General features: G+C 69.2%; 88 protein-coding genes, 4 tRNA genes and 1 riboswitch (2 of these 93 cut by a window edge). Of the genes, 40 read left to right on the top strand and 52 right to left on the bottom strand.

The annotated features are described in order from the left end of the window. Positions 1–157, bottom strand: the 5' end (the start) of a protein-coding gene (locus ACFVBH_RS02390; protein ID WP_378999031.1) for a M1 family metallopeptidase. Its footprint begins 1,181 nt before the window's first position; the window shows 157 of its 1,338 coding nt (coding positions 1–157); its start codon is at positions 155–157; the stop codon falls past the left edge of the window. Further along, a complete protein-coding gene (locus ACFVBH_RS02385) occupies positions 154–4,044 on the bottom strand; it encodes a Pls/PosA family non-ribosomal peptide synthetase (protein ID WP_378999028.1) in 3,891 nt (1,296 codons plus the stop codon). Before ACFVBH_RS02385 ends, ACFVBH_RS02390 begins: the two co-directional genes overlap by 4 nt. 156 nt (positions 4,045–4,200) lie before the next feature. Between ACFVBH_RS02385 and ACFVBH_RS02380 the strand changes: the two genes are divergently transcribed. Beyond that, the gene (locus ACFVBH_RS02380) at positions 4,201–5,127 is read left to right on the top strand and encodes a cyclase family protein (protein WP_354990859.1); all 927 of its coding nucleotides are present in this window, start codon (positions 4,201–4,203) and stop codon (positions 5,125–5,127) included. 368 nt (positions 5,128–5,495) lie between these two features. Here the strand turns inward: ACFVBH_RS02380 and ACFVBH_RS02375 are convergent, their stop codons facing one another. The 6 genes from ACFVBH_RS02375 to ACFVBH_RS02350 form a co-directional block, all read right to left on the bottom strand. Beyond that, positions 5,496–7,025, bottom strand: a complete 1,530-nt coding sequence (locus tag ACFVBH_RS02375; RefSeq protein ID WP_378999026.1) for an FAD-dependent monooxygenase — start codon at positions 7,023–7,025, stop codon at positions 5,496–5,498. Between the two features lie 86 nt (positions 7,026–7,111). Then, entirely contained in the window at positions 7,112–7,807 is a 696-nt protein-coding gene (locus ACFVBH_RS02370) for a (2Fe-2S) ferredoxin domain-containing protein (RefSeq protein ID WP_378999024.1), read from the bottom strand. Continuing rightward, complete coding sequence (locus tag ACFVBH_RS02365) at positions 7,804–8,592, bottom strand: ABC transporter ATP-binding protein (RefSeq protein ID WP_378999022.1); 789 nt, start codon at positions 8,590–8,592, stop codon at positions 7,804–7,806. The genes ACFVBH_RS02370 and ACFVBH_RS02365 overlap by 4 nt, the downstream gene beginning before the upstream one ends. Further along, complete coding sequence (locus tag ACFVBH_RS02360; RefSeq protein ID WP_378999020.1) at positions 8,589–9,656, bottom strand: FecCD family ABC transporter permease; 1,068 nt, start codon at positions 9,654–9,656, stop codon at positions 8,589–8,591. The genes ACFVBH_RS02365 and ACFVBH_RS02360 overlap by 4 nt, the downstream gene beginning before the upstream one ends. Beyond that, entirely contained in the window at positions 9,653–10,651 is a 999-nt protein-coding gene (locus ACFVBH_RS02355) for a FecCD family ABC transporter permease (protein WP_378999018.1), read from the bottom strand. Before ACFVBH_RS02355 ends, ACFVBH_RS02360 begins: the two co-directional genes overlap by 4 nt. Then, complete coding sequence (locus ACFVBH_RS02350; RefSeq protein WP_378999016.1) at positions 10,648–11,685, bottom strand: ABC transporter substrate-binding protein; 1,038 nt, start codon at positions 11,683–11,685, stop codon at positions 10,648–10,650. The genes ACFVBH_RS02355 and ACFVBH_RS02350 overlap by 4 nt, the downstream gene beginning before the upstream one ends. A 28-nt stretch (positions 11,686–11,713) precedes the next feature. Continuing rightward, positions 11,714–11,908, bottom strand: a riboswitch (cobalamin riboswitch). Positions 11,909–12,081: 173 nt separating this feature from the next. Here ACFVBH_RS02350 and ACFVBH_RS02345 point away from each other — a divergent pair. Continuing rightward, positions 12,082–12,453, top strand: coding sequence for a DUF4267 domain-containing protein (locus tag ACFVBH_RS02345; protein WP_378999013.1), 372 nt, complete (start codon positions 12,082–12,084; stop codon positions 12,451–12,453). 55 nt (positions 12,454–12,508) lie between these two features. Here ACFVBH_RS02345 and ACFVBH_RS02340 read toward each other — a convergent pair whose 3' ends face one another. Beyond that, a complete protein-coding gene (locus ACFVBH_RS02340) occupies positions 12,509–13,132 on the bottom strand; it encodes a MerR family transcriptional regulator (protein ID WP_354985308.1) in 624 nt (207 codons plus the stop codon). A gap of 100 nt (positions 13,133–13,232) precedes the next feature. Between ACFVBH_RS02340 and ACFVBH_RS02335 the strand changes: the two genes are divergently transcribed. Next, positions 13,233–13,664 (top strand): hypothetical protein, encoded by a 432-nt coding sequence (locus ACFVBH_RS02335; protein ID WP_378999011.1) that lies wholly within the window; start codon positions 13,233–13,235, stop codon positions 13,662–13,664. Between the two features lie 195 nt (positions 13,665–13,859). On the opposite strand, the gene ACFVBH_RS02330 is transcribed toward ACFVBH_RS02335, so the two are convergent. From ACFVBH_RS02330 to ACFVBH_RS02300, 7 genes are all read right to left on the bottom strand, one after another. Further along, a tRNA-Glu gene (locus ACFVBH_RS02330) sits at positions 13,860–13,932 on the bottom strand. Positions 13,933–13,943: 11 nt separating this feature from the next. Beyond that, positions 13,944–14,019, bottom strand: a tRNA-Glu gene (locus ACFVBH_RS02325). Positions 14,020–14,037: 18 nt separating this feature from the next. After that, positions 14,038–14,110 (bottom strand) — tRNA-Pro (locus ACFVBH_RS02320). Positions 14,111–14,389: 279 nt separating this feature from the next. After that, a complete protein-coding gene (locus ACFVBH_RS02315; protein ID WP_354985309.1) occupies positions 14,390–15,190 on the bottom strand; it encodes an SDR family oxidoreductase in 801 nt (266 codons plus the stop codon). A gap of 31 nt (positions 15,191–15,221) precedes the next feature. After that, positions 15,222–16,253: an alpha/beta hydrolase gene (locus ACFVBH_RS02310; RefSeq protein ID WP_379001564.1), complete on the bottom strand. Its 1,032-nt coding sequence runs from the start codon at positions 16,251–16,253 to the stop codon at positions 15,222–15,224. Positions 16,254–16,466: 213 nt separating this feature from the next. After that, positions 16,467–17,651 (bottom strand): PucR family transcriptional regulator, encoded by a 1,185-nt coding sequence (locus tag ACFVBH_RS02305; protein ID WP_378999009.1) that lies wholly within the window; start codon positions 17,649–17,651, stop codon positions 16,467–16,469. 90 nt (positions 17,652–17,741) lie between these two features. Beyond that, a complete protein-coding gene (locus ACFVBH_RS02300) occupies positions 17,742–19,037 on the bottom strand; it encodes a lipase family protein (RefSeq protein ID WP_378999007.1) in 1,296 nt (431 codons plus the stop codon). A gap of 227 nt (positions 19,038–19,264) precedes the next feature. On the opposite strand from ACFVBH_RS02300, the gene ACFVBH_RS02295 reads away from it, so the two are divergent. Further along, positions 19,265–20,272, top strand: a complete 1,008-nt coding sequence (locus ACFVBH_RS02295; RefSeq protein WP_378999005.1) for an MsnO8 family LLM class oxidoreductase — start codon at positions 19,265–19,267, stop codon at positions 20,270–20,272. 246 nt (positions 20,273–20,518) lie between these two features. Here the strand turns inward: ACFVBH_RS02295 and ACFVBH_RS02290 are convergent, their stop codons facing one another. The 3 genes from ACFVBH_RS02290 to ACFVBH_RS02280 form a co-directional block, all read right to left on the bottom strand. Beyond that, the gene (locus ACFVBH_RS02290) at positions 20,519–20,698 is read right to left on the bottom strand and encodes a hypothetical protein (RefSeq protein WP_378999003.1); all 180 of its coding nucleotides are present in this window, start codon (positions 20,696–20,698) and stop codon (positions 20,519–20,521) included. 26 nt (positions 20,699–20,724) lie between these two features. Beyond that, positions 20,725–22,407 carry an ATP-binding cassette domain-containing protein gene (locus ACFVBH_RS02285; protein ID WP_354985314.1) on the bottom strand — a complete coding sequence of 561 codons (1,683 nt, stop codon included), beginning with the start codon at positions 22,405–22,407 and terminating at the stop codon, positions 20,725–20,727. Between the two features lie 85 nt (positions 22,408–22,492). Next, a complete protein-coding gene (locus ACFVBH_RS02280) occupies positions 22,493–24,634 on the bottom strand; it encodes an acyltransferase family protein (protein WP_378999001.1) in 2,142 nt (713 codons plus the stop codon). Positions 24,635–25,208: 574 nt separating this feature from the next. On the opposite strand from ACFVBH_RS02280, the gene ACFVBH_RS02275 reads away from it, so the two are divergent. Together ACFVBH_RS02275 and ACFVBH_RS02270 are read left to right on the top strand one after the other, a co-directional pair. Next, positions 25,209–25,691: a TrkA C-terminal domain-containing protein gene (locus tag ACFVBH_RS02275; protein WP_354985316.1), complete on the top strand. Its 483-nt coding sequence runs from the start codon at positions 25,209–25,211 to the stop codon at positions 25,689–25,691. A 7-nt stretch (positions 25,692–25,698) separates the two neighbouring features. After that, positions 25,699–26,880 (top strand): cation:proton antiporter, encoded by a 1,182-nt coding sequence (locus ACFVBH_RS02270; RefSeq protein ID WP_378998999.1) that lies wholly within the window; start codon positions 25,699–25,701, stop codon positions 26,878–26,880. Between the two features lie 32 nt (positions 26,881–26,912). Here the strand turns inward: ACFVBH_RS02270 and ACFVBH_RS02265 are convergent, their stop codons facing one another. Then, a complete protein-coding gene (locus tag ACFVBH_RS02265; protein ID WP_354985318.1) occupies positions 26,913–27,797 on the bottom strand; it encodes an RNA polymerase sigma factor SigF in 885 nt (294 codons plus the stop codon). Positions 27,798–28,564: 767 nt separating this feature from the next. On the opposite strand from ACFVBH_RS02265, the gene ACFVBH_RS02260 reads away from it, so the two are divergent. From ACFVBH_RS02260 to ACFVBH_RS02250, 3 genes are read left to right on the top strand one after another with little or no spacing between them, the layout of a single operon-like run. After that, positions 28,565–29,842, top strand: a complete 1,278-nt coding sequence (locus tag ACFVBH_RS02260) for a PP2C family protein-serine/threonine phosphatase (RefSeq protein ID WP_378998996.1) — start codon at positions 28,565–28,567, stop codon at positions 29,840–29,842. Further along, positions 29,839–31,464, top strand: coding sequence for a CHASE3 domain-containing protein (locus ACFVBH_RS02255; RefSeq protein ID WP_378998993.1), 1,626 nt, complete (start codon positions 29,839–29,841; stop codon positions 31,462–31,464). The genes ACFVBH_RS02260 and ACFVBH_RS02255 overlap by 4 nt, the downstream gene beginning before the upstream one ends. After that, positions 31,461–31,904 carry a response regulator gene (locus tag ACFVBH_RS02250; protein WP_354985320.1) on the top strand — a complete coding sequence of 148 codons (444 nt, stop codon included), beginning with the start codon at positions 31,461–31,463 and terminating at the stop codon, positions 31,902–31,904. The genes ACFVBH_RS02255 and ACFVBH_RS02250 overlap by 4 nt, the downstream gene beginning before the upstream one ends. A 50-nt stretch (positions 31,905–31,954) precedes the next feature. Here the strand turns inward: ACFVBH_RS02250 and ACFVBH_RS02245 are convergent, their stop codons facing one another. Next, positions 31,955–32,794 carry an RNA polymerase sigma factor SigF gene (locus tag ACFVBH_RS02245; RefSeq protein ID WP_354985321.1) on the bottom strand — a complete coding sequence of 280 codons (840 nt, stop codon included), beginning with the start codon at positions 32,792–32,794 and terminating at the stop codon, positions 31,955–31,957. A 189-nt stretch (positions 32,795–32,983) separates the two neighbouring features. Here ACFVBH_RS02245 and ACFVBH_RS02240 point away from each other — a divergent pair, with 189 nt between their 5' ends. Beyond that, the gene (locus ACFVBH_RS02240) at positions 32,984–33,391 is read left to right on the top strand and encodes an anti-sigma factor (protein ID WP_354985322.1); all 408 of its coding nucleotides are present in this window, start codon (positions 32,984–32,986) and stop codon (positions 33,389–33,391) included. 50 nt (positions 33,392–33,441) lie between these two features. Here the strand turns inward: ACFVBH_RS02240 and ACFVBH_RS02235 are convergent, their stop codons facing one another. The 3 genes from ACFVBH_RS02235 to ACFVBH_RS02225 all read right to left on the bottom strand — a co-directional run bounded on the left by ACFVBH_RS02235 (position 33,442) and on the right by ACFVBH_RS02225 (position 35,675). Next, positions 33,442–33,777 (bottom strand): STAS domain-containing protein, encoded by a 336-nt coding sequence (locus ACFVBH_RS02235; protein ID WP_354985323.1) that lies wholly within the window; start codon positions 33,775–33,777, stop codon positions 33,442–33,444. Between the two features lie 304 nt (positions 33,778–34,081). Further along, positions 34,082–35,020 carry an anti-sigma factor RsbA family regulatory protein gene (locus tag ACFVBH_RS02230; protein ID WP_378998989.1) on the bottom strand — a complete coding sequence of 313 codons (939 nt, stop codon included), beginning with the start codon at positions 35,018–35,020 and terminating at the stop codon, positions 34,082–34,084. A gap of 121 nt (positions 35,021–35,141) precedes the next feature. Beyond that, complete coding sequence (locus ACFVBH_RS02225) at positions 35,142–35,675, bottom strand: ATP-binding protein (RefSeq protein ID WP_378998986.1); 534 nt, start codon at positions 35,673–35,675, stop codon at positions 35,142–35,144. A 344-nt stretch (positions 35,676–36,019) separates the two neighbouring features. On the opposite strand from ACFVBH_RS02225, the gene ACFVBH_RS02220 reads away from it, so the two are divergent. The 5 genes from ACFVBH_RS02220 to ACFVBH_RS02200 are packed head-to-tail and all read left to right on the top strand — an operon-like array spanning position 36,020 to position 41,766. After that, positions 36,020–36,997 (top strand): ornithine cyclodeaminase, encoded by a 978-nt coding sequence (locus ACFVBH_RS02220; RefSeq protein WP_378998984.1) that lies wholly within the window; start codon positions 36,020–36,022, stop codon positions 36,995–36,997. Continuing rightward, positions 36,994–38,340, top strand: coding sequence for an alanine racemase (locus ACFVBH_RS02215; RefSeq protein WP_378998982.1), 1,347 nt, complete (start codon positions 36,994–36,996; stop codon positions 38,338–38,340). The genes ACFVBH_RS02220 and ACFVBH_RS02215 overlap by 4 nt, the downstream gene beginning before the upstream one ends. After that, positions 38,337–39,407 (top strand): PLP-dependent cysteine synthase family protein, encoded by a 1,071-nt coding sequence (locus ACFVBH_RS02210; RefSeq protein ID WP_378998980.1) that lies wholly within the window; start codon positions 38,337–38,339, stop codon positions 39,405–39,407. Before ACFVBH_RS02215 ends, ACFVBH_RS02210 begins: the two co-directional genes overlap by 4 nt. Then, complete coding sequence (locus ACFVBH_RS02205) at positions 39,404–40,798, top strand: MATE family efflux transporter (protein ID WP_378998978.1); 1,395 nt, start codon at positions 39,404–39,406, stop codon at positions 40,796–40,798. Before ACFVBH_RS02210 ends, ACFVBH_RS02205 begins: the two co-directional genes overlap by 4 nt. Before the next feature lie 47 nt (positions 40,799–40,845). Beyond that, positions 40,846–41,766, top strand: coding sequence for a carbon-nitrogen hydrolase family protein (locus ACFVBH_RS02200; RefSeq protein ID WP_379001562.1), 921 nt, complete (start codon positions 40,846–40,848; stop codon positions 41,764–41,766). A 109-nt stretch (positions 41,767–41,875) separates the two neighbouring features. Here the strand turns inward: ACFVBH_RS02200 and ACFVBH_RS02195 are convergent, their stop codons facing one another. The 3 genes from ACFVBH_RS02195 to ACFVBH_RS02185 all read right to left on the bottom strand — a co-directional run bounded on the left by ACFVBH_RS02195 (position 41,876) and on the right by ACFVBH_RS02185 (position 45,705). After that, a complete protein-coding gene (locus tag ACFVBH_RS02195; protein ID WP_378998976.1) occupies positions 41,876–43,168 on the bottom strand; it encodes a family 1 glycosylhydrolase in 1,293 nt (430 codons plus the stop codon). 62 nt (positions 43,169–43,230) lie between these two features. Next, on the bottom strand, positions 43,231–44,565 hold the full coding sequence (locus ACFVBH_RS02190; protein WP_354985332.1) for an MFS transporter: 1,335 nt from the start codon (positions 44,563–44,565) through the stop codon (positions 43,231–43,233). Between the two features lie 420 nt (positions 44,566–44,985). After that, on the bottom strand, positions 44,986–45,705 hold the full coding sequence (locus tag ACFVBH_RS02185; protein ID WP_378998973.1) for a TetR/AcrR family transcriptional regulator: 720 nt from the start codon (positions 45,703–45,705) through the stop codon (positions 44,986–44,988). A 122-nt stretch (positions 45,706–45,827) separates the two neighbouring features. Between ACFVBH_RS02185 and ACFVBH_RS02180 the strand changes: the two genes are divergently transcribed. Further along, positions 45,828–46,388, top strand: a complete 561-nt coding sequence (locus ACFVBH_RS02180) for an ester cyclase (protein ID WP_378998971.1) — start codon at positions 45,828–45,830, stop codon at positions 46,386–46,388. A 5-nt stretch (positions 46,389–46,393) separates the two neighbouring features. Further along, positions 46,394–47,206: an MBL fold metallo-hydrolase gene (locus ACFVBH_RS02175; protein WP_379001560.1), complete on the top strand. Its 813-nt coding sequence runs from the start codon at positions 46,394–46,396 to the stop codon at positions 47,204–47,206. A 50-nt stretch (positions 47,207–47,256) separates the two neighbouring features. Here ACFVBH_RS02175 and ACFVBH_RS02170 read toward each other — a convergent pair whose 3' ends face one another. Next, positions 47,257–47,769 (bottom strand): hypothetical protein, encoded by a 513-nt coding sequence (locus tag ACFVBH_RS02170; RefSeq protein WP_378998969.1) that lies wholly within the window; start codon positions 47,767–47,769, stop codon positions 47,257–47,259. Between the two features lie 545 nt (positions 47,770–48,314). Between ACFVBH_RS02170 and ACFVBH_RS02165 the strand changes: the two genes are divergently transcribed. Continuing rightward, positions 48,315–49,310, top strand: a complete 996-nt coding sequence (locus tag ACFVBH_RS02165; protein ID WP_378998967.1) for a helix-turn-helix domain-containing protein — start codon at positions 48,315–48,317, stop codon at positions 49,308–49,310. 90 nt (positions 49,311–49,400) lie between these two features. On the opposite strand, the gene ACFVBH_RS02160 is transcribed toward ACFVBH_RS02165, so the two are convergent. Then, positions 49,401–49,805 (bottom strand): hypothetical protein, encoded by a 405-nt coding sequence (locus ACFVBH_RS02160; protein ID WP_378998965.1) that lies wholly within the window; start codon positions 49,803–49,805, stop codon positions 49,401–49,403. 510 nt (positions 49,806–50,315) lie between these two features. Here ACFVBH_RS02160 and ACFVBH_RS02155 point away from each other — a divergent pair. After that, positions 50,316–51,947: an ABC-F family ATP-binding cassette domain-containing protein gene (locus ACFVBH_RS02155; protein ID WP_354985338.1), complete on the top strand. Its 1,632-nt coding sequence runs from the start codon at positions 50,316–50,318 to the stop codon at positions 51,945–51,947. A 313-nt stretch (positions 51,948–52,260) separates the two neighbouring features. Next, positions 52,261–52,524: a helix-turn-helix domain-containing protein gene (locus tag ACFVBH_RS02150; RefSeq protein WP_354985339.1), complete on the top strand. Its 264-nt coding sequence runs from the start codon at positions 52,261–52,263 to the stop codon at positions 52,522–52,524. A 60-nt stretch (positions 52,525–52,584) separates the two neighbouring features. On the opposite strand, the gene ACFVBH_RS02145 is transcribed toward ACFVBH_RS02150, so the two are convergent. From ACFVBH_RS02145 to ACFVBH_RS02130, 4 genes are all read right to left on the bottom strand, one after another. After that, the gene (locus tag ACFVBH_RS02145; protein ID WP_354985340.1) at positions 52,585–53,547 is read right to left on the bottom strand and encodes a hypothetical protein; all 963 of its coding nucleotides are present in this window, start codon (positions 53,545–53,547) and stop codon (positions 52,585–52,587) included. A 15-nt stretch (positions 53,548–53,562) separates the two neighbouring features. Further along, positions 53,563–54,024, bottom strand: coding sequence for a hypothetical protein (locus ACFVBH_RS02140; protein WP_354985341.1), 462 nt, complete (start codon positions 54,022–54,024; stop codon positions 53,563–53,565). A gap of 169 nt (positions 54,025–54,193) precedes the next feature. Next, positions 54,194–54,646, bottom strand: coding sequence for an acyl-CoA thioesterase (locus ACFVBH_RS02135; protein ID WP_378998961.1), 453 nt, complete (start codon positions 54,644–54,646; stop codon positions 54,194–54,196). Between the two features lie 110 nt (positions 54,647–54,756). Continuing rightward, positions 54,757–55,254: a cupin domain-containing protein gene (locus ACFVBH_RS02130; RefSeq protein ID WP_378998959.1), complete on the bottom strand. Its 498-nt coding sequence runs from the start codon at positions 55,252–55,254 to the stop codon at positions 54,757–54,759. A gap of 70 nt (positions 55,255–55,324) precedes the next feature. Here ACFVBH_RS02130 and ACFVBH_RS02125 point away from each other — a divergent pair, with 70 nt between their 5' ends. Further along, entirely contained in the window at positions 55,325–55,834 is a 510-nt protein-coding gene (locus tag ACFVBH_RS02125; RefSeq protein WP_378998957.1) for a MarR family winged helix-turn-helix transcriptional regulator, read from the top strand. 42 nt (positions 55,835–55,876) lie between these two features. Here the strand turns inward: ACFVBH_RS02125 and ACFVBH_RS02120 are convergent. The 3 genes from ACFVBH_RS02120 to ACFVBH_RS02110 form a co-directional block, all read right to left on the bottom strand. Beyond that, positions 55,877–55,948: transfer RNA gene (locus ACFVBH_RS02120), tRNA-Val, on the bottom strand. A gap of 41 nt (positions 55,949–55,989) precedes the next feature. After that, positions 55,990–56,556, bottom strand: a complete 567-nt coding sequence (locus tag ACFVBH_RS02115; protein WP_354985344.1) for a helix-turn-helix domain-containing protein — start codon at positions 56,554–56,556, stop codon at positions 55,990–55,992. 243 nt (positions 56,557–56,799) lie between these two features. Next, positions 56,800–59,592, bottom strand: a complete 2,793-nt coding sequence (locus tag ACFVBH_RS02110) for an aconitate hydratase (RefSeq protein WP_354985345.1) — start codon at positions 59,590–59,592, stop codon at positions 56,800–56,802. A 288-nt stretch (positions 59,593–59,880) separates the two neighbouring features. Here ACFVBH_RS02110 and ACFVBH_RS02105 point away from each other — a divergent pair, with 288 nt between their 5' ends. From ACFVBH_RS02105 to ACFVBH_RS02095, 3 genes are all read left to right on the top strand, one after another. Beyond that, on the top strand, positions 59,881–60,441 hold the full coding sequence (locus tag ACFVBH_RS02105) for a DUF6676 family protein (RefSeq protein WP_354985346.1): 561 nt from the start codon (positions 59,881–59,883) through the stop codon (positions 60,439–60,441). Between the two features lie 345 nt (positions 60,442–60,786). Beyond that, entirely contained in the window at positions 60,787–62,202 is a 1,416-nt protein-coding gene (locus tag ACFVBH_RS02100; protein ID WP_378998954.1) for an NlpC/P60 family protein, read from the top strand. A 350-nt stretch (positions 62,203–62,552) separates the two neighbouring features. Continuing rightward, positions 62,553–63,092 (top strand): hypothetical protein, encoded by a 540-nt coding sequence (locus tag ACFVBH_RS02095; protein WP_378998952.1) that lies wholly within the window; start codon positions 62,553–62,555, stop codon positions 63,090–63,092. A gap of 584 nt (positions 63,093–63,676) precedes the next feature. Here ACFVBH_RS02095 and ACFVBH_RS02090 read toward each other — a convergent pair. Together ACFVBH_RS02090 and ACFVBH_RS02085 are read right to left on the bottom strand one after the other, a co-directional pair. Next, positions 63,677–64,456 (bottom strand): FkbM family methyltransferase, encoded by a 780-nt coding sequence (locus ACFVBH_RS02090; RefSeq protein ID WP_378998950.1) that lies wholly within the window; start codon positions 64,454–64,456, stop codon positions 63,677–63,679. After that, positions 64,453–88,920 (bottom strand): non-ribosomal peptide synthase/polyketide synthase, encoded by a 24,468-nt coding sequence (locus ACFVBH_RS02085; RefSeq protein ID WP_378998948.1) that lies wholly within the window; start codon positions 88,918–88,920, stop codon positions 64,453–64,455. Before ACFVBH_RS02085 ends, ACFVBH_RS02090 begins: the two co-directional genes overlap by 4 nt. Before the next feature lie 998 nt (positions 88,921–89,918). On the opposite strand from ACFVBH_RS02085, the gene ACFVBH_RS02080 reads away from it, so the two are divergent. The 3 genes from ACFVBH_RS02080 to ACFVBH_RS02070 all read left to right on the top strand — a co-directional run bounded on the left by ACFVBH_RS02080 (position 89,919) and on the right by ACFVBH_RS02070 (position 93,315). Then, the gene (locus ACFVBH_RS02080) at positions 89,919–91,595 is read left to right on the top strand and encodes a GMC oxidoreductase (RefSeq protein WP_378998946.1); all 1,677 of its coding nucleotides are present in this window, start codon (positions 89,919–89,921) and stop codon (positions 91,593–91,595) included. 189 nt (positions 91,596–91,784) lie between these two features. Beyond that, positions 91,785–92,600, top strand: coding sequence for a hypothetical protein (locus ACFVBH_RS02075; RefSeq protein WP_378998944.1), 816 nt, complete (start codon positions 91,785–91,787; stop codon positions 92,598–92,600). Between the two features lie 52 nt (positions 92,601–92,652). Continuing rightward, positions 92,653–93,315, top strand: coding sequence for a hypothetical protein (locus tag ACFVBH_RS02070; RefSeq protein ID WP_378998942.1), 663 nt, complete (start codon positions 92,653–92,655; stop codon positions 93,313–93,315). Here the strand turns inward: ACFVBH_RS02070 and ACFVBH_RS02065 are convergent. Further along, a complete protein-coding gene (locus tag ACFVBH_RS02065) occupies positions 93,255–93,920 on the bottom strand; it encodes a helix-turn-helix domain-containing protein (protein ID WP_378998940.1) in 666 nt (221 codons plus the stop codon). The genes ACFVBH_RS02070 and ACFVBH_RS02065 overlap by 61 nt on opposite strands. A 94-nt stretch (positions 93,921–94,014) precedes the next feature. Here ACFVBH_RS02065 and ACFVBH_RS02060 point away from each other — a divergent pair, with 94 nt between their 5' ends. Together ACFVBH_RS02060 and ACFVBH_RS02055 are read left to right on the top strand one after the other, a co-directional pair. Continuing rightward, positions 94,015–94,839 (top strand): SDR family oxidoreductase, encoded by an 825-nt coding sequence (locus ACFVBH_RS02060; protein WP_354985354.1) that lies wholly within the window; start codon positions 94,015–94,017, stop codon positions 94,837–94,839. 13 nt (positions 94,840–94,852) lie between these two features. Beyond that, the gene (locus ACFVBH_RS02055; RefSeq protein ID WP_378998938.1) at positions 94,853–95,923 is read left to right on the top strand and encodes a dihydrodipicolinate reductase; all 1,071 of its coding nucleotides are present in this window, start codon (positions 94,853–94,855) and stop codon (positions 95,921–95,923) included. Between the two features lie 79 nt (positions 95,924–96,002). Here ACFVBH_RS02055 and ACFVBH_RS02050 read toward each other — a convergent pair whose 3' ends face one another. Next, positions 96,003–96,902: a patatin-like phospholipase family protein gene (locus tag ACFVBH_RS02050; protein WP_354985356.1), complete on the bottom strand. Its 900-nt coding sequence runs from the start codon at positions 96,900–96,902 to the stop codon at positions 96,003–96,005. 495 nt (positions 96,903–97,397) lie between these two features. Here ACFVBH_RS02050 and ACFVBH_RS02045 point away from each other — a divergent pair, with 495 nt between their 5' ends. Both ACFVBH_RS02045 and ACFVBH_RS02040 read left to right on the top strand, forming a co-directional pair. Continuing rightward, positions 97,398–97,805 carry a YciI family protein gene (locus tag ACFVBH_RS02045; protein WP_354985357.1) on the top strand — a complete coding sequence of 136 codons (408 nt, stop codon included), beginning with the start codon at positions 97,398–97,400 and terminating at the stop codon, positions 97,803–97,805. Between the two features lie 5 nt (positions 97,806–97,810). After that, on the top strand, positions 97,811–99,013 hold the full coding sequence (locus ACFVBH_RS02040) for an RNA polymerase sigma factor (RefSeq protein WP_379001558.1): 1,203 nt from the start codon (positions 97,811–97,813) through the stop codon (positions 99,011–99,013). A gap of 51 nt (positions 99,014–99,064) precedes the next feature. Here the strand turns inward: ACFVBH_RS02040 and ACFVBH_RS02035 are convergent, their stop codons facing one another. Beyond that, the gene (locus tag ACFVBH_RS02035; protein ID WP_378998936.1) at positions 99,065–99,928 is read right to left on the bottom strand and encodes an aldo/keto reductase; all 864 of its coding nucleotides are present in this window, start codon (positions 99,926–99,928) and stop codon (positions 99,065–99,067) included. Positions 99,929–100,045: 117 nt separating this feature from the next. After that, the gene (locus ACFVBH_RS02030; protein ID WP_378998934.1) at positions 100,046–100,642 is read right to left on the bottom strand and encodes a TetR/AcrR family transcriptional regulator; all 597 of its coding nucleotides are present in this window, start codon (positions 100,640–100,642) and stop codon (positions 100,046–100,048) included. Positions 100,643–100,739: 97 nt separating this feature from the next. Here ACFVBH_RS02030 and ACFVBH_RS02025 point away from each other — a divergent pair, with 97 nt between their 5' ends. Together ACFVBH_RS02025 and ACFVBH_RS02020 are read left to right on the top strand one after the other, a co-directional pair. After that, positions 100,740–101,849, top strand: a complete 1,110-nt coding sequence (locus tag ACFVBH_RS02025) for a lipase family protein (RefSeq protein WP_378998932.1) — start codon at positions 100,740–100,742, stop codon at positions 101,847–101,849. Positions 101,850–102,040: 191 nt separating this feature from the next. After that, positions 102,041–103,414 (top strand): ABC1 kinase family protein, encoded by a 1,374-nt coding sequence (locus ACFVBH_RS02020; protein ID WP_379001556.1) that lies wholly within the window; start codon positions 102,041–102,043, stop codon positions 103,412–103,414. A 4-nt stretch (positions 103,415–103,418) separates the two neighbouring features. Here ACFVBH_RS02020 and ACFVBH_RS02015 read toward each other — a convergent pair whose 3' ends face one another. After that, the gene (locus ACFVBH_RS02015) at positions 103,419–104,060 is read right to left on the bottom strand and encodes a helix-turn-helix domain-containing protein (protein WP_354985361.1); all 642 of its coding nucleotides are present in this window, start codon (positions 104,058–104,060) and stop codon (positions 103,419–103,421) included. Between the two features lie 182 nt (positions 104,061–104,242). Here ACFVBH_RS02015 and ACFVBH_RS02010 point away from each other — a divergent pair, with 182 nt between their 5' ends. Both ACFVBH_RS02010 and ACFVBH_RS02005 read left to right on the top strand, forming a co-directional pair. After that, a complete protein-coding gene (locus ACFVBH_RS02010; RefSeq protein ID WP_378998929.1) occupies positions 104,243–104,821 on the top strand; it encodes a hypothetical protein in 579 nt (192 codons plus the stop codon). A gap of 117 nt (positions 104,822–104,938) precedes the next feature. Further along, positions 104,939–105,601 carry a hypothetical protein gene (locus ACFVBH_RS02005; protein WP_378998927.1) on the top strand — a complete coding sequence of 221 codons (663 nt, stop codon included), beginning with the start codon at positions 104,939–104,941 and terminating at the stop codon, positions 105,599–105,601. 27 nt (positions 105,602–105,628) lie between these two features. On the opposite strand, the gene ACFVBH_RS02000 is transcribed toward ACFVBH_RS02005, so the two are convergent. Beyond that, positions 105,629–106,027 carry a hypothetical protein gene (locus ACFVBH_RS02000; RefSeq protein ID WP_378998924.1) on the bottom strand — a complete coding sequence of 133 codons (399 nt, stop codon included), beginning with the start codon at positions 106,025–106,027 and terminating at the stop codon, positions 105,629–105,631. Positions 106,028–106,362: 335 nt separating this feature from the next. On the opposite strand from ACFVBH_RS02000, the gene ACFVBH_RS01995 reads away from it, so the two are divergent. Next, positions 106,363–106,758, top strand: coding sequence for an HNH endonuclease (locus ACFVBH_RS01995; protein WP_378998921.1), 396 nt, complete (start codon positions 106,363–106,365; stop codon positions 106,756–106,758). Between the two features lie 102 nt (positions 106,759–106,860). Further along, positions 106,861–108,072, top strand: coding sequence for a glycoside hydrolase family 76 protein (locus ACFVBH_RS01990; protein WP_378998918.1), 1,212 nt, complete (start codon positions 106,861–106,863; stop codon positions 108,070–108,072). Positions 108,073–108,263: 191 nt separating this feature from the next. Here ACFVBH_RS01990 and ACFVBH_RS01985 read toward each other — a convergent pair whose 3' ends face one another. The 3 genes from ACFVBH_RS01985 to ACFVBH_RS01975 all read right to left on the bottom strand — a co-directional run bounded on the left by ACFVBH_RS01985 (position 108,264) and on the right by ACFVBH_RS01975 (position 110,967). Further along, positions 108,264–108,770, bottom strand: coding sequence for a hypothetical protein (locus ACFVBH_RS01985; protein WP_378998915.1), 507 nt, complete (start codon positions 108,768–108,770; stop codon positions 108,264–108,266). Between the two features lie 83 nt (positions 108,771–108,853). Next, on the bottom strand, positions 108,854–109,990 hold the full coding sequence (locus ACFVBH_RS01980) for an LLM class flavin-dependent oxidoreductase (RefSeq protein ID WP_354985368.1): 1,137 nt from the start codon (positions 109,988–109,990) through the stop codon (positions 108,854–108,856). Between the two features lie 146 nt (positions 109,991–110,136). Next, positions 110,137–110,967, bottom strand: a complete 831-nt coding sequence (locus ACFVBH_RS01975) for a class I SAM-dependent methyltransferase (RefSeq protein WP_378998912.1) — start codon at positions 110,965–110,967, stop codon at positions 110,137–110,139. A gap of 131 nt (positions 110,968–111,098) precedes the next feature. On the opposite strand from ACFVBH_RS01975, the gene ACFVBH_RS01970 reads away from it, so the two are divergent. Further along, on the top strand, positions 111,099–111,401 hold the full coding sequence (locus tag ACFVBH_RS01970; protein WP_378998910.1) for a hypothetical protein: 303 nt from the start codon (positions 111,099–111,101) through the stop codon (positions 111,399–111,401). A 34-nt stretch (positions 111,402–111,435) separates the two neighbouring features. Here ACFVBH_RS01970 and ACFVBH_RS01965 read toward each other — a convergent pair whose 3' ends face one another. Further along, positions 111,436–111,948 carry a DinB family protein gene (locus tag ACFVBH_RS01965; protein ID WP_378998908.1) on the bottom strand — a complete coding sequence of 171 codons (513 nt, stop codon included), beginning with the start codon at positions 111,946–111,948 and terminating at the stop codon, positions 111,436–111,438. 112 nt (positions 111,949–112,060) lie between these two features. Between ACFVBH_RS01965 and ACFVBH_RS01960 the strand changes: the two genes are divergently transcribed. Next, the gene (locus ACFVBH_RS01960; RefSeq protein ID WP_354985372.1) at positions 112,061–112,306 is read left to right on the top strand and encodes a CsbD family protein; all 246 of its coding nucleotides are present in this window, start codon (positions 112,061–112,063) and stop codon (positions 112,304–112,306) included. A 61-nt stretch (positions 112,307–112,367) separates the two neighbouring features. Here the strand turns inward: ACFVBH_RS01960 and ACFVBH_RS01955 are convergent, their stop codons facing one another. The 3 genes from ACFVBH_RS01955 to ACFVBH_RS01945 form a co-directional block, all read right to left on the bottom strand. After that, positions 112,368–112,703, bottom strand: coding sequence for an STAS domain-containing protein (locus ACFVBH_RS01955; protein WP_354985373.1), 336 nt, complete (start codon positions 112,701–112,703; stop codon positions 112,368–112,370). A gap of 289 nt (positions 112,704–112,992) precedes the next feature. Next, the gene (locus tag ACFVBH_RS01950) at positions 112,993–113,634 is read right to left on the bottom strand and encodes an SMI1/KNR4 family protein (protein ID WP_378998907.1); all 642 of its coding nucleotides are present in this window, start codon (positions 113,632–113,634) and stop codon (positions 112,993–112,995) included. Between the two features lie 89 nt (positions 113,635–113,723). Next, on the bottom strand, positions 113,724–114,536 hold the full coding sequence (locus ACFVBH_RS01945; RefSeq protein WP_378998906.1) for a TIGR02452 family protein: 813 nt from the start codon (positions 114,534–114,536) through the stop codon (positions 113,724–113,726). A gap of 163 nt (positions 114,537–114,699) precedes the next feature. Here ACFVBH_RS01945 and ACFVBH_RS01940 point away from each other — a divergent pair, with 163 nt between their 5' ends. Further along, positions 114,700–115,089, top strand: coding sequence for a hypothetical protein (locus ACFVBH_RS01940; protein WP_378998904.1), 390 nt, complete (start codon positions 114,700–114,702; stop codon positions 115,087–115,089). Between the two features lie 42 nt (positions 115,090–115,131). Here ACFVBH_RS01940 and ACFVBH_RS01935 read toward each other — a convergent pair whose 3' ends face one another. Further along, a protein-coding gene (locus tag ACFVBH_RS01935) for an AAA family ATPase (protein WP_378998902.1) crosses the window boundary here: on the bottom strand, positions 115,132–115,343 show its end. The gene runs 316 nt beyond the window's last position; only the last 212 of its 528 coding nucleotides appear in the window; the start codon falls outside the window, past its right edge; it ends in the stop codon at positions 115,132–115,134.

Below are 115,343 nucleotides of genomic sequence, written 5' to 3'. Positions count from 1 at the left end.
GGGTGGTCACCGCGGTGATCTCCGCGCGCGCCGCGAGTCGGTTGCTGGCGACCTTGTAGGTCAGATCCAGGTCGTACCGGGACACCCGATACCCGCGATTGCCGTTCTGCGGCAGGTAGTCGTCGATCGGCTCCTCGGCGAACTTGCTCACCCTCACCGGGCGGCCCCGATCTTGCCGGGCCACGGCGCGATCGGGTTGCCCCACCAGCGGGTCGAGGGCGGCACCGCATCCCCGCGCATCACCAGCGACGCGGGTCCGACGGTGGCGCCGGCTCCGATACTGGCGGCGGGCAGGGCGACGCAATGCGGGCCCAGGGTTGCCCCGGCGCCCAGAGTCACGGTGTCCATGGCCATGATTCGATCATGGAACAGGTGCGTCTGCACCACGCAACCGCGCTCGACGGTCGCGCCGTCGCCGAGGGTCACCAGGTCGGCCTCGGGCAGCCAGTACGACTCGCACCACACCCCGCGCCCGATCTTCGCGCCCAATCCGCGCAACCACAGATTCAGGACCGGCGTACCGGTCGCGGCGCGCGCGAACCACGGCGCGGCCACGTGTTCGACGAACGTGTCGGCGACCTCGTTGCGCCACACGAACGAGCTCCACAGCGGATGCTCCTCGGTGCCGATCCGCCCGACCAGCAACCACTTCGCGACCACCGACACCGCGCCGGCGACCGCGCCCGCGGCCAGCAGCACCAGCCCGCTCAGCAGCGCGGTGGCCAGATGCCCGACCGTTTGCGCGAGCCAGGCCAGGGCGAACAGCACCCCGAGCCCGATGGCGAAGGTCACCAGCACCGGGATCAGCCGGCACGTCTCGACGATGCCGCGCGCCACCCGCAGGCGCGGGGACGGATCGAAAGTGCGTGCGGTGTCGCCGCTTCCGGCGGTCCGGCGCAGTCGCACCGGGGGGCTGCCCAGCCACGACGAGCCCGCCTTGGCCTTGGACGGCGCGGCCGACAGGACCGCGACCAGACCGTTCTTGGGCACCCGGCGACCCGGCGCTGTCATGCCCGAATTCCCCAGGAAGGCACGCTTTCCGACCTTGGCCTCACCGATGTGCAGCCAGCCGCCGCCGAGTTCGTAGCTGGCGATCATGGTGTCGTCGGCCAGGAACGCGCCGTCGGCGACCGTGGTGAACTTCGGCAGCAGCAACACCGTGGACGCCTCGACGTGCTTGCCGATCTTCGCGCCGAGCAGGCGCAGCCAGATCGGGGTCAGCAGGCTCGCGTACAGCGGGAACAGGAATGTGCGGGCGGCGTCCAGCAGGCGTTCGGTGGCCCAGGTCTGCCAGCCGACCCGGCTGCGCACCGGGTGATAGCCCGGGGTCAGCCCGATGCTGAACAGTCGCACGGCCACGATCGTCACCGCCGCGTACACGCCCAGACTGAGCAGGGTCGCCACCGGCAGGATCGCGAACGCGCGGCCGAGGCCCGCGGACAGCGTCGTGGTGTCGCGAATCCACCAGGCGATGAACGCGCCGCCGGTGCCCAGGCCCAGAATCGGGACCGCCGCCAGGAGCATGGAGGTGATGCCGAAGATGGCGACCCAGTGCCGCGCCCGCGCGGGCGTGTGGTCGGGCCAGTTGTGCTGCGCCTTACCGACCTTCACCGCCGGGGAGCCCGCCCACGCCTGCTCGCCCTTGACCTTGCCCGCGACCGCCGAGCCCGGCGCGATCTCCGCGTTCTTGCCGATCCTGGTGCCGGGCAGCAGGATCGAGCGCGCGCCCACCACCGTGCCGGGGCCGATGCTGATCGGCCCGATGTGCACCAGATCCCCGTCGATCCAGTAGCCGGACAGGTCGACCTCGGGTTCGATGCTGCAGCCGTCGCCCAGTTCGAGCATGCCCGTGACCGGAGGCAGGGTGTGCAGGTCGACGCCCTGGCCGATACGCGCGCCCAGCGCCCGCGCGAACGGCACCATCCACGGTGCGCCGGACAGGCTTTCGGCGCCGCTGGCCGCGGACAGCCGGACCGTGGCCCACAACCGCAGATGCGTCCAGCCGCCGCGCGGATAGCTGCCGGGCTCCACATTGCGCAGCAGCAGCCGGGATCCGGCCACGCACAACGCCATCCGGCCGGGCGGGGAGATGAACAGCACGAACGCCAGCAGCGCCCACCACCACGACAGGCGCGGCAGCCAGGGTAGCGACTCGGTCCAGGCCGCGATGTTGCCGACGATGGCCAGCCAGGTGAGCCACTGCAGGCCGGTCAGCGTGGTCAGGGGAATCGTGGACAGCACCTGGAACAGCTGGGCGCGCAGTGGAACCGGGCGCACCACGCGTTCGGTGGCGGCGGCGACCGGTGCGGTGGCGTCGAGCGCGGCGGCCAGCGCGCCCAGGCGGGGGGAGTCGTAGAGATCGGCGACGGTGATTCGCGGATGGCGTTCGCGCAGGGCGCCGACCAGTTGCGCGGCCGCGAGCGAGCCGCCGCCCAGATCGAAGAAGTCGGCGCTCGGATCGGTGACCTCCGCGCCCAGGATCGAATCCCACAGGCCGGCGACCCAGCGTTCGGTCTCGCTCAGCCCCGGATCGGCGTCGGTGGCCTTGGGCAGGGGCCAGGGCAGGGCGTCGCGATCGACCTTGCCCGAGGTGCGGGTGGGCATGTCGGCGACCACGGCCAGGCGGGGCACCAGCGGAGCCGGAAGCTGTTCGGCCAGTATCGCCCTGGCCGCTTTGACGTCGTAGTCGGGGCCGGGCCCGGTCAGGTAGCCGACCAGTATCTTGTTGCCCGCCTTGGTGGTTCGGATGGCGGCGGCCGCGCCGGTGACCCCGGGCAGGTGCTGGAGCGCGTTGTCGATCTCGCCCAGTTCGATGCGCCGGCCGCCGAGTTTGATCTGATCGTCCGCGCGGCCCAGGAACACCAGGCCCGCGCTGTCGTTGCGCACCAGATCGCCGCTGCGATAGGCGCGGTCCCAGCCCACCGAGGGCAGTGGCGCGTACTTCTCGGCGTCCTTGGCCGGATCCAGGTACCGGGCCAGGCCCACGCCGCCGATGACGAGTTCGCCGGATTCGCCCTCGCCCACCGGGTTTCCGGCCGCGTCCACGACGGTGAGATCCCAGCCGTCCAGGGGCAGGCCGATGCGCACCGGGAACGAACCGTCCAGCAGCGCCGCGCACGCCACCACCGTCGCCTCGGTGGGACCGTAGGTGTTCCACACCTCGCGGTCGGCGGTCCCGGCCAGCCGCTCGGCCAGTTCCGGCGGCACCGCCTCGCCGCCGAAGATGAGCAGGCGCACCGAGTCCAGTGCCTCGGCGGGCCAGGTCGCGGCCAGGGTCGGCACGGTTGAGACCACGCTGATCTCGCGGCGCACCAGCCAGGGGCCCAGATCCGCGCCGGTGCGGACCAGCGCGCGCGGGGCCGGAACCAGGCACGCGCCGTTGCGCCAGGCCAGCCACATCTCCTCGCAGGAGGCGTCGAAGGCGACCGAGAGACCGGCCAATACGCGATCCTCGGTGCCGATCGGCTCGGCGGGCAGGAACAGGCGGGCCTCGGCGTCGACGAAGGCCGCGGCGTTGCGGTGGGTGACCGCGACGCCCTTGGGCGTACCGGTGGACCCGGAGGTGAAGATGATCCAGGCGTCGTCGGCGGGGGTGGGGGCCGCGGTGGGGCCGCCCGCCGATTGCGCTGCGGCGGCCGTGGTTTCGATGCCGTCGGCGGTCAGGATCGCGGTCACCCGCGCCTCCCCGAAGACCAGGCGGGCCCGCTCGTCCGGATCGTCGGCGTCGACCGGGACGTACGCGGCCCCGGCGTGCAGTACGGCCAGAATGCTCACGTACAGCGCCCGCGTGCCCGAGGGCATGCGCACCCCGACCCGATCGCCCGCCCGCACCCCGGCCGCGCCGAGTTCGCGCACCCGGGCTTCGACGGCCCCGGTCAGCTCGGTGTAGCTCAGGATCGTGTCGCCGTCGTCGATGGCGGCGGCGTCCGGATGCGCGGCCGTGGTGGCGGCCAGGATGTCGACCAGCGTGCGGGCCGGTGGGGCGAGCGCCGCCCGCAGCATGGGACTCGCGCCCAGCGCGGTATCGACCTGGGGCTCCAGCATCGCGTCGTGCCAACCTCTCATAGAACTGTCGAACGCTTCGGCGTCTGTTGTTTCACACGAGGGTTACCAGCGGGCGAACTCCACGGTGACCGAATGTCTACGCTACCCGTGGTGCGGATTGTCGGGTGTGCACCGTTAGCCGTAAGTTCATGCGGCATGGCATTACCATCGGCGTTTCTCGACCTGGCCAAGCGTGTGAACAACTGGGGCCGTTGGGGTTCCGACGACGAAATCGGAACCCTGAACCTCGTCACCGACAACGTGGTGCGGGCGGCGGCCGCGACCGTGCGGACCGGGCACCGGGTGGCGCTGGCCGTGCCGCTGAGCCAGCAGGGCATTCAGACCGGGATGATCCCCGGCCGGGTCAACCCGCTGCACAGTATGGTCGCGGTGAACTGGGAGATGTTCGGGCCCGGCACCGTCGCCACCAGCGACGACGTGGTCACCATGGGGTTGCAGGCCGGGACGCACTGGGACGCGCTCACCCATGTCTCGCATTCGGGGCTGATCTACAACAACCGGCCCGCGGACACCATCACCGCGCATCGCGGGGCCAAGTTCAGCGGGATCGACAGGGCCGCGCACATCGTCTCGCGCGGCGTCCTGCTCGATGTGGCGGGCGCCCACGGGGTGGAGCGGCTGCCGAGCAACCACGCGGTCACCCCGGAGGACCTCGAGATCGCCGAGGAATTCGGCCGGGTGCGGGTGCGACCGGGCGATATCGTGCTGATTCGCACCGGTCAGATGGGCCTCTACCTGGCCGGTGACCGCGAGGGATACGGCGTGCCCTCGCCCGGGCTGTCCATCCGCTGCCCCGAGTGGTTCCATGCCCGGGACGTGGCGGCCGTGGCCAACGACACCCTGGTCTTCGAGATCTTCCCGCCCGAGATCGAGGGCCTGTGGCTCGGCGTGCACGCCCTGCACCTGGTGGAAATGGGCATGCTGCAGGGCCAGAACTGGAACCTGCAGGAACTCGCCGTCGCCTGCGCCGAGCACGGGCGCTACGAGTTCCTGCTCACGGCCAATCCCGAGCCGTTCGTCGGCGCGACAGGCACCCCGGTGGCCCCGGTCGCGATCTTCTGACCCGAATCCGGGGACCGGAGCGGATCCGGGACGCCGGGCACGCGCGTCCCGGCGGCCCACACCGCCGGGCGCGGGGATCCCGACCCTTCTGACGTCGACGGCCGGCACCCGGGATTTCGGGCGCACCGCGGTGCGGCCGAGCGCGGTGGGGGGGGGGGGGGGGGGGGGGGGGGGGCCGGCGGGGGGGGGGGGGGCGGGGCCCGGGGCGGGGGGGGGGGCGGGGGGAGGCGCGCGCGGCCCCCCCCCGCGGGGCGGGGGCACCCCCCCACTCCGGCCGGCCCGGCCGGCCACGGGGTTTTTGGGGCCCCCCGGGGGGGGGGGGGGGGGGGTGGGGCGGGGGGGGGGGCCCGCCCCACCACCGCATCGGGTCAGGGCGTGCCGAACCAGGCGGTCAGGGCGGCGCGCAGGGATTCGCCCGCGGTATCGGCGGATTCGTCGATGCGCGCGGCCCAGGCGACATGGGCGTCGGGGCGGATGAGCAGGGCGTCGGCGGGGCGATCCGCGGTCTTGCCGGTGCGGATCTCGACCCTTTCCCGCCAGTCGCTCGCGGCGGTGTGCAGGTCGGGGCGGTCGGTGAGGATGAGCAGGACCGGGCGGGCGGCGTGCATCAGGGTCGCGACGTCGGTGACGCCGTCCTCGGTGTGCAGGGTGAGGTCGGGGGCGAAGGCGCCGGCCAGGGGGTGGGGGTTCGCGCCGGGCATGGGGTAGCGAATGTCGTTGTGCCCGACCAGGTTGCCCAGGCGTTCGAGCGGCTGCTCGTCGGTCAGCAGTTCCTGAACCACGGTCCGCAGGGCGTCGGCGGCCGGATCGTGCCCGCGGCGCAGGGCCACCTGGGCGCGAGTTTGCAGGCGGGCCCGGGCGCCCGCGAGATGACGTTCGTCGTGGTAGGTGTCCACCAGACCGGCGGGAGCCCGGCCCTGTACGTCGGCGGCCAGTTTCCACGCGAGATTGACCGTGTCGAGCATGCCCACGTTCAGCGCGGTGCCGGTGGCCGGGAACAGGTGCGCGGCGTCGCCGGCCACCAGAATCCGCCCGGCGCTGTACCTTTCGGCCTGCCGGTCCTTGAAGGTGAAGCGCGAGAGCCGGGTCGAACCGGTCAGCGGCAGCTCCGCTCCCAGCACCCGCGTGATGCTCGCACCGAGTTCGGCCAGGGTCAGCGGTTCGTCATCGTCGTATTCGGCGGTCTCGTCCTCGGTGGTCATGAGCGAGAGCCCGCCGGGCGTGGCGGCGAACGCGAACGCGCCGCGCTCGGTGCGGGTGAATCCCGCGTGCACCACGCCCAGCCCGGGGACCTCGATGTCGCCGTTCTCGAGCACGGTGACCGCGTCGGAGACCGTGACCGCGGCGAATCGGTTGACCTGCGGGTAGGTCGTGCCCGGGAAGTCGATTCCGGCCAGCTCGCGAATCCGGCTGCGGCCGCCGTCGCAGCCCACCAGGTAGCGGGCGCTGACCCGGTATTCGCCGTCGGGCCCGCGCACCTCGGCGGTCACCGTGCCGGGGTCCTGGCTCACCCCGATCACCTGATTGGCCCGCCGGATCTCCGCACCGAGGTCGCTCGCGTGCGCGTCCAGGATGCGCTCGATCTCCCGCTGCGGCAGCGGCAGCGCCCGCATGGGCGGCTCCGCCATGTTCGTGAGGTCCAGGTACACGTCGCCGAAGGGGAAGCGCGCCGCGACGTGCGGGTCACCGCTCGCCGCCTCGAAACGCTCGAGCAGTCCGCGGTAGCGCAGCAGATCCAGGATCCGCCCGCCGATGCCGCTGGCCTTGGGCACGTCCCGGATCGCGGGCTGACGTTCGAGCACCAGCGTCCGCACACCCGCGAGCCGCAGTTCACCGGCCAGCATCAGGCCGCTCGGTCCCGCGCCCACAATGATCACGTCGGTGTCCAGCACAGGCATTCTCAGTACTCCATTTCCGCCGGGTTTCGGCTACGGCGGATGATTCTGCGGTATCACCGGGGTCTTGCCGCAAGCCCCCGGGTGCGCTATATGTTGAGAGTGGGAAGGGGCTGCGGCCCTTCATTTCCGGCTATCGTCCACTTCGGACGGAAAATCTCCTCGCTTGTCCCGGCAGCGTCCGCCGGCTCGGATCGCGGCGCGCGCGAATGCCATTCGCCGCCGGGATAGGTGATGTAGAGCGGCCCCAGATTGCAGGGGTTCAGGCAGCCGGTCGGGGTGACCAGCGCATCGGGGTTGTCGCGCCGCAACTCCCGGTAGAGCTCGCCCGCGCCGTAGACGGTGCAGCGCGGGCCGCGGCAGACCAGGATGTGCGCATCGTGCTCGGGCAGCTGCGACCAGGCCGGGCTGCGAAAGGCGCGCGGGCTCGCCGAGATCGGCGCGCCGTCCTCTTTCATGCGGATCCGGACCGCGTCGAGGAATTCCGCGGTGGTGTCGATGCCCGCGGTGAGCCGCACCTCCAGTTCGGCCCCGCGACTCTCCCGCCAATTCGCCACCGCGCGTGCGATCCAGGTCTCCAGATAGCGGTCCCGGGGGACCGCCAGCGGAACGAGCGTGACCGGCACGCCGTCGCGCAGCGCGTCGTCGAGCACGTCGTGGATCGTCGGCTCGTCCTGATCGAGGACCGCGTACCCGATTCCGCAGGCGTCGGCCAGGCGTTGCACGGCAACGAGATCCACCCCGGACGGCGTGGGGCGGGCGACGAGCACGTGCCTGCGGCTCATGCGGCGCGCCCCGGCCGCGGGGCCGGAATCACCAGCGGGGTTCCGGTCAGCGGATCCTCGATCACCGCGCACTCCAGATCGAAGACCTCGGACATGACCTCGGGCCGCACGATCCGCGCCGGAGCGCCCTGGGCGATCACCCGGCCGTCCTTCATGGCCACGATGTGGTCGGCGTAGCGGGCCGCCAGATTCACATCGTGCAGGACCGCGACGATGGTGCGGGGCAACAGGGTTCGCAACACGTCGAGGATGTCGAGCTGATGGGCCAGGTCCAGGAAGGTGGTCGGTTCGTCCAGCAGCATCACCTCCGGATCCTGGGCGATGGCCAGCGCCAGCCAGACCCGCTGCCGTTGCCCGCCCGACAGTTCGTCCAGCGTCCGGTCGAGCAGCTCCAGGGTTCCGGTGGCGGACAACGCTTTCCGGACCGCCGCGTCGTCGGCCGCCGACCACTGCCGGAACCAGCGCTGATGCGGATGCCGGCCCCGGCCGACGAGATCTCCCACCGTGATTCCGTCGGGTGCGACGGGCTGTTGCGGCAGCATGCCCAGGCGGCGCGCCAGTGTTCGAGCCGGCAAGCGGGCGATGTCGGCACCGTCGAGCAGCACCGAGCCGGTGGCCGGTGGCAGCAGGCGGGCCAGCCCGCGCAGCAGCGTCGACTTGCCGCAGCCGTTGCGGCCGACGACGACGGTGAATTGCCCGGCGGGGAAATCCAGTTCGGCGTCGGTGACGACGGCGGCGCCGCGGTAGGCGAGGCCGAGTCCGGCGGTGGTCAGATGTGCGGTCATCCAGCGTGTCCGATCCGGGTTGCGCGGGCGAGGAGATAGACGAGAACGGGGGCGCCGAGAATCGCGGTGACCACCCCGACCGGGAGCTCGGCGGGGAACAGGCGGCGGGCGGCCAGGTCGGCGGCGACCACCAGCAGCGCGCCCGCGGCCGCGGCCGGAGCGAGCCCGGCGCCGCGTTCGGCGAGCAGCCTGCGCGCGATCTGCGGGGCCACCAGGGCGACGAAGGCGATCGGTCCGGCCGCCGCGGTGGCCAGGGCGGCGGCCAGCGCGGCGAGCACGATCAGAATCGTGCGCCGCGGTCCGCGCCGGCCGGTGAGGGAATGGGCGAGTTCGTCGCCCAGTTCGAGCAGCGGCAGCGAGCGCGCGAACACGATCAGCGGCGGCACCACCGCGAGCAGCGCCGCGGCCGCGAATCCCACGTGCGGCCAAGCGCGTCCGGCCAGGCTGCCGGTGAGCCACATGGCCGCGGTGTGCGCCTGATAGATGTTCGCGCGGGTCAGGATGAACGCGATGGCCGCGGACAGCATGGCGGTCACGCCGATGCCGACCAGGACCAGGCGGTACCCGTCGAGGCCGTCCTTGGTCGCGACCGCCAGGATCAGCGCCATGGCCAGGAACGCGCCGGCGAGCGCGCCGCCGACCACGCCGAGCCCCGAACCGCCGAGTACGACGGTCACCGCCAGCGCGCCCAGCGACGCACCGGTATTGATGCCGATGATCTCCGGACTGACCAGGGGATTGGTCGCGATGCGCTGCAGAATCGCGCCGGAGATCGCGAACGCCGCGCCGGTGCCCAGGCCGGTCAGCACGCGCGGCAGTCGATCGGCCACGACCACGTCGTATTCGATGAGCGTGCCGCCCCCGCCCAGTACCCGCAGCACGTCGGCGACGGTCAGCGGGTAGTGTCCGACGGTGAGCGACCACGCCGCCACCAGCAGGGCCGCCGCGGTGAGCGCCAGGGTGATCAGGGCCGAGCGGCGTTGGACGCGCACGACCAGTTTCCCGCTCGGTGAGCGCAACAGCACCGTGCCCCCGGGCAATACGCTCGACTCGCGGGCGGTCACAGGGTCGCCACCTTCCGGTTGCGGACGAGGTAGAGGACGAACGGCGATCCGGCGAAGGCGGTGATGATGCCGACCTGGATCTCCTGCGGCTGAGCCAGCACCCGGCCCGCGATGTCGGCGACCAGCAGCAGCGTGGGTCCGAGCAGCGCGCACCAGAGCAGCACCCGGCGATAGTCGTGCCCGGCGAACGCGCGGGCGATGTGCGGAATCACCAGGCCGATGAACGCGATCGGCCCGGCGATGGCCACCGCCGAACCAGCCAGCAGTACCACACTCAGCGCGCCCAGGCCGCGGACCACGAGCAGGCGGGTGCCCAGGGTGCGCGCCAGGTCGTCCCCGATGGCCAGCGCGTTGAGCGAACTCGCTACCGCGAGTGCGAGTGTCACCCCGATGACCAGGAAAGGCACGACGGCCCACAGGGATTCGAGGCTCGCGCGGGTGAGAGAACCGACCACCCAGAAGCGGAAGTTGTCGAAGGTGGTGCGATCGAGCAGGGTTATCGCGGTCGTGATCGAGCCGCACAGGGCGGTGAACGCGGCCCCGGCGAGCACCAGTTTCACCGGGGTCGCGCCGCCGAATCCCAAGGAGCCCAGCGTATAGACGACAACGGCCGCCACCGCCGCGCCCAGGAACGCGAACCACACGAGACCCGCGGCCGAGCCGAGTCCGAATACCGCCATGGCCAGCACGATCGCCAGTGACGCGCCGGCGTTGATGCCCAGCAGGCTCGGACCGGCGAGCGGATTGCGGGTCAGGCCCTGCATGACGGCCCCGGCCAGGGCGAGCGCGAGCCCCGCCAGCAGTCCGGCCACGGTGCGCGGCAGGCGGATGTAGCGCACGATCCGATCGGTATCACCGCCCTGGAAATCGGTGAATGCCGAGATCACGTCGGCGAAAGCGACGGGGTGCGTGCCGATCCGCAGGGACGCCACGCAGATCACGGCGAGCGCGGCCGCGGCCAGCACCGGGCCCGCGCCGCGCACGGTGCCGGTCACTTCGGGAACAGCCCCGGATGCAGCAGTCCGGCAACGAGTTCGGTGGCGTGCGCGATACGGACCCCGGCGGCGCGATCGGCGAACAGGAACGGGTGCACCGTTTTCGCGCGCACGGCGGTCAGATTGGCGAAGGCCGGATTGCCGGTGATCCTGTCCACCTGCGGTTGCGCGTCGGCGCGGACGTAGGTCGCCTTACAGCACAGGCTGGTCAGGATGATGTCGGGATCGCGGGCGATGAGCTGTTCCGCGCCGATCTGCACGTTGCGGCGCTCGGTGAGATCGCCGAAGGCGTTGACCCCGCCGGCGGCCTCGATGATCCGGGAGATGAAATCGATGCCGCCCGCGACGGTGTAGGAGCCGTCGTCCTTGGGCGTGAGGACGGCGACCCTGGGCTTGGGCGCGCCTGCAACCTTGGCGCGGACCGCCTCGATGCGCGAACTCAGGTCGGCGACCACCGTGTCGGCGCGATCGGCCACACCCCACAGCGCGCCCAGATCCCGCAGATCGGCGTAGACGTTGTCGAAGCGCACCGTCGCCGGATCGATCGCCTCGTCGGCCAGACCGTCCGCGCTGGGGCACAGCGGGCTCAGTACCCAGGTGTCCACGCCCAGTTCGTGCAGACTCGCCCGCGTGCCCACGCTGCTCTGCGACGAGGTGGCGAACACGCCGTTGAAGCCGGACAGCACGAAATCCGGTCGCTGCGCGAGCAATTCGTCCCGGCTCGGTAGTTTCTCGACGTAGGGGGATCTCGCCTGCGCCGCCTGATACTCCGGCAGCACCGCCGAATCCAGGAACGCGGTCCCCGCCAGGCGATCGGTGACGCCGAGTGCGTGCGCGATCTCGATGGAGGGCTGGTACGCGGCGTAGATGCGCTGCGGGGGACCGGGCACCGCGACATCGATGCCGCAATTGGCGCGGGCGACGGCGTTCGCGCCGTCGGCGGCGGGCCCGGCCTGCACCCCGCAACCGGTGAGCAATAGTGCGCAGGCCAGCAGCGCGCCGGTACGCAGGCGCGCGAAAACAGATGGGGTCACCGAGACCGCCTTCCAGGTCCTCGTGGAATCGGGTGTTGCCTGCCGTGGCCGGTCTCCTGGCTGACGGGATACCACGCGAAAGATCAGCCTTCCCAGGGCGCGAGCACCCCAGTGGCCCCGAACGGATCACTCCGTCCGGATCGATCTTCACTCCCGATCACAGTGGCGAGGGCCGCACCGGCATCACACCGGTTTCCCGAACACCACGGCGGGGGGACTGTACCAAGATCACCCGTGCGCCCGGGAACCCCGCCCGCGCGGCCGGGCTCGCGCGGGGGCCGACATGGTTGAGTCCTGCTTCACGAGCCTTGGGGGATCGCGCCTTGTTCCCGTTGTCCGGCCGCTCTTACGGTGGGGCCGTTCGATTCCGTACATTTCCGAGGAGTTCCACCGCTCATGCTCACCCCGATCGCCTACGGCCTCGCCGTGTTCCTGGTCGTGTTCATCATCGTCATCGGCGCTCGGTTCCTGGTGTCACCGCGGGTCGCCGCGGCCGGGTTCGGCGTACCCGCGAAACCCGACGGCGACGCCGCCTACCTGGATGTGAAAGGCCTGCGGGACATCACCTCCGGTGTCATCGGCCTGGCGCTCATCCTGTTCGCGGACGCCGACGCGGTCGGCTGGTACATGCTGGCCGTCTCGCTGACCCCCTTCGGGGACACGCTGATCGTGCTGCGCCACGGCGGCACCCGGGCGGCGGCGTTCGGCATCCATTTCGCGACCGCCGTCATCGTCTGGATCAGCGCCGCACTGCTTTTCGCGGCGTGACGCGTCCGGTCCGGTCGGCCGCCCGGGCTCGATGTTGCTCGGGTCCGTACGGACCTCAGCGGGTGGGCTCGTCGGCGCCGAGGCGGCGGGCGGAGAGCTCGGCGTGGGCGACCCGGCGCAGGGCGGCGATCACCGGTTCGTAGAGGGCCGTGCCCAGAACCGCGTATTCGATTGCGCGGGAAGGGGGTTCCAGGGGCATCTCGTCGATGTCGTAGGCGGCGATGGCCAGGACAGCGGGACCGTAGGCGCGGAGCCGATCCTCCGTCATCGGCATCCCGGCGGCCTCGGCGGCGGCGAGGGCGTGCTCGAGCTGGGCCACGGCCGGGTAGTCGTCGGGGACGCCGATGTGCAGCGCGGTGAGCGCGGCGCGGGCGCGGGGGTAGTCGGCGGGGGCCGCGGCGTCGACGGCGGGTGGCAGCAGCGCGGTGGCCGTGGCCAGGGTGTCGAGCAGGGTGCGGCCGGGCTCGTCGATCAGCGTGACGATCGCCCGGATCTGCGCCATGGACAGGCCGAGCTGGGACAGCGCCCTGATCAGTGCGACCCGCCGGATGTGCGTCTCGTCGTAGGTCGCGCGCGTGGCGCTGGTGGCCCGGCCCGGCATCAGCACGCCTTCGCGCAGGTAGAACTTCACGGTCGGGATCGGCACGCCGGTCCGTGCCGCCAACTCCGACATCAGCACGCGGGTCTCCTTCGCTGCACGCCTTGACATTGGGTACCTCAACTATCCAATATTAGGTACTGGAAGTATCCAATCAAGTGTACGAACCGCGGGAGCCATCGTGTACACCACCCTGATCGACCCTCTGATCAGCATTGTTCTGGGCGCCACCATCATCTCGGTGGCCACCATCGCCTTCGGCGGAACGTTCCTGCTACGTGTCGTCACCGGCGGTCAGCCAGCGAACGAACTCCAGAAATCCTTCTTCCGCGCCGGGCACGCGCACGCCGGCGTACTGGTCATGCTCGGCCTGCTGCTGGCGGTACTGGGCAATGCCGCGGGCGCCAGCCCCGGCTGGGCGAACGGCGGCGCGATCGCGGTGCTCGCGGCGGCCATCCTGATGCCCGCCGGGTTCTTCCTGTCGGTGCTGGGCGTCGATCCTGCCCGGCCCAACCGGATGATCACCGCGGTCTGGGTCGGCGCGGCCGTACTGGTCACGGGCGTCGTCCTGGTGGGAGTGACCGTCCTGCTCGCGGGCATCGACAGGATGTGATCCGGCTGCGGCAGGCGCTCAGAGCGCGACGCCCGCATCGTGAGCGGGCCTGTGCCGCAGTCGAATCGACAGAGCGCGGCGCTTCGGCGGAAAGGCGAGGGCACGATCCCCAAGGCGCTGCGGCCTCGACCCGCGTAGCAAGCGGTCCCGGGCCCCGCCCGGTTGCCAATCCCTGCCCCGGCGAACCGGGGGTCGTGACCTCGGCGGGAGTCGAACCCGCGTAGTCCTGAATGAGAATCAGGGTGCCCGACCGGCGGAGCACGAGGCCGTGTGAAGTTGTGGTGACGCAGGTCGGGATCGAACCGACGTGGTCCTGAGTGAAAATCAGGGTGCCGAACCAGCACAGCACTGCGCCATGGAAATATCGCGATCGTCGGGACGGCGAGAGTCGAACTCGCACCCTCCTGCACCCAAGGCAGGCGCTCTATCCGTTGAGCTACGTCCCGCGGCGGGAGGGCATGAAAAAGGGCCGCTCCCCGGGCATATGCGCCCGGTGCGGCCCTCGGCGGGGAAGTTACCCGGCTACGGGTGACTCACCGCGAGGGTGGCGGCGGGCGCGGCGCTCGGTTCCGGCGGCACGGTGGCACCGGCGCCGAAAGTCGCTGCGGGACTGGGGATACTGCACTCGGTCATCGTCGCGTTCCTTTCTCGTCGGTGTGTGCGGTCAACGCTAACAGCGAATCGTCCAGTGCGGTACTTATTTTCGGGGAAGCTGTTCGCGCAGCTCAGAGCGTATCGGACTTGCTGAGCCAGCCGACGAACGCGCGCGTGAAAGCGGTGGGGGACAGGCGAACCGCGGCGGCGGTGGCCTTGGTCTGGATGCCCACGAGCACGTGCGGGCCGCGCAGGCGCGCGGATTTGGTGGCCGTGTTCCAGACCGAATCGGCGATATCGGCGGCGGTCAGATGGACGCCCAGGGTCGCCGAGGTCCTGGAGCCGCGCTCGACCTCGTCCATCATCGCGGTGGCCACGAACAGCGGCAGTAGATCGTGCACCTTGATCCCGTACCGCTGCCACTCCAGATCGAGCGCCTCGGTCAGGCTGCGCACCGCGGCCTTGGTCGCCGCGTAGGTCGCGAGCCCCGGCTGGCCGTACAGCGCCGAGGCCGACGCCAGGTTGATCACCTGGCTGCCCGGCGTGCGGCGCAGGTGCGCGAGCGCGGCGTAACAGCCGGTCAGCACGCCTTTCACGTTCACGTCGACCACGCGCAGCTGACGCTCGAGCGGGATGTCGCCGAACGCGCCGGAGCAGAGGATCCCGGCGTTGTTGACCAGCAGATCGAGCCGCCCGGTGGCCTCGGTGAACTCCTTCAGCGCCTGTTCCCAGCCCGCGGCGTCGGTGACGTCGAACGCCCCCGTGATCGTCTCGCCGCCGATCTCGGCCGCGGTCTGCCGCACGGCGTCGGCGTCGATGTCGTACAGCCCGACCGTCCAGCCCGCCCCGGCGAACCGCGCCGCGATAGCGCGGCCGATCCCGGCGGCAGCGCCGGTGATCAGAACGGCGGGCCGGGAGGAGGTGGCGGTCACGTTCGTGCCTTTCGGTTGGGGCGCGCCGATATCAGGCGGCGGTGCGACCGGTATCGGTCGCCGCGAGAATCGTACGGTGGAATTCGGCCGCGTCGGCGGCGGCGTCGCGGCCGTCGGCGAGCAGGCCCGCACCCAGGTGAATCAGCGTGTGCGGCGCGCTCTCCCGAATCTGCAGACGCAGCGGAACCTGCGCCTCGTCACAGCGTTTCGCGACCTCGAGCGCGTCGGAGAGCAGCATCTCCCGCGAACCCACCTGGACCAGCATCGGCGGCAGCCCGGTGAAATCGTGATTGACCACCGACCAGCTCGGATCCAGTACGCCGTCGATGGCGATGCCCCGGCGCACGACCATGTCGGGACCGGCCGCGGGCAGCACCGCGTCCAGCTTGGCGTTGGGGTGCGCCATGCGCGCGGTCGAATCGAAGTCGGCCCACGGCGAGGTGACCGAAATGCCCGCGGGCAGCGGCAATCCGCGATCGCGCACGGTCAGCGCCAGCCGCAGCGCCAGGCCGCCGCCGGCCGAATCGCCGGAGAACACGATCTTCTCCGGGGCGAAACCGTGATCCAGCAGGTACTGGTACGCCTCGAGCGCGTCGTCCAGGCTCTCGTTGGGGTGCGCGTCCGGCAGCTGCCGGTAGTCCACGCTGAACACCGGCAGCTCGCTCAGGGCGCCCAGCCGCGCGGTGTGCCTGCGGTAGCTGTGCAGCCCGCCCGCGATGAACGCGCCGCCGTGGAAGTACAGGATCGCCGAATCGCGGGCGATGCGCGGATCGGAAACCGGCTCGGACCACAGCCATTCGGCGTCGAAGCTGTCGAAGAACACCGGATGCCTGCGCACGCCGCGCGGCGCGCCCAGGACCCGGGCGGGCGCTTCGGACAGGCGGGTCACCCGGAAGATCAGGTCCGCCGGACCGGGTCCGCGATCGGCCACCCAGGCGCCCGCCCGCAGGAACTGCTGCAGCGTGGTGCGCAGCACCGGATGTGCGATGCGGGTGCCGATGCGGGCCGATCCGGACTGCTCGACGATCACGGACGAAACGGAATGCGGGGACTGCGGCGACATTGCCACGGCTTCTCCTGTCCGCGCCGCGATGGCCGAAGCGCTGAACTGTGTACAACGGTGTCTATTCTGCGGCCTGGGCCTCGATCATCTTGACGTCTGAAACCCGGATTGTCATGCCCCAGAGCGAAATTCCCGTCGAATCGACATCTGTCTCACGTCCTGCGAGGCCGCGCGGTGAACGGGGTTCACACAGCGAGGATTCGGAACGAAACCTCACCCGCGCGCGGCCGCCGGTTTCAGCCTGCGGGCGGTGCGCGCGGCCATGAGCGTGGAGATGCCGGTGGCCAGCAGCGGGTCGTAGCCGGTGAGATCGGCGATGCGGGCCAGCCGGTAGGTCACCGTGTTGCGGTGGATGAACAGCGCCCGCGCCACCGCGTTGTGATTGAACTCGTTGTCGATGAACGCTTCCAAGGTCTGGATCAGCATCGGCTGATCGTCCAGTGGAGCGAGCACCGCGGCCAGCGTCGTACGGGTGGAACCCGTTGTGGCGATGGCATATTCGAACATCATGTCCTGCTGGCGGCACAGCACCTCCGGCAGTTCCAGACTGCGCGCCACCTCCGCGACCACCTGGGCCTCGGCGTAGGCGGCGGGAACGGCGGCGTGCGAGGTCGCGGCCGCGACGCCGATCCAGTACTGCGGATGCGGGGCGTTCTCGGGCAGGGCGAGCGCGGCGCTCAGCACCCGCACCGGATCGCCGCCGTCCGCCGCCATCGGCACCAGGGCGGTCCAGCCGCCGCTGTCCCGATGCAGCAGCGTGCCGGGCAGATGCGCCAGGCGACTGCGCAATTGAGTCAGGGTGCCGGGCGTCGGATCGCCCAGGCGCACCGCCGCGATGAGGAAGGCCGGCGGCACGGTGGTTTCCGGATCCAGGGCCCAGCTGCCTGGATCACGGCCCGCGAGCAGGGCGTCGGCGAGTTCGTGCTGGCGCTCGAGCAGATCCCAGCGCGGCTGGCGGGCGTCCTCGACCAGGGCGCCGGCGATCCGGCCCATGATGAGCCCGATGTAGTCGGTCAGGCGCAGGCTCACCTGCGGAATCAGCCGGTAGTCCGCGTCCTCGACCAGCGGCACCAGCGCCGACCAGAAGAACGCCGTGCCCGCGCGGTAGTTGTGCCACACCTCCGCCACCGGCATGCCGTCGTGTACCAGGGTCATCGCACGGTCGATGAGCGGCTGGGTGTCGGCGACAGTGGGTTCCACGCCGTCGATCAGGTAGCGGAAGAAGAGTTCGAGGTTCACCCGCGCGCTGGGCACGAAGTCCGCGTCCCGCATCGAATGCGGTAGCGCCCCGTTGGCGGGCAGTTCCACGCTGAACGAGGCCGCCAGGGCGGTCGCGCGTTCTCGCAGGAGATCGAACACGGCCGCGGTGTCCGTTGTCGTACCGGTGTGCTCGGTCATAGCCACCTCCTGGTTCGGGCAACCCTGCACCGAACACACTATGCGATACGCGCTGTAACAGACAGGATCCGCGGCCGTGCCGCGCCGAACTCAGCGACCCGGGAAGCCCTCGGGCAGCAACTGGTAGTCGGCCTTGAACTTGGGCCCGGGTCCCAGACCGCGCAGCAACGCGCTGGTCCAGGCCACCGCGGGGGGCCAGCCGGTGACGGCGTTCGTGATGTGCTCGGGCACCGGCACGGTGTAGAACCGCAGGTCGGCGCCGCGATCCCAGTACGACTGCACGGTCGGCAGCACGGTGGAGGGCGGGATCAGCTCATCCCAGAAGCCGTGCCACCACAGCACCGGGGTGTCCGGGATGTGCTTGCCGAGGCTGTTGTCGCTGAGCACTTTCAAGACCTCGGGGGAGGTCTCCAGGGATTTGCCGGGCTGGAAGTACTCGCTGATCGGGCGGTACACGCCCTCGAGCGCGATGGTCGCGTAGCAGCGGTTCTGGAAGTCGGCCAGCAGGCCCTGGCCCTCGGGGGTGAGGAACTCCTCGGGCTTGAACACGTCCGGGTATTCGCGTGCGAGCGAGGCGAATCCGAGCCACATCGTGAAATTGCTGGTGCCCGCCAGGCCCGGCTGCGGCTCGGAGGCGTACTTGGCGATGCCCACCAGATCGCCGGGGGTGCCGCCGATCGCGGTGCCCAGCAGCCGGACGTCGGGCGCGTAGCTCTGGCGCAATTCCGCGGCGCGAATCGATCCGGAGCCGCCGCCGGAATAGCCGTAGAGCGCGATGCCGGAATCGGTGAGCCCGAGGCTGTTGTCGTTCTTCATCGCGCGCAGGCTGTCGAGGACCATTTTGCCCTCGTCGTAGGTGTTGAACGTATTGAACTTGCCGTCGAAGTCCGGGACGTTGATGGCGAAACCCTGCATCAGCCAGTAGATGACGAGGGCGGATTCCTTCATCGTGCCGGTCTGCAGCGTGTAGGAGGGATTGCAGCTCGAACTGGTCGAGTCGATGGCCTCCTGGAACGACACCACCGGGCGTGCGCTGCCCTGCCAGGGGATGCCCGGGGTGATGACCGAGGTCGCGGTGACGATCGGCTCGCCGTGCACGTTCTCCGAGCGGAACAGCAGCTGCCGTGTCGAGACCGGGAAGGGAATTCCGAGCACCCGGGTCTGCACTTCGCGCGAGCGCACGATATCGCCGGGCGCGTAATCGGCCAGATTCGGCGGATCGCTGTACCAGGGATCCTCACTCGGGGTGAGGATCGGCAATTGGTCGTAAAGCCAGGGCTCCGACGGCAATTGCGGGACCTGATTCTGATCCGGCGGGAAAGTGTGCGGATATTCCGGCTGCGCCGCAGCCGTAGCGGTTGCCCCCGCCGCCAAACATGCCGACATGGTCAAGACCATGAGACGGCGTCGACGAGACCTGTTCACCGAGCCTCCAAACTCCATTGTTCGGCCGATTTTCGCGGATCGGCCCATGCGACTCAGCTCACACCATGGCAATGGCGTGCGCAATCGACGGTGCGCCGAGGGCTGGATCACGTTTTTGTGCAATTGCACGAACGGCGGCGTCGCGACCTGCCCGGAATCAACGAGCGGCGCGAACGTTGCCATGCAACATGACCTCCGCGCTATCGGACACCCGTTTCTCGATCCTGGACCGTTCGCGGGTGCGCGCCGGGCAGCAGCCCGCCGCGGCACTGCGCGAGACGGTGGAGTTCGCGCGGCTCGCCGAGCAGTGGGGCTACCACCGGTTCTGGGTCGCCGAGCATCACAGCGTGCCCGGGGTGGCCGGTTCAGCGCCGACGGTGCTGGCGGCCGCGGTCGCCGCGGCCACCGATCGGATCCGGGTCGGCACCGGCGGGGTGATGCTGCCCAACCATCAGCCGCTGGTGGTCGCCGAGCAGTTCGGCACGCTCGCGGCGCTGTTCCCGGACCGCGTGGACATGGGCGTCGGCCGTTCGGTCGGCTTCACCGACGGTGTGCGCCGCGCGCTCGGGCACGGCCGGGACGACGCCGCGGATTTCGACGGGCAGCTGACCGAGCTCCTGGAGTACTTCGTGCGCGGTCGCGCCGGCGTGCACGCCTGGCCCGCCGAAGGGCTGCGCGTCCCCGCGTATCTGCTGGCTACCGGATCGGGCGCCGAACGCGCGGCCCGCTTCGGTCTGCCGCTGGTCATCGCCCCGATAGCGGGGGAGGACCGGATGATCGAGGCGATCACCAACTACCGCACCACTTTCCGGCCCACCGAATGGGGATCCGCGCCCTACGTGATCGTCTCGGCCTCGGTGGTCGTCGCCGACACGGTGGAGCAGGCCCACCGCCTGCTGCTCCCCGAGGCGTGGTCCGCCGCCTACTCCCGCACCCGAGGCGAGTTCCCGCCCCTGCTCTCCCCGGCGGCGGTCGCCCGCGAGCCCATGACCGACCGCCAGCGCCGCCTCTTCGAGGAGTCCCTGACCGGCCACATCCACGGCCCCGAGTCGACGGTCCTCCCCGAACTGACCCGCCTGATAAAGGCCACGACCGCCGACGAAATCCTGGTCCACACAAGCACATACGACCGCACGGCCCGCCTGGACTCCCACCGCCGCCTGGCCGCCGCTGTCGCGGCCCCCGCCCTGACCTGAACTAGGGGCCGCGCCTGGCTTGAACTGGGGGCGGCACCGCCCTGAACTATGGGCCGCACCCGCTCGCGCCGGGATGTGAACCCCGACTCCGGGAGTTGGCAGCGCAAACCTGTTCCCGCGCTGCCTTTTTCGCTGATCGACGGCAGACCACGACGGCCAACGCCCGGGCGATCACGCCGGACGATGGTGATCTACATTCCTATACCCGGATATGCGCATCTAAACATGAGTTCCGGGCATGGTTCGCTACGGCACACGCGGCGCCGGGCCGAGAACATTGAGCGCCGCGACGATGGAGCGCTCCTCGTACTCGAAGTGGGCTTCGAGTTGAGTTGCGAGACTGTCGAGTTCGGCGAGGAGCGCGGCCGGGTCGGTCACGCCGGGGACGTAGGACTCGACGAGGTGCTCGGGGCCGAGTTCGCCCACCCGACCGGAATCGGGTGGGCGGGGGGTCAGCGGGTGCGTTGGACCCGGGACTCGTCCCAGACCGGGGTGTCGGACTCGTAGACGACGCCGTCGGAGCCGAAGACCAGGAACCGGTCGAACTCCCGGGCGAACCAGCGGTCGTGGGTCACGGTGACCACCGTGCCCTGGAACTCGGCTATCGCCTCCTCCAGGGCGTCGGCGGAGTGGAGGTCGAGGTTGTCGGTGGGCTCGTCCAGTAGGAGCATCGTCGCGCCGGACAGCTCCAGCAGCAGGATCTGCAGGCGCGCCTGCTGGCCGCCGGACAGGTGGGCGAAGCGTTGCTCGGCGGCCTTCACCAGGCCGTAGCGGTCCAGGACGCGGCTGGCGGCCTCGCGGCCCATGCCGTCGCGGTGCTCGTCGCCGGTGTGCAGGATCTCCAGCAGGGTGCGATCGGCCAGATCGGGGCGGGAGTGGGTCTGGGCGAAGTAGCCCGGGCGCACGCGCGCGCCCAGGGCCGCGATCCCGGTGTGCGGCACCGGGGTCAGGTCCAGATCGCTGACGGGCCGGTGCTCGTGGTCGGGGTCGGTGCCGCCGGTCGCGAGCAGGCGCAGGAAGTGCGATTTGCCGGAACCGTTGGCGCCCAGCACCGCGACGCGGTCCCCGTACCAGATCTCGGCGTCGAAGGGCCGCATCAGACCGGTCAACTCCAGTTGCGTGCACACCAGCGCCCGTTTGCCGGTCCGCCCGCCGCGCAGCCGCACCGAGACGTTCTGGCGCAGCGGCACCGCCTCGGGCGGCCCGGCTTCCACGAACTTGGCCAGGCGGGTCTGCGCGGCGTGATAGCGGGCGGCGACACCGTCGTTGAACTTCGCCTTCTCACGCAGTCGCAGCACCAGGGCCTTGAGTTTGGCGTGGTCCTCGTCCCAGCGCCGCAGCAGTTCGGCCAGCCGGGCGCTGCGGTCCTCGCGGGCCTGCTGATAGGTCGCGAAGCCGCTGCCGTGAATCCAGTTCGTCGCGCCGCTGACCCCGGGCTCGAGGGTGATGATGCGGGTGGCGGCGTTGGCGATCAGTTCGCGATCGTGGCTGATGAACAGCACCGATTTGCTCGACTGCGCGATGGTGCGTTCGAGCCACTGCTTGCCGGGCACGTCCAGATAGTTGTCCGGCTCGTCCAGCAGCAGGACCTCGTCGGGTCCGGCGAACAGCGCCTCGAGCACGACGCGCTTCTGCTCGCCGCCGCTCAGTGTCGCGGTGGCACGCCATTTGGCCCGGTCGTAGTCGATGCCGAGCGCGGTGACGGTGACGTTGTCCCAGAACGTCTCCAGTTCGTAGCCGCCGACATCGCCCCAGGTGGCCAGGGCGTGCGCGTACGCCAATTGGGTTGGTTCGTCGTCGGTTTCGATGAGCGCGTTCTCGGCGTCGTCCAGCGCCCGGGCGGCCGCGCGCACGGGCGGTGCGGCCACCGACAGCAGCAGGTCGCGCACGGTGGACTCGTCGTCTATCTGGCCGATGAACTGGCGCATGATGCCGAGCGATCCGGATCTGGTGACCGCGCCGCCCTCGGGCGCGAGGTCACCGGCGATGATCTTGACCAGGGTGGTCTTGCCCGTCCCGTTCGGCCCGATCAGCGCGGCTTTGACGCCTTCGCCGATCCGGAAACTCACCCCGTCCAGGAGCTGTCGTCCGTCGGGGAGGAAGAACTCGACATCGGATACGTCTACGTGGGCCACGGGGGACCAGACAACCGCACCCGCGCGCGAACCGCAACCGAATTGGCGGTCCGCGACCTCCGATAGCCCGAAGTTGCCTGGCGGCTCACCACCATTGGGTGATGGCGCCGATCTGCCGGCCGAGTTCGGGCGCCAGCGAACGGGAGTAGCTGGCGGTGAGGTGGTGCTCGTCCCGGTAGATCAGGATGTTGCCTTCGCTGACCCGGCAGCGCTCGGGACGGCACACCGCGTTGGAGAGATCGAGCGGGAACACCGACGGATACGACGCCGCGGCCGCCCCGGCCGGATCGACCGGATCGAGCGCGATGCTGCGGTTCATGCCGCAACTGTCGTAATTGCCGTGGTAGGCAAGACAATCGACGGCCTTGTAGAACACCCCGTCCCGGCGCAGGCGCGGGGTGTCGCGCAGCGCGAGGATCTTGAGCCCGCGATCGGCCAGCGCCGACCAGACCTCGGGGAACTCCACCGGCACCTCGTCACCGTCGCTGTAGGGGCGGAAGCGGGTCGAGATGGTGAACACCCAGTCCGGCCGCTCGAGCGCGAGCTGATCGATGACCGCGACCGACCATTCCCGGCATTCGGGGAACGGGGTCTCGGAGTAGGACGGCTGATCGACCAGGGTCAGCGCGCATCCCTGCTTCAGATAGGTGACGATGCGGAAACCCTGCTGCTGGGCGAGCACCTCGAGCGCGGGAATCCAATGCTCGGAATGGGATCCGCCGACCACCGCGATGGTGCGCTCGCCGTTCGGATTGCCGTAGACGCAGCGTTTGACCTCGCTGTCCGGCACGATGCAGCCGTCCTGGGTGGGCGGCGGTGCGTCGGCGAACCCCTGGAACAGCGAGGGCCGCAAGGGTTCCGGCAGTGGAATAACCCCGCTGGTCAGCGCGCCCGCACCGGGATAGGCGGGGGACGCCGCGACCGCGGGTTCGGGCGAGGCGGCGGGACCGATGATGATCTGCCAGCCGACGGTCGCCACCAGCACCGCGACGCCCACGGCGCTGACGAACACCCCGACCACGCGCCGGTACACGGCGGTGGACAGCACCGGGGTCGTGCCGATGCCGGCGTGCCGGCGCAGCGGGGTCTCGACCAGCTGCGCGGTGATCACCGCGAGCAGCAGCGACACCCCGATCACCACCATGCCGTCGCCCAGTCCGGCGTGCACGCGGCCGCTCTCGGCCAGATAGAAGATCAGAATCGGCCAGTGCCACAGGTAGAACGGGTACGCCAGGGTGCCCAGCTCGGTGCACAGCCGACTCGCCAGCACCCGGTTGGCCCACGGCCGATGCGTGGCGGGCAGGCCCATGCCGGACAGGATGAGCAGCACGGTCGCCAGCACCGGGTACAGCGCGGCGGGCCCGGGGAATTCGCGGGCGCCGTCGAAGATCAACCCGCAGGACAGCACCATGGCCAGGCCCGCGGTGGCCGCGATCGCGCGCGCCCACTTGGGCACCCGGATCCACGGGGCGATGACCGCGATACTCGCGCCGACGAGCAGTTCCCAGGCCCGTGCGCCGGAGTCGTAGTAGGTCCACGACTGGTGCTGTCCCGCACCGATGGTCGCGTACGCGAACGAGGCGCCCGCCCCGGCGAGCAGCGGGATCAGCAGGACAACGCGACTGGCGCGCGGACTGCGGATCAGCCGGCGCACCAGCGACCACGCCGCGACCACCGCCAGGATCACCAGGTAGAACTGCCCCTGCACCGCCATCGACCACAGGTGCTGCAGCGGGCTCACCGAGGGATCGGGCGCGAGGTAATCCAGTTCGGCGGTGGCGAGATACCAGTTCTGGCTGTAGATCATCGAGGCGATGATCTGGCGGCCGATGTCCTCCCACTGGGTGTAGGGCCGCAGCAGGACCGTGGCGACGGTGATGGCGCCGAGCACCACCAGCAGCGCGGGCAGCAGCCGGCGGCCGGTGCGGCGCAGCGCGCGCACGGTGCCGGCCTTGCCCGTTGCCTCGGTGTGCCGCAACACCATCGCGGTGAAGAAGAAACCGGACAGCACCAGAAAGACGTCCACCCCGCCCGACACGCGACCCATCCACACGTGGAACGCCACGACCAGTGCGATCGCGACTCCGCGCAGCCCGTCCAGGTCCAGTCGGTAGTCCGGCCGGACGATGGGCAGGAAGTCGGTGTCGTGTTGAGAGATCTGCGAGGGCAGGCGGTTTCGCTCGACCGGCACAGTGAACGTCGCTGTGTCGGAGGTACGAATGCGCACGATCAACTCCCACTACCGGTTGGCCCCGGCCCGGAGTGCGGCGCGGGGATGCCGATGAGATTCTCGGCACAACGGCTCCCAAGATGCCCGATCACTTACGGCCCAGGCAAACTCGGACCGGAGCGGCGGCCGGGCGTGGCCGAGAAGTCGCTGGCCGCCAAGCCGATTCGCGGTGGATGGCACCCGGATCGGGTGGCTCTCGATTTGCCAATCCTGCACCTTTACGGAATCATTACCATGTAAGAGGGGCCGGGCGAAGCTGGTCGGCACGTGGCTCACGAGCCATGGTGATGTTGTATCGACCCGAGAGGAGCTGCCCGTGGCATTCACGCGACCTGCGTACTCAACAATGCTCTACCTCTTTCCCCAGCTCGATCGGCCGTAGCCGAAACTCCGCACACCCGCTCCGCCTCGCGCGCCGGTGAATTCCTGTCCTGGCGACTACCCCCGCGGTTCCGTTGTAAACGCGTCGAAGATCTCGATCGCGCATTGCATCACCGCAGGCGGCAAGGGTTTTCCCGATTGTTCCGACTTCCATATGAAGCACGCGGTCGTTTCCCGCTAGTGTGGATTTGTGAACGTCGAGGTTACACAGTTGCCCGGAATCGGGGTACGCAAGGACTTTTCGCTGACGGGCTCGCGCCGCCGGATCGGAATCATCGATCACAAGGACGGCACGATCGATCTGATCGTGAGCAAGCCGGGCAATCCCGATGCGATGGACCAGATTTCACTGTCCTCCCACGAGGCGGCGGTGCTGGCCAATCTGCTCGGCGCACCGCAGCTGGTGGCGCAATTGCAGGAGGAGCACCGCGAGTTCGGCGACATCGTGACCAGGCAGCTCACCATCGGCGCGCGGTCGCCCTACGACGGCAGGCTGCTGGGCGATACCCAGATGCGTTCGCGCACATCGGTGTCGATCGTCGCGGTCATGCGAGCCGGCCACGCGATTCCGTCCCCTAGCCCGGATTTCCTGTTCACCGCCGGTGATGTCCTCGTAGTTGTAGGTACCGCGGAAAGCCTAGGGGCTGCCGCCAGAATTTTGACGGATGGCTGAAAAGTAGATGGTGGCACACGAAACCGCGCTCGCGCTGATACAGCTGGGCGCGGTCTTTTTTGGTCTGGGATTGCTGGGAAGGGTCGCCGCGCGCATCGGAATGTCGCCGATTCCGCTGTACCTGCTCGGTGGTCTGATATTCGGTACCGGCGGTTTGATCGAGCTGAACCACGTGGACGAGTTCATTCACCTGGCCAGTGAGATCGGCGTCGTACTGCTGCTGTTGCTCCTGGGCCTGGAGTACACGGCCAATGAACTCGTCACCGGCCTGCGCAGTTCGTGGGCGGCCGGCGTGCTCGATCTGGTACTGAACGCGACGCCCGGGGTAATCGTCGCGCTCATGCTCGGCTGGGGCTTGACCGGAGCGGTCGCGATGGCGGGCGTCACCTACATCTCCTCCTCGGGCATCGTTGCCAAGGTGCTCGGCGATCTGGGCCGGCTCGGCAACCGCGAGACCCCGACGATCCTGTCCATCCTGGTCTTCGAGGATCTGGTCATGGCCGCGTATCTGCCGGTGCTGACCGCGGTGCTGGCCGGGGTGGGGTTCGCGGCCGGGCTCAAGACGCTCGGCATCGCGCTGGCGGCGGTGACGATCGTGCTCGTGGTCGCACTGCGCTACGGCAGGTACGTCTCGATGATCGTGGACAGCAAGGATCGCGAGATCTTCCTGCTCAAGCTGCTCGGCTCGGCGCTGCTGGTCGCGGGTGTGGCCTCGGCGCTGCAGGTGTCGGCGGCGGTGGGGGCGTTCCTGCTCGGCATCGCCATCTCCGGCTCGACCGCGCACACCGCCACCAAGATTCTGGAGCCGCTGCGGGATCTGTTCGCGGCCATGTTCTTCGTGCTGTTCGGGCTGAGCACCGATCCGCGCAGCATCCCGCCGGTGCTGGGCTGGGCGGTGGTGCTGGCGGTGGTGACGGTCGCGACCAAGATGGCCACCGGCTGGTGGGCGGCCAAACGGGCGGGCGCTTCGAAGTACGGCCGGGCGCGCGCGGGCACGGCCCTGGTCGCGCACGGCGAATTCTCCATCGTCATCGCGGGATTGGCGGTCACGGCCGGTGCGGTACCCGCGTCGTTCGCGGCCATGGCCACGACCTACGTGCTGATCATGGCGGTGCTGGGCCCGATCGCGGCGCGCGTGGTGGAACCGGTGCTGCATCGCTTCGACGGGCGGGCCCCGGCGGTCGCCTGAGCGGACCCATGACCGAGAAGGGGGCAGGCGCTTCAGTCGCGCAGGGCCTGCTCCCGGAGGGCGCCCAGGACGCGGGTGAGCATGCGCGAGATCTGCATCTGCGAGACGCCCAGGTGCGCGGCGATCTCGCTCTGGGTGCGATTCTCGAAGAACCGCATGACGAGCAGGTTCCGGTCGCCTTCGGCCAGGGCCTCGATGAGGGGCTTCACCGCGATGAAGTTCTCCACCAGGGTGTAGTCGGGTTCCTCGGCGCCGAGCGCGTCCAGCAGCGACAGCGCGGGATTCTCGTTCTCCGGATCCAGGGTGCTGTCGATCGAGGAGGTCCGATAGGCGTTGGCCGCGATGAGCGCCTGGGTGACCTCGATCGGATCGACCCCGAGCTCGGCGGCGAGCTCGCCGGCTTTGGGCATGCGGCCCAGTCGCTGTGCCAGCGCTTCGGTCGCCGGTCCGATGGTCTGCTGAATCTCCTTGAGCCGGCGGGGAACTCGCACCGACCAGGTGTAGTCGCGGAAGTGCCTGCGCACCTCGCCCATCACGGTGGGGACCGCGAAGGCCAGGAAGGACGAACCGTACTCGGGATCGAAGCGGTCGACCGCGTGCAGCAGTCCGACCCGGGCGATCTGCAGCAGGTCGTCGAAGTTCTCCCCACGCCCGGCGAAGCGGCGGGCGATGTGCTCGGCCAGCGGCAGGCAGCGCCGGATGAGTTCCTCGCGCAGGACCGGCCGGCGGGGGTCGGTGGCGGCGAGTGCGGCCAGTTCGACGAAGCGGGGTTCGATGTCGTCGTAGCTGTCGGGGCGGTCGCGGCGGTGGCGGGGCGGGGTCGTCGGTGTCGGTGGTGTCGCCCCGGCCGTCGCGGGGGTGGGTACGTCCTCTGCCGCTGTCTCGGCGATGAGGGTGCCGCTGCTGGACTTGCGCATTGCGTCTCCTGGAATCAGGTTGCTGCGCAGGCGTACAGGCGAGGCAGGTGGATTCGACCTCTTACTTGTGTGCGCCACCGGGTTGTCGATGGCGTCGCCCGCCGTGGTGTGGCTGGACCCGCTGCCGGAGACGGTCGGACCGCGTTCGAGGCGGCAGGTGGAAGTGGTTGCGGAACAGGCGAATCAGCCGATTCTCTGCAGCCGTTCGCCGTGCTGGTGGAACTGTGCTCTCGCCCCCGGGTCTAACAGTCGCGCGGGGGCGCGGTTCTCGCGATGCGGGGCACTGCCCGGCCGTGGAGAGCAAATGACCTGGTACGCATGTCGACCCTTCGTCGCCGTGCCGAGACGGAATCGACTGCCGGGGTCTGGGACAGCAAAGTCTGCCGTTGCACACAATTCTACGGTGGAACTGTGTTGATGACTCCAGGCTAGCAGGCACGACGACACGGCGACACCGATTGGGTCCCGCCCCCGGGTCGCCCGGGGACGGCCGGAACGCGCCACTGTCCCATACTGCTCACCGGCGTTGGCGGGAGTCGTTGTGATGCACCGGGCTTGGGCCGGCGCCGGTCCCGATCGAGGGATCCGGATCGTTCGGCGCACCGACCCGGGGTCGGCGAAACGATCTTGACTGTGACAGGGTTGGCGGCGGTCGGGCCGGGCGTGCCGTGCTGTGCGCGCGGTCGCCGGGCGAGGCAGTATTCTCTCGTCCCAGCATGCTCCGGCAGCGCGGCGCCGCGCCGTACCGGAAGGAAGGAGCGCGACCGATGTCCTTCTGGCAGCCGGTGAGCCCCGCGGGCCATCCCGCGGATCCACGCGCCGAGGCCGATCCCGCCACCCTGCCGCTCGGCCCCGAGCGCAACGGCAGGGACATGGTCATCCTGCTGGTGGAGGACGACCCGGGAGACGCGCTGCTGGTCCAGGAGCTGGTCGCCGACGCGGCACCGGGCGTCACCCTGGAATGGGTGCGGACCGTGACCCTGGCGAGCCAGTGGCTCGCCACCCAGGTCCCCGACTGCGTCCTGCTCGATCTGCATCTGCCCGATGCCCGCGGGCTCGAGGCGCTCGAGCGGATTCGCAGCGCCGCCGACGTGGCCGTGGTGGTGCTGACCGGGCTGGACGAGGAAGGGATCGGCCTGGCCGCGGTGACCGCGGGCGCGCAGGACTACCTGGTCAAGGGCCGCGTCGAACCCGAGCTGTTCGGACGAGCCGTGCGGTACGCGGTACAGCGCAAGCAGGCCGAGCGCGCGGCCGCGGCACTGCGCGTGGGCCGGATGCAGGCCCGGGAGAACGCGCGCCTGGAACGCGGGCTGCTGCCCACCCCGCTGCTGCGCGGGGAGCCGGTGGTGGACGTGGTGTCCCGCTATCGCCCCGGCAGCGCACACTCGCTGCTCGGCGGCGACTTCTACGACGTGGTGCAGGACGCCGACGGCGTGGTGCACGTGGTGATCGGCGATGTGTCCGGGCACGGCCCCGACGAGGCGGCCACCGGCGTTGCCCTGCGATTGGCCTGGCGCACACTGGTTCTCAGCGGCATCACCGGAACTCGGCAGTTGCAGCTGCTGGAACAGGTGCTGCTGGCCGAGCGCACCCGCAAACACACCTTCGTCACCGTGACCACCCTGGTGCTGCGCCCGCGCCGGCACGCGGTGCAGGTCATGCGGGCCGGGCATCCGGGCATGCTGGTGCGCACGGCAGCGGGTGTGGACTGGCTCGAGGTATCCGGTGGCCCCGCCCTGGGTTTCGCGCCGGGACAGGCCGATTGGCCCATCAGCGAACTCATCGTGCCGCCCGGCACCGGGCTCGTGCTGTTCACCGACGGGCTGTACGAGGGCCACAGCGGCGCCGGAGACGACCGCCTGGGCGAAGAGGGCCTGCTGGCGCTGGCGGGCGAGGTGGCCGCGCGCGAACCCGCGGTCTTCGTGGACGAACTCATCGGGCGCGCCGAAGCCCTGGCCGAACGGCACGGGGGACTGGACGACGACATCGCGGTCCTGTACCTGCGCTGGAACGACGATCTCCGAGAGCGGGACCACCGAGCATGAGCACACCCGAACCACCTCGTAACTGGACTCAGCGGCTGACCGTGCGGGCCTGGTTCCAACTGGTCCTCGCGGTAATGGTGCTGGTGGTGGTCGTCGGCGCGGGCCTGTCGGCGCTGGCCACCGCCAAGACCACCCGCGTCTCGGACAGATTCGGCAAGCAGATCCAGCCCGCGGTCACCCAGGCGTACCGGCTGCAGGGCGCGCTGGCCAATCAGGAGACCGGGGTGCGCGGGTACGCCCTCACCGCCGATCCGCAATTCCTGGTGCCCTTCGACGAGGGCAGGCGGGAGGAGAGCCTGGCGAGCACGCAACTGCGCACGCTGCTGCACGATCGCCCGGATCTGCTCGCGGACGTCGACGAGCTCGAGAACGCGGCCGGACTCTGGCGCAGCACCTACGCGGACCCGCTGATCGCCTCGGTCTCGAGCGGCGGCACCCGCATCCTGGATCCGGTGGCCACCGCGCGCGGCAAGGCCGCCTTCGACCGGCTGCGCGCCCATTTCACGACCCAGAACTCCAATCTCGATACCGCCGCGGCCCGCGATCGCGCCGACCTGGCGCGCACCCGCAGTGTGCGCGACGCGGCGCTCATCGGCATGGTCGCGGCGTTCCTGGTCACCGGCCTGGCGCTGACGGTCCTGGTCCGGCGATTGATCGCCCGGCCGCTGGAAGCCCTGGAAACGGCCTCGGCGCGCGTGGCGGGCGGCGATTTCGGTCATCACATCACCGTGCACGGCCCCGCCGATCTGATGACCGTGGCCGCCGCGGTCGAGGCCATGCGCCTGCGGATCGTCACCGAGCTCGAGTCCTCCCGGATCACCGAGACCAGACTCGCCGAACAGGCCACCGACCTGGATGCGCAATCGGCCGAATTGCGCCGCTCCAACGCCGAACTGGAACAGTTCGCCTACGTCGCCTCGCACGATCTGCAGGAACCGCTGCGCAAGGTGGCCTCGTTCTGTCAGCTGCTGGAGAAGCGCTACGGCGACCAGCTCGACGACCGGGCCAAGCAGTACATCGAATTCGCGGTCGACGGCGCCAAGCGCATGCAGGTGCTGATCAACGATCTGCTCACCTTCTCGCGGGTGGGCCGGGTCAACGATCACACCGCCAGCGTCGGACTGGACCACGCCCTGGACAAGGCGCTGTCCAACCTCGGTGCGGCGGTGGAGGATTCGGGCGCGCAGATCGAACGCCCGGAGCGGTTGCCCGAGGTGACCGGCGATTCGACCCTGCTGGTCATGCTGTGGCAGAACCTCATCGGCAACGCCATCAAGTTCCAGCGGCCCGGCGAGCCGCCGCGGGTGCGCATCGAGTGCGAGGCCGAACCGGGACCCGACGGCGGCCGGCGCTTCTCGGTCACCGACAACGGCATCGGCATCGCACCCGAGTTCGCCGACAAGGTCTTCGTCATCTTCCAGCGCCTGCACAGCCGTGACGAGTACACCGGCACGGGCATAGGATTGGCGCTGAGCAAGAAGATCGTGGAGTTCCACGGCGGGCGCATCTGGATCGACACCGACTACACCGGCGGCACCCGGTTCTGTTTCACCCTTGCCGAACCCGCACCGCGAGCGGTGGCCCCCGAACACCCCACCACAGAACCAGGAGTCCCCGCGTGACCGATTTCGTCCAGCCGATTGTCATCCTGCTCGTCGAGGACGATCCGGGGGACGAGCTCATGACGCGGGAGGCCTTCGAGCACAACCGGATCGGCAACACGCTGCTGGTGGTCCGGGACGGCGAAGAGGCCCTGGACTTCCTGTACCAGCGCGGCGCGCACACCGGCGCGCCCCGCCCCGATCTCATCCTGCTCGACCTCAATCTGCCCAAATACGATGGGCGGCAGGTGCTCGAGCAGATCAAGTCGGATTCGGACCTGGCGCACATCCCGGTGGTGGTGCTCACCACCTCGGCCGCCGAGGAAGACATCCTGCGCAGCTACCGGCTGCACGCCAACGCATACGTGACGAAGCCGGTCGACCTGGATCAGTTCATCTCCGCCATCAAGCAGATCGATGATTTCTTCGTCCAGGTCGTCCGGCTGCCACGATTGTCCTGAGCCGAAGAACTCACCGCCCCGCGGGACGGTGAGTTCGGGCTCGTGTTCGGCTAGGCGATGCGCAGCACGCGTTCGCTCTCCGCAGGGCCCAGCGCCTTCTCGCGCAGGGTGCTCAGCGTCTTGTTGAGGATCCGGGACACCTGCATCTGCGAGACGCCCAGGCGTTCACCGATCTGCGCCTGGGACTGGTTCTCGAAGAACCGCCAGATGAGCACCTGGCGCTCGCGCTGCGGCAGCGCGGCCAGCAGCGGGCGCACCGACATGGCGTCCTCGAGCAGCCGGTAGCTGGGCTCCTCCGCGCCGAGGGTCTCCACGACCGGAGCCGGGGCGAATTCGTCGTCGGTGCGGGAGCTGTCGAGCGAGCTGGCCTGGTAGGCGTTGCGCGCGATCATGGCCTGGGTGACCTCGACCAGATCCACGTCGAGTTCGGCGGCGATCTCGCGCGCGGTCGGCAGTCGGCCCAGCCGGTGCGAGAGGGTCTCGGTCACCTGACCGAGCTGCTGCTGCAATTCCTTGGTGCGCCGCGGCACGCGCACGGCCCAGGTGCGGTCGCGGAAGTGCCTGCGCACCTCGCCCATGATGGTGGGAACGGCGAAGGAGAGGAAGGTGGTGCCCCGCGCGGCGTCGAAGCGGTCCACGGACTGCACCAGACCCACGCGGGCGATCTGGAGCAGGTCGTCGAACGTCTCACCGCGACCGCTGAAGCGCTGGGCGATGTGCTCGGCCAGTGGCAGGCAGTCCCGGATGATCTCTTCCCGCAGCGCGGCGTGCCGGGCAACGTCGCCCGCACAGTCCGCCAGCTGCTCGAACCGCGGCTCGATGTCGTCGTAGCTGTTGCCGGCCGTGCGCGCCGGCCGACCCTTCTGGGTGCGAAGTTGCGCCTCGGACATGAGGTTTCCTAACTCCCGTTCCATTCCGACTGTGGTGGCGGTTTACCCGGGTCCGCGTTACTCAAACGTGATCGGTCGCAATATATCCGACGGGACCGTGGATAAGGACCGGCCGCCGTGAGAGTGAACCCGGGCAGGGTACTCTGCCCGGACCGGGCGATGGGGAAGCACGCGGGAACGGAGAATGCCATGGGGACGACGGTTGGACTGCGGGTACCCGCGACACCGGACCATTTGACGATGCTGCGGGCGCTCGCCGAAACCGTCACGCTGGTGGCCGATTTCGGCCTGGGTGAGGTGAACGACATCCGGCTGGCGCTGGACGAGGTGGCGACCCTGCTGATGCTGGCCGCGGTGCCCGGGTCGATGCTCGACTGCGAGCTGACCTATGACGAGCAGGAACTGGCCGTGCGGGTCGCCGGCGTCGCCGGGTCCGAGGACGCGCTGGACGAGCACGGGCTCAGCTGGCACATCGTGCGCTCGCTGACCGATTCGCTGGTCACCGACCAGGGTGTGTACGCGATTCCGGCCGGGGGCTACCCGACCGTGGTGGAGTTCCGGCGACTACGCGACGCGCGCCGCAACAGCACGCGCTGAACCCGCCGCCCGAAGGCGGCGGGTTCAGGGGATTGTTCGAGCGGGCGCCGTCAGGCGTCCGCGGCGAGCGCTTCTTCCAGCGTGCCGTAGACCGCGAGCAGGTCGCCGAGTCCGGTGAGTTCCACCGGCCGGCGCACGGGGGCCGAGGCCACCACGCGGAACTGCCGGCCCGCGGTGACCTCGAGGGCCTCCACCAGCACGCTCAAACCGGCCGAGCCGAAGAATCCGACCTCGGTCAGGTCCATGACGAGCACGGGGGATTCACCGGCCACGGCCTCGGCCACCGCGGCCGAGAGCTTGGGCGCGGAGACCATGTCCACCTCGCCCGAGGCGGACAGCACCATCGCGGACTCGACCGCGTGCATCCGGACGATCAGTTCCCTCATCGCACGGCCCGCCCGTCGGTTCCGGCGGCACACATGAAGAGCCCGGCACACCGGCCGGGATGTTGCCCAATACGTCCGATTCCGTCCATCGACACCGTTAGCTACCTCCGGATACATGGCGTCGGCAGGAGTCCACTGCGCGCGCTCACCGCCACCCTATTCGAGTGATGATGGCAGCGGCAAAAGTTGCGGTATTCGACTCGTTCCGGTTACTGGAACCGAACCCGGCGGTCACCGTCGAGGCCTGCGGGCGACGGGGGAACATTCCCCGCGCCCAATCCTTTTCGTGCATCGTGGCCGGCCGCTACCGGCCCAGCGGGAGCCGGATGTACAGCGTGGTGCCGCCCGGTCCGGTGTGTCGTCGTACCAGGTCCGCGACCTGATTGACGATCAGCAGGCCGCGTCCGCCGGGGCGGTGGGCCGGGGCGGGCAGCCGACCGGCCAAGGGGTCGGCGATATGGCCCGCGTCGCGCACCTGGCAGCACAGGTGGGGGCCCTGCGACCAGAGTGCGAGGGTGCCCTTGCCGCCGCCGTGCACCACCGAATTGGTGGTGGTCTCACCGATGACCAGTTCGGCGTCCAGCAGATTGTCGGCGCTCATGCCCGCCTGTGTGGCGTACTCCACCGCCGCGTGCCGGACCTCGGACAGGGTCGTGGCGTCGAACGCGTAGGTGGTCGCGGTCGCGGGCGGATCGGCCAGCGGCTGGTTGTAGATCGCCACGATGTGGTCGGGATCATATGCGGTACTGACACTCTCGCCCGCGCCGTCGATCAGCGTGGGGTGGGTCGCGTACGCGTCGGCGACCATGTGCGCGGGCAGCGTGCTCAGGTCGTACGGGCACAGAATGGTGGCCGCACGTCCGGCGAAGGCGGAGTTGACCAGGGCCTCGTGCAACGCACAGGCCGGGTATTCGGCCTCGGAGCGTTCGGCCCAGACCGGTTCGCCGATGATGCGCACGCGGTCGGCCGGGTGCGCGTCGGTGAAGGCCCGCAGCACCCCGGGGATGATGCGCCCGGGATTGCGGCCCTCGATCGTCATGTCGAGTAGTCGAACCCGATCGGCGTCCTCGCCCAGCGCCGTGCGCAGCAGCGCCAATTTGGCCGTGGGTACCGACACCGCGACAGGTTCGCCGAGGGTCAGGCCCTCTCTGATGAAACGCAATGTGCCCGCGAGGTATTCGTCGCTGTCACGGTAGAAGAGCGCCGGGTGCACGAAGGGATTCGTAGTCGCGGCTGTGGTCATCGGCAAGCGGCCCCGATCGTCGGTTGCCCGGAGAACGCTGTCGCCTGGCGCCACGCCGCGCGCGGTCTCCGGGAGGGGAAACTAAACGCATATGCTACGCGTCGTTCCGGAGGGTGGAAGTTCAGCTCCGGCCGGCTTCGCCCCGGGTGGTCCACGGCCCCGGCGCCTGGTCGGCGAATTGTCCGCGTGTGCGGGAGAAGCGGACCGCGATCGGGAACCCGGACAGCGCCCGGTCGAACGGTTCGGTGGTGACGTGCACGCCGTCGGTGAGCGAGCGCAGCATGTGCCAGCCCACCCCGTCGGTCTCGAATCCGGAGAGCGCGTCGATGACCCCGTGTATGTGGACGCCCATGCTGTAGTCGTCGCAGTGGAACCGGCAGTCGATCTCGGTGCCCGGCACCGCCGCCCGGACCAGCGCCGAAGCCACTTCGTCCACCGCTATGCGCAGGTCAACCGCGGTGTCTATGCCGAAGTCGGCTATCAGGCATACGGTCTCGGCGAGCGCGCGCAGCGTGCCGAGTTGCCCGGCCACCGCCGGGGTGCGCACCGCGACCTCGGTGTAGTTCGGCGTGGGCGGCGGCGCGGGCTGCGGCGGCTCGGGTGCGACCCTGAGGTGCGCACCGGCCGGTCCGCGCCGTGACCTGCTATTTCCCATGTCCCGTGTTCTGAATTGCCCCGTCATCTCACATCGCCCCTGGCATCCGATAGGCAGTGTTGTCGTCCGATCTGCACGTTGTTCTGCTACTGGCCTACCCGGGGATGTGCGAGCGAAAACGTAGCGATTCGGAGAGCCGTTTCACTCCGGTCGATCTTGCGCGGTCGGGGGTGCGATTGTGAGCGAGACCACCTCGGACATTAATGAAAACGGTTGCCATTATGGTTAAGCTACCGAAGTCATTGCGGCGCACGCCGTAATCCGCACCGCGACAACGTCGTTCGGTGGCCGAGTGTTTGCGTGCGCTGTGCCCCAAGGCAATCGGTAGTGAAAACGGAGTTTTCTTGACCACGGCAATGCACATTCTGACCCGCACCGATCTCGCGGATGTCGAGCTGACCCCGGCCGAGGCGATCGCACTCGTCGAAGAGGGATACCGGGCCTTCGCGCACGGCGTCTCGGCCTGTCCGGTCAAACTCATGATGCCGGTCCCGGCGGCGGAGCGGGACGCGGTCGCGTATTCGATGCTGGGCTACGACGGCTGGCTGGACCAGGTCGGGTTCAAGACGTCCTATCGGCAGGGCAGCGAGAGCGCCGAGAAGTACTACACCACCATCAGCCTGTACGACGACACCACCGGCAGGCCCTTCGCGTTGATGGACTGCCAGCGCATCGGCGCCACCCGCACCCCGGCGACCACCGCGATCATTGCGAAACTCTGCGCCCGCCCCGGCGCGACGAGCGCGCTCATGATCGGCACCGGGATCCAGGGCCGAAACACCCTGCCGTATCTGCTGACCGCGCTGCCCGGACTGGAACGCCTGCGACTGTTCGGAACCCATCCGGACGGCATCGCCGAGAGCGTGCGGGTCATGCGGCGCTGGTTCCCCGATCGCGAGATCGAACTGGTCGGTGACGTGCCCGCGGCGGTGGCCGAATCCGACATCGTCGTGGTCGCCTCGGGGCGCGCCGCGCATCCCCGGGTGCGCACCGATGGGCTGCCGCCCGGCGGGCTGCTGATCTCGGTGGCGTCCAAGGGAATCGAGAGCGGTGCGCTCGGGCAGGCCGACTATGTGATCGCCACCAGTTCGGGCCAATTGGGCGTCACCGGTGCGCGTTTGGCCGGACACGGTGGTTTCGCCGGCGTCGACGCCGAACTGCCGGAGGTGGTGGCCGGGCGGATCCCGGGGCGGCGCGCGGACACCGAGCGGGTGTTCGTGTTCTCCTCCGGAATGATCATCACCGATATCCCGGTCGCCCACGCCCTGGCCACCCGCGCGGTGGCGGCCGGACGCGGACAGCGGGTGGAACTGTGGACGTGAACACCTCCGAGGCCCTGGCCGGCTTGCCCGCCCTGCCCGCGCTCGAGCGCGACTGGCAGCTCGCGGCCCGCACCGATCCGTGGCTGCTGCACGACATCCGGCACGCGGTCGACGGGCCGTTCCACCTGCTGTACCCCGAACAATTCGCGGACAACCTGCGCGCGTTCCAGCGCGTGCTGGCCGATCACGAGGTTCGCGGGCAGGTGTACTTCGGCAAGAAGGCCAACAAGGCCGGCTGCTGGCTGCCCGAGGTCGCCGCGCTGGACGCGGGCGTGGACGTGGCCAGCGTTCCGGAGTTGGTGCACGCGCTGGCCGCGGGCGTTCGCGGGTGCGACATCGGCGTGACCGGCGCCGCCAAGAGCGATGAGCTGCTGCGCCTGGCCGTCCGGCACGGGAGCGTCATCGCGGTGGACGCGCTCGACGAGCTGGAACGGCTCGCCGCCGTCGCCACCGCCGCCGCGCCGGTTCGCGTCCTGCTGCGCCGCCTGCCCCCGGGCGCACCGCACAGTCGATTCGGGCTGTCGGACAGCGAATTACGGTCCGCGCTCGAACGCTGCCTCGGGCTGCCGCAGCTGCGGATGATCGGTTTCTCCTTCCACCTCGACGGTTACGAGGCGGCCCCGCGCGCCGAACTGGCCTACGAATCGATCCGGATGAGCGTGGCCGCCCGGCGCGCGGGCCTGCCGATCACCGCGCTGTCCATCGGCGGCGGCTTCGCGTGCCGCTACGTGTCCGACGCCGACTGGACCGAGTTCGAGGACCGGCGCACCGGCGAATGGTTCCACGCCGGAAAGCATTTCGAGAAGTTCTACCCCTACGCCCAGGGGCCGACCGGGCCGGACATGCTCGCGGCCATCCTGGCCGCGGAGTTCGACGGCCGCACCCTCGCCGCGCACCTGCGGCGCCACGAGCTCGAGGTGTTCCTCGAACCGGGCCGGGCCCTGCTCATCGACGCCGGATTCACGGTGTTCCCGGTCCTGGGCTTCAAACAGCACGACGCGCACGGCATCACCACCGTGCAGGGCCTGAGCATGAGCCTGTCCGAACAGTGGAAGGGCAGCGAGTTCCTGCCCGATCCGATCCTGGTGCCCGCCAGCGCCGACCGTGAACCCCGGCCCGTGTACTCGTGCGTGGGCGGATCGAGCTGCATGGAGTACGACGTGCTCACCTGGCGCAAGGTGCGGATGAGTCAGCGGCCCGCGCACGGTGACCTGCTGCTGTACCCCAATACCGCCGGCTATCAGATGGACAAGAACGAAAGCGAATTCCACCAATTACCGCTACCGCCGAAAATCGTGCTCAGCCACCGGGACGGCCGGCCGCGCTGGAGGCTGGATCGATGACCGCCACCCACCTGCCCTGGCATCGGGAGAACGTGGTCACCCACGCCTCGGAACTGATCGGCTCCACCCCGATGCTCGAACTCGTGCGCACCGGTGCGGGCAGCAGACTGCTGCTCAAACTCGAGCAGTTCAATCCGACCGGGTCGGCGAAGGTCCGCATGGCCCGGGAGATGGTGCTGCAGGCCGAACTCGACGGCCGGCTCGCGCCCGGCGGGCACATCGTGGAACCCACCTCCGGCAACACCGGCGCGGGCCTGGCCCTGATCGCGCTCGAACGCGGCTACACCTTCACCGCGGTCGTGGACTCGCATGCGGCGCGGGACAAGCTGCGGGCCATGCGGGCCATGGGCGCGCAGCTGGTGCACGTGGAGTGCGACGGCGACGGGCCCGGTACGGTCGAACGCCGCCGGGTCGCGGGCGAGATCGCCGAGCGAACCGGGGCGTACCGGCCCGATCAGCACAACAATCCGAGCAACAACGCGGGCTATCGGGCACTGGCGGGGGAACTGCTCGCCGATCTCGACACCGATGTCGACCAGCTGATCGGCGCGGTCGGCACCGGCGGATCCCTCTGCGGCACAGTCGAAGAGCTGCGCCGGCTCGGCTCGCGCGTGCACGCCATCGGGGTCGAACCGGCGGGGTCGACCATCTTCGGCGGACCGGCCGGGACCTACTGGCAGAGCGGTGCGGGCAGTCCGGGCGGCTTCCCGATCGGCGACAACGTGCGTCGCGAACTCATCGACGAGAGCTACCGGGTCGGTGACGCGGCGGCCTTCGCGACCGCGCGGGTGGTGGCCCGGCGCACCGGCATTCTGATCGGCGGCACCGGCGGCGCGGCGGTGCACGTCGCGCTGCGCCGGCTGGTGCATCTCGCACCCGGCAGCACCGCGGTCGTGCTGGTCTGTGACGCGGGGGAGAAGTACCTCGACACCGTGTACGACGATCAGTGGCTGGCCGCGCGCGGGCTGCTGGACGAGGCTCTGGGACAACGCATCACGCGCTGGTGCCGTGCCTACGACGAATCGGTTCGACTGGCCGGGGCGGCCGGGAGCGTCGTGGGCGCATGAACACACGCGAGTATCGCGCGATCGTCGCGATGGCCGCGCCCATCGCCGGACTGCAGGTGGCCCAGGTCGCCTTGACCACGGTCGATCTGGCGATGATGGGCCTGCTGGGTGTGACCGCGGTCGCGGCCGGCGGACTGGCGCTGCTGCTGTACAACCAGCTGCGCACCATGTGCGTGGGCATGGTGACCGGGGTCGGCAACATGATCGCCGCGGCCGCGGGGAGCGGGGAGAAGCGCACCGGCACAGCGGCATTGGACGAGCAGGCGCGGGCGGAGATCCGCGGCTACGTGCGGGCCGCGCTCGCGGTCGCCACCGGCACCGCCGGCGCGGGCGCGCTGGCGTTGATCGGGCTCGCGTCCGCGCTGGGCAGGCTCGGCCAGGATCCCGAGGTGCTGCGCCTGGCGCGGCCGATCCTGTGGACCCTGGCCCCGGGGCTGGTGCCCATGCTCTGGCTGAACGTGTTGCGCCAGTTCGCCGTCGGCCTGCGCCGGGCCGGATCGCTGCTGCGGATCACCCTGATCTCGATCGGGGTCAACGCACTGCTGAACGCGCTGTTCATCTTCGGCTGGTTCGGACTGCCGAAGCTCGGCCCGGCCGGAATCGGGCTGGCCACCACCCTGGTGCTGTGCTGGACGTGCGCGACCTACCTGGTGACGGTGCGCCGCGATCCGGTGCTCGGGGAGCTGCTGTCGGTGCGGGCGTGGCGGGCCGAACCCGCGACGGTGCGCCGCATCGTCCGCCTGGGCACGCCGATTGCCCTGACCTACGGCGCCGAAGCCGCGATCACCTCGATCGCCACCCTGCTCATCGGTGCGTTCGGGCCGGTCGCGCTGGCCGCGAGCACCATCGTCAATCAGCTGGCCTACATCGTCTACCAGGTGAACATCGGTCTGTCCCAGGGCTCTTCGATTCTGGTCAGCCGCACGGTGGGCCGGGGCGAGTGGTCGCTGGTGCGCGGCATCGCGCGGCGCACCTTCGTGCTGGGCTTCGCGTTCATGACGGTGATCGGCGGGGTGTACCTGCTGTTCCCGGACGCGGTGCTGGCTCCGTTCTTCGGCGCGGACCGCGACAATGCCGACGTGGTGGCCGCGGCTTCGGCCCTCCTGTGGTTCGCCATCGTGCAGCAGTACTGCAAGGGTTCGCAGAACCTGTGCATCGGACTGCTGCGCGGCATCGGCCGGACCGCGGCGGGACTGCGCGACACCCTCGTCGGCTACTTCGCGCTGGGCGTGCCCGCGATGGTGGTGTTCGGCCCGATTCTGGGGTGGGGCGCGCCGGGCGTCTGGGCGGGGCTGTGCCTGGGCTTCGCCGCCACCGCGGCGCTGGTGTGGCGCAGCTTCGCGCGGCACTCGGCCGATATCGCCGGGCGGGAGGTGACGACGGTGGCCTGAACGCCGATCCGCCCGTGCCGGTCGCAGATCCGGAGTACCGTTTCTCCATGGTCCGGGTGGCGGCGATTCAGCTCGAGCCGGTGCTCGCGGACATCGACGCCAATCTCCAGGCGTGCGAACGGCTCGCGACAGCGGCCGGGGTGGCAGGGGCCGAGATCATCGCCCTGCCCGAGTTCTTCTCCACCGGTATCGGATTCAGCGAACGACTGATCGATGCGGTCCTGCCGCCGGACGGGCCGGCCACCACGCTGCTGCAGTCGATCGCGAGCCGGTTCGGCGCGCTGGTGGGCGGGTCGTTCCTGTGCCGCGACGACGACGGCCAGGTCCGCAACGCCTACCTGCTGGCCGGCCCCGACGGGGTGCTGGGCAGGCACGACAAGGACCTGCCGACGCTGTGGGAGAACGCCTTCTACATCGGCGGAAGCGATCCGGGCATCATCGAGGCCGGGAACTACCGGGTCGGCGCCGCGGTGTGCTGGGAGCTCATGCGCACCGGCACCGTCCGGCGGTTGCGCGGCAACATCGACTTCCTGATGAGCGGATCGGGCTGGTGGTCCGTGCCCGACTGGCCGCCCGCCGTGCTGTTCGAGCGCATGGAACGGGCCAACGCCGCGACCGCGCATCGCGCCGCCACCACCTTCGCCCGCTTCATCGGCGCGCCGGTCATCCACGCGGCGCACACCGGACCCCTCGACTGCGGGTTGCCCTGGATGCCCGGCGACTACCACGGTCGTTTCGAGGGCCTGGCCGTGATCACCGATGCCACCGGCGCGGTCGTCGCCGCGCGGGAGCCGGGTGCGGGCGCGGGCATGGCGCTGGGCGACATCACCCCGGGTTCGACCGCGCCGCTCCAGGATTCGCCGGACCGGTTCTGGCTGCACCGCCGCGGCGCGCTCCCCGCGTTCGCCTGGCACTACCACCGCTGGCACGGCCGGCGCTGGTATCGGCGGCACATGCTCACCGGGTAGGTCCGCGCACCGGTCACCCGGCACAGCGCACCGAGCACTTCCGGCACGGGAGCGAATTGACAGGAGCCTTTCCCGGGCAGTCGCGTAAAACTGTGCCCGGGAACGCTTCTCAGCGCGCGGGGGCGAAGCAGCTCGTGGGGAGGTCTACCAGGGAGCAGAGGGCGGGGGCGCGGACCGGGGCATAGTTCGGGGGGACGCCGCCGGTCGTGGTGATGTCGCGGTAGGCCCAGACCGCCTCGGTGGGGCGGCGGGTCAGGGACGGGTCGGAGGTCACGTCGACCGTGTAGAGGCCGAAACGGGGGGAGTAGCTGCCCCATTCGTAGTTGTCGGTGATGCTCCAGTAGTTGTAGCCGATCACGTTCATGCCGTCGGCCTTCGCGCGCTGGACCCAATAGACGGTGTCGCGCAGGTGGTCGGCGCGGGTCATGCCGTCGGTCGTGGGGGAGCCGTTGTCGCTGGGGATCCCGTTCTCCACGATGTAGAGGGGGCGGCCGGGGAACTTCTGGGAGTAGCGGCGCAGGACGTAGTAGATGCCCTCGGGCTCGATGATCAGGCTGGTGGGCTGATTGGTCAGCAGGGCGGCCACATTCGGCGGATCGGACAGGGAGCCACCGTAGTAGTAGTCGATGCCGACATAGTCGAGTTTGTCGGCGACGCGGTCCACGAACAACGCGTCGTCCTGGGCTGCGGTCATGGCGGAATACCCGATGTTGCTGGTCACCAGCGCACCGGGCTGACGTGCGTGGATGTGGTCGTAGATCGCGCGGTGCGCGGCGACCATGCGATCGATCATCGCGGAGACGTCGATCGCGCCGATGCCGCCGATCCGCTGTTCCTGCGACACGTAGGCCAGCGGCTCGTTGAAGGTCACCCACAGCGGATCATCGCCCGCGTACCGGTCCACCACCGCGCGCGCGTTGCCCAGCCAGTCCTCGACCATGCCGGGATTGCGCCAGCCGCCGCGATCGACCGCCCAGCCCGGGAACACCCAGTGATCGAGGGTGATCATGGGTCGCAAACCCGCCGCGCGGACCCGCGAGATCAGGCCGTCGTAGAACGAGAAATCCCACTGTCCCGGATTCTGCTGCACCCGAGCCCATTCCACGCTGATCCGGAAGACCCCGACGCCCATGTCGGCGGCGTGCTGGATGTCCTCGCCGTAGCGGTTCAGGAAGTCCACGGAATTCCGATAGTCCTGGGCCTGCCCGGAGGCGGCGTAGCGCCGCCAGTTGCTGTCGGGCGCCGAGCCCTCGCTCTGGAAGCCGGAACTCGATACGCCCCACAGGAAATTGCCGCCGACCGGGGGCGGCCCCGGATCGGCGACGGCGCTCCCGGGCGTGGTGAGCGCGCCCGAAACCGCCAGAACGATGCATGCCAGGATGAACACTGCACGTTGTCCCATCGCATCGAGGGTACTTACCCCCGAGCGGGTTTCGCGGCGGTCCGATCAGATTGGGCGGCAGTTCATCCGGCCGCTGCCGCCGCCACCCGCGTCGAGTCCGATTCGTGCGGTTCGGCTTCGGGAATCTCGGTGCCGCGCAACGAACATCCCGCGGTCTCGCGCAGGAAAGCGCACGCGACCAGGCCGATCAGGGACGCGCCGACCATGTACACCGCCGGGAACAGATTCCAGCCGGTGTTCTCGATCACCGCCTCGTTGACCAGCGGCGCGGTACCGCCGAACGCCGCCGTGGACACGTTGTAGCCGAAAGCGAAACCGGCATAACGCACATGGGTGGGGAAGATGGCCGGGAAGGTCGAACTGATGGTCGCCAGCTGCGGCACGTACAGCAGCCCGATCACCACGAACCCCACCACCGCCCAGACCGGGCCCAGCGCCATCAGCGCGTACATCGGCACCGCCAGCACCGTGAGTCCGATCAGCGAGAACCGCCACATCGGCCGCCGCCCCACCCGATCGGACAACCGCCCGAAGAACGGCAGCGACACCATCATGACCAGCTGGCCGATGAGCATCATCGCGGTGGTCGTGGACTCGCCCAGCCCGATCGTCTTCTGCAGGTACGTCGGCTGATACGTGAGCAGCGTGTAGTTCACCACGTTGAGCGCAATCACCAGCCCGATCAGGGTCAGCGTCTCGCGCCGGTACGTGGTCAGCACCTCGCGCAGCCCGGCCGGCGGCGTGTCCTGCTCGGCGACCTCGACGAACACCGGCGACTCGTCGAGCTTCGCACGCAGGTACCAGCCGATCAGGCCCAGCGGCAAGGCGATCAGGAACGGAATCCGCCAGCCCCAGTCGTACATGGTCTCCGAGCCCAGCACGAGCTGGCAGGCCAGCACCACCGCCGAGCCGCCGACGAAGCCCGCCATGGTGCCGAACTCCAGGAAGCTGCCCAGGAATCCGCGTTTGCGGTCGGTCGCGCACTCCGCGAGATAGGTTGCCGCGCCGCCGTATTCACCACCGGTCGAGAACCCCTGCACCACGCGCAGCGCGATGAGCAGCAGCGGCGCCCACCAGCCCACCGTGTCGTGGGTCGGCAGCAGGCCGATCGCGCCCGTGGCCGCGGCCATCAGCAGGATGGTGGTGGCCAGCACGACCTTGCGGCCCACCCGGTCGCCGAGCGGGCCCCACACCATGCCGCCGAGCGGGCGCAGCAGGAACGATATGGCGAAGCCCAGCATCGTGCCGAGCGTCCCGAGTTCGCCGGGGAAGAAGGCGGCGGTCAAATAGGTTGCGGTGGCGGCGTATACGCCGTAGTCGAACCATTCGGTCGCGTTGCCCATCGCGGACGCGGCGACCGATCTTCGCAGCGGGTTCGCCGCGGTTGTGCTCCTCATCGTGCCTGCCTTCCCAGCCCGCACCACGGACCTTCCTCGGTACCGCCGCGGCGCAGAGAACGCCGAAGCTTTCGCACGGTAAGAACCGTTACCCGGGCTCACGGTTTCTCAAACCACGGCGGTCGCCGGGTGTTCGCCCGAGACATGCCCCGACCGGGGGCGGGTACCGGGTTTGTGACACCGGTCACGCCGGGCGGATTTCGCGGGCGGGGCGAGGCTGTGCGGCCGGGCGCCGTCCTGGATTTCGGCCGGGCGCTACCCCCGGAATTCATCCGGCACCCGGTCGGTCGATCGGGCCCGGCTCTTCGGTGGGGCTCGTGACCCGGCCGGTCGGCCGGATCCAGCTGTTCGGTCGAATCCGGCTGTTCGGTGAGGCTCGTGACCCCGCTGGTCGGTCGGGCCCGGCTGGTCGGTGAGGTGTTACTCGGTTCCGGCTGATCGAGCCCGAACCGGGCGGGACAGCGTGATATCCACGATCAGTTCCAGGGTGTACTCGAATTCGCGCTCGCGATCGAACCGCGCCAGCTGCCCGGCCGCGGCCGCGACCTCGGGCAGGCCCGAATTACGCAGTGTGCGTTCACGTTCGGCGATGTCGTCCGGATCGGCGGTGCCGAACGTGGGACCCGCCGACACCTCGCGCAGCAGCGTCCCGACGAGGGTGGCCATCACGGTGCGCAGCAGGTGCACCGCCGCCCCGGGCTCCCGTCCGGTGCGCCGCAGCACGGCCAGGATGCTCTCGATCGGCGCGAGCCCGGTCAGCGAGGACAGCTGCCTGGTGAGCACGAGCGTCGCGGCCTCGGGATGAGCGAGGGTGACGCGCCGGAACTCGTGCGCCATCGCGCGCAGGTCGTGCTCGATCGAATCGGTCGGCCGGGGGATCCGCAGCTGCGCCAGCAGGTGTTCGGCGACCGCGTCGAGCAGATCGTCCTTGCTTTCCACATGGTGGTAGAGGCTCTTGGCATCCACCCCCAGGACCCGGCTCACCGACCGCATGCCGACCGCGGCGATGCCGTCGGCGTCGATGACCGTGAGCGCCGCCGCCTGGATCGCCCCGCGCGAGAGCTGGGCCTGCGCCTTGGGCGGCCGCCCGCGGCGCGGTGCGCCTGCGGGTCGCGACGTCGGGGCAACCGGTTCGGTCATGGCACCCATCCTGCACCACCCTTGCTTAATTCCACGTCGTGGGTTTACTCTACCGAATATACCCACGACGTGGAATTAATGGATTCGCGGGTCGTCCCCGATCGAACGTTCAGGAGATCGCCATGGCCGATCGTTTCGCCATACCGTCCGCCGAGGTCCTGCGGGCACGCGAACGACTGGTGCTCGACCACTTCCACGACGAGGTCCGCCACGCCTGGGACGACGTGCTGGCCACCTTCCCGCACCCGCACTACGAGATCATCCCGACCCTCACCGTGCACGACGGTGACGCCCAGGTGCGCGGCTACTACCGTGACACCCGCGTGGCCTTCCCCGATCAGGACCACGAGATCATCGCGCTGCGGCACAGCGCCGACGCCGTGATCGTCGAATTCTGGCTGCTCGGAACGCATTCCGGACCCCTGGGCAGGATCCCCGCGACCGGTTCGCGCCATCGCACGCGGATGAGCGCCTACTTCGTGTTCGACGACGCCGAGAACCTGATCATCGAACGCATCTACTTCGACACGCTCACCATGCTCAAACAGTTGGTCGGTGGGCTGAACCTGCGTGATCCCCGCACCTGGCCGCTGGTGGTGCGCGCGGTGCGCGGTCTGCTGGCGATGTCGAGCGAACCGGATCAGCGCCTGGTCCGGACCCCGCCCGCGGATCTGGCGGTGTGACGCGCGTGCGAGTGCATCACCTCAATTGCGGCACCATGCACCCGATCGGCACGCCCGGCGGCCTGGTCTGCCACGTGCTGCTGCTCGAAACCGCGCGCGGGCTGGCGCTGGTGGATTCGGGTCTGGGCCTGCGGGACAGCCGCACGCCGGGCCCGCGCTTCGGACCGGGCCGGTTCTATGTGCGGCCCGTCTTCGATCCGGCCGAGGCCGCGATCACCCGGGTGCGCGAGCTCGGATTCGACCCGCGCGACGTGCGCGACATCGTGCTCACCCATTTCGATGCCGACCATATCGGCGGGCTGGCCGATTTTCCCTCGGCGCGGGTGCATCTCACCGCGACCGAAGCGGATGCCGCCCGCCGGCCGCGGACCTTCGTCGAACGCGGCCGGTACCTGCCCGCGGGGTCGGCGCACGGCCCGATACTGGTGGAACACGAACCGGGGGATGGGGATTCGTGGCGCGGGTTCACCCGTGCGCTGGAACTGTCCGACATCGCCCCCGGTCTCGTGCTGATCGGCCTGCCCGGGCACAGCCGCGGCCACGCCGCGGTCGCCGTGGACGCCGGGCAGCGCTGGATCCTGCACGCCGGTGACGCCTTCTACCACCGCGGGCAGATCGACGGCAGCGGCGCGGCACCCCTGGCGCTGACCGGCATGGAACGCTTCATGGCCTGGGACCGCACCCGGGTCCGCGCGAATCACGAACGGCTGGCCGAACTCTGGGCGGCCGCGGATCCGGATCTGCTGCTGGTCAACGCGCACGACCCGGTGCTGCTGGATCGAGCGCGCACCGCGGCGGCGGACTTGCGGGGACTGTGACCCTCGGCCGTCCACATGGTGTTCGGCCGAAGGCCTGTCCGTTCGACCGTCTACCGGCCGGTCCGTTCGTCTCGTAACGACCGCGCGGCCAGCCCCATCAACCGCAGCCCGTTCGGGGTGAAGGCGCCCGTGCCGAAGATCGTGATCCCGGCCAGGGCGCAATACGCCGCCGCGGTGTGCAACAGCAGCAGATCACCGGTGTCACCGGGACCGAACGGGCAGCCGTCGCCGACGCCGGTGGTGATCGCCTCCAGGGCACGGGCTATCGCGAACTCGTGGTGCAGCGGCACGGCCCGCGAAACCAGCTGCACCAGCTCGTCCTGGAGGTCGGCGATGTGGACCGTCTGACCCGCGCAGAAGGCGACAGTGTGCAGATGCGCTATCAGCGTGCCAGCCTCCTGCATGGTCCCGTCCAGCGCGGGTCTCCCCGCGTCGCGAATGTCCGTCGCCGTCGCGGCGACGCGGGCGTGGTCGTGTTCGAGGTAGCCGGCGACCAGGTCCAGCAGCAGCGGCAGGTACGGGGTCGGGCCCGTCGATGGGGGCACGTCATGATGTTCGGTCACGCCGGGCCTCCGGATGGGCGGGCACCCGGCGGAGTCCGGTTCGCGCGCTCGTGTGCAGGCCCTGTCCGGTTCGGTGGCATGGGCGCAGCTCCCTCGCACTCGGGGCGCGAGTGCGCACCACCTCGGGGGGCGATCGCGCCTGATCCGGATGTGAACCGTCCGCGGTGGGGCAGCGGAGGCCCGGGTGGGGGTGAATCTCCGGGCCTCCGAGCCCGTTCCGCTGGTGCAGCGAACCTGCGCGGAGGCCGGCTTGCCACAGGACGGAGCCGCGCAGACGAAACGGAGAACAAATTCGTTTCGCGAACAGCACCCTAGACGCCGCGTCGTGCCCCGCGCGGGGTTAGCGCGAGCTTTCGTTTTCGGTATATCGAGTCGCGAAAGAGCTCGTCCGGCAGCCGGATCCGACCCGGACCCGCGGCCCCGCGGCCGATGAGATCCGCGGCCGCCGCTGCCGCGGACGGTCGCAGCGGCCCGATTGCGGGTGAATCGCGGATTCCGAACCGCTCGAAAGGGCATGCTGTGGAACAGGTTCAGCGGGGGCGGGGATGACGCAAGGGGATGACATGGTCGATCCGGGGTTCGTGGAGATTCGACGCGCGCAGTTGCACACGCGGGAGGCCGAGGAGACCGTCGAGTACGTGTCGAAGCTGTACACCGGCAACATCATCCAATTCCAGCGGGCCGCGCCCGGGGCGAGCGTGCGCAACTCCGTCACCGCGGCCGGATCGGTCATGGCCACCGAAATCCGCAGCACGGTCGGCTATATCGGGCATCTCGCCCCGATCGCGGGCAGCGTCTACTTCCAGCGCACCCTGGCCGGCAACATCCGGCTACGCGGGGACGGCCACGACATCTGGCAGCAGCGCGAGGAGTACTCGGTCTACCCGATGAACGTGCCGATCCGCGCGGACTGCGAGAACCACGACGTCGACATGCTGCACATCCCCGACGCGGTCCTGGCCGACCTGGTCGCCGCGCAGGGCGTCGACCCCGCCGCCTTCCGCTTCGAGTCGCTGGTCCCGGTCGACCGCGCCCGGGAACGGTTCTGGGGCAAACTCTTCGAACTGGTCCACCACGAGATCGCCCTGGCCGACCCCACCGTCATGACCGACCTGGTCGTCGCGAACCTGGCCCGCACCCTGGCCGCGGCCGCCCTCACGGTCTTCCCCAACCCCACCATGGACCGGCATCGCAGCACCGACCCCGCCGCGATCAGCCATACGGCACTACAGCGCGCGGTCGATTACCTGCACGCCCATCCCACCCGCCAGGTCACCGTGGGCGATCTCGCCGCCCACACCGGTATCGGCCCCCGCGCCCTGCAATACGCCTTCCGCAAGCGGTACAACGCGACGCCCATGGAGTACCTGCGCCGGCTCCGGCTCGAACAGGCCCACCAGGACCTGCTCTCGGCCACCCCCGGCGACGGGCGGACGGTGGCCGCCGTGGCCGCTCGCTGGGGCTTCCCCCAACCCGGTCGCTTCGCCCAGCTCTACACCCGCACCTACGGGCATCCGCCCAGCCAGACGTTGCGGCACTAGCCGCCGAGGCGTGCCGGTCGCGGCTCACCACGTCCGGTACGCCGATCCGCTTGGGCCCGCCGGACCTCCTCGCTCTCACCCCGTCGCGCGTCACCCCCTCGCCTCGGCCCCGATCCTGTGGAACTCGAGGTCCTCGACGCGGATACCCAGCGCGGCCAGGTTCGTGTAGTGGACCGGATTGTGATTGCCCGGCCAGACGGCGGGCACGCTGACCAGCGCGTACTCGCTGAACTCGATCTTCCACCGGCCCGGGACCGCGTCGGGCGGCGTCGAGGGACCGACACCGGTGATCCGGGCGAGCAGGAAGGCGCTGCCGTGCGGTTCGCCGCCGTCGGCGTAGGGCTCGTCGTTGTGGGCGTTCTGGGTGCACACGAGCCATTCGCACCGCTCGACGTGGGCGGGACTGAGCTTCCAGGACTGGGATCCGCCCTCGGTGACGATCTTTCCGGGGCTCTTGGCGGTGAATACGACAACGGTGTCTTCGATTTCGCTCATGGACCGATGATGTGGACCCGCCGCGCGGGCTGTCTCGGTTTTCGCGACGTTCGGAACCCCTGTGCGCGAAGTTGATTCGAGCCGCGCGGCCGGCCGCCCACGGTGCTATGGACACGTACGGGCGGTCGCCAGCCCGAGGGCGATCGCGGCCGGGGACAGCGGCCAGAAGCGGGCCCGCGGCAACCTTCGGGACACCGGGACTGTGGCGGGTCCGCCGCTCGGCCCAACCCTTCGCCGTGCGGTGGGATCCGCACCCGATCGCGGCGCGTGCATCGCGACTCGCCGCCGCGACGATCGATGCACGTGGCGGTGCGCGAAATGCCCCCGCCGACCCGATCTCGGGCGGCCGACGTGCGCGAACGGCGGTATTTCGGCAGGTCGGCGCAGGCGAGGGTGCCCCTGACCTGGGGGTCTCCATCGACTGAGATAAAATCGGTGGTTCTTGTGTGTCGAGGCGACGCACAGTCGGGCAGCAATCCACCAGCACGCACACGTAACTAGGAGACGCTTGTGATCACCGCGACCGACCTGGAGGTCCGGGCCGGAGTCCGCACCCTGCTGACGGCGCCGGGCTCGGCGCTGCGGGTGCAGGCCGGCGACCGGATCGGCCTCGTCGGCCGCAACGGCGCCGGGAAGACGACGACGCTGCGCATTCTGGCCGGTGAGGGCGAGCCCTACGCCGGCAAGGTCATCCGTTCGGGCGATCTGGGATACCTGCCGCAGGACCCGCGGGAAGGCAATCTCGACGTGCTGGGCAAGGACCGGGTGCTCTCCGCGCGCGGCCTCGACAAGCTCATCCGCGACATGGAGAAGCAGCAGGCGCTGATGGCCGAGGTCGCCGACGAGAAGGAACGCGACAAAGCGGTCCGTAAGTACGGCCAGCTCGAAGACCGCTTCTCCTCGCTCGGCGGCTACGTCGCCGAGAGCGAGGCGGCCCGCATCTGCAGCAGCCTCGGTCTGCCCGATCGCGTGCTGGCCCAGCCGCTGCGCACCCTGTCCGGTGGTCAGCGCCGCCGAATCGAGTTGGCGCGCATCCTGTTCGCGGCCTCGGACGGCAGCGGCGGCAAGTCCGACACCACGCTGCTGCTGGACGAGCCCACGAACCACCTCGACGCCGACTCCATCACCTGGCTGCGCGGGTTCCTGCAGAACCACGACGGCGGGCTCATCGTGATCTCCCACGATGTGGAACTGCTCGGCGACGTGGTGAACAAGGTGTGGTTCCTGGACGCCGTGCGCGGCGAGGCCGACATCTACAACATGGGCTGGAAGAAGTACCTCGACGCCCGCGCGACCGACGAACAGCGCCGCGTCCGCGAGCGCGCCAACGCCGAGAAGAAGGCCTCCGCGCTCAAGCAGCAGGCCGCCAAGCTCGGCGCCAAGGCCACCAAAGCCGCTGCGGCACACCAGATGGTCAAGCGGGCCGAGCGCATGCTGTCCGAGGTCGACGACGTGCGCGTGGCGGATCGCGTGGCGCGCATCAAGTTCCCGAATCCCTCGGCCTGCGGCAAGACCCCGCTCATGGCCGAGAACCTCACCAAGCTCTACGGCTCGCTGGAGATCTTCACCGGCGTCGACCTCGCCATCGACCGGGGCAGCCGCGTGGTGGTGCTCGGGCTCAACGGTGCGGGCAAGACCACGCTGCTGCGCATGCTGGCCGGCGTCGAGACCCCGACCGCGGGGCAGCTGGTGCCCGGATTCGGTTTGAAGGTCGGGTATTTCGCGCAGGAGCACGACACCCTCGACGATCAGGCCACGGTGTGGGAGAACATCCGGCACGCGGCTCCCGATGCGGGAGAACAGGATCTGCGCGGTCTGCTGGGCGCGTTCATGTTCTCCGGCCCGCAGCTGGAGCAGCCCGCGGGCACGCTGTCCGGCGGTGAGAAGACCCGTCTGGCCCTGGCCGGGCTGGTGTCCTCGGCCGCGAACGTGCTGCTGCTGGACGAGCCGACCAACAACCTGGACCCGATCTCGCGCGAGCAGGTCCTGGACGCGCTGCGCAGCTACGCCGGCGCGGTCGTGCTGGTGACGCACGACCCGGGCGCGGCCGAGGCCCTGAACCCCGAGCGCGTCATCATGCTGCCCGACGGCACCGAAGATCATTGGTCACAGGAGTATCTGGAGCTCATCCAGCTCGCCTGAGTCCATTTCGTCCGATCCCGGACGAGAATTATTTTCGCCGCCCTGCCCGGTCGTCCCTCGGACGGCCGGGCAGTGTGCTTCGAAACCATTGCTGGCGTGCGGTTTTCGTGTGAACGGACCGACCCGTATCCGGCTGATCTTGCTGTCGGTGAGGCGGCCGCACACCTCGAAATCTGGGCTGTTCGCCCGATTTTCACGCGTTTCGACACGCGGGCGTTGCTCACTACGTGATACCGATCACAGCGTTTCATTGATCACGGCCTCTCGAGCCCCTAACCTGGAATGAGGCGCCCACGGCGACTCGGAGGAAGTCATGAGTGACAGGCCCGCACAGGGTAAAGCCGTATTGGGTAAAGGCACACGCGTGACGGGAAAGTCGCGAGACCGCCTGCAAACCCAGCTCAAGAAGCAGTACGAGGCGGGGGCAAGTATCCGCTCGCTAGCCCGGGAGACCGGGCGGTCGTACGGCTTCATTCACAATGTGCTCGTGGAGTCGCATGTGCAACTCCGCAGCCGCGGCGGGGCGAACCGCCGCAAAGCCGTCGGTAAGGCGAGTGCCAGAGCCGGTAGCAAGTAGCCGAGGGTATCGACGCGGCCGAACGGAGAAATCCGTTCGACCGCTTGCGATATCGCACGCCTACCTACCGGTGACGGTCCCGTCGCCGAACACCAGCAGGTTCGCCAGGCTCTCGAAGATCGGTAGCCCGGTCTTGATCTCGAGATAGGCGAACTGGCCCTGCGGGTTCACCTCGAGGAACCAGAATTCGCCATCGAGGCCGACCCGCAGATCCAGTACGCCGAACGCCAGTCCGAGCGCGCCCATCAGCGTGCTCAGCGATTTGCTGACCGAGGCGGGCAATCGGTCCGCGGTGAAGGCCACCGAGGTGTCCAGCCGCGAATCCACCCGCCCCACACCGGCTTGCGAGTCGATCCGCACCACCCACTCGATGCCGTCGACCCAGACGATGCGCAGATCGCATTCGGCCTGCACGTAGTCCTGGAAGATGGTGGGGGAGTTGCGGATCGTCGGCAGCCGGTGCAGGTCGCCCGCGGTGACGATGCGGGTCTCGGTGAACGCGCCGCGGCCGGTGCCGGTGCGCTTGTACACCACCGGCCCGGGCCGCGACTCGATGAAGGCGCGCGCTTCGTCGTCGTCATTGGTGATCAGGGTCTCCGGCACGGCGAACCCGGCGCGGTAGGCCGTCTCCAACTGCACGATCTTGCGATTGGCGGTGCGGTCGGCGCCGGGGTCGTTGACCCACAGCGCCGGGATCGACCAGAGCATGCCCTGCAGGAACCCGTCGCATTCGGCCTGCCGATAGGTGTCGTCTTCGGTGCGCAGGCTGGCCGGCACCGCGGTGGGCTGGGGTCTTCGCCACCAGACCGAGTTGACTCCGTCCAAACCCATGATGTGCGACAGGGATCGGGACGTACCGTCCCGGGCGAGGCGGAAAGTTCCGTTCTCGCGCGGGAAGTCGCGCATGTCGAGCCGAATCGGGCTGAGGGCGTGGTGCTTTCGCAGCGTGGCGGCGAGCGCGTCGCCGTGCAGATCATCGGCTTCGGTGACCACTAGCACCGAACCCGTTGTGCGGGTGGTCATGCGGGTGAGCCCTGTTCAGTCGAGGCTGTCGCAGGCCGCGCCGTCGTCACTGCCGTTGTGCGAGCGGGTCTGGCAACAGGTCATGGTGGCGCCGCCGATGCCGGGCCGGGTGCCGATCTCGAGGCCCCGGGCCCACGCCTCGGTGAGCGCCTGAAGTTCGTCGTCACCGCGCGCGGGGGTGTGATCCTGCGGCAGGGTCAGCGGGCGGTCGGTGAGTTCGATGCGGCGGCGTTGCGTGAAATCCGCTGTGGCGCCTGCGCGCACCCGCACCAGCACCGGGCGCCCCTCGCAGAATCCCTGCGCCGCCGCAACTTCCCAATCGGTGAGATCGAGAATGTCGGCGCGCCGCAGGGTCCAGGTGCCGTCGGTGACGCGCACCGTGAGGTGGCGATCCGTGGCGCCGATGAGGTAACCCGATAGCGGCGGCGCGGTGCTTGCGACGATGGTTGACGCGGGCGGGCGGAGGGCGCCGGTCATGCTGATCTCCGATCTGCTCGGGATTTGCTGCGGAGCCGAGCGTGACCTGAATCATAGCCCGTCAGGGCCCTCGTTCGGTTCGCAACGCAAGATTTCACGGGCCGCTGGCAAACTCTGCCGCAGACCCGGAAACCCCTCCAGCCGTATGTTTTTCGCCTCCGGCGCGAAGCTAACGAAGTCCGAGCACCTCGGGCGCGTCGGCGATCTCCAGCAGCCGTTCGCGCGGGTCCGCAATGAGCTTGCGGGCACGCAAATCGAGGATTCCGCTGACTACGTCGACCTGGTCTGATACGGTGCCGTCCATCTTCGTGATGAACTGGCGCATGGTGAACACTTTGCCGCCACTCCACTCGAATTCGCAGCTCACGGTGACTTCGTCACCCAAATGCAACTCGCGCAGATACTTGATGGTGGTCTCCAGGACGACCGGGCCGATGCCCGCCGCGACCATCTTCTCGCCCGGAACGCCGCCCTCCCGCAGCAGTTCCCAGCGCGCGTGCTCGGCGTACTGCAGATACACCGCCTGATTCAGGTGCCCGTTGATATCGAGCTCGTAGCCGCGGACGGTAATGGGAACGGAGAAGGCCATGAAACCTTCAACCTGCTCCCGGAGTGCGCGCATTCCCCGTTCCGCGTGGTCCGGCGCACAGTTCGGGCGATTGCGGGGCTATCGCCGGGCGGTGTGGCCGGCGGCGATTTTCGGGCGCGGCGGGCAACTGCCGCGCGAATCGTTCAGCGGCGATGGGCATTGCGCTCGGCCCACCACGCGGGCGCGTCCACGAAGTGGTTGTCGAATTCCTCCTGCGCCGCGGCGAGCTCGGCGAAATCGGATTCACCCTTGGCGATGCGGTCCAGCACGCGGAAGTATTCGAACCGTTCGACGCCCGGCATCAGCGCGATGAGAATGCGCGCCGAGCTGTCCGGGGTGGCGCCGAAGGCGTGCGGCATCAATTTGGGAACGATGACGGATCCGCCGGCGCCCACCGTCACGATCCGGTCACCGGCAAGTAGCTGGAGCTCGCCCTCGGCCACGAAGAAGAGTTCGTCGGAGCGGGTGTGGAAATGCGGTGCGGCCCCGTCGGCACCCTGCGCCATGGTGACCTCCAGGCTGCTGACCGCTCCGCCCGCGGCCTCGGAGTCGATGAGCAGGCGCATGGTGACGGTGTCGGTGCCGAGGGTTTCGGCCTCGTGCGGCTGGCGGATGACGGCCTGGCGGTCGGTGGTGTTCATGCGGTTCTCCAAGTAATTCGATGCCATATAGTTCGCTATCGAACTATATGGCATCGAATAGAGTGTGTCCATGGGTGAGACGAATACGGACGCGGTCGATGTCATCACCGCGCAGTGGCGGCGCGAGCGGCCCGATCTGGAACTGGAGGCCATGGCGATCATCGGCCGCCTGGGCCGGCTCGCCGCGGTGGCCGGAAAGAGGATAGACGCTGTCTTCGGCGCACACGGCCTGCAGCGCGGGGAGTTCGATGTGCTTGCGGCGCTGCGTCGTTCGGGGAAGCCGTACCGCCTCAACCCCTCGGTCCTCGCGGACACGATGATGCTGTCGCGCGCCGGAATGACGAGCAGGCTGGACCGCCTGGAGAAGGCGGGCCTGGTGCGCCGCATCGCGGACGCGGAGGATCGGCGCGCGATCCGGGTCGGGCTGACCGAGCAGGGCCTGACGGTCGTGGACGCGGCCGTCACCGACCACGTGGCGAACGAAACGCGCCTGCTCGCGGCACTGACGGACCGCGATCGCGAAGAACTCGACCGTCTCGTCCGGCTGCTGCTCACCAGCCTGGAGCGCGAGGAAGCGTAGCGGCCGAGAAGGCGGGGATCGATCCCGCGATGAGCCGGACGGCCACGGGGGCGGGGATCGAACCCGCGCCCTCCGACGTGTCGTGACGGTGTTCTACCGCTGAACTACCCCGTGGCCGCGATCGAGCATAGTGAGCGTCCCCCCGGCTCCGCAGCTCAATTCTTGCGGCGCACAGAGGCTTCCACGAGATCGAGCACGGCGGAGAGATTGTCGTTGGCGTGCCCGGAGGCGATGCGGGCGATGAGGCCGTCCAGGATCAGATCCAGGTAGCCCAGCAGCACCGTGGTGGGCACGTCGTCGCGCAGCGCGCCTTCGGCCTTGCGGCGTTCGAGGCGGGCGACCGTAGCCGCGGTGAGCTCTTCCGAGCGCTCTTCCCAATTGGCGCGGAACTCGGGATCGTTGCGCAGCCGGCGCGCGATCTCCAAACGTGTTCCCAGCCAGTCGAAGTCCTCGGGCCGCGCGAGCATGTCGCGCATGACCTGGACCAGGCCCTGAGTGGCCGCGACCTCGGCCATGCGGGCGGCGTCCTCGTGGGCCAGGGCGAGGAAGAGGGCGTCCTTGTCTCGGAAGTGGTGGAAGATCGCGCCCCGGGACAGACCGGTCGCTTCCTCCAGGCGACGCACGGTGGCGCCCTCGTAGCCGTACTCGGCGAAGCAGCTGCGCGCTCCGTCGAGGATCTGACCGCGACGGGCGGCGAGGTGGTCGTCACTGACCTTGGGCATGGACTCCTCCGAAACGGGGTGTGCGGGATCCGCGCACCGGCGAACCGGAGCGCGGATCCCGCACTAGCGACGAGCGAAACGATCCCAGCGGGATCGTGTGGCGGGCGCTAAATCGTGCCCGCCACCGAACTCGGCTGCGAAACAGCCCTTCTCAGCCGAGTGTCGAGCCCGTCCCGCCGCGGCGGGACAGGTCTTTCAGCCGCGAATCATCGGCTCATCCCCGCACGATGTGCGGGGAGTGCATCAGCCGCGAATCATGTTGCGCAGCACGAACTGCAGGATGCCACCGTTGCGGTAGTAGTCCGCCTCACCGGGGGTATCGATGCGCACGACCGCGTCGAACTCGACCTTCGAACCATCCGCCTTGGTGGCGGTCACCTGCATGGTCTTCGGAGTCACACCCTCGTTCAGCTTGGTGATGCCCGAGATGTCGAAGACCTCGGTGCCGTCCAGGCCCAGCGACGCGGCGGACTCGCCGGCCGGGAACTGCAGCGGCACGACGCCCATGCCGATGAGGTTGGAGCGGTGGATGCGCTCGAACGACTCGGTGATGACGGCCTTCACGCCCAGCAGGCTGGTGCCCTTGGCGGCCCAGTCACGCGAGGAACCCGAGCCGTACTCCTTGCCGCCCAGCACGACCAGCGGGATGCCCGCGGCCTGGTAGTTCTGCGAGGCGTCGTAGATGAAGGCCTGGGGCGCGCCTTCCTGGGTGAAGTCGCGGGTGTAACCGCCCGAGACATCGTCCAGGAGCTGGTTGCGCAGGCGGATGTTCGCGAAGGTGCCGCGAATCATGACCTCGTGGTTACCGCGACGCGAGCCCAGGGAGTTGTAGTCCTTGCGCTCGACACCGTGCGAGTCCAGGTACTGCGCGGCCGGGGTGCCCGGCTTGATCGGACCGGCGGGGGAGATGTGGTCGGTGGTGACCGAATCGCCGAGCAGCGCGAGGACGCGGGCGCCCTTGATGTCGGTGACGGGGCTCGGGTCCATCGACATGCCGTCGAAGTACGGGGCCTTGCGCACGTAGGTCGAGTTCTCGTCCCACGCGAAGGTGTCGCCCTCGGGGGTGTTAAGGCCCTGCCAGCGCTCGTCACCGTCGAAGACGGTGGCGTAGGACTTGGTGAACATGTCCCGGCTGATCGCCGACTTGATGGTGTCGTCGATCTCCTGCGGGGACGGCCAGATGTCCTTCAGGAAGACGTCGTTGCCGTCGGTGTCCTGACCCAGGGCGTCGGTCTCGAAGTCGAAGTCCATGGTGCCGGCGAGGGCGTACGCGATGACCAGCGGCGGGGAGGCCAGGTAGTTCATCTTGACGTCCGGGGAGATACGGCCTTCGAAGTTACGGTTGCCCGAGAGCACCGCGGTCACCGAGAGGTCGTTGTCGTTGATCGCCTTGGAGATCTCCTCCGGCAGCGGACCGGTGTTGCCGATGCAGGTGGTGCAGCCGAAGCCACCCACGTAGAAGCCGAGCTTCTCGAGGTACGGCCACAGGCCGGCCTTCTCGTAGTAGTCGGCGACGACCTGCGAGCCCGGGGCCATGTTGGTCTTGACCCACGGCTTGGAGGACAGCCCCTTCTCGACCGCGTTGCGGGCCAGCAGGGCCGCGCCCAGCATGACCGACGGGTTCGAGGTGTTGGTGCAGGAGGTGATGCCCGCGACCACGACGGCGCCGTGATCGAGCACGAAGTCACCGCGCTCGGGGTCCGAGACCTTGACCGGCTTGGACGGGCGGCCCGCATTGCCGTTGGCGGCGTTGGGAACCGGGGTGTCGTCGAACGCGGTGCCGGAGGCGACCGGATCGCTGGCCGGGAAGGACTCCTCGATCGCCTCGTCCAGCGCGGTGTGCGGGACCGGATCGTTGGTGTAGGTGGTGATGTCCTTGCGGAACGCGTTCTTGCTGTCCGACAGCAGGATTCGGTCCTGCGGGCGCTTCGGGCCGGCGATGGACGGCACCACGGTGCCCAGGTCCAGCTCCAGGTACTCCGAGTAGGCCGGCTCGTTGTCGGCGTCGTGCCACAGGCCCTGTTCCTTGGCGTACGCCTCGACGAGCGCGAGCTGCTCGTCGCTGCGGCCGGTGAGGCGCAGGTAGTTGATGGTCTCGCCGTCGATCGGGAAGATCGCCGCGGTGGAACCGAACTCGGGGCTCATGTTGCCCAGGGTGGCGCGGTTGGCCAGGGGAACCTCGGCCACGCCCTTGCCGTAGAACTCCACGAACTTGCCGACGACGCCGTGCTTGCGCAGCATGTCGGTGACGGTGAGCACCACGTCGGTGGCGGTCACGCCGGGCTTGATCTCACCGGTCAGCTTGAAGCCGACGACGCGCGGGATCAGCATGGAGACCGGCTGGCCGAGCATGGCGGCCTCGGCCTCGATGCCGCCGACGCCCCAGCCCAGCACGCCCAGGCCGTTGACCATGGTGGTGTGCGAGTCGGTGCCGACACAGGTGTCGGGGTAGGCCTGGCCGTTGCGGACCATGACCGTGGGGGCCAGGTATTCGATGTTCACCTGGTGCACGATGCCGACGCCCGGGGGGACGACCTTGAAGTCGTCGAAGGCGCCCTGGCCCCAGCGCAGGAACTGGTAACGCTCGCCGTTGCGCTCGTACTCGAGGTCGACGTTGCGCTCGAGGGCGTCGGCGCGGCCGAAGACGTCGAGGATGACCGAGTGGTCGATGACCATGTCGGCGGGGGACAGCGGGTTGACCTTGCTCGGGTCGCCGCCGAGGGTGGTCACGGCCTCACGCATGGTGGCGAGGTCGACGATGCAGGGGACGCCGGTGAAGTCCTGCATGATCACGCGGGCGGGCGTGAACTGGATCTCGGTGTCGGGCTCGGCGCTCGGGTCCCAGTTCGCGAGGGCGCGAACGTGGTCGGCGGTGATGTTCGCGCCGTCTTCGGTGCGCAGCAGGTTCTCTGCCAGGACCTTGAGGGCGTAGGGCAGCTTCTCGGTGCCGGGTACGGCCGCGAGGCGGAAGATCTCGTAAGAGTTGCTTCCGACCTCGAGGGTGCCCTTGGCGCCGAAGGAATCGATACTCGTCACTGTCAGCTCCACTCGTCTGTGAATGGGAGGGCCACCGGCGGGGCTGTGCCGATGGCTCGTCGAGGCGCTGGGCCTCGTCCGTGCTTCACCCTAACAGTACGCTTGTCCTGTGAGCGCAACCGGCCCCCGAGCGGGCGGTGTCCGAGCCCGGCGAGGGTGCGGGAGTCTCTCATGACAAGCGCTTCGAGGTGCTCGCGTTGGCTGCGCGAGCCTCATCCAACGGGACAGCAGCAGCTTACGGCGTGCCGTGGTGAGGTGATCTGACACGCCTTGCCGTACTCTCCGTTCGTGACCGTCTCGCGCGCCTCGGTTTTCACGCCTATGAAGGCGGAACTACCGCCCAACACCAACCTGGATGCGATCGAGCTCGACCTGGCCGACAATCACGTCGCCGCCCCGAAGGGGCGTGAACAGGACGGGCTCGCCGCCATCGCCGCCGACGCGCGCGCGCATGGCATCGATCTCAATATCGTGGTGGTGCAGGGTAATCCGGGCATCGAGGCAACGCTGCGTGATCTCGCGACCGAGGTCGGCAAGCAGACCGGCGGCACCGTGGTGGTCTTCAGCGACGACTGGGTGGGCACCTCGAGCGACGCGTTCACGCGCGGCCGGCTGGAGTGGGCCGAGGACAAGGCCAAGTACCGCGGGCCCGAGCGCACCGAAGAGGCGGCGCGGACGTTCGTCGATCGGCTCGAGCAGCCGGAGACGGTGTCGTGGACGCTGGTCGCGCTGGTCGCGGTCATCGCGCTGGTGAGCGTGATCGCCGGGCTGGCGGTCGCCAAGGCGCGCCGGGCGCCCGAGCAGCAGCCGCCGGTCGAGCACGAGCGGCCGCGCACGCCGGTCGCCTGACCCGCGCGGGTCGTTCGGGACCGCTCCGCGGCCCGGCCGACCCGATTCTCGCTTTCTTCCCCTCGAGCTGACCCCGTAGCAGGTTTTCTGCGGGGTGGCCGTCCATCGATCTGGAATTCTGCGCGCAAACCCGCAAACCACCGGCAACGAGTGAATTACGGCTCGGCGCTGCCCGCGTGGCGGCCTCGTCGCGCCCCGGATGTGTCGTACGGTTCCCGATGACACTGGTGGGGAAGAAGTGTCGAAAGGGTCTTGTGAGTCCCGTGACATGGATGTTTCGGGTGGGACCCCGGTGTTCGGAGTCGACCGTTCCTTCCCCTGGCCAGAGCGAACCAGGGAGGTGCGATGCGGCAAGCGAACACGCGGCGAAAACGTCCGGTTCGTGTCGCTACCGAGTTGCTGGTAGCGCTGACCGTGGTCATGGTGGGGGCCTCGACCGGTCACGCCGTACCGCCGCCGCCACCCAATCCCAGTGACAGCGAGATCGCCGACGCGGGCGCGACCGTGGACGCCGGGGTGGGCGAGGTCGGTGCGCTCATCAATCAGGTCGCCTCGGCCGAACAGCAGCTGCAACAGCTCGACGACGCCGTGGCCGCGCGCCGCGAAGCGGTGAACAAGGCCCTGGTCGATCTGCAGATCGCCCGCGACGCCGCCGATGACGCCGCGCGCGCGGTGCTGCAGTGCCAGCGCGAGCTCACCGATGCCGGGGACCGGGTTGGGGTCGCGCACGACGAGTTCGATCGGTTCGTCACCCAGGTGTACATGCGGCCGGGTTCGGACTCGCTGGTGAACTATCTGTCCGCGCCCAGCCCCGAGATCGCGCTCGAGCGCGCCCAGGTGCTGACGATCGCGTCGACGAATCAGCGCGAGGTGGTCGGCGGGCTGCGCCGGGCCCAGGTCGATCAGGCCAATAAGACGTCGGGCGCCAAGCGCGCCCAGCAGGTCGCCGACGGGGCGGCCGCCGACGCGGACGTGAAGAAGACCGAGGCGCAGTCCGCGGTCGCCGCCGCGCAATCCGAGCTCGACCATTCCACCTCGATGCGCAACGACCTTGTGCACCAGCGCGATTCGGCCCAGCAGCGGCTGGAGGCGGCGCGCTCGCAGGTCGCGGGGTTACAGGGCCAGCGCGATGCCTTCGAGGCCTGGGATCAACAGCGCCGGGCCGAGGAGGTGGCCGCGCGCGCCGCGGCCGCCGACGCCGCCGCCCGCGTGGCCGCGGATCGCGCGTCGAGCGGTCTGGCGTCCGAGGCCGCCCAGACCCATCGCCCGCACACCCTGACCGACATCTCCCCGCCCGCCCCCAAATACGGCCAGAAACCGACCCGCCCCAGCGGCAACCGCTCGTCCCTGGTGGAGGTCGTGGTCGACCGGGCCATGTCCCAGCTCGGCGTCGAATACGCCTGGGGCGGTGGCGATGAGGACGGCGCGACCCTCGGCATCCGCGACGGCGGCACCGCCGACTCGTTCGGCGACTACGCCAAAACCGGCTTCGACTGCTCCGGCTTGATGATCTACGCCTTCGCCGGGATCGGGGTCTCCCTCCCGCACTACAGCGGCTATCAATACACCATGGGCACAAGGGTTCCCGTCGACGACCGCGAGCGCGGCGACATGCTGTTCTGGGGGCCGGGCGGTTCCCAGCACGTGGCCCTGTACCTGGGCGGCGGCCGGATGATCGAGGCTCCCCAGTCCGGCGAGGTCATCCGGGTCTCCCCGGTCCGCGAGGACGGGATCATGCCCTACGCGGTCCGCATCGCCTGACAAGGCGAAAAGACGGGATGATGTGGTCGAACCAGTTCGACGACCACACCCTTTTGACCGCCGGCTCGAACGGGCAGGGCGGTGGCCGTTGCCGGTCGGCGTGTCGGGCGAAACCATTGCTGCGTGGGCATTGGTCACGAATCGACGGGTCACCTCGGTTGTCGGTGCGGGTGGATATCGTGTCGGCGAGGTCGGCCAGTGGGGGCCTCGGGACATCCGCCTTCGGTCCACCGGTGGGGAAGTGGTGGACACCTCGATCTTGGGAGTGCTCCATGGACAAACAGCCTGAAAACGCCGAGCAGTCAACGGTTGTCGGCCGCTGGTGGTCTCGCCCGTCCAATGAGATTCCCGTGGTAGTGCCTCTCGAAGCGCTGCTCGCGCGCACGGACGACATTGTGGTCTCGCTCAACGGTGCCAGGGTGTACAGCGGGGGAGTCGAACTCTCGATCCAGGTTCATGCGCGGGCCTCGGCTCCGGTCACGGCGTTGGGCGCGCTGAGTAGCTACGGACCCTGCACCCGCGATCAGTGCCTGCTCGGGGTCGAATTCCCTGGCGGCGGCACCGCGACCAACATCAGCGATCGCGGGGCGGCGCAGACGAATTCAGGGCCGCTGCTCTCCTCGGGCGGTGGGGGAGGTGGATCCGCGCACAGCAGCTACACCTTTCAGTTGTCCCCGATCCCGCCTGCAGGAGTGATGGCGATCTGGGTGGCGTGGCCCGCGGCCTCGATTCCCGAGACCTGCGTGGAGATCGCCACCGAGCCACTGCGCGAGGCCGCCGATCGGGTCCAGGTGCTGTGGCCCGAGGAGCCGAGTTCAGCGTGGACATCGGCCCCGGCCGAGCGACCGGAGTTGCCGCCAGGCGGCTGGTTCGCGAAGGCGGTCGGCTGACTGCGCGACACCGGTCGGGGTCTGCGAGCGGATGTGCGTGGCTACTTTCCAATCATCTGACGCGCGGTATTCGGACACACTGACACGAGACGCTTTGCGCTGCGGGACAATCGACCTCCCCGACGTGCCCGCGACGGGGACCACCGACGCCGGAGTGACAGCGATGCGCGAACCGTTGAAACGCCTACCCGCGACTATGTGCCGGCTCGACGGTTGCCCGTACCCCAAACACTCCAGCACAGTGCTCGGCGTCCCGCTGTGCCAGCAGCACCAACGGATGTACCAAGCGCGTCAGACACTCGGCGACCCACTCAAACTCGGCTCGCCCGAACAGAAGTACTCGCGGGACGGGTACCCGCTCACGTAGCCGACGTCTCCAACACCACTGTGACGAGGATCCTGACTGTGGTGATCTTCGTGCTGGTCAGTACAGTGACCGCTTGCGTGTCAACGCTCATGTCCCGTGACGATGGTGACCGCTGGACGGTAGCAATACGCCAGGGCGCCAGAACTTTCACCAGCACGCTGACCGCGCGGTCGCCATCCTGGCTCGGCCGCCGCCGACTCTAGTCCACGATGTCGGATCAGGAACGATCCCTGGTCGCGAACACCTCGTTCAACTCCGTTCCCGACAGGACCCGATCCTGGCGGGCGTGTACGCGAAAGCCTTTCGCGCCCAACAGGTCGCAGATCTCGTTCAGTCGACCATCCAGATCGTGTACCTCGGCCACCACCGTGTGGATGCGGGGCCAGTGGGTGTCGGATATTCCTTCCAGGACATCCATTTCGGCTCGCTCCACGTCGACTTTCAGCACACCTATCTCGGCGTCGGGGCAATGGCCCTCGATGATGTCCGACACGGTCGTCACCTCGACCTCTATCTCCTCGCCCACATGCAGGCCGTTGGTCAGCACCCCTATCGCGTCGTCGTCGAGGCCGCTGTTCCGCAGGAATATCTCGGTGGCCTTGTCGTCGGTGCGCTGATCGGCGTACAGGCCGGAGTTCGCGGACGCGCGTGGGTACCAGGTGAATTGCGCACGGCCCCTGTCGCGGCCCGCGGCCACCCGCAGGGGGACCGAGCCGGGTACGTGCGTGCCGAGGTTTCGAGCGAGGCATTCGAACGTCACCGGTGCGGGTTCGGCGGCGATGACGCGGACGCCGGGGCAGGTATCGGCGAACATGATCGCGCTGAGCCCGATGTTCGCGCCGATGTCCAGCACGACGTCACCGTCTCGCAGGGTGGCCGCCGCACCGCGGTAGAAGCCTTCGTCCGACATCTCGACCCACAGCATGCGCGCTTCGGCGGCGCTCGTGCAGGAAATCGTCCTGCCGTCCATGAGCCGGAATTCCTTGAGGTTCGTCATTGTCCGGTCATGTGCCTTTCGAGTATCGGGCCGATGACGGCCAGGGACTGCGGATGGGTCAATTCGAGATGGCGGGCATCGATGACCATGCTGTGCAGGGCGCCCGAGACGAAGGGCCGCCAGGTTCGCGCCAGCGCGTCGTGGTCGGCGCGATCCTTGCCCGCGGCGAAGAAGATCATGTCGCCGTCGAAGACGCCGGGCCGATAGCTCTGCGCGATCGCGCCCGCGTTCTCGAAGCTCTCCATCACCCGCTCGATCTGGTCGTCGGTGAACAGACCGGTCGCCGTGATCCGCTCACGAATGACCGTCCACGCCTGTTCGTGCGTTTCGGCGCCGACCTCCGTGCCCAGATCGAACAGTTCGCGCCAGCCGCCCAGCAGGTCCGCCATCGACTCGCCCGGCCCCTGGTCGATGCCGCCGGTCGCGTCCATGGATTCGTCGGGAAGGCCGACGGCACAGTCCATCAGGGCCAGAACACCCACCTGTGCGCCCTCGCGTTGCAGACGCACCGCGATGGCGTGCGCCAGGCACCCGCCCAGCGACCATCCGAGCAGATGGTAGGGCCCGCACGGCTGGGCCCGCTGGATCTCGGCCACGTAGCGGTCGACCAGCTGGTCGATCGAATGCGCCTCCGGTTCAGCGGCGACGACGTGGGGATCCTGCAACCCGAGAATCGGGCGGTGGCCGTCCAGATGCTCTGCCAGCCCGCCGTAGAACCACGCCAGTCCGCCGGCCGGGTGGATGGTGAAGAGGGCGGGGTAGTCACCCGAGGCTCGCAACGGCAGCAGCACCTGGAGCCCGGACCCGCCCTGCGCGCCGTCGAGCCGTGCGGCGAGCGCACGCGGCGTCGCGTCGTCGAACATCCACGGCAGTTCGATGCCGATTCCCTGGGCCTGCAGCCGCGCCAGCACTTTGGTGGCGAGCAGCGAATTGCCGCCCAGGTCGAAGAACCCGTCGACCGCGCTGACCTGATCGATCCCCAGGACCCGCCCGAAGGCGTCGCAGATCAGCTTCTCGGTGTGCGTCCGGGGCAGCACCGTTTCGGTTGTCGCGCTGTGGAATTCGGGTGCGGGCAGCGCCCGCCGATCGAGCTTGCCGTTGACGGTCAACGGCAACTCGTCGACCGCCATGATGGTCGACGGCAGCATGTACCCGGTGAGGAACTCGGCCGCGTGGTCGAGCAGGTCGCGGGGGTCGGTGCGGGTACCGCGACCGCAGACGACGTAGCCGATCAGCTGGTCGATGTCGTCATCGCGCCGGTGCACCGCCGCGGCGGCCTGGGTGACGGCGGGATGGCGCAGCAGCGCGGCCTCGACCTCGGCCAGTTCGATGCGGAAGCCCCGCAACTGAATCTGCGCGTCCGCGCGCCCCGCGTGCACCAATTCCATGGTGTCCCCGCACTTCTGCCACCGGCCCAGGTCGCCGGACCGATACAGCAGGGAACCGGGCCGGCCGAAGGGATCGGCCACGAAGCGGCCCGAGGTCAGCCCCGGCGCGGCGAGATAGCCGCGGGAGAGTTGGGGTCCGGCGATGTAGATCTCCCCGACAGCCCCGATGGGTGCGAGGCGCAGATCGTCGTCGAGGATGTGGACCCGCAGCCCCGGGAGCGGGCGACCGATGCCGGCCGCGTCGGGAGCGGTGATCTCGCCGAGCGTCACATGCACCGTCGTCTCGGTGATCCCGTACATGTTCACCATGTGCGGGGTTCCCGGACCGTGGTCCTGGAACCAGCCGGCCAGGCGACCCGGATCGAGCGGTTCGCCGCCGAAAACCACGTAGCGCAACGACAGTCCGTTCCCGGCGCCCGAATCCCGTTGCCGGCGTTCGGCATCGGCGAACCCGTAGAAGGCCGACGGTGTCTGGCTGAGCACGGTGACTCTTTCCGCGGCGACCAGGTCGATGAACGCCTCCGGCGAACGTGACGTGGCGTAGTCGACGACGATCACCTTGCCGCCGGTCAGCAGCGCGCCCCACATCTCCCACACCGCGAAATCGAAAGCGTAGGAGTGGAACAACGTCCAGATGTCGTCCGGTCCGGCGTCGAAGCGTTCGGCGGTACCGGCGAACAGGGCCAGCACGTCTCGATGGGTGACGACGACACCCTTGGGCCGGCCGGTCGACCCCGAGGTGTAGATGACATAGGCGATGTTGTCCGGTCTCGGCGCCGCGGGGCGCGGACCGCGATCGGGTGCATCGCATTCCTCGATCAGCACCGTCGGGGCCGCGATCCCCGCCATCGGCACGGCGGCCACCGTGTCCGAGGAGGCCAGCAGCGCCACCGGCTCGGCGTCGGCGAGGATGAAGCGCAACCGTTCCGCCGGATAGGCCACGTCCAGGGGCAGATAGCCCGCCCCGGCTCGAATCACGCCCAACAGCCCGACGACGAGTTCGACCGAACGGGGGAGCGCCACCGCGACCAGGCGGTCCGGTCCCGCGCCGGCCGCCAGCAGCCGCGCTGCGACCGCGTCCGCTCGCCGATCGAGCTCCGCGTAGGTCAGCCGCGACCGTCCGTCGGACACCGCGACCGCGTCCGGGCGCGCCTGCACCTGAACGGAGAACAGATCGCCCAGGGTGAGCGCGGGGAGCTCGAGGCCGTCGCTGCCCGCCGCCAGCAGTAGTTCGCGACGCTGATCGGCATCGACGAAGTCGATGCCGCCGACCACCAGCGCCGGGTCGGCGGTGACCTGCTCGAGGACGCGAATGTAGGACCCTACGAAGCGGTCGATCGTGTCGGCGGTGAACAGGTCGGCGGCGTAGGTCAGCTGTCCCATCATTCCCTGGGGGACAGATCTCTGGGAGAAATGTTCGATGAGGGTGACGGCCACATCGGCCTGTGCCGGGAGGAAATCGCTGCCGGCCGGTTCGACGGTCAGCCCGGCCAGATCCAGCGCCGACGTCTGCATGGTCCGGACATCGAGGGTGACCTGGTACAGCGGCAGATGGGCGGTGGACCGTACCGGATTGAGCGTCTCCACGACCTGTTCGAAGGGCACATCGGCGTGTGCCAGGGCGGCCAGGTCCGTCGCTCGCGTCGCCTCGAGCAGGTCGGCGAACGCCTGCTGCGGTGAAATCCGGGTCCGCAGCACGAGGGTGTTGACGAACATGCCGACGAGGTCGTCCAGTTCTCGTGAACCACGTCCCGCGACCGGGATGCCCACGGCGACATCGTCGGTGTGCCCCAATCGCGCCAGCACAACGGTCAACGCCGCGTGCATCAGCATGAACACCGTGACGTGCGCCTCCCGCGCCATCGCGGAGATCCGGGCGTGCAGGGCGGGGGAGATCGCGAACTCGGCGGAGGCGCCGCGCAGACTGGCCACCGCCGGCCGGGGCCGATCGGTGGGCAGGTCGAGCAGGTCGGGCAGCCCGCTCAACGTCTGCTCCCAGAAGCGCAACTGCTGTGCCATGACCGATTCGGGATCGCCGGCGTCACCGAGCAGCTCACGCTGCCACAGCGTGTAGTCCGCGTACTGGACAGGCAGGGCAGGCCACGGCGGCGGTACGCCCTGCCTGCTCGCCTCGTAGGCGATCGCCAGATCCCGTGCCAGCGGGATCATCGATTGCCCGTCGGCGCAGATGTGGTGGACGGCCGCGACCAGGACATGTTCACGCTCACCCAGGCGCAGCAGGACCATGCGCACCGGCGGCTCCCGGGTCACGTCGAAGCTGGCCGACACGGTCGCGGTGACGCGTTCGAGCAGCTGCTCGGCGTCGATCGAAACCACCTGCAGCGGTACGTCGATGGCCTCGACCGGCATCGTGACCTGATGGGCCACGCCGTCGGTCGCCGGGAATGTCGTCCGCAGGATGTCGTGCCTGCCCACGACGAGCGTGCACGCGCGTTGCAGCGCAACCAGATCCAGCTCTCCGGTCAGCCGGAGGACCAGGGGAATGTTGTAGGCGCCGATGGAGGTGTCGAGTTGGTTGAGGAACCACATCCGCTGCTGAGCCAGTGACAACGGCACGAGCTCGGGACGGGTGTGCCGCCGCAGTGGCACGCCGGCGCGACTGCCGCGGGCTTCGAGGCGCGCGGCCAGTTCCGCGGCGGTGGAGGCCTCGAACAGATCACGGATGCCGACTTCCAGACCCAGGTTGTCCTGGAGCTGTGCGGTGACACGAGTAGCGGAGAGCGAGTCACCGCCCAGGTCGAAGAAGTCGTCGCACGCGCCGACCGTGGCCAGGTCCAGCACCCGGCCGAACACCTCGACCACGGCACGCTCCGTCGGGGTGCGCGGGGCCACCCAGGGGTTGTCCGCGACCAGCTGCGGTTGCGGCAGCGCCAGCCGATCGAGTTTGCCGGTGCGCGTCATCGGGAACGCCTCGACCACCAGGCACACGTCGGGGACCATGTGCGACGGAAGCTGACGGCGGGCCGCCGCTCGCACCTGATCGGGGTCGACGTGTTCGCCCGCGACGAGGTAGGCCACGAGACGGTCGATCCCGCGCTCGTCGGGCCGGAGCAGGACCACGGCCCGCTCGACCCCCGGGTGCCGGACCAGCGCGGTCTCGATCTCACCGGGTTCGATGCGCTGACCGCGGACCTTGATCTGGAAGTCGCTGCGCCCGAGGTACTGCAGGGTGTGCTGCGGGCTCCAGCGGACGAGGTCGCCCGTGCGGTACATCCGCGCCCCCGCCGGGCCGAACGGGTTGGGGACGAATGCCGTTGCCGTCGTCACCTGCCGGTTCAGGTATCCGCGTGCCAGCTGGACGCCGGCCAGATACAACTCCCCGGTCACGCCGACCGGCACGGGACGCAGCCGGCTGTCCAGGACGACGGCATCGACGCCACGCAGCGGCGTGCCGAGCTGCACCGGTTCGCGCGGGTCCAGCGCGGTGCTGGTCACCGCCAGCACGGTCGTCTCGGTCGGCCCGTATCCGTTGAAGAACCGCCTGCCCGGGGCCCACGTCGTGACCGTGTCCTGGGTGACCGCTTCGCCGCCGACGACCAGTACCTCCAGCGAATCCAGGCCCTGCGGGGCCATGGTGGCCAGGACACTGGGCGTCACGAATGCGTGCGTTGCCCGCTGCGCCGAAATGAACTGTGCGAGTTCGGGTCCACCGACCACCTGGGCCGGCGGCACCACCAGGGCGCCGCCCACCGTGTGTGCCAGCAGCAGTTCGAGGATGACCGCGTCGAAACCGGGTGCGGCTATCTGCAGTACACGCGCCCTGCTGTCGGCGCCGAAGCGGTCGCGTTGCGCGGCAGCGAAATTCGCCAGCCCCTCGTGGGTGACGATGACGCCCTTGGGTATTCCGGTCGATCCCGAGGTGTAGAGAACGTAGGCGGCGTCCCGGACGTTCGCCGGGCGCACCAGTTCGCTGTCCCGCAGCGGGTCGGGCGACTGCCGATCGATCGCTGCCCGGTCGGCCGGATCGTCGAGCACGAGCAGCCGCGCGGTCCCGGGCGCCAGCGGACGGAATGCCTCCACGGTCATCACCGTGCCGGTGCCGGAGTCGGACAGAATCCGCGCGACCCGGTCGGCGGGGTTGCGCGGGTCGATGGGCAGGAACGCCGCGCCGGTCTTGGCGACCGCCCACATGCCGAGCACCGACTCGACCGAGCGCGCCATCGTGAGCGCGACCGTCGCGCCCGGTCCCACGCCCCAGCCGATCAACGTCCGCGCGATGCGGGTGGAGCGCTCATCGAGCTCGGCGTAGGACAGCGTGCTTGTCTCGCAGATCAGCGCCGGCGCATCGAGATTCGCCGGCATACCGGCACCCAGCAGGACGGCGAGCGTCGACGGTGGCAGCGCGGGTCCGCCGCTCGCGGGCACCAGGGCCTTGCGGTCGGCGGGAGCCAGCAGATCGATCGCCGCCAGCGGCGTCGCCGGCGCGGCGGCGATCGTGCGCAGGACGGTTTCCAGGAGCGTGGCCACCGTGGTCGCGGTCACCGCGTCGACGTGCGCGGGCTGGAAGCGAACCCTGATGTGCAGCCGGTCGGTTTGATGGGCCTGGATGGTGATCGGATAGTGCGCGGCGTCGGTGCCCTGCGCGGCGGTCACCCGCATTCCGTCGATGTCGGTCTCGCCGAGTCCGCTGCTGTCCACCGGGTACGACTCGAACACGACCAGGGTGTCGAAGAGCCTGGGTATCGGTGCGGCGGCCAGGATTCGCGGCAGATCGAGGTAGTGGTGGTCGAGCATGCGGGTGTTGTCGGCTTGCAGTCTGTGCAACCCCTCGCCGATCGATTCGCCGCTCCGCAACTGGACGACGACGGGCACTGTGTTGATGAACAGGCCGATCATCGACTCCACACCCGGCACCTCGGCCGGGCGGCCCGAGACCGTGGTGCCGAAGACCACCCGGTCGACGCCGAGCACCTTGCCCAGCACCACCGCCCAGGCGTATTGCACGACCGTCGCCATCGTCACCGCGTGCGCGCGGGAGACGGTCACCAGTTCGATGGTGGACGTGAGATCGATGCTGACGGTCAGGTCGCTCGGGATCTCGACGGTCGCGCCGGCGGCGGAACTCGCGATCAGGGTGGGTTCGTGAATCGTCGCGAGCATGTCCTGCCAGCGCGCGACATCGGCGGCGGAGTCACGGTGGTGCAACCACCGCAGGTAATCGCCGAAGGACGGAGCATCCGGCAGCGCGGCCATGTGCGAGTCCGCCGCGTACAACCCGATCAACTCCCGCCACAGCAGTGGCATCGACCACCCGTCGAGCAGCAGGTGGTGCGCGGTCAGCACCAGGCGGACCTCCTGCGGGGAGACCACGACGTACAGCAGCCGCAGCAGCGGTGCTTCGGTGGCGGTGAACCCGCACCGGCGGTCCGCGGCGATCACGTGCTCGGGCGTCTCATCGGCCGCGAGATCGATTCGCCGCCACGCCGGTTCCACGGCATCGGCGAGGATCTGTACCGGAACCCCGGAACCCGTGCGCGCGAACGCCGCTCCCAAGTTCGGATGTCGCCGCAACAGCGCCGCGGCCGCCCGCCGCATCCTGTCCTCGTCCACCGAACCGGACAGGGTGAGAACCGATTGGGCGGTGTACACATCGAGATCGCCGGCGGCCAGCTCCGCGTGGAACAGCAGTCCGGCCTGCAGCGGCGCCAGCGGCCACACGTCGGTCAGCGGGCCGTATCGGAGGGTGAACCGGTCGAGGTCCGACTGGTCGAGGTCGACCGGGGACACGTCGGTCGGCGTGAGACCCCAGTCGTCGTTATCCGTTGCGGCGGCGGCGATCCCGGTCACCGCGGCAACCCAGCCGTCGACCAGTTCGGCGATATCGGCCTGGTCGAGCAGGCGTGACGCGTAGCCGATGTTCGCCGACAGGGACGGGCCCGCGGGCGTGTCGATCACGACCACATCGAAGGTCACGGTGGCGGCGGCGGGCATCGCCGGGTCGAGCACGGACCACCGATCATAGGATTCGCCGGTGGGCGCCCACGCCACGTCGCTCGCGGCGGTGAGATCGACGCCGAGCCGGCCGAGATAGTTGAAACTGATCTGCGGTTCGGCGTGGGCGGCCAGCGCCGCGCCGGTGGCGGGGTTCAGGTAACGCAGCAAACCGAATCCCATCCCTTTGTCGGGGATCGACCGCAACTGGCTCTTGACCGATTTCACCACGGCCGGCAGGTCCGAGAGCGGCACGGAGGTCAGATCCAGCGCGACCGGATAGGTGTTGGTGAACCACCCCACCGTGTGCGACACATCGGATCCGGCGACGATCTGCTCGGCGCGTCCATGCCCTTCGAGCAGCACTTTCACACCGGCGTGGGTGATCCCGCGCCGGGCGCGCCAGTGGGTCATCGCCACCGCCAGCGCTCCCAGCAGAGCGTCCTCGACGCTGCCGCGCACGGCGGCGGGTACCGAGTTCACGATCACCGCGCTCACCTCCGGCGAGACGGTGGCGGTGAGTCGGCGCATCGTGGCCTGGATGTCGACAACCGGATCGAAGGACGCACTGCCCAGCCGCGGATCCGGGGCCCCGCTCATCGCCTGCCACAGCTCGAGCTCGCCGCTGTGCCGCGGGGCGACATCCACCAGCGCGTGCGCCCATCGCCTCATCGATGTGCCCTGCTCGGGCGGCATCGCCGTCCGGCCGAGAGTGACGTTGTGCCAGGCCGCGGCGAACTCGGGAACGAGGATGCGCCACGACACCGCGTCCACGGCAAGGTGGTGGATGACGACCAGCGCACGCGCGTCCGCGCCGTCGGGGTCCGCCGGCACCAGGCACACGACCTGCACGATCCGCCCGGCGGCGGGATCGAGCCGGGAGACGGCCCCGGTCAGAGCGGCGTCGACGATATCGGTGAAACCCGCACTGCCGGGCGCGGATTCGCGAGGGAACTCCCGGGTCAGGACGGATTCGGCGGCGTCGACGCTGCCGACGGGGCGCACCGCCAACTCGTGACCGGTCAATGTCACCCGCAGCATGTCGTGCCGGTCGATGACCGTCTGCACCGTCGCGACGACGTCGTCGGCTCGTGCCCCGGTGGGCAGCCGGAGCAGCATCGACTGAGCGAAGCCCGCGGGCGCGCCCAACCGGTCGACATACCAGGCCACCACCGGGGTGAAGGGCAGAGCGCCGATCCCGCCGCCGGGAAGTTCCGCGAGGACGACGCGATCTCCACTGCGGGCGACGCGCGCCAATCCCCGTACGGTCTTGTGCTCGAAGATGTCCCGTGCCGTCACCCCGATACCGGCGGCTTTCAGCCTGGACGTGAGCTGAATCGACAGGATGGAATCGCCGCCGAGCGCGAAGAACGATGCGCTCGGCCCGACCGGCGACGTGCCGAGCACATCGGCGAACGCGGCGGCGATGGCACGCTCGTCCACGGTCATCGCCGGCAACTCGTCTTCGTCGTCCGACCGGACCACCGGCTCGGGCAGCGCCGCGCGATCCACCTTGCCGATCGACGTGATCGGCATCCGGTCGAGCACGTCGATCGTGGCGGGCACCATATGCGCGGGCAGCACAGCCGCCACGTGGGCCGCGACCGCGTCCGGATCGAGCACGGTGTCCGCGACCGCCACGACATACGCCGCCAGCACCGGCCTGCCTGCCGGTCCCGGGCGGCTGATCGTTGTCGCGGCTGCCACATCCGGATAGGTGTGCAAGGCGGCGTCGATCTCGGCGAGTTCGATACGTTGCCCGCGAATCTTGACCTGGAAGTCACGCCGTCCGATGAATTGCAGGGTGTCGTGTGCGGTCCAGCGGACGATGTCGCCGGTGCGATACAGCCGAGTGCCCGGCAGTCCGAATGGATTGGCGATGAACGTTGCCGCTGTAGCCCCGAGTCGGTTGAGATATCCGCGCGCCAGCCCCGGACCCGAGACATACAGTTCACCCGTGGCGCCCACCGGCGCGGGACGCAACTTGGCGTCGAGAACCACGACCTCCGCTGCACTGACCGGTGAGCCGATCGTGATCGGTCCGTGCGGTTCGATCGGACTGCTGGTGGTGACCACGACGGTCGCTTCGGTCGGGCCGTAGGCGTTGTAGAGACGGCGTCCCACCGACCACTTGTCGACCAGATCGGCGGATACCGACTCACCGGCGACGATCAGGGTGCTCATCGCATCGAGCCCGACCGGTGACATGGTCGAGAGAACGCTCGGAGTCAGCGCCGCGTGTGAAACATGATGGGCGGCAATGAACTCGGTCAAGTCGGATCCGCAGAAAACCTCCGGCGGCGCGACTACCAGGGCCGCACCCGCGGCGTGTGCCATCAACATTTCGAAGACTGCCGCGTCGAACACCGGTGCGGCTACCTGCAAGGTCCGCGACGAGGAATCGACACCGTAGCGACGCTGCTGGTCGGCCGCCATGTCCGCGATGCCGGTGTGGGACACGACCACACCCTTGGGGGTGCCCGTCGATCCGGAGGTGAAGAGCACATAGGCCGCGTCGAGCAGATGCAACGGTCGTCGCCGGTCGTCGTCGGTCACCGGCCGGTCGGGACACGCTGCGATCGCCGCGAGGGCCGCCGGGTCGTCGAGAATCACCCACTCGATCCCATCCGGCAGCAGGGCGCGCGAATCCGCGCGAGTGATCCCGAGCGCGAATCCGCAGTCGCGAGCCATCCGGTCGAGGCGTTCCCGGGGGTGGCGGGGATCCATCGGGACGAACGCCGCCCCGGTCTTGGTGATCGCCCACAACCCGATGTGGAACTCCATCGAACGCTCCGCCGCCAGCGCCACGGCTGTCCCCGGCCCAGCGCCGCGGCCGATCAGGTACCGGGCGAGCCGATTGGATCGGGCATCGAGTTCGGCGTAGGTCAGGCGGTCGTCGCCGAAGATCAACGCGATCTCCGACGGGTTGGCCGCGGCCGTCGCGGTCAGCAGGTCCGGGAGCCGGGCGGGGACCTCGACGGCGGCCCCGCCGCGTGCCGGAACCAGACGATCGGTCTCCTCGGCGTCGAGAATCGCGATCGCACCCACGGACCGGTCCGGATCGGAGGTGATCGATTCGAGGACCAGAAGCAGCCGCCGGGCCAGCGCGGTAGCCGTGGAGTCGGTGAAAACATCTGTTGCGTAGATGATTTCGCCGTCGAGTCCCGCGGGTTGCCCGTCCGTCATGCGCTCGGTGAAGAACATCGTGAGATCGGTCTTGGCTTGCGGGACACCGGTATCGATCAGATCGACCTGGACTCCGGGCAGCTCGAACCCCGTGGTGGAGTGGTTCGTCAACACGAGCATCACCTGGTACAGCGGCGTGTAGGCGGTGGTGATCGACCGGCCCAGGGCATCGACCACCCGATCGAACGGCACGTCCGCGTTGGACCACGCCGTCAGGTCGACCTGACGCACGTCGGCCAGAAATTCGCGGAACGACTGGTCGTCGCGCTGGCGGGTACGCAGGACGACCGTGTTCACGAACATCCCGACCAGCGGGTCCAGTTCGGGTCTGCCGCGCCCGGCGACCGGGGTGCCTATCGAGATGTCGTCGGAGTGTGTGGTGCGCGCCAGCATGACCGCGAGCGCCGCGTGCAGCACGAGGAATACCGTGACGCCCTCGCGGCGGGCCAGACCGGCGATGGCCTCGTGCAGGTCGGCGGACACCTCGAAACCCACCGAGGCCCCGGTCATCGACAGCATGGCCGGTCGCGGGTGGTCGATCGGCAAGTCGAGCAGCTCCGGTGCGTCTTCGAGAGTGCCGGTCCAGTGCGCCAACTGCCGGGCGATCAGCGAGGTCGAGTCGTCCGGTGACCCCAGCAGCTCCCGCTGCCACAGGGCGTAGTCGGCGTACTGCACCGGCATCGGATCCCACTGCGGCGCTTTGCCGTTCGCCCGCGCCTGGTAGGCGGCGAAGATGTCACCGGCGAGGGGCGCCATGGACGCTCCGTCGGCGGCGACATGGTGGACCACGCACACCAGGACATGGGTGTCGGGCGTGACTCGATAGACCCGTGCCCGCACGGGGACCTCGGCGGCGATATCGAAGCCGGTGCCGACCACCTGCGCGATGCGGTCGGCCAGGTCTTGCTCACCGGTGACCTGGATCGGTTCCAGCACCAGGTCCGCGTTCGCCGCGGCGGGATCCAGGACGACCTGACAGGGTCGGTCGGCAACGCTCGGATAGACCGTCCGCAGGGGTTCGTGGCGCGTGCTGACATCGTCGAACGCGAGCCGCAGCGCGTCGATGTCGAGAACACCGGTCAACCGGGCCGCGAAGCTGATGTTGTAGCCCGCCGACGTGACATCGACCTGGTTGATCACCCACATGCGCCGCTGCGCCGCCGAGAGCGGGATGAGCGGCGGCCGTGCGGACGTGGTCAGGGCCGGGCCGGCGGGGCCGCCGGTGCGGGAGTCGACCCGTTCGGCGAGTTCTGCGACCGTCGGAGCGTCGAAGACATCGCCGATGCGAATATCGACGCCCAGCGCCGCTGCGCCCCGGGCGGCGAGCTGGGCCGCCGACAGCGAGTTGATGCCGACCTCGAAGAAATTCGACGTGACACCGACCTGCTCGTGACCGGCGAGCCCGGCGACTATTTCCGCCAGGACAGCCTCGGCCGGTGTTCGCGGAGCCGTCGGCTCGGTGTCGGGGACGATCTGCGGCGCGGGCAACGCCGCGCGGTCGAGCTTGCCGTTCGCGGTCAAGGGCCAGCTGTCGAGCACCTGGATACCGTCGGGTACCAGGTACGCGGGCAGCAGCGCGCGCAACCGGGAGCGGAGGTCGCCGCCGGTGACCGCCGCGCCGGGCGTCACCGTCACGTATCCCGCGATCAGCCGGTCCGTCACCGTCACGACGGCGCCGGCGACCTCGGGGATGGACCGCAGCGCCGACTCGATCTCACCCAGCTCGACGCGCTGACCACGCACCTTCACCTGGAAGTCGCGGCGGCCCAGGTAATCCAGCTCGCCGTCCGAGCGCCAGCGGACCAGGTCTCCGGTGCGGTACATGCGCTCGCCGGGCGCCCCGAAGGGGTGAGCGACGAAAGCGGCGCAGGTGAGATCGGTGCGCGCGTGGTAGCCGCGGGACAATTGGACGCCCGAAACATACAGCTCGCCCGCAACGCCGACCGGTACCGGCCGCAGCCACCGGTCGAGCACGACCGTCGTCATCCCCGACACCGGGGCGCCGATCGGAACCGATCCCGGCGCCGAGGTCGCCGAGCAGCGGTGCGCCGTGACGACCTCCGCCTCGGCGGGCCCGTACCAGTTCACCAGTTCGGCGCCGGGGAAGACGGGGCCGGCCACTGCAACGGTCTTGTGCGCCAGCGCTTCTCCGGCGACGAACACTCGCCGCACCGACGGTAGCGCGCGGTGTCCGCCCGATTCCGCGAAGACATCGAGCATCGAGGGCACGAAGTGGACGGTGGTGACCCGGTGGTCGGCGATCGTGCCGGCCAGGTAGGCGGGGTCGCGGTGCCCGTCAGCGGCCGCGACGAGCACCCGGGCACCGGTCTGCAGGGGCCACAGCAGCTCCCACACGGAGATGTCGAAGGTGAGGGGAGTCTTGTGCAGCACGACATCGGAGGCGTCGTGGGGCCATTGGTGCTGCGCCCAGGCGAGCTGGCTCGCGGTTGCCGCGTGTGTCAGCGACACCCCCTTGGGCACACCGGTGGATCCGGAGGTGAACAGGACGTACGCGAGGTTGTCCGCTCGCAGCGGTGCGCGCCGGTCGGCATCGGAAACCGGTGCGTCGTCGAGGCCGCCGAGATCGATTCGGTCGACGGCGATCCGGTCCACGCCCTCGGGCAGCGCGTGCGCGTCGTCGGCGGTTGTCAGGACCAGCGCCGGATCGGTCGCGTCCAGGATCTGGGCGATGCGGGCTCGCGGGTGGCCGGGGTCGATCGGTACGAACGCCGCCCCCGACTTGAGCACCGCGTACACCGTGGTCACCGATGTCGTCGAGCGCCGCATGGCAACGGCGACAACCGTTTCCGGTCCTGCGCCGCGGGCGATGAGCCATCGGGCCAGCCGGTTGGTCTCGGCGTCGAAGTCGCGGTAGCTCGTCGCCGGACCGCCGGGTGTCTGCACCGCCGGCAGGTCCGGTGTCCGGGCGACCTGCTCGTCGAACATGTCGACGAGCGTGCGGCCCGGTGCCGCGGAGGCGCCGGTGTCGTTCCAGTCGCGCAACACCCGCTGCAGTTCGCTCTCGTCGAGCACCGTGATCTCGCCGACCATCCGCGTGTCGTCGGTTGTGACGGCGGTGAGAACGCGGGTCAGGCCGTCGATCAGGCGGTGGGCCGTGGTCTCGTCGAACAGGTCGGTGGCATAGGTCAGGCGGACCGTCATTCCGGCCGGTGTGCGGTGCGGGCCGTGGTCCTCACTGACCATGAACAGCAGGTCGTAGATGGCCGCGCCCGCACCGGGATCCAACTCCTCGACGGTCAGGTCCTCGAGTTCGGCTCGTGCGCGGGTCATGTTCTGGTAGGCCAGCATCACCTGGAACAGGGGCGAATGCGCTGTTGTCCGCGTGGGATTGAGCGCTTCCACGAGCGCCTCGAAGGGAACCGATGCGTGGTCGAACGCGTCGAGGGTGGCCTGTTTGACGTGTTCGAGCAGGGTCGCGAAGCTCTGCTCGGGCACCGGCCGGGTCCGTAGCACCAGCGTATTGACGAACATCCCGACGAGTCGGTCGAGTGCTTTGTCGCCGCGACCGGCATGCGGCACGCCGACTGTGATGTCCTCGCTCCCGGACATTTTCGACAGCAGCACGGCCAGCGCCGCGTGCACGACCATGAACGAGGTGGTGCCCGAGCGACGCGCCAGGGACTCGATCCGCCCGTGCAGCTCGCCGCCCAACCGCTGCCCGAGCACCGCTGCCCGGAAGGTTTGTGCCCGCGGGCGCGGGCGATCGGTGGGCAGCGCGATCAACTCCGGGACGCCGTCGAGGCGTTCGCGCCAGTAGGCCAGATCCCGGCCCGCGCGGGAGTCGGTGTCCCCGACGTCGCCGAGCAGCTCTCGCTGCCAGAGGGTGTAGTCGGCGTACTGGACCGGCAGCGGCGTCCAATCCGGGGGCGTGCCCGCCGCGCGGGACCGATAGGACGAGACCAGATCGGTGACGAGCGGCGCCACCGAGAATCCGTCGCAACCGATGTGGTGGACGGCCAGCGCGACCACCCAGCCGGTGTCCGGGAGTTGGTACAGCGCCACGCGTACCGGTACCGACTCGGCGACGTCGAATCCGTTGCGGTAGAACATCTCCAGTTCGGCGGGCAGGTGCTCCCGCCGGATCCGGCGGGGGGTGAGATCGTGTGCGGCGAACGCCGCACGCGCATCGATCACCAGCTGTTCGGGTTGTCCGTCGCTGGCCGGATACATCGTGCGCAGGCTCTCGTGGCGTTCGATCACATCGGCGAAGGCGGCGACCAGCGCGTCGAGATCGAGTTCGCCGCGCAGTGCGATCACCAGCGGAATGACGTACCCGGCCGCATCGGGATCCAGCTGATTGAGGAACCACATCCGCAGCTGCGCGGGCGACAGCGGAATGCGCTCGGGCCGTGGGAGTTTGGTCAGCGCCGGGAGGGCAGGCACCTCCCGCAGCAGTGCGATCCGTTCGGCCAGCTCGGCGATCGTCGGCGCCTCGAACAGCACCCGCAGCGGGATCGACACGCCGACGGCGCCGCCGATCCGACTCAGGGCCTGGGAGGCGACCAGTGAGTTTCCGCCCAGATCGAAGAAGTTGTCGTCGGCCCCCACTTCGGACCGCGCGAGCAGATCGGCGAACACCGCGGCGACGGATTCTTCGAAAAGCCCTCGTGGCTCACGATAGTCGTGCGTGTCGCCGCCATCGCCGAGCGCGAGCAGGGCCTTGTAGTCGACCTTGCCGTTCGGGGTGAGCGGAATGGCGTCCACCTGGATCACCGCCGTCGGCACCATATACGCGGGCAGCTGGTGCAACAGGTGTTTCCGGACGCGGCGGTCGTCGAGCACCGAGGTGGCGACGATGTATCCGACCAGACGCGGGTCGTCCTGCTCGGAACACACCTGCACGACGGCGGCCTGGATGTCCGCGTGCGAGGTCAGGGCCGCTTCGATATCGCCGAGCTCGATACGCAGGCCCCGGATCTTGACCTGGGTGTCGGCGCGGCCGACGAATTGCAGGACGCCATCGCTGTTCCAGCGGACCAGATCGCCGGTGCGGTAGAGACGAGATCCGGGGACCCCGGCGAAGGGGTCGGCGACGAACGCGGTCGCGGTCGTACCGGGACCGTTGTGATAGCCCCGCGCGAGCTGCACACCGCCCAGATACAGTTCGCCGGCCACGCCTTGCGGTACGGGGTGCAAACGCGAATCCAGCACGCGCACGGTCACATTCGTTTGCGGTGTGCCGATCGGCACCGGCGATACGTCGTCGGCGTCGTCGATGCGGTATGCCGTGACGCTGACCGCGGCCTCGGTGGGACCGTACAGATTGTCGATGCGCGCGTCGCTGAGGTCGCGGAACCGGCGCACGGCGGCGGCGGGCAAGGCTTCGCCGATGCACAGCACCTGCCGCAGCCGGGGAAGTGCGAGCGTATCGGCGCCGTCGAGGAACGCCGACAGCAGCGAAGGCACGAAATCCACCGTGGTGACCCCGAAGTCGGCCATCAGCTGCTCGAGCAGTCGCGGATCTGCCCGATGGGAGTCGTCCGCGATAACCACCGACGCGCCACAGGTCAAGGCGGAGAACAGTTCCCACACCGACAGATCGAAGGTGAACGGTGTTCGCCACAGCAGTACATCGTCGTCGGCGAGAGCGTAGTGCGTGCGTATCCAGTCGAGCTGGTTGACCACCGCGGCGTGCGGGAGGGCGACGCCCTTCGGTGTTCCGGTCGAGCCGGAGGTGTAGATGACGTAGGCCAGATCGGCCGGGTGCGGCGACCGGGTGCGCTCGGCATCGGTCACCTCGGACTCGTCCGGCGTCCCGCCCAGCTCCTCCAGCAGCCATACCGGGCCCCAGGTGCCCAGTGCGGCGCTGTCGCAGGGGCGGGTCACCACGGCGCGGGGCCGGGCGGTATCGAGCACGGTGCGGATCCGCTCGTGTGGACTGTCGGGATCCAAGGGCAGGTACGCGGCGCCCGCCGCATGGATCGCGTACAGGGTGACCAGCAGATCCAGCGAGCGGTGCATGGCCACGGCCACGATGTCACCCGGGCCCAGCCCGCGGCCGATGAGCACCCGGGCCAGGGTGTCGACTCGGGCGCCGAACTCCGCGTAACTGAGCTGTTGTCCGCTGTCCTGGTCGTGGACGGCGGTGTTCCCCGGAGTCGCGGCCACCTGCGCCGCGAAGAGCTGCGCGAGTGTCGTCGCCGTCGGCTGCCGCGCCGGGCTCGGATTGCCGGTGAGCGAACGGAACTCCGCGGAATCCAGCAGGTCCACGTCACCGACCACGGACCGCGGGTCCCCGACGACGGCACGCAGCAATCGCACGAATCGCGCGACGAGCGTGCGAGCGGTCGCTTCATCGAAAAGATCTACGGCATAGCCGAATTCGATGCCCAGCGGACCCGGCTCACCGTCGGGGACCGGTGCGTCCACCACATTCAGGTGCAGGTCGTACTTGGCGACGTGCGGGTCGACCAGCTCCGCGGCGACGGTGAGACCGTCGAACCGCAGCACGGGCACGTCGATGTTCTGGAAGGAGAACCCGACCTGGGTCAGTGGTGCGTGCGCGGTGCTGCGCGGGGGATTGAGTACCTCGACCAGACGCTCGAACGGGATGTCGGCGTTGTCGAAAGCCTCCAGATCAGCGGTGCGTACGTGATCCAGCACCTCGAGGAACGAGGAGTCGCCGTGCACACCGGTCCGCAGGACGAGTGTGTTGACGAACATGCCGACCAGGCCGTCCAGCCCCGGTTCGCCGCGACCGGCGATCGGGGTACCGATTGCGATGTCTCCGCTGCCGGACAGGCGCGCCAGCAGCGTCGCGAACGCGGCGTGCAGCACCATGAACACCGTCGCGTCGTGCCGGTGGGCGAGCGCCAGCACGTCTCGGTGGAGTTCGGCCGGCACACTCGCGGTGATCGTTGCCCCGCGGAAGGACTGATTCGGTGGACGGGGGCGGTCGGCCGGCAGGTCCAGCAGGTCGGGCAGTCCGGCGAGGGTCTGCTGCCAGTACGTGATCTGCGCGGCCGCCGGACTGTCGGGATCGTCGTCGGCGCCGAGCAGATTCCGTTGCCACAGCGTGTAGTCCGCGTACTGCACGGGCAGCGGAGACCATTCCGGCGCGCGACCGTGCGCGCGGGCGCGGTAGGCGGTCATGAGGTCGGCGGCCAGTGGCGCCAGCGACGACCCGTCGAAACAGATGTGATGGAACACCACGACGACCACGTGCTCGTTGGGTGCGCTCCGCAGGATCGCGAGCCGGACGGGAACCTCGCGGGTGACGTCGAAGCCGGCGGTCACCACCGACCGGATGCGGGTGTCCTGTTCGCTCGCCGGTACCCGGATCGGATCGTGGTGGGGCAGGGCGTCTTCGACCGTGACGATCACCTGGTGCGGTCCGTCGGGGCTGTCGGGGTAGATGGTCCGCAGCGTTTCGTGCCGCTCGAGGACATCGGCGAATGCCGAGCGCATGGCGTGCGCGTCGAGCTCACCGGTCAGGCGCACCACCACGGGGATGTTGTACAGCGCGGAGGCCGTGTCGAACTGGTTGAGGAACCACATCCGGGTCTGCGCGGGTGAGAGCGGAATCCGGTCCGGACGGTGTTGCGGAACGAGCGGCAGGCGTCGCGTCTGCTCGTAGCCGTCGATGTGCTCGGCCAACCTCGCGACGGAGGCGTGCTCGAACAGCGTTCGCATGGGCACGACGACGCCGAGGGCCGTGCCCAGGCGCGCGGTTGCCCGGGTAGCCGAGAGCGAGTTGCCGCCCAGCTCGAAGAAATTGTCCTCGGCTCCGACCCGGCCCAGTTCCAGTACCTGCGCGAAGACATCGGCGACGACCCGCTCGAGTGGGGTTCGCGGCGCCACGTAATCGGTGGAGCGGGTGAAGACCGGCTCCGGCAGCGCCGCCCGGTCGATCTTGCCGACCGGTGACAGCGGTATCGCCGCGAGCGGGATCACGACGTCCGGGATCATGTGTGCCGGCAGCTGCCGGGCCAAGTGCTCGAGCAGCGCGGTGGTGTCGATGCCCGCGGCAGCGGGCACGACATAGGCGGCCAGTCGTGTCCCGTCGGGGGAGTCGACACCGACCGTGATTGCCGCGGTGACCGTTTCGTGTGCGGCGAGCACGCTGTCTATCTCGCCCAGTTCGATGCGCTGACCGCGAATCTTGACCTGGAAGTCGCTCCGCCCGAGGTAGGCGAGGGTGGCGTCGCTGTTCCAGCGCACCAGATCGCCCGTCCGGTACATGCGGCTTCCCGGCGGACCGAACGGGTTGGCGACGAACGTGCCCGCTGTGGCCCCGGGGCGGCCGAGGTAGCCCTGCGCGAGATGTGCACCGGCGATGTGCAATTCGCCGCCGACCCCGGTCGGTACCGGTCGCAGCCGATCGTCGAGCACGACCGCGTCGACACCGCGGATCGGGCCACCCATCGTGGTCGGTTCACCGGCGCGCAGGGGATCGCTGATCGCGACCATGATCGTCGTCTCGGTGGGTCCGTATCCGTTGTGCAGCCGCCGGCCGGGGGCCCACAGCTCGGTCGTCTCGGCGGTCACGGCCTCACCGCCGGCGACCAGGACCCGCAGCGAGTCCAATCCGCCGGGTGACATCGTCGCCAGCACGCTCGGGGTCACGAACGCGTGCGACACCCGCTGGGCGCGGATCAGCTGTGCGAGTTCGTCTCCGGCGAATATCTCCGGCGGTGACACCACCAGGGCGGCGCCGCTGGTGTGGGCCATCAGCAACTCGAGCACCACGGCGTCGAATCCCGGGGCGGCCAACTGCAGAACCCGGGAATCGCGGTCGATCCGGTAGCGGTCTCGCTGCTCTGCGGCGAAGTTCGCGAGCCCCCGGTGCGACACCGCGACCCCTTTGGGGGTCCCCGTCGATCCGGAGGTGTAGAGGATGTAGGCGATATCGGCGACATGGCAGCGGCGTACGCGGTCGGTATCGGTCACCGCCAGTGCCGAGGCCGCCGCGACCCGGGCCACGGTGTAGGGGTCGTCGATGACCAGGCTCGGGTTCGGCTGCGCGAACGATGTCTCGTGTTCGGTCGTGGTAATCACGATCCGGGCACCGGAATCGGCCACGATGTGGGCGACACGCTCGGCGGGGTTGCGGGGATCGATGGCGACGAAGGCCGCGCCGGCCTTCGTCGCGGCCCACACCGAGACGACGAAGTCGATCGAGCGGCCGAGCAGGATCGCGAGTGGGCGGTCCGGCCCGACGCCGTGCGAGATCAGTACTCGCGCAAGCTGGTTCGACCACGCGTCGAGCTCCCCGTAGGACACCGTGCGGGCGCCGCCGACAATGGCGGGGGCCGTCGGGTCACCGACCGACCAGAGTTCGGCCAGGGGGTACGGCTGCTCGGCCGGACCGCCCGAGGCCGGAACCAGCTGTCCGCTCTCGCGGGCGTCCAACAGCTCGATATCGCCGACCCGGACCCGCGGATCCGCGACGATCGTCGAGAGAACGCGGACCAGGCGGCCCGCCAGGGCCTCGATGGTCTCGGCGTCGAAGAGATCGGTGGCGTAGTTCAGGCGCAACCGAACATCGCGCTCGGGAGTGCTGTTCTCGCACACCGTGACGATGAGGTCGACCTTGGCGGGCTCGTCGGCGGGCTCGATCATCTCGACCGTGAGTTCGGGCAGCTGCACGCTCGGACGCCCCGAATTCTCGAGCGCCAGGAACACCTGACACAGCGGCGCGTACGCCATCGAGCGAGCCGGATGCAGTTCTTGCACAATGCGATCGAAGGGCAGCGCGCTGTGTGCGAAACCGTCGACGTCGACGTCGACGACCCGCCCGAGCAGGCCGGTGAACGATTCCTCGGGCACAACGCGGGTCCGCAGTGGCACCGTGTTGACGAACATGCCGATCAGGGGCTCGAGCGCCGGTTCACCGCGTCCGGCGACCGGGGTGCCCACGGTGACGTCCGAGGTCCCCGCCAGGCGCGCGAGCAGTATCGCCACCGCGGCGTGGATGACCATGAAGGGCGTGGCTCCGGTTCGCTGCGCCAGCTGCTCGATTCCCGCGAAGAGATCGGCCGGGATGGCCGAGTCGACCACGCCGCCGGCGAAGGTCGGCTGTGGCGGGCGCGGACGATCGGCGGGCAATTCCAGCAGCGGCGCCATATCCGCGAGTTGTGTTACCCAGTACCGCAATTGGTTCGCGGCCAGTGATTCGGGATCGTCCGGATCGCCGAGCACACGGCGCTGCCACAGGCTGTAGTCGGCGTACTGGATCGCCAGCGGGTTCCAACCCGGCGCTCGCCCGCGCGACCGCGCCTCGTAGGCGATTGCGGTGTCGGCGGCCAGCGGCCCCAGCGAGACTCCGTCGCAGCAGATGTGATGCAGCACCAGCACGAGCACGTGCTCGCCCGGGTTGTCGGTCACGGCCAGCACGGTGGCGTGGACCGGGGCGTGCGCGCTCAGGTCGGCGCCGACAGCGGCGAGGGCGCGTACCCGATCGCCGACGTCGGCGGCGCGGACCGGTTGCGGGGTCACGTCGAACGTCGCGACGACCTCGTCGGCGTCCTGAACGACCTGGGTGCCGGCGCCCTCGATCGCCGGATAGCGGGTCCGCAGTGATTCGTGGCGCTCGATGACGTCCCGCAGCGCCGCGCGCAGGGCGGCAACGTCCAGGTTCCCGGACAGCCGCAGGACCAGGGGGATGTTGTAGAGCGCCGCCGCGTGATCGGCCTGATCCATCAGCCAGATCCGGACCTGCGCCGGGGCGAGTGGTATCGGATCGGGTCTGTCCGTGGCGACCAGCGCCGGCGCGGGGGAGGCGCTATCGGCGGTGAGGGCTTCGAGGCGCTGCGACAGTCCCGCCACCGTCGGCTGCTGGAAGAGGTCTCGTACCGACACCTCGCAACCGAGAACCTTGGCCATGCGCACCGCCGCGGTGTTCGCGGACAGGGAGTTGCCGCCGAGCGCGAAGAAGCTGTCCAGCGCGCCGACTTGGGCGGCGCCGAGAACTTCCGAGAACACCTCCGCCACAGCCTGTTCGACAGGCGTCGCGGGGGCGACGAACGGTATGTCCGATTCGACCACGGGTTCGGGCAGCGCTCGGAAATCGACCTTGCCGTTGGCCGTCAGGGGCACCGACTCGATCTCGAGGACGCACGTGGGAATCATGTAGTCGGGCAGCGTATTTGCCAGATGCGCGCGCAATTCGTCGATGGTCCACACCGCGGCGGGCGCGGCGACGATGTAGGCGACCAGCCGCGCGGACTCGGTATCGGGGCGATCGACGGTCACGACGGCCACCGACACTGCCGGATGGGACAGCAGTGCCGCCCGGATCTCGTCCAGCTCGATCCGGAATCCGCGCAACTGCACCTGCTGGTCGGCTCGGCCGCGGTATTCCAGTTCCTCGCGGGTGTTCCAGCGTGCGATATCGCCGCTGCGGTACATCCGTTCGCCGGGTTTCGCGAACGGATCGGCGACGAACCGGGCCGCGCTCAGGGCGGTCCGGCCGAGATAGCCGCGGGCCAACTGCTCGCCCGCGACATACATTTCGCCCCAGGCGCCGGGCGGGCACGGCCGCAGCATCGGATCCAGCACGTAGGTCCGCAGCCCCGGCAGCGCGGACCCGATCGGGCTTTGCGCCCCGGGAACAGCGGAGTCCGCCGTGAGCTCGGTGTAGGTGACGAAGACCGTGGTCTCGGTGATTCCATAGCTGTTGGCCAGCAGGGGAAGTCCGGGATTGTGCTCGTACCATTTCGCCAGGCCGGCCGGGTCGAGGGCCTCGCCGGAGAGTACGACCAGGCGCAGCGCCGGCGGTCCTTCGGTCTCACCGGCAGCGGAATACCGTTGGCGGGCCGCGGCGAACTGGAAGAACGCCGAGGGAGTCTGACTGAAAACCGTCACCTGCTCGCGGGCCAGCAGCCGCACCACGTCGTCCGGTGATCGGGCGGTGAGACCGTCGATGATGACGATTCGCCCGCCGGTGGTCAGGGGGCCGAATATCTCCCAGATGGAGTAGTCGAACGCGAACGAGTGGAAGAAGCTCCACACGTCGCCGGCGCGGATCCCGATCTCGGCGCACGCGTTCGTCACGTGGCTGACCGCCGCCCGGTGGGTGATCGTGACGCCCTTGGGCTTACCGGTCGAGCCGGACGTGTAGATGACATAGGCGAGGTGATCCGGGCGCAGCGGGGTCCGGCGCTCGGCGTCGGACACCGGCCGGCCGTCGAAGTCGTGCCGGTCGGGGTCATCGAAGTAGACGATTCGCCCGGGGTCCGTCGACACCGCGTCGAGCACGCCGTCATCGGTCACGACCATGAGCGGGTCGGCGTCCGACAGGATGTACGCGAGCCGATCGGCGGGGTGGGTCAGGTCCAGGGGGAGGTAGCCCGCGCCCGACTTCAGGACACCCAGGACCGCGACGATCAGGTCGATGGTGCGCGGCATCGCGATGGCGACGAGTGATTCCGGGCCGGCGCCCAGCTCGATCAGTCGCCGTGCGAACCGATTCGAGCGGATATCCAGCTCACCGTAGGTGATCGTGCCCGATTCCGTACTGACGGCGACCCGCGATGTCTCGGTCGGTGCGCCGTCGGACGTGTGCCCGACGAGATCGACCAACGTCGCCGGCGTGTGCAGGCCGGGACGGCCGGCCAGCTCGACGAGGATCCGCTGCTCTTCTGCCGCGCTGATGACCGGGATGGCGGAGACCGGGGTGTCCGGGGGGCTCTCCAGCAGGCACGACAGGAAGTCGAGGAATCGGCCCAGATACGAGGTCAGCTCGGAGTCGTCGTACAGACCGGTGTTGCCGTGGAGTTCGACCATCAGCGGGTCGGTTCCCTGGCGGTAGAGGTTCAGCTGCAGGTCGTCGAGTGCGCCGGAGGTCAGGGCGTGATAGCGCCCCACGGCTCGGCCGAGCCGGATTTCGGAATCGAAGAACACGATGTTCACGATCGGCCCGAAGGCGTTGGCCGCCGTGTCGAAGGCCGGGAACTCTCTGCGCATGTCTTCGAAGCGGTACAGCTGATGACGCAGAGCGAGGGCGAGTTCGGACATCGAGCTCTGCACCAGTGTCTCGACGGTGGTGCCGGCGCCGACGGTGAAGTGGATCGGCACCATGTTGGCCAGCATCGCCGCGGCGTTGCGCAGGCGTTTGGTCACGCGGGCGCTCACCGGCATCGAGAGCACGACCTCGTTCGCGCCGGTCATTCGAGACAGGAACGCGGCGAAGGCGGCGATCACCACCTGCGGAGATGACGCGCTGTGCCGGGTGGCGCATCGATCGAGGGCGTCGGCGATCTCCGGGGAAACCTCGCGGGCGGCGACCGCGTCGTCCAGACTCGGGCGGCCGCTGCGACCGGCCAATCCGATCGGGGCGGGCAGTTCAGCGGACTTGTTCAGCCAGTATCGATGATCGGTTTCGAACCGGGAACCGGACCGATAGGTGCGCTCGTGCTCGACTATCTCGGCCAGCGTCGCCGCCGACAGGGGTGACGGCGCACGGTTCTCGAACAGGGCGTTGTAGTGTTCCGCGACGCGAGTGAGCAGATTGAACGCGCCGTATCCGTCGATGACCAGATGATGCGCGCGCGCATACCAGAAGTATTTTTCGGCGGCGACCTTGATCAGCCGGGTCGCCGCCAGGCGATCGCGGCTCAAATCGTGCGTCGGCGCGCTGCAATCGCGTCGCATCCATTCCATTGCCGTGGCGACGGGATCGGCCTCGCCGCTGAAATCGAGTATCTCTTCCGCATAGGCGATACTGCGATCGACGAATTGGAAGGGCTCTCCATCGGAAAGTACGATTCGCACCAGCATCGACTCGGTCTCGTGCCCGGCGTCGTTGACCGCTCGCGTGAATATCGCGTTATCGATCGTCCCGTCGATCTCTATGTAGTGCGCAATGTTGACAGCCGACCCATTCGACGCCTGGCCGGCAAGCCACATACCGTACTGGGCTCTCGAAAGCGGAATCAACTCCGAGTCGGAAGTGGCCCAGTCCTGGTTCTCGTCCATTGCACAACCTCTTCGTTATCGCCGGTCGCACGACGCGAAGAACCGCACCGGCAAACCTCATACGAAATCTGAATGCAGATGGATGCCCGCTCGCCCCGGTGCCGTTGTCCCGTGGCCCCGGATCAACCGGCGAGGTATCTCGAATTCGCTCGATCAGCGATCCGATGAGCACCCGACTCGGCGGTCATAGCTCTGCCGATCCACCATTCGGATCGGCACAGGCCCATTCAGCCGGGTCCCGCGGCAAGGCAAGAGTATGCAAACCCTTCGATGGCGACGCCACACTCCCTTCCTCCATGCGCCGCGGTGGCGAGTCCGATCGGACTCCATCGCCTGCACGGCGGTCGGTCGCCCGGACAGGGGCGTCGACCTTGGACGAGGTTGTCTGATAATGCGCCCGGATGGGCGCGGTGAGAGATTCGGTGCAAATCGGACCGCAAGCGCTGAGCCTCGCCGGGGCCGGCGGGCGGGCAATCCGGGCTGTCAGGTCGCGGACACCGGAGATAACGCTCCCGTCGACAGGGCGTCGCGACCATCGTGAATACCTCTCCATCACTAGCAATTTAGCAGCTATGCATGCCTGATATAGCTGGTTGGATGGGACCGGTTATCTGGTTGCTGAGGTGTCACGGTTGTGTGCCAAAGCTTGACAACTGTGACTGATGCGAGTTACCGGACATTACGGACGCGCTCGAGTTGCTGATAGCTCTGATGTTGCTAAAGCCTGAGTGGGTACGCCTGCAGGGATCGGTCGACATGGCATCGACGGATTGCTTCGCCTCGTTACGCGACACGCGGCCCGGCTGAGAAAACCGACCGGCAAACCCGCTGTCGAGCAATGCGCCCTACTGCCGCGGCGGGGCCGAGATTCGAATGGCCCGCTGCCGCAGTGGGTTGCGTGTATTCGGCTCGCGCAAGGGAATTGGCAAGTGGCGCGCCGGGACGTGTGGCTGTGCGCATAGACTGCGCGCGGTTGCTCGAGTGTTGAGGGGTTTGTAGTGCGTGTGCCAGCGGATGATGCGGTGTCGGGCCGCGGTATCGGGCGTCGTGGGTTTCTGGTCGGGGCCGGTGTGCTGGCGGGGCTGGGCGGGGCCGCCGCTCTGGGCGGGGCGGCGGTGCTCGGGGGCGCACGACGGGCGCGGGCGGCGTTGCCGATCGGCCGGCTGGAAGACGGTGCGGCAGTGCCGATCTTGGTGATCGGCGCCGGGTACGGCGGTGCGGTCGCGGCGTTGCGGCTCGCGGAGGCCGGGCACGACGTCACGATCGTCGAACAGGGTATGGCCTGGGATACGCCGGGGCCCGACGGCAAGGTCTTTTCCGGGACCGTGCCCGCCGACGGCCGATCCTCCTGGCTGTCGACGACGACCGATCAGCCGACCGATCATCTGCTCGGTATCCCCATCAACATGCCGGTCGAGCGGTACACCGGCGTGCTCGCCGCCGAGCATTTCGGGGGTATCCGGGTGTATCAGGGCCGCGGTGTGGGCGGGGGTTCACTGGTCAACGGTGGAATGGCGGTGACACCGCGCCGCGAGTTCTTCCACGAGATCCTGCCGTCGGTCGATCCCGGCGAAATGTACGACACCTACTATCCGCGTGCCAACGCCGCGTTGCGGGTGAACCGGATCGACGAGGAGTGGTTCGAGAGCGCGCCGTGTTACGAGTACGCGCGGGTCGGCCGGGCATTGGCTGCGGGCGCGGGCTTTTCGACCACGTTCGTGCCGAACGTGTACGACTTCGACTATATGAAGCAGGAGCAGGCCGGGACGGTTCCGCTGTCGGCGCTGAACAAGGAATCGTTGTACGGCAACAACTTCGGTAAGCAGGGTCTGGACAAGACCTATCTGGCCGCGGCCGCCGCGACCGGCCGGGTGACCGTCGTTCCCCTGCACGTCGTCGCCGTCGTGGCCCCGGCTCCCGCTGGCGGCTACCAGGTGCGAATGGACGAGATCGGTACCGACGGTCACGTCATAGCCACCAAAACGGTTGTCGCGCAGCATGTTTTCTTCGCCGCGGGCAGCGTCGGCACGAGCAAGTTGCTGGTCACGCAGAAGGCGACCGGGGCGTTGCCGAACCTGCCGGACTCGGTGGGGTCCAATTGGGGCAACAACGGCAACGTGATGGCCGCCAGGCAGAATCGGCTCGACGATCCGACCGGGATCAACCAGTCCACCATCACCGCCCTCGGTATCGACAATTGGGACGACACGGCGGGTCAGGCGTTCGTCGAAATCACCTCGTTCCCCATCGGTGTCGAGACCTTCGTCAATATGCATTTGGCAATCACCAAGAATCCGAATCGTGGCGCCTTCAGGTTCGACGAGGCCACCGGCCGGGTTGACCTGGATTGGCAGACGGCGTGGAACCAGCCGAGCATCGACGCGGCCAAGCGCGTCCTCGACCCGATCAACGCCAGCGCGGGAACCACCTACCGGGACGATCTGTTCGGCGACGGAAAGATGTGGGGGGACGATTTCGCCTACCATCCACTCGGTGGCTGCGTGCTGAACGAGTCGACCGACAACTACGGGCGCTTGACTTCGTATCCGGGCCTGTATGTCATCGACAGTTCGCTCATTCCCGGATCGACCACCGTGAATCCGTTCGTTACGGTGACGGCGTTGGCGGAACGCAATATCGACGCGATTATCGCGGGCGATCTGGGGCGGCGCTGACCGACTCGCTCGCCGGCGTTGCGAGATGGCTTCGGGCGAATCGGCAACGTCGACCGATCGGACCTCGTTGCACGCGGTAGTTTGAAGGCAAGTGCGGATATCCGGTATCTCGGTGGGACGGAAATGTCGACATGATGCCGGGAATCTCCGCAAACGTGCGGGTGAGCGGAAGCCGGGGCGCGAGATGGAATGGGTATTCGACGCCGAATTCCGCTGCGCCCCGGATCCTGCCGGGGCGATGAGCTGATGTCGCCCGCTGCTCCGGTCGGCGTGCTCGCGGCCGGGTGGTTCGATCGGATGATCGTGCAACCCGGCAAGCTGCCCCTCGCGATCCTGCTGCTGGCCTTCGTGTGCACGTTCCTGTTCATCCGCTGCAGCGTGCGCATGATTCGGGCGGGGGTGTCGTGGTGGCCCGGCAATGTCACCCCCGGCGGTCTGCACATCCACCACATGGTGTTCGGCGTGATCTTCATGATCGTCGCCGGGTTCGGCGTGTTCGGCCCCGCCGGCGACCGCTCGCCGTGGCTCGAGCTCTGCGCGGCCCTGTTCGGGGTGGGCGCCGCCCTGGTGCTGGACGAGTTCGCCCTGATGCTGGATCTGAAGGATGTCTACTGGTCCAGTCAGGGCCGCGTCTCGGTGGACGCGGTGGTGATCGCGACCGCGGTGATAGCCCTGATGCTGTTGGGCGCGACCCCCCTCGGCGTCACCGACTCGTTCAGGGGCTGGCAGTTCCTGACCCTCCTGGTCCTGTTCCACGGTGCGATGGCCCTGATCACCCTCGCCAAGGGCAAGATCTGGACGGGCATGCTGGCCCTGTTCATCCCCCTGGTGGGCGTGGTGGGCGCGACCCGCCTGGCCCGCCCCCACTCACCCTGGTCCCGCTGGCGCTATACCCCCGGCTCCCCGAAAGCTGAACGCGCCCAACGCCGCGAGACCGACGAACGCTGGATGAACACCCTGAAGGACACCCTCTACAACGTGTTCGCCGGGCGGCCGAGCAGCTGATCCGTCGAGCCACGGTAGGTTCGACTGATCCGGTTGGACCGAAGGGGGTTCCGTGCGCATCGCGAGTGCGTTCCATGGCATCGACAGCCAGGGCGGGCCGAAGTCTTCGCCGGATCGAGTTCACGTCACCGACCCCGCCGAACGTGCAGCGGTTGCGAATTTCCTGGCCGGTGGCGCATTCGTGATGGGAACCAGCCGGCGCGGTGCGGACCTGCTCGATCCCGCACGGGGAGATGTGGTCCCGACCATCGACCGCACCGACGGCGTCTGGATCTGGCCGCACGCGATCCACTACTACCTGGTCGAGCACGCGGTCCCGCTCGAAGCCGACTTCCTGCACCACATTCGCGAATGTGGCTACGTAGCAACGAAACCCACCCCGCACCACGTCAGGGCCGCGATCCGCGCCGTGAACGAGGAGGCGTTCCAGCACTTGGGTCCCGATCCGGAGATCGTGATCGTCCGCCTGCAAGATTCCGACCTCGACGAGGTGGCGGTGTTCGCCGTCGACGAACGCCGATGCGCCGACCGCCGGGACTACCGGAAACAGGTCCTGGACGTGTCCGACTGGGTGGGCGCATCGGACTTCCATGCCACGTACGAGATGCGACAGGTCGCCCCGGACGAGGACGTTCGCCTTCCGAGCTGGGAGACCTACCGCGCGGGGCTGCGGTCGTCGCCGGACGGCGACCTCGACTCGCCGCCCTCGCGCTGACCCGCGTCGGTATCCGTCTCCCGGCGCGCCGCCCGCTCGCGGGAGCCCAGGATCCCGTACAGCAGTAGGTCTTCCAGGGACGTGGCGAACCCGTCGAGGTCGTCTATGTCGCGGATGCACATCGCGAACAGGGCCGCGCCGGCGACCGTGTCGAGGAAGGTGTTGGGGTCCAGGCCGGGGCGGGTGGGGGAGCCGGGGAGGTAGGTGGTCAGTTCCTCGCGGGTGGGGGTGTCCAGGCGGGCGGACAGTTTGCGGTAGAGGCTGGGGTCCTCGCGCATCTCTGCCATCAGGCCGGGCATCGCAGCGCGGGTTTCGGCGGAGCCGAAGAGCTGGATCGTGCCCCGGATTACCTTCCGGATCTCCGCGGGGAGATCGGGGGCGATTTTCTCCGAGCCCACGTCGGGGAATACCGCCTGGGCGATCAGGTGGGCCTTGGAGGGCCAGCGGCGGTAGATCGAGGGGCGGCTCACGCCTGCCCGGGCCGCGATCGCGTCGATCGACGTTGCGGCATAACCCTGTTCGACGAGGAGCTCGCGGGCGGCGTCGAGAACCGCGCGGTCCAGCGCGGGGTCGCGGTGCGGGCCCAGGCGGTGGCGTGCGGTCACGGAATTCGTCCTTGTCGGTGCGGGCTGAAGTCGTTACAGTCTGTCACATCAAAGTCGTTACATCGTGTAACTGCTGCGGACTCGAGGAGGAGTCGTGTCAGCTGCCCCGCAAGCCGTACCCGCGGACACATATGCGCCGGTACCGCTGCTGCAGGACAAGGTCATCGTGATCTCGGGCGTGGGACCCGGCCTGGGCTATTCGCTGGCCATCGAGGCCGCGCGCATGGGTGCGAATCTGGTGCTGGCCAGCCGCACCGAGAAGCGGATCGAATCGGTCGCCGAGGAGGTTCGCGCCCTGGGCCGCACCGTGCTGGTGGCGCCCACCGACATCACCGACGAGGCGCAGCGCGGCGCTCTCGTCGACCGCGCGCTCGGCGAATTCGAGCGGGTCGACTGCCTGATCAACAACGCGTTCGCCATCCCGCCGATGAACCCGATCACCACCATCGACCTGGACGCGCTGCGCACGGTGAACGAGACCAATGTGTTCGCCCCGCTGCGTCTTTCCGCTCTGTTCGCCGATGCGCTGGAGCGCTCGCGCGGCTCGGTGATCATGCTCAACTCGTGCGTGTCCTACAGCTCGCAGCCCGAATACTCCGGCTACAAGCTGTCCAAGGGCACACTGCAGCACCTGGCCTCGTCGCTGGCGACCGAACTCGGCCCGCGCGGCATCCGCGTCAACAGCGTCGCGCCGTCCTACATCTACGAGGACCTCAACAAGGCGTACTTCGACTGGCTCGCGAGCCAGGCCGGCGTCACCCACCAGGACATCTACCGGGAGAAGGCCGCCCCGACCGACCTCAAGCGCCTGGCCGGTCCCGAAGAGGTCGCCCGCGCCACCCTGTTCCTGGCCAGCGACCTCGCCACCGCGATCACCGGTCAGATGCTGACCGTCGACTGCGGCGAATTCCACCGATAACCCGGGAGTATTCATGAAGAAGCGAATTGTCCTGTGGGGCACCGGCGTCGTCGGCTCCATGGTGCTGACCGAGATCGCGAACCACCCGAACTTCGAACTGGTCGGCGTCGGCGTGAGCAACCCGGACAAGGTCGGCAAGGACGCCGGTGACCTGTGCGGCGGCGCGAAAACCGGTGTGCTGGCCACGAACTCGGTGGACGAACTGATCGCCCTGCGCCCCGACGCGGTCGTGCACTACGGCCCCACGGCCGCGCTGGCCGATGAGAACATCAGGGTCATCAGCAGTTTCCTGCGCGCGGGCATCGACGTGTGCTCGACCGCGATGACCCCGTGGGTGTGGCCGGCGATGAAGCAGCTGCCCGACGTGTGGCGCGATCCGATCACGCAGGCCTGCGAGGAGGGCGGCGCGTCCTGCTTCACCACCGGCATCGATCCCGGCTTCGCCAACGACCTGTTCCCGCTCACGCTCATGGGCCTGTGCGGCGAGGTCCAGTCGGTGCGCGCGTCGGAACTGCTCGACTACACCGACTACGAGGGCGATTACGAGCTGGAGATGGGCATCGGCCACCCGCCGGAGTTCAACGCGATGCTCGAGCACCCGGACATCCTGATCATGGCGTGGGGCGCGACCGTCCCGATGATCGCGGCCGCCGCGGGCATCGAGCTCGAGAACATCACGACCACCTGGGAGAAGTGGGTGACGCCCGAGGACCGGCAGTCGGTCAAGGGCGTCGTGAAGGCGGGCACCGTCGCCGCGATCCGTTTCACGATCAACGGCATCTACCGGGGCCGGGAAGTGATCACCCTGGAACACGTGAACCGCATCGGTCTCGACGCCGCACCCGAATGGCCTTCCGGCACAAAGGATGACGTCTACCGGGTGGATATCATCGGCTCCCCGTCGATCTCGCAGGAGACCTCGTTCCGCTTCACCGACGGGTCCGGTCGCACCCCCGCGGTCGCGGGCTGCCTGTCCACCGGCCTGCGCGCGCTCAATGCCGTGCCCGCGGTGAACGATCTGCCCCCGGGCTGGGTGACCGCGCTGGACCTGCCGCTGATCCCGGGTAAGGGCACGATTCGCTGAAATATCGCTCAGCGCACAGGAGTTGGGCTCTCGGCACGTCACTCGGACGTGCCGAGAGCTCGCTCCGCGTGTGGTCGCGTTACGACGCCGGTGATCCCGGGGCCGCCCAGCCCGCGTCGATCAGCTGCTTCGCCAGCTCGTCCGCCTGCCGAACGCCCGACCGGAATGCCACCGGCCAGGCGGTGATCAGGTCGGGTTTCGCCGTGAAGGCGTCGAAGATGGCGATCGTCTCGGCGTCGGGCCCGAACCGCACGACGGCCCCGGTCGCCGTGTTCGCGAGCTCGGCCCGAACCTGTTCCGGCGGATATCGATGCGCCAGTGGCTCGAGGACCAGCAGAACATCCGAGTCCGCCGCGAGGTCCGCGTTGGTGGGCGAGAAGAACCCGCCGTCGATGTAGCGCCGATCGCCGACCACGACGGGCGGAAACGATCCCGGAAAGGCCCGGCTCGCCGTGGCCGCCACGGCGAGCGGCACCCCGCTGCCGCTGTCCAGCACCTGCCGCTGACCGGTCGCGGTGTCCACGACGGCGATCCGCAGCCTGTCATCCGGCCAGTCCCGGCCGCCGAGCGACCATTGCATCGGCGCGATATGCGCAGGCAGCGCGGCCGGCTCCGCCATCGCCGCCCGCCCAACCCTGCGCCCCACCTCCTCGCGATCCGGCGTCCGGTCGAACAGCGCCGAGAAGGCGAGGCCGAGCAACGGGAAATTCAGCACGGGCGCGGGCGGAATCGGGCTCCCCGCCGGAAACGGCCCCTCGGCAACCGAGTTCGGGTCCTGCCCGGTGACCAGCGCGGCCCCGACAACGGCCCCCGCCGAGGTCCCGACCACCGAGTCCGCGGCCCCCAAATCGATACCCCCGCGCTGCAATTCGGCAGCAAGGCCCAACATCCAAGCGCCGCCGATGGCGCCGCCCCCACCCAAAACGATCGATCGCCGGACGCTGTCCCCGGAGGTTCGATCGACTATGCGACTGTCCATGCCGCGATCCTAATGATGAAGCCGCAGTTGCGCTTTGACCGCGGTTCCGGGTTCGCGTGGCCCGCGACGCTCTCGCCCGGTGGAATCGAGGGCCGGTCATCGACGACGCGGTCGGCCACGCCGCGCGGCTCCGATACCGCAGGGCGGCCGATGCGGCCGGCCGCCTCCTGCCGCGACGGCCGCCGTGGCGGATCCGGGAACGAGAACGGCTCTATCTGCCCACCGCCGCCCCGAGTCGGTTGCGCGGGTACGCGCTGAGCCACGGTCCCGCGCGAGTGCGGGAGGCGATGCCCCCGCGAATGGCCGATCAGGTCGGCCGGGGGTGGCTCTGGGTCCGGTAGGTTCCGGCACGGGAGCTGTTTCGGCGTGGTGCGCGGACGGCCGGGCGAAAACGGCCGGAAAAATCTTTCGCGCGCGATGTCGAGAACCGCCGCCCGGCTCCGTCCCCGCAGTGAAGACGGCCGAAACCGGTCGCATCGCACAGAGGAGATCATCATGGCCAAGTACCTGTTGCTCAAGCACTACCGCGGCGCCCCGGCCCCGGCCAACGACGTATCGATGGACAAGTGGACGCCGGAGGAGATGTCGGCGCACGTGCGCTACATGCAGGATTTCGCGGATCGGCTCGAGCAGACCGGCGAGTTCGTCGACGCCCAGGCGCTGGCGATGGAGGGCACGTTCGTCCGTTCGGACGGTCCCGGCCGTCCGCCGGTGACCGACGGCCCGTTCCCCGAGACCAAGGACCTCATCGCCGGCTGGATGGTGATCGACGTCGACAGCTACGAGCGCGCGCTGGAGCTGGCCGGCGAGCTGTCCGCGGCGCCGGGTGCGGGCGGCGAACCCATTCACGAATGGCTCGAGCTGCGCCCGTTCATGACCGAGCCGCCGACCATCACCGAGTGACGACGGTGGACCAGGTACTGCTGCGGACCCTGACTCCCACGGTGATCACCGTCCTCGTCCGCCGCGGCGCGGATTTCGCGGCGGCCGAGGACGCCGTGCAGGAAGCGCTGATCGAGGCTGTGCGGCGGTGGCCGGACGAGCCCCCGCGTGATCCGCGGGGCTGGTTGATCACCGTGGCGTGGCGCAAGTTCCTCGACGCCACCCGCGCCGACGCCTCCCGGCGGCAGCGCGAGGAACTGGCCGACGCCGAGCCCGATGCCGGACCGGTTGCGGCGGTGGACGATACGTTGCAGTTGTACTTCCTGTGCGCGCATCCCGCCCTGACGCCGGCGTCGGCGGTCGCGCTCACCCTGCGCGCGGTCGGCGGTCTGACCACACGGCAGATCGCCGAGGCGTACCTGGTCCCGGAGGCCACCATGGCGCAGCGCATCAGCCGCGCCAAGCGGACGGTCTCCGATGCCCGCTTCAACCGGCCCGGTGACCTGGCCACGGTCCTGCGCGTGCTCTACCTGGTCTTCAACGAGGGCTATTCCGGTGAGGTGGATCTCGCGGCGGAGGCGATCCGCCTCACCCGCCGGCTCGCGCTCATGACCCACGACGAGGAGACCGCGGGTCTGCTGGCCCTGATGCTGCTGCATCATGCCCGCCGGTCCGCCCGCACAGGTCCGGACGGCAGCCTGATCCCGCTCGCCGAGCAGGATCGCACGCGCTGGAACACCCGCCTGATCGCGGAGGGCGTCGACATCCTGCAGGCCGCCCTGGCCCGAGATCGCTTGGGCGAGTACCAATCCCAGGCCGCCATCGCGGCCCTGCACGCCGATGCCCGCTCCGCCGCGGAAACCGACTGGGTCCAGATCGTCGAGTGGTACGACGAACTGATCCGCCTCACCGACAGCCCGGTGGCCCGTCTCAATCGCGCGGTCGCGCTGGGCGAGGCCGACGGCGCCCGCGCGGGCCTGGCGGCGCTGTCGACCCTGGATCCGGCGCTGCCCCGCCACACCGCGGCGGCGGCCTACCTGCACGAACGCGACGGCAACCCCGGCACCGCCGCCCGCCTCTACGCCGAGGCCGCGCGGTCGGCCTCCAACACGGCCGAGCGGGACCACCTCACCCGCCAGGCCGCCCGGCTCAACGCGCTGATGCGCGGCTCGGTGGTAGGTGAATCCCCGGCCGACCGGACCGAACATGGTGGCGGACAGTCGAAGTGAGCCTCGACCATGGTGGCGACAGTCTAGGGTGCGAACAGCTGCGCCCGCCTGTCAGCGACCGAGCTCGGCCAGCTCCTCGTCCGTGAGCACGATCGAGGCCGCCCCCATGTTCTCCTCCAGATGCGCGACCGATCCGGTGCCCGGAATCGCGAGCGTCACCGGTGACAGCGCGAGCAGCCGGGCCAGCCCGATCTGCGTGGGCGTGGCGCCGTGCCGGTCGGCGATGTCGGCCAGGGCCGCGGTGTGATCGGTGCGGTGTCCACCGAGCGGGAAGAACGGCACGAAGGCGATATCGGCCTGCTCACACGCGGCCAGCACCGCGTCCTCGCTGCGCTCGATGACCTGAAAGTGGTTCTGTACGGCCGCAACCGGCGCGATGGCGCGCGCCTCGGTCAAATGGCCGACATCGATGTTGCTCAGTCCCAGATGCCGAATGAGCCCCGCTTCGCGCAGCTCTGCTAGCACCTCGAACTCGGCGGCCAGCGATTGCCCGTGCGGAACCGAGGTGGTCCCGGCGCGCAGATACACCAGATCCAGCCGATCGACCCCGAGCGATCGAAGATTGGCCCGCACCTGCGACCGCAGATCGCCGTCCGGCGTCTCCCACACCCCGCCCGGCCCGAACGCGGGGCTGACCTTCACCGCGATCGCCAGTTCGGGCGGATAGGGCGAAAGCGCCTGGCGTATCAGGTCGTTCGCCGCGACCGACTCGTCTCCGCTGCGGTAGTAGTCCGCCGTGTCGATGTGATCGACCCCGAGCTCGATCGCCCGCCGCAGCACCGTCCGTCCCGCGTGCGGATCTCGCGGCGGCCCCTGCCACCCGTGGCTGGACACCTGCAGTGCCCCGAATCCGATCCGCTTCACCGGCAGATCCCCGCCCAGGAGAAAACGGCTGGAAAAGGGTCGAGCGGACACCCGGTCTCCTTCCGGACAGATTCCGACGAAGCTCCACCGCGCGGTCTCGCCGAGCCACCGCACACTCTTCGAAACCTACCCAACCGCGCCGGGATTTGCGGGGAGCCGCAGCCGAACTCACGGGTGGGGTGCGGGCCCCGGCGGTCGATCGGCGTCGAGTCGCCGGGTCAGCGCGACGGCGGCGTTCGTGAGCCGCTCGGTCGGCCACCCGCCCGGGTTCTCCACCTGCGACACCATCGCCCCGCGTGAGGCCAGGAACAGCAGATCGGCGATGGGCGCGGGGTCCGGGATGCCGGCGGCCTCCAGCGCCCGGGTGATGCGCGCGTGCAGCCGATCGAGTTCGCGGTGCAGGGCCGCGAGCCGGTCGGCGTCGATCGTCTGCTCGCCGAGCAGCTGGACCAGGATCTTCGCCACCAGCGGGCTCGAGTCTCCGGCCCAGTCCAGGGCCCAGGCCGCGACCGCGCGCAGTTTGTCGGCGGGGGAGCCGGTGAGGTCCGCGATCTGGTTGTCCCATTGCGCGACAAGGGTTTCCAGGGTCAGGTCCAGCAGCTGGGTCCGGGTGCGGACGTAGTTGGTGACCAGGCTGGTCGAGCCGCCCAGTACGTCGGCGACCGCGCGCACGGTCAGTCCCGCCGTGCCGTGCTCGCGAACGATCCGCACCCCGGCCTCGCCGATCTGCCGTTTGCGGTCGGAGCTGTTCACTTCGATGGGCATCGCGGGATCCTCGCCTTGCGTCTGCGGTCGCTTCCGGCAACACTGTCATACAACAGCGTTGCATAACAGTGTTGTAGACAGCAGAGGAGTCCAGGCCATGAACCGGTTCATCACCGCCGTCTGTGCCGCGGCGATCGGGGTCGCGGCCGCGGTGACCGCGAGCGGTCCCGCGCAGGGCGATCCGGGGGCGGTCGACCAGGTCACCGATCTGGACCAGCGCATCCCCGGGAGCGCCACGGCCGAACGCGTCGTCTACACGACCCGGAACTCGCTGGGCGAACCGGTGCGGGCATCGGGCGCGCTGTTCGTACCGCGGGGCACGCCGCCGCCGGGCGGGTGGCCGGTGATCGCGTGGGAGCACGGGACGGTCGGCCGCGCCGACGCCTGCGCGCCGTCGGGCACCGATTTCACGTTCTATCGCCCCTATCTGGAAAACCTGCTGGCCCAGGGTTACGCCGTCGCGGCGACCGACTACATCGGCCTGGGTACCCCGGGCGAGCACGCGTATCTCGACGGCCGGGCCGCCGCCCAGGCGTCGATCGACATGGTTCGCGCGGCACGGGCCGCCGACCCGACCCTGTCGAGCCGCTGGGCGGCGGCGGGCCATTCACAGGGTGGCCACGCCGCGCTGTTCACCGCCTCGATCGCCGCGGTCTACGCGCCCGAACTCGACTACCGCGGCGCGGTGGCCTTCGCGCCCGGTGCCAGCATCACCGACACGATGCTGCTGCTGGGCCGCCCGGGCACGCCCGACATCCTGCCCGCGGGCATGAAGACCTACACCGCGTACGTGCTCGGTGGTGTGCGGGCCGCCCGCCCCGCCTTCGATCTCGATGCCTACCTCACCCCGCTGGGCCGCCGCATCGTCGCCGACGGCGCTCGGCTCTGCTACGACGACATGACCGCGACCCTCGAGGGCGTCTCGATGGCCGACATGTTCGCGAAACCGCTGTCCGAGGGCGATTTCGAGGCGGTGGCGCGTCCGGTGCTGGACGTGCCGCTCACCGGGTACACCCGGCCGCTGCTGATCGTTCAGGGCACCAACGACATCGACGTCCCGGCGCCGATGGTCTGGCGACAGGCCGCCGAATTGCGTGCTGCCGGAGTGGAGTTCACCATCACCGACTACCCGGGCTACGACCACATGCAGGCGCTGGACGCCACGCACGCCGAGGTGAATCCCTATCTGGCGAGCCTGTTCCGTTAGTGACGCGGCGTTCGGAATAGCGCGATCGCGGGATGTTCGGCGCGAGCGCCACCTCGCGGCCGTGTCGGTACATCGGGACCGCGATGCTGTGCACCTGACTTCGGGCACGAAAACCCCACGGCATCTGTCTCAGACAATATATGGTCGACCTGGTGGCCCGGGTCGGTGACCCGTACCGAGCGGAGGTGGCGTTGAGCGGCAGGATCCCGAAGTCCCGCGTGGTGCGCGGCGGCAAACTGGGCCGGTTGGCCGCGGAGCAGGCCGTGCGCGGGGCAGGCACCCGGTTGTCGATGATCGGCCGGTCGGACCGGGCGCGCTCGATACTCGCCGAACGGTCGACCATGCAGGCGGCCGAACAGCTGGTCGACGTCCTGGGGTCGATGAAGGGCGCGGCCATGAAGCTTGGGCAGATGCTCTCGGTGCTCGACCTCGACCTGATTCCGCATTCGCACCGCGAGCGCTTCCGGGAAAAGCTTGCGGCACTGCGGGATCAGGCCCCGGCGGTGTCGTTCGGGGATATGCGGGCGGTCATCGAGGCGGATCTGGGGCCGCTGGGGAGTGTGTTCGCCGACTTCGACGAGACGCCGGTGGCGGCGGCCTCGGTGGGGCAGGTGTATCGCGCGGTGCTGCGCGACGGGCGGGTCGTAGCGGTCAAGGTGCAGTATCCGGGTGTCGATGTCGCGGTCCGGGCGGACATGAAGAACCTCGCGCTTTTCGCGAAGCTGGGCACGCCGTTCTGGCCGACCCTGAAGAATCACGCCATCTTCGAGGAGATCACCCGCAACATCGAGGGCGAACTCGACTACGTGCTGGAGGCGCGGACCCAGCACGAGGTGGCGGGCCGGTACCGCGATCATCCGTTCATCACCGTGCCCGACAGCGTCGTCGAGCTGTCGACCCCGCACGTGCTGGTGACCGAGTTCTTCGAGGGCATGGGCTTCGAGGAGATGCGCGAACTGCCCGCGGCCGAACGGGATCGGATCGGCGAGCTCGCCTATCGCTTCTATGTCGGGTCGATGTACCGGCACCACGAGTTCTGCGGCGATCCGCACCCGGGCAATCTGCTGCGCGGCGCGGACGGGCGGATCGCCTTCCTCGATTTCGGGCTGTACAAGACGATGGACCCGGTCAATGTCGAACTCGAACGGCAGATCGTGCGGGCGGCCGGGGAGGAGCGAGCCGAGGATCTGTACGACCTGCTCGTCGCGCACGAGATCGTCGACCCGGAAGCGGGAATCGGGCCGCAGGATTGTCTGGAGTACATCTGGTCCGCCGCCGCATGGCATCTGCTGCCCGAGCCGCTGACCATCACACCCGAATTGGCCACCGGTGCGATGGTTCTCGCGATCGACCCGCGCGCGGCCCGCTTCGCCGGAATGCGGCAGCAGCAGTTCCCGCCCGAACACGTGTTCTCCCGCCGCGCCGATTTCTTCACCTTCGGCCTGCTCGGGCAGTTGGGTGCGACGAACAACTGGCACGCCATCGCGCGGGAGTGGATATACGGTGAGCCGCCCACGACCGAGATCGGCCGGGCGATCGCCGAGTGGCAGCGAGCGAGGGTGTAGCGGTTCAGGATTCGGTGTTCGCGAGCACCGATTCGCCGATCTCGCGGAACCACATGCGGATGCTGTCGCTCAGGATGGTGGCGGACTGCTCGGCGGTGACCACGTCGGCGGCCCGGCCGGCGGCGAGGCCGGTGCCCATCGCGATGAGCGCGACCACGGCGCGATCCATCTGCGGGCCACTCGCCTCGACGCCCTCGGGCGCGAAATCCTCGAACAGCGTGCGGCCCGACTCCACGATTTTCATGGCGGTTTCCCGGGTGCGGGCGTGCTGCTCGGGGTCGCGCAGCACGCTGAGGGCGTACTCGGCGAACAGCGTGGACAGCGCGACCTCGCTGGAAAGGCGGGCCCACCAGGTGGAGATGACGACCAAGCGAGCGTCCAGCCCGGCGGGCGCGGCCATGAGATCGCTCATCAGGCGGGCGAGTTCGGCCGAGGAGCGGCGGCGCAGCACCTCGAGGCACAGCGATTCCTTGTTGTCGAAATTGCTGTACACCGCGCCGATGGTGCGACCGGCCTCCGCGGCGATGGCCGCGATCGAGGTGGCGTAGTAGCCGTCGCGCAGGAAGAGCTCTTCGGCCGCGTCGATCAGGTTGTCCCGGGTTTGCGCCTGGCTTTCCGCGCGGGTCAATACCTTTCGGGCAGCCACTGTGTCAGACCCTCCATCGCTCGTTCGCCCACCGAAACGCCCTGTCGGATAACCATGCACTTTGAATAGTTCTGGTACTCGAATGCTAGCGGATTGCCCAGGTCGGCGGGCGCGACACCACGGGCCGTGCCGGTTCGCGGGCACGGCCGCCGCGCGTGCCGGGATTACGGCAGAATGCGTCCATGAGTTCGTTCGGTCTCGCGGTGATCGCCGATACCGCCACCGCGTCCGACGCTGCCGGGATGGTCGAGAACGTGCACCGCGCGGCCGCCGCCGCGGGGGTCTCCGCAGGCGAGGTGCTCGTGGAACCCGTACGGCGGGTGGGGGATTGGTGGCGTGTCTGCGCCTATCTGCCGTCCGCGTCCTCGGGTGCCACCGACCTCTTCACCGGCGTGCGCACCGCGCGCGTGGCGGCTGCCGACGACTTCGACGAGCACGGCTGCGCCTGGACCACCTGGCGCATCACCGATTCCGTACCCGAACTCGTCTACCGAAAGTTCCTGCCCCCACCCGGGACGCTCCCGCAGGAATGCGATGACGCCGCCGACGACCGGGCCGACCGCCCGGCGACCCTCGCCATGGCACAACTCTGGGATGCGAACCCGGGCAGGGTCATCGCGGTCGAGCGGCGCTTCGAGGAGATGTCCGACAACCGGGGCGAGGCCGGAACCCCGTTCCTGCCGTGGATAACGGCTCTCGGGCTGTGGTGGCCCGGCGATCGCTACGTTCCCGAGGAACTGCGCGACCCGGTCGATTCGTAGGGAATCTGCTGCGGTGACAATGGATTCGCGTCGCTGACCGGCCGGCTGGACTTCATCGAGGATCCCTACCCCCTTGACGTTCGGGTGCGGCCGGGGACGTTCGCTACCGTGATCGGCATGACGACGCTCTATGTCCCCGCTCGATTCAACGGCCCGCCCGACTCGGGGAACGGCGGGTACGTCGCCGGGCTGCTGGCCGAGACCCGGGACGAGGAGATCGTCACGGTGGTGTTGCGGAACCCGCCGCCGCTGGAGACGCCGCTGCGGGTCGAGGGCGGTGATCTGTTCGACGGGGAGAGTCTGATCGCGCGGGCGGCGGGGGGAGTGTTCGAGCGTGCCGTACCCGCGCCGGTTTCCCGGGCCACGGCCGCCGCCGTGAGCTGGGAGCCCAACGACAGCGAACTGTTCGGGCGCTGTTTCGTCTGTGGCAGCCTGCGCACCGACGGTCTGCGGATCGAGTCCGGGCCGGTCGGCGACGGTGTCGTGGCAGCCCCCTGGACCCCGGACGGCACCGTGCCGATCGGGCCGCCGCTGCTGTGGGCGGCCATGGACTGCCCCGGCGCCTGGACCATCCCCGAGCTCCTCGCGCGCCCCGCTGTCCTGGGCTCCATGACCGCGACCGTGCTGGATCACCCGGCCCCCGGCGAGCCCTGCGTCGTGGTCGGCGCGCTGCACGCCGAAGAAGGCAGGAAGGTGCGCACCGCCACCGCCCTCTACGGCGGTGACAACCGCCTGCTGTCCCGCTCGGAACAGGTCTGGATCCGATTGGCCGCCAACTGAATCCGGCGGGCCGCGCGCTCGGCGGCGCTAGTGTACCGGGTTACCCGCCGTGGTTCGCCCGGCCCGCACCCACGCGACCGCGAAGGCGGCGGTGAACGCCAGGTGCACCACCAGGAACACCGCGGCCAGGTCGCGGGCCTCCCCGCTGGCCACACCCCAGACGTCGTTGCCGGCCACGACCCCGAATCCCACGAGGTTGGCCAGCAACACGGTGTTCCGAATGGACCCCGGCGCCGCCGACCGCGACATCAGGTTCAGCACCGCCACCCCGAGGAACGGCCCGCTCAACAGCCGAAGCAGCGCAACCAGTTCCGGTGAGGCGTCCTCCGGCACGGCGTCCACCCCGAATTGGACCGGAACGATGAGCAACGCGAGCCCGATGATCGCCAAATAGACCCCGGCTGCGATGAGTAGCGCTTTGACCACGGTGGACAACCTCCCGGTATTCGCCTGATTTGTCAGTACCGCCCCAGCCCTCTCTCAAACCTGCGGCAGGTGGTCGATGGCGCGGTTCGGCCGACCTGCCCGGGGCACCAGGTGCTGGGCGAGTTCGTATTTCAGGGAGCAGGGCCGCGACCAGCGCCTCGGTCGGCGACGCGGCCACGCAACTCCGTCCTCGACCGGCTGGGACCGGCCAGTCATCGGGCGAGGTTCGGGTGGGTGCCGCGGCAGCCCCCTCGAGACACGCCATTCGCACGATTCGGACACCGTGCGCCTCGCCTCCGGCCCGTTGTCGCCCGTGGCGCGTACGCTCACCCTTCATGCCGACCGGCGGTAGCAAACAGGTTCGCGCCGCGCGCAAGCGCAAGAAGCGGATGGCGCGCGTCACCCACGATCTCACCGACGCGCAGTGGGCCGCGCTCAAGGCGTCCTGGGGTGGTTGCGCGTACTGCGGGGCTCCGGACGGGTCGCCGCAGAAGGACTGCGTGCAGGCCATTTCACGCGGTGGCCGCTACACACTCGGAAATGTCGTGCCCGCGTGTGGATCGTGCAACGCGAGCAAGTGCAACGCCGAGGTGACCGGCTGGTTGCGGCGCAAGAAGCTCGACGAACGCTCGTTTCTCGTGCGCCACTACGAGATATCGGCCGAGCTCACCGGCCGGTTCGTGCTCGATGGCCCGGTCGATGAATCTGCCGGTGAGGTGGAGCCCGTCTGACCGCTCGTCCGACGCCGGCTGCTCGAGTGCGTTGCGAGATAGGCTGTAAGCGAGCGATTTTCGTTGTCGGCGATCGTTTCTCTGGCAGAGGGGTCCGCACGGATGGATTGCCGGAACACCCGTCTCAGCCGCCGCCGTGTGCTGATCGCGGCCGGATCCGCGATCACCGCCGCCGCGGTGACCAGGCCGGCCCCGACCGGGCGGATCACGCGTGATGTGAGTCCGTACGCCGCCGGTGCCGAGGCGAGTTGGGAGCGGGCCGATCTGGCCGAACAGGCGATCGTGGAGCGCCACGTGCGTGCGCTCTGGGGACAGCAGGGCATGCGGCTCGGGAAGCTGGTGTGGCCGTCGTCGGTGGCGAACCTGTCGTTCGTGAAGTGGTGCTACTGGTGGCAGGCGCACCTGCTCGACTGCGCGATCGACGCGGCCCACCGCGCCCGCGGCGCCGACCGGCTCGACCGGGTGGCCGCGATCGCCTCCGGTATCCGGGCCCGCAATCTCGGCGTCTGGACGAACCGCTACTACGACGATATGGGCTGGCTGGCAATCACACTCGAACGCGCCGATCGCCTGCTCGGTCTCCGTTTCGGCGACGCCCTCGGCGACCTGCGCACGGCCCTGCTCGACGGCTGGAACCCGGCGGTCGGCGCGGTGCCCTGGCGGGTCGGCGACGACTACTACAACACGCCCGCGATCGGCCCGACCGGCATAGCCTTCGCACGGCTCGGCGAGGTACCGCGCGCCGGGCAGCTCGCGGATTTCCTGCACACCCGGCTACGGGATCCCGGCACGAATCTGATCCTCGACGGTGTCCACGAGCCCGGCGGCGAGGTGAATCGCGCGACCCTGACCTATTGCCAGGGTGTGGCGATCGGTCTGGAAACGGAATTGTTCACGCGCACGGGCGAATCGAAGCATGCGCGCCGGGCGATGGACCTTGTCGCCGCGACTGCCGCGGGCCTCACCGCCGACGGGGTGATCGTCGCGGAAGACGGCGACGACTCGGGCTTGTTCATGGGCGTCCTGGCCCGCTATCTGTCCGAAGCCGCACTGTCCCTGCGCGATCCCGCCGCCGCGAAAATAGTCCACGACTCCGCCCGCGCCGCCTGGACCAACCGCGCCGAGGTGGACGGCCTCCCCCTGTTCGGCACGAACTGGTCCCTCCCGGTGACGCCGTCCGGCCTCCCACGCGCCGCCCAGCTCCTGATGCCCCCCTGGCCGCCCTCCGACAACCTGAGCCCCGACCTGTCGGTCCAACTGAGCGCCTGGATGCTCTTGGAGGCGGACCACCGCCTGACCGCCGCCGGTCTCTGACCGGACCGGGCGCCACCCGCTGACCGGCGCGCAGACCGAGGGCTCCCCGAACGTGCGCGAGCCCCATTCTTCGAAGGGTTCGCAGGTGACCGATCCGAGGTCGGAAGAGCTTGCGGTCGGCCCGCGGCCGGTCCCGGCTCATCACCGAGAAGCTCGCTGTCCTCCCCGCCGCGTGCGCTGAATCCCGCCGGTTATTCCCCGGTCCATATCGTTCCGGCGCGATCCCGGCCGGACACCCATTCCTTTCCGAAGAACCACACGAGCCCCGTCCCGGCCGCGGCTAGCTCGAGCGCGATCACCTCACCGAGTACCGCCCCCATGGACAGGGAATCGGAGGCCGACATCTCGATGTGGATGACCTGCCGCACCCCGGCTAGATGGTCACGAATCGTGTCCGGCCCGGGCCCGACAGCGTCGTCCAGCACCTCGTCCAAGATCTCCGAAATCTCCTCGGTGACAGCGGAACCGGCGGATATCCGGAGTGGCCGGCCGGACTCTTGCCAGTGCACCTCGACAACCTCGCCGTCGTCGACGCGCAGAGTGACCTCCGCCGAATCCGCTGCGGCCGTAGCCGATTCGTCATCGTCGTAGAAACCCTCGGCCAGGGTCGGCAGGTCGGCCTCCTCGATCCAGCGGCGGATCGCGTCCCCGTCGAGCCGAATCGGTTGGCGGCAGTACACGCTGATCCACTCGGCCACCGCCACACCTTAGATCGTGGCGCGCCCGGATTCGCGCGGTGCGAACGTCGTTCCGGCTATCCGGTGGTGTCCCGCGGCGGTGATCAAGCCACCGCCAACGGGCCGGGCCGCCGCTTCTTCAGCGAGCTGATCAGGCGGCGTTGTTCCCGGACCCCGGCGGCTGCCAGTTTCGGTTTCACCGCGGAAGCGAAGGCGTAGAACAGAATGTGGTTCAGGCCCGCGTCGAGATAGGGGGTCAGCCAGCGTTCGACGTCGGCGGCGGTGCCGGAGGGCATCAGGGCCCGTACCAACTCCGGGGTTACGTGTTTGCTGTATTCGGCGAACTGCTCGCCTTCGAAGACGGCCGGGTCCACGCTCGCGTAGCCGGGGTTGTCCGCGCCGAGGGGATGGGTCGCGCCGGCCGCGGTCCAGCTCGGGCCGGGCATGGCCAGGGCCATGGCCTGGATGAAGGGGGCGTTGCAGAGCTCGTCCAGGGTTCGCTGGTCGGGGGCCAGGAGCGGGGCCAGCAGGACGCTGCGGTGCAGGGTTTCCGGATCGCGGCCGGAGTCCAGGGCGCCGCGGGCGAAGTGGTTCGCGGCGGTGTGCCAGGAGGTCGTGGTGTCGTTGAGGATGAACATCCAGCCGTCGCCGTGCTCGCCGGCGATTCGGCTGGCGCGCGGGCCCTGCGCGGCGACCCACACCGGGGGAGTCGTGCCGTTCAGCGGCGGCAGCCCGAATCTGGCCTCGTGCCAGTCGTGGAACGGCCCCTGGTGGGTGAGCAGCTCGTCCGGGGAGGACCAGGCGGCGCGGAGCGCGATCAGGGCGTCGGCGAGGCGGCCGGCGCGAGGTTCGAGCGTCAAGCCGTACGGGACGGTGTTCTCGAACTCGCCGGACCCGATGCCCAGCACCACCTTGCCGCGCGAGACGTGATGCAGCGACATCCACGCCCGCGCGAGGTCCGCCGGACTCCGCCGCACCACGTCGGTGACGGCGACGCCCATCATCGGACCGCGTGGCCGAGCCCAACGGGCAAGCGCCACGGTCGGATCCAGATAGGCGTCCAGCGAAGTGACGTAGCGCGCCATCGGCGAGAACCGAACATTCCACGCGGCTGCGGGAAAAGCCGATTTGGTGTGGTCCGAGAACCACACGTCGTCGACGCCCAGCACCCGAGCCGTCCGCATGTTCATCTTGATCGCCCACACGGGTGCGACCGGCTCGATCAAGGACCCGATCCGCACCCGGTCGCCTTGCGGCCGAACCTTATAGGGACTTTCACGCCGGACCATAGCCACCCCCGGGAGGAATTCCTGATCGATTTATAGCAAGGGGCCGGGCCTGCTGACCTGCGATCGCGGGAACGGTGCGTTGCGGGCCGACGTGTCGGCTACCTGCGCGCGTCGGGCAGGTGTGACGGCTGGAGCGGACGGCGCGCCCACGCGCGGACGGTGGGCGGGGCGTAGAACCGGCGTCGCTCGTCGCCGAGTTCGGCCCGCGCCGCCGCGACCGTCCCGGGCGAGACACCGAGACCGGTCAAACTCTCGTGCGTCTGCGCCCAGGTGAGATTCCACATGCGTGCCATCGGCGAGCCCCCGCGGAACATCGGAATCTGTGCTTCGGCGCCGACATCGGCGAGTCCGAGCGCCTCCAGTCGCACCGGCAGGTTCCGCGCCCACGACTGATTCGCGCCCGCGATTTCGGTCGAGCGTGCGAAGGCTCGCCAGACCTCCCCGAATGCTCCCGGCATCTGGTCGAGTACGCCCATGCCGTCGCCTTCTTCGAGCAGGAGAATGCCGCCCGGCGCCAGTGCACGCGTCAGCCGCTCCATGACGATGTCCCGGTCGGCGATGTGCAGCAGCACGAAACGCGTATGCACGAAGTCGAATTCGCGTTCGGGCAGCTCGCCGGTGACCAGGTCCAGTCGCGCCACCTCGCCGCCGAGGTCCGGGATATCGGCGAGATGGCACGGGTCGGCATCCACGGCGAGCACCCGCCCGCCCGGCAGCACGGTCCGGCACAGCCACCGCGCGAAGGATCCGCCGCCGGCCCCGGCCTCGAGGCAGCGCCATCCCGCGCGCACTCCCAGCCGTTGCGCGAGCGCGATGCTTTCCGGGTCGTACGCCGCACCGAGCAGGGCGAGGCGTTCCGCGGCGAAATCCCATCCGTTGGGCAGGGTGTAGTGCGGATCTTCCCGGGACGAACTTGGTGACGAGTTCATGTGCCGACGCTATGCCCGCCGTGCGGTAGCGAACAGCGGATCTGCCCGCGCATTCGGGTCCGGGTGAGCGAATCCACACCGTGTGAACGTGTTTCGATCGCGGTTCCGGCCACGTCGGTACGCTCGTGGCCATGGGTGGGGATCTGCTGTTGCTGTTCGCCATGGTCGGGCCGGTGGTCCTGCTCGGGTGGGCGGCCGTGCGGGCGAAGCGCCGGGGGCTGGGGGGATCGTTCGTCGGGCCGTTCCAGGAGATGTTCGATCCGGGTGCGGCGCGTGCGCAGATCGTCATCGAGGAGATGGCCGAAGCGCCGGATCCCGCGGACTCCGGTGATCCGGACGATGATGACGGGCTGCCGAACATCGTGGTGTACAAGGGAGTTCGGCTCTACATCAACCCGGACAAGGTTCGGCGGCGCGACCGGCGCGCCGAGTGAGCGTGTGCCTTCTCGACGTGCCGGGCGTGCCGATCTAATCCCCGGTCCGGCCGTCGATGCGCTCGCGGAGGAGATCGGCGTGGCCGTTGTGGCGGGCGTACTCCTGGATCATGTGGACGAGAATCCAGCGCAGGCTGTAGCGCTCGCCGGTCGGTTCGTGTGCACCGAAGGAGTCGAGGGATTCGCACGCGTCGGTGATCCGGCGCGAGTTGTCACATGCGCTGTGCCACAACCGGAGTGACTCGTCGACGTCGGCGGTCTCCACCTGGAAATCGCTGCCGTCGGGGGCGTCGTTCCGCCAATGTGCGAACGGGACGTCGTCACCGGCCAGAATGCGGCCGAACCAGCCCTGTTCGACGTCGGTGAGATGGCGGACGAGTCCGATCAGCGACAGTTGCGACGGTTCCACCGCGCGCAGCCGGAGTTGTTCCGCGGTGAGTCCGGAACACTTGCGGCCCAGCGTCTCTCGGTGAAAATCCAGCATGCCGACCAGTGTTTCGCGTTCACCGGTGAGCCCGTGCTCTTGGTTCTGCCGTGTTTGCTCCACCCGTTCATAGTGCCAACGGCCGGGGTGATCTCGGTTACAGCGCCGATTGAACCGAACTCGCCGAGGTACGTCGCAGTTGTCCATGCGAAGCGAGATTTTCGGAGGTACAGCGATGTCCGAGCACAAGAGCGGTCCCCTCGAAGGCGTCGAAGGGGTCGTCGAAGGCGTCAAGGGCAAGGCCAAGGAGGTGGCGGGTGCGATCGTCGGAAACGACGAGTTGCGCCGCGAAGGCAGTGCCCAGCAGGACAAGGCCGAGTCGCAGCGTGACGTGGCCAAGAAGGAAGCCGAGGCCGAGAAGGCTCGGGCGGAGGCCGCGGTCGACGAGCAGCGGCAGCAGGCGTATCAGCAGGGCCAGTAGCGCCTGCTGAGAGTTCTATCCGGGACCGGATGCCCTCGGGGCGTCCGGTCCCGTCGTCGTTTCAGGCCACCCGCATCGCGAGGCGGGGCACGAACTCGGCCCAGCCTTCGGCGGGGAAGGCCCGGTTCACCACCTCGAGCAGGTGCAGCGGTTGCCGTCGCAGGCCGGTGACGCGCAGTGTGCGGTGCGTGGAACAACAGAACCGGCGCTGCTGGTCGAGTAGCTGCAGGCCGCGAACGCTCATGAATCCGACCTCGCTGAGGTCCCAGGTCACGTCGGTGATTCGCGAGGGCAGCCCGGCGGTGGCGTCGAGCAGTTCGGGCAGGGTGTGCAGGTCGATCTCTCCGTGCGGGGTGACCGTGACGGTGTTGCCGTGGAAAGTGCGGATGATCTGCATGTCGGGCGCCCCCTTCTGGGGGGTTGTGAGCCCAAAGACGCTGGGGCGGCGTGCGCTCCAGCAACGATGGAAAGAGCCGGGTGCCCCTGAGGGAGGCGATTCCCGAATCTGTAGTGAGTCGGACCGCCCGTTGTCTCGAGCGTCCCGGTCACTCTCTCGTCCGCTCAGTATGTCACGACTGCCGATCGATCGTCGGAGGCGTGGGATAGCGGCGGCAGTCCGCATGTGGTTCGCGAGCCGCTTGGAGACGAATAGCGTTCTGACAGTGCGTGTTACAAGTGGAAGGCGGTCATCGGTGACCGAGTGGGCGGTCGCCGGAGTTCCGAGCTGGACGCACCTGGCGGCCTCCGCCGCCGGGGTACAGCGTCAGGTAGTAGCCGCCGCTGTCACGAGTGCCGCGGTTGTTGTGCTCCATGAGCCGGATCTGGGCATCCACGTAGCCGGTGAATGTCGGCGAGACCTGCGTGTCCTGGTCCGGCTTGCCGTCGCTCCAGCGCAGGACAGGGCCGTCGAACCCGCCGGTCGCACGCAGGTAGTCGAATGTGTAGCCCTGGTGGGTGAGGATGACGGCCGCATCCGGCGGCAAGCGCCACGCGCCGCCGGCGTCCTCGACTATCTCGCGGGCGTCCTCGCGCAGTCGGTCGAAGCCGCTGATACCCGCGCGGTCGCTGCCGCGGAACAGGTCACCGCAGTGCTCGCCCATCCGGAGCAGATACTGCCGGAAGATCTCGGGGAACCGCGCTCCGATCCGGAGCTCGACGGCCTCGAGTTCGGATTCGCCGCAGCCGCCGAAGGTGGTGAGGCGGGCGCGATGGCTGTCGATCAGCTCCTGCGGGGTGTCGAGGAACACGTAGCCGGGGTTGTCCGCGAGTGTGACGAGTCGCGACTTCCAGGCTGTGACAATCGATTCGGCGTCCCCCGGCGAGCTCATGGCCTCGATCGTGGCATGCCCGGCCGGGAGGACGCCATCCGTAATCCTGGGTCGCCGAATGTGTTCGGTCGCGATTCCAGCTGTGGACGCTAACGCGCCGCGAAGGCCGTTCGGAAGGCGGTGCGGGTGGTCTCGCCCGGCGTCCGGTCGAGGATCGCGAAGGTGATTTCCTCGAAGTGCCCACTGAATCGCGCGGTCAGCAGTTCGTGAAAGACCCCGGCCACTACGCCCGGGTCGTTGCCGTAGGCGCCGCAGCCCCACGCGCCCAGTACCAGGCGCCGGTACCCGGCGGCGGCTTCGAGAATGCGCTCGGCGCGGGTAGCCAGCACCGCAGGTACTCGATGGACCTCGTCGGCTCGGTCCCGCGCGATCACGTTGGTCCGGGGTGCGGGGGAGGTGAGGAATCCGACCTCGAACGGGGTGTCGAGCAAGGTCCCGGTGTCGTCGCGGAAGACGGGCACGGCGGGGGACAGGATCACGCGGTCGCTGTAGAACGGGTCCGGGTTGGCACGGTGGTACGCGTAGTACTCCGGGACGGCCAGGAGCGTGGTGTAGAGCGCCGAGGCCCGGCACAGGGCTTCCTCCTGTGTGCGGGCGCCGGCGAGGTAGTGGCCGCCGGGATTTCGCGCCGACGCGAAGTTCAGAACGGCGACGGGCTCGACGCCGGAGTCGACCATCCGCCGGGCCGCGGCGAGGCTGCTTTCACCGGTCACGGCGATGACGGTTGTGGCGTCGCCGCGGATGTCGATCGCGACCGGTTCGGGGCCGAACATCCTGGTGCCCTGCACGGCGGCGTCCACCCGCGCTGCCAACGCGACAGCATCCCCGCCGGCCGTCACGTACCCGCCCGCCGCGATGATCCGTTCGTTCTCGGCTGCAATGGCTTCCAGGTCTTCGGTCATGCGCGCAATGCTCTCATCATCGCCACGAAGGGCTGGGGGGCACACTGCCGGTATCGCCGATCGGCATCGCGCTCGCGACCCCCTCGAAGCCGTTTACCATCAGCATGTTCGGAGGGGAACTCGTCGTCGAGAGACGGAATAGTCATGCGGGGTGGGGCATTACATGAAGATCCGTGGATGGTATGTGCTGATTGCGGTCGTCCCACTCGTTCTCCTCGGGGTGTACATCCGACAGCACGAATTCCTGTGCAGCCATGTGTCGTACGGTCAGCTGCCTGCACCGGAACCACTGGCCACGGACGGTTCCACGATCCGTGTTGGTGAGCTGCGCAGCGTGAACCTCGGCCACGGCAGGGCGATCGACTCCGACTATCGACTGGCCGGCGTAGCGGACGTCCTGGAACAAACCGGGACCTCCTTCGTGTGGACCGACCGCTGCCTCCTGCGTCCCAGCGAGGGCCTGAGGTTCGTCATCGTCCGCGGTCAACGTCCGGGAACGGTGACGATCTCCCCACTGGGGTATCCCCTGACGCTGCACGTCGTCGCGGACTGACCTACCGGCCGCCGGCAAAACCGGTGCGGCGGCAGCCTCTAGCTACCTGATCAGGGAGCGGACGGTATCGACTCGATCGGCGAGGGGTCCGGTCAACTCGACCACCGGGATGTCCGCGAGCAGTTGCAGCGGGTCGGCGTAGACCAGCTCCAGCAGCGCGTCGTTGACCGCCCGCCGAAGCCCCGGCATCTCCGCAGCCGGGAGCAGTGTCTCGGTCTCGGGAGAGATTGGCACGATCACCAGCAAATCCAGTG

It is taken from the genome of Nocardia sp. NPDC057668, from assembly GCF_042799795.1.
Classification (GTDB): Bacteria; Actinomycetota; Actinomycetes; order Mycobacteriales; family Mycobacteriaceae; genus Nocardia.
The sequence above is the reverse complement of the archived record's forward strand: the minus strand, read 5'-3'. Positions and strand labels throughout refer to the sequence as shown.

Bases quoted from the DNA above. Each gene is read 5' to 3' on its own strand.
- ACFVBH_RS02385 (WP_378999028.1), bottom strand. From the start codon at position 4,044: ATGCTGGAGCCCCAGGTCGATACCGCGCTGGGCGCGAGTCCCATGCTG.
- ACFVBH_RS02380 (WP_354990859.1), top strand. From the start codon at position 4,201: ATGGCATTACCATCGGCGTTTCTCGACCTGGCCAAGCGTGTGAACAAC.
- ACFVBH_RS02375 (WP_378999026.1), bottom strand. From the start codon at position 7,025: ATGCCTGTGCTGGACACCGACGTGATCATTGTGGGCGCGGGACCGAGC.
- ACFVBH_RS02370 (WP_378999024.1), bottom strand. From the start codon at position 7,807: ATGAGCCGCAGGCACGTGCTCGTCGCCCGCCCCACGCCGTCCGGGGTG.
- ACFVBH_RS02365 (WP_378999022.1), bottom strand. From the start codon at position 8,592: ATGACCGCACATCTGACCACCGCCGGACTCGGCCTCGCCTACCGCGGC.
- ACFVBH_RS02345 (WP_378999013.1), top strand. From the start codon at position 12,082: ATGCTCACCCCGATCGCCTACGGCCTCGCCGTGTTCCTGGTCGTGTTC.
- ACFVBH_RS02310 (WP_379001564.1), bottom strand. From the start codon at position 16,253: ATGTCGCCGCAGTCCCCGCATTCCGTTTCGTCCGTGATCGTCGAGCAG.
- ACFVBH_RS02305 (WP_378999009.1), bottom strand. From the start codon at position 17,651: ATGACCGAGCACACCGGTACGACAACGGACACCGCGGCCGTGTTCGAT.
- ACFVBH_RS02300 (WP_378999007.1), bottom strand. From the start codon at position 19,037: ATGTCGGCATGTTTGGCGGCGGGGGCAACCGCTACGGCTGCGGCGCAG.
- ACFVBH_RS02295 (WP_378999005.1), top strand. From the start codon at position 19,265: ATGACCTCCGCGCTATCGGACACCCGTTTCTCGATCCTGGACCGTTCG.
- ACFVBH_RS02270 (WP_378998999.1), top strand. From the start codon at position 25,699: ATGGTGGCACACGAAACCGCGCTCGCGCTGATACAGCTGGGCGCGGTC.
- ACFVBH_RS02265 (WP_354985318.1), bottom strand. From the start codon at position 27,797: ATGCGCAAGTCCAGCAGCGGCACCCTCATCGCCGAGACAGCGGCAGAG.
- ACFVBH_RS02260 (WP_378998996.1), top strand. From the start codon at position 28,565: ATGTCCTTCTGGCAGCCGGTGAGCCCCGCGGGCCATCCCGCGGATCCA.
- ACFVBH_RS02255 (WP_378998993.1), top strand. From the start codon at position 29,839: ATGAGCACACCCGAACCACCTCGTAACTGGACTCAGCGGCTGACCGTG.
- ACFVBH_RS02245 (WP_354985321.1), bottom strand. From the start codon at position 32,794: ATGTCCGAGGCGCAACTTCGCACCCAGAAGGGTCGGCCGGCGCGCACG.
- ACFVBH_RS02240 (WP_354985322.1), top strand. From the start codon at position 32,984: ATGGGGACGACGGTTGGACTGCGGGTACCCGCGACACCGGACCATTTG.
- ACFVBH_RS02235 (WP_354985323.1), bottom strand. From the start codon at position 33,777: ATGAGGGAACTGATCGTCCGGATGCACGCGGTCGAGTCCGCGATGGTG.
- ACFVBH_RS02230 (WP_378998989.1), bottom strand. From the start codon at position 35,020: ATGACCACAGCCGCGACTACGAATCCCTTCGTGCACCCGGCGCTCTTC.
- ACFVBH_RS02225 (WP_378998986.1), bottom strand. From the start codon at position 35,675: ATGGGAAATAGCAGGTCACGGCGCGGACCGGCCGGTGCGCACCTCAGG.
- ACFVBH_RS02210 (WP_378998980.1), top strand. From the start codon at position 38,337: ATGACCGCCACCCACCTGCCCTGGCATCGGGAGAACGTGGTCACCCAC.
- ACFVBH_RS02205 (WP_378998978.1), top strand. From the start codon at position 39,404: ATGAACACACGCGAGTATCGCGCGATCGTCGCGATGGCCGCGCCCATC.
- ACFVBH_RS02200 (WP_379001562.1), top strand. From the start codon at position 40,846: ATGGTCCGGGTGGCGGCGATTCAGCTCGAGCCGGTGCTCGCGGACATC.
- ACFVBH_RS02195 (WP_378998976.1), bottom strand. From the start codon at position 43,168: ATGGGACAACGTGCAGTGTTCATCCTGGCATGCATCGTTCTGGCGGTT.
- ACFVBH_RS02190 (WP_354985332.1), bottom strand. From the start codon at position 44,565: ATGAGGAGCACAACCGCGGCGAACCCGCTGCGAAGATCGGTCGCCGCG.
- ACFVBH_RS02185 (WP_378998973.1), bottom strand. From the start codon at position 45,705: ATGACCGAACCGGTTGCCCCGACGTCGCGACCCGCAGGCGCACCGCGC.
- ACFVBH_RS02180 (WP_378998971.1), top strand. From the start codon at position 45,828: ATGGCCGATCGTTTCGCCATACCGTCCGCCGAGGTCCTGCGGGCACGC.
- ACFVBH_RS02165 (WP_378998967.1), top strand. From the start codon at position 48,315: ATGACGCAAGGGGATGACATGGTCGATCCGGGGTTCGTGGAGATTCGA.
- ACFVBH_RS02160 (WP_378998965.1), bottom strand. From the start codon at position 49,805: ATGAGCGAAATCGAAGACACCGTTGTCGTATTCACCGCCAAGAGCCCC.
- ACFVBH_RS02150 (WP_354985339.1), top strand. From the start codon at position 52,261: ATGAGTGACAGGCCCGCACAGGGTAAAGCCGTATTGGGTAAAGGCACA.
- ACFVBH_RS02145 (WP_354985340.1), bottom strand. From the start codon at position 53,547: ATGACCACCCGCACAACGGGTTCGGTGCTAGTGGTCACCGAAGCCGAT.
- ACFVBH_RS02140 (WP_354985341.1), bottom strand. From the start codon at position 54,024: ATGACCGGCGCCCTCCGCCCGCCCGCGTCAACCATCGTCGCAAGCACC.
- ACFVBH_RS02135 (WP_378998961.1), bottom strand. From the start codon at position 54,646: ATGCGCGCACTCCGGGAGCAGGTTGAAGGTTTCATGGCCTTCTCCGTT.
- ACFVBH_RS02130 (WP_378998959.1), bottom strand. From the start codon at position 55,254: ATGAACACCACCGACCGCCAGGCCGTCATCCGCCAGCCGCACGAGGCC.
- ACFVBH_RS02125 (WP_378998957.1), top strand. From the start codon at position 55,325: ATGGGTGAGACGAATACGGACGCGGTCGATGTCATCACCGCGCAGTGG.
- ACFVBH_RS02115 (WP_354985344.1), bottom strand. From the start codon at position 56,556: ATGCCCAAGGTCAGTGACGACCACCTCGCCGCCCGTCGCGGTCAGATC.
- ACFVBH_RS02100 (WP_378998954.1), top strand. From the start codon at position 60,787: ATGCGGCAAGCGAACACGCGGCGAAAACGTCCGGTTCGTGTCGCTACC.
- ACFVBH_RS02090 (WP_378998950.1), bottom strand. From the start codon at position 64,456: ATGACGAACCTCAAGGAATTCCGGCTCATGGACGGCAGGACGATTTCC.
- ACFVBH_RS02085 (WP_378998948.1), bottom strand. From the start codon at position 88,920: ATGGACGAGAACCAGGACTGGGCCACTTCCGACTCGGAGTTGATTCCG.
- ACFVBH_RS02075 (WP_378998944.1), top strand. From the start codon at position 91,785: ATGGGTATTCGACGCCGAATTCCGCTGCGCCCCGGATCCTGCCGGGGC.
- ACFVBH_RS02055 (WP_378998938.1), top strand. From the start codon at position 94,853: ATGAAGAAGCGAATTGTCCTGTGGGGCACCGGCGTCGTCGGCTCCATG.
- ACFVBH_RS02050 (WP_354985356.1), bottom strand. From the start codon at position 96,902: ATGGACAGTCGCATAGTCGATCGAACCTCCGGGGACAGCGTCCGGCGA.
- ACFVBH_RS02045 (WP_354985357.1), top strand. From the start codon at position 97,398: ATGGCCAAGTACCTGTTGCTCAAGCACTACCGCGGCGCCCCGGCCCCG.
- ACFVBH_RS02030 (WP_378998934.1), bottom strand. From the start codon at position 100,642: ATGCCCATCGAAGTGAACAGCTCCGACCGCAAACGGCAGATCGGCGAG.
- ACFVBH_RS02025 (WP_378998932.1), top strand. From the start codon at position 100,740: ATGAACCGGTTCATCACCGCCGTCTGTGCCGCGGCGATCGGGGTCGCG.
- ACFVBH_RS02010 (WP_378998929.1), top strand. From the start codon at position 104,243: ATGAGTTCGTTCGGTCTCGCGGTGATCGCCGATACCGCCACCGCGTCC.
- ACFVBH_RS02005 (WP_378998927.1), top strand. From the start codon at position 104,939: ATGACGACGCTCTATGTCCCCGCTCGATTCAACGGCCCGCCCGACTCG.
- ACFVBH_RS01995 (WP_378998921.1), top strand. From the start codon at position 106,363: ATGCCGACCGGCGGTAGCAAACAGGTTCGCGCCGCGCGCAAGCGCAAG.
- ACFVBH_RS01990 (WP_378998918.1), top strand. From the start codon at position 106,861: ATGGATTGCCGGAACACCCGTCTCAGCCGCCGCCGTGTGCTGATCGCG.
- ACFVBH_RS01975 (WP_378998912.1), bottom strand. From the start codon at position 110,967: ATGAACTCGTCACCAAGTTCGTCCCGGGAAGATCCGCACTACACCCTG.
- ACFVBH_RS01970 (WP_378998910.1), top strand. From the start codon at position 111,099: ATGGGTGGGGATCTGCTGTTGCTGTTCGCCATGGTCGGGCCGGTGGTC.
- ACFVBH_RS01960 (WP_354985372.1), top strand. From the start codon at position 112,061: ATGTCCGAGCACAAGAGCGGTCCCCTCGAAGGCGTCGAAGGGGTCGTC.
- ACFVBH_RS01955 (WP_354985373.1), bottom strand. From the start codon at position 112,703: ATGCAGATCATCCGCACTTTCCACGGCAACACCGTCACGGTCACCCCG.
- ACFVBH_RS01950 (WP_378998907.1), bottom strand. From the start codon at position 113,634: ATGAGCTCGCCGGGGGACGCCGAATCGATTGTCACAGCCTGGAAGTCG.
- ACFVBH_RS01945 (WP_378998906.1), bottom strand. From the start codon at position 114,536: ATGACCGAAGACCTGGAAGCCATTGCAGCCGAGAACGAACGGATCATC.
- ACFVBH_RS01940 (WP_378998904.1), top strand. From the start codon at position 114,700: ATGAAGATCCGTGGATGGTATGTGCTGATTGCGGTCGTCCCACTCGTT.